Here is a 113,896-nt window from a genome sequence, read left to right on the forward strand (position 1 = left end):
AAGAGGCCAGCCTGCAGCCTTACGTCACCGTGTCGCTTTCTCTTCCGGGCCTGGAAGGAGGCGCTATCTCCGGCGCCAAGATGTTCGTCGGCAACTGGAACAACGTCAAGCTCGGCCACGTCGAGGCGACGGAAGCGGGGCAGTTGACCCGATTTTACGAAAACGATTTCTATGTGGGCGGCGCAGTCACGGTGAACGATCGCTGGTCCGTCTCGGCAACCTATTACCGCTACGGATCACTGAGCGATTCTTTCGATGGTTACAACGACCTGGAGCTGATCGTCGGGTTCGACGACAGCGGCCTCTGGAGTGGCACGGTGCCGCTCGACAATTTTTCGCTGTCCCCCTCCTTGCGCATGGTTCAGGAGGCAGGCCGTCCGGGGCGGCCGGATGCCCTTTACGTGCAACCGTCGCTTTCCCCCTCGTTCGACGTCGGACATCCCGATCGTCCCGTGCATGTCACCATGCCTCTCGTCGTCGGCCTGGCGGACACGTACTACGATGATGCGCAAGGCGGCCATCCCACCTTCGGTTTTTTCCGAACAGGGGTGTCCGTGTCCGGACAGCCATTTCCGAATTCCGCGGAGAACGTCAGAGTAAGCGGCGGGGTGGATGTCTGGATGCTCAACGACAAGGTCGTGAATGGCCTGGGAGATAGTGAGGTCGTCGGGCGGATCGGCGTCAACTGGAGCTTTTGAGCGCGGTCTCCCCGGCGTCCGCAAACCAGGCCCTAATGATTGTGCTTTCGATCGCGGCGGTGCAATTCGTCGGCAAAGGCCCAGCGTACCGCCTCGGCAGCCACTTGGGTTCCAATGACTGCTGGATATCGCTCCAACCCCGGTCGTTGCAGCCCCAGCATTTCGCGCGCAAAGGCCGGGAGCAGGTCAAGGGCGGCAGCTGCGAGAACCCTTTGCGTCATGCGCGATGGGAGACGTCCCTCGCCGTCAAGGATCATTCGTGCAACGGCTCGCGTCTCGCTGGTTGCGCACAGGTCCGGCTGCATCGACTGCATGATCTCGGCTGCCTGCGTGCGGCTTGTTGGCACCGGCTCGGCGCCAAGGCGTTGTGCGATCACGGCGAATTGCGCGAAATATTTGTCCTGATCGGATGCCGCCATCTCTGGATCGGCATAGCGGCGGTAGGCATTGAGGAAGCTGGTCGCTTCGGCCACATGGACCCACGCCAAGGTTCGCGGATCGGCAGCGGCATAGGCCGTTCCGTCCGGCATCGTGCCTGTAACGCGGGCGTGTATCGCATTGACCGTTCTGATGGCCTGTTCCGCGTCGTCGCGATGGCCGTAGGTCGTGACCGCAATGAACCGAGCCGTTCGCCGCAGTCGGCCGCGCATGTCGTTGCGAAAATCGGAGTGGTCGAGGACGCCGCGCAAGGCGGCGGGGTGCAGCATCTGCAGCATCAGGGCACTTATGCCGCCGATCATCATGGCCACGACATCGGCGTGCACGTTGCGGATTGGGGTATCAGGCTCGAACAGAGCATCATGCGACGGTGCCACCGGCCGCTCGCCCTTGCTGCCATCGTTGAACAGGCCTCGAACCTGGCGGACCAGCACCCTTCGCGCCAGCGACGCAGGAACTGAAAGGGGAGAAACCGAAACCATCTGCCGGCGTTACCTCCAGACAAGGGCAGGATTGGAAACGAATGAACACATGCTGTGTTTCAAGCGCCATACCGGAGACGTGAAGATGAACCTCAAGACGAAGGCCCTCAAGGATCAGGCGATGGGCAAGGCCAAGCGGGCGCTTGGTGAACTTTCAGCGCGTCCGGATTATGTACTCGAAGGGGAACGGCAGGACGCAAAGGGTCGTCACGAGGCGGATACCGCCCGAGACCAGTCGCGCGGCCGATCAACTCCCAAGCCGCAGGATTGAACCTCACCGCCGGACGGGAACGCCAATTGGCTTTGCATCGCCTCCGCCGTGCGCGCTGCGGGAAAGGTGCTCAGTCGCCTTCCGGCTTGTCGGGCTGCCCGTCCGCGCGCGGTGGCTTGCCGTCCTCGTTGGTCCAGCGGTCGTCTGGCGTCGTGGCCGTGCCGGTAACATTGCGAACATCGTAGGGGGCGTATTCGCCGCGTCCCTTGCGAGCGTCTTCCTGTTCGCGCCAAGAGCGCTTGTCGCCTTTCGTGTCAACGACGTGCCGCGAATCGTGAGGCTCGTATTCTCCGCCACCTGACATGGGATGTCTCCTTTCCAACTCCTTTATGCGGTCTCGTGAGAGAAGGCGGGGCTGGCCCAACAAGGGGTTCCCGACTTCTCTCTTTCAACCACGCTTAACCTGGAAATGCGCAGCAATGGCCCGCGGTGCCTGTTCGCCGCCCTGGTTGCCACGGGGCGTGGCGGACATCTGACGAGTAGTTGCCGAACGCCGCGAACATTACGACAAATGCACGAACCCAGAAAAAGTGACCGCCACGGCACCTCTGTGCTTGCCGCACGTTTCTGCTGCGAGGGACCTGTCAGCACGGTCGCAAAATTGGAGCAGTTCATGCCGAATACGGGCCGGGAGGATAGCAAGCATCGCCTTTTTGTCGAAAGGCTGATGATCATCGTCGTGTTTGGGGTGATCGTGGCGGTGCTTTGGCACATCAGGTCGCTGATTGTCGTGGTCACGGGCGCGGTCGTCCTTGCGGTGTTGCTACGCGCTATTGCCGACCCGATCAGCGAGCATACCCGCCTGGGAACGAGACTCTCCACGGCGGCAGCGGTTTTGATCGTCGCTGGTGTCATAGGATGCGCAGGCTGGCTGTTCGGATCGACGATGGCGGATCAGTTTGCGCACCTGAGTTCAACCATACCCACCTCGTGGGAAGAAATTCGCACCCTTGCCGATGCGGTCCCGTTCGGACCTCAGATGCTGGCATCGATGGAAAGCGGCGTCGATATTCCCAAGCTGCTGCCGCAGATCTTCAACATGGTGGGAAATGCGGCAACGACCTTGTTGCTGATCCTGTTCGGTGCCGTGTTCTTCGCAGCCCAGCCCTCGCTGTACACGCGCGGTGTCGTCAAGCTGGTACCGCCTGACCGGCGAACACTGGTATCGCAGTCCTTGCAGGATTCGGGAAGGGCATTGCGGCTCTGGCTGCTCGGCCAATTGATTTCCATGATCGTCGTGGGCGTGCTGACCGGCGTCGGGCTGTGGATTGCGGGCGTGCCGTCGGCAATGGCTCTCGGATTTATCGCGGGGCTCACTGAAGGCATTCCCTATCTGGGACCGATAATCGGTTCGATACCCGGCATTCTGCTGGCGCTCATGCAAGGACCCGAAACGGCACTCTGGGCGCTGTTGGTCTACGTCGCCGTGCAACAGATAGAGGGTAATACGCTGGTCCCTATCCTTCATCGAGAATTCGTGAGCCTTCCTCCCGCGCTCACCCTTTTCTGGATTATCGCTGCAGGGCTGATCTTCGGCATCGTCGGGATCATCTTCGCAACGCCGCTGCTGGTTGTACTCTACGTCATGGTAAAGCGTCTCTACGTCCGCGAAGCGCTCGATACCGAAACCTCGCTTCCAGGTGAACCGGAAGACGAGAGGGAGGGCGAAGGGTAGCGATGCGCTACGCCGACACGGACGCGCCCGCCATCACGAGGCGCAAGCATTGCGACGCATGGATTTACCTCGATGCGGAAGGCCGGCGGATCAGCGATCCTGACGAGATCGAGAGGCTGGACGCTATCGGCCTGCCTCCCGCCTATACAGACTGCTGGTTCGCCAGCGATCCGGACACGCACATCCAAGCGACCGGCATCGATGCAAGGGGGCGCAAGCAGTACGTCTATCACCCCGATTATGTGGCACAGCGCGACGCCCGCAAGTTCGGGGGTTGCGCCGGCTTCGGTCGACTGCTGCCGCGGATACGAAAGCGCGTGGATGAAGATCTGGCGAAACGGACTCTCATCCGGGAACGGGCGGTTGCATCCATAGTCCGGCTGCTGGACAGTGGCCGGATACGCGTCGGTAGCGAGGCCTATGCGCGCTCTAACCGAAGCTTCGGTGCGACGACGCTGCGCCAGCGCCATGCGCAGATCAGGAGGAACCGGGTCGATCTGCGTTTCCGGGCAAAGTCGGGGCGATTATGCGAGATGAGTGTGACCGATCGCGGGTTGCTGCGCTTCGTCAAGCAGGTGCAGGATCTGCCCGGGCAGCACCTTTTCCAGTACCGTGACAATGCGGGCGAGTTTCATCCGGTCAATTCTGCCGACGTGAACGATTACATTCACGAGACGATGGGCGAAGCATACACCGCCAAGGACTTTCGCACCTGGCGGGCAAGCGTTCTGGCATTTGAGTGGCTGACCCGGAGTGAAGGGCACCGAACCTTGCGCGAAATGCTGGCACATGTTGCCGAACATCTTGGCAATACGCCGGCGGTCGCACGCAAGTCCTACGTCCATCCGGACCTGATAGAGATGGTTCGCAGCGGCGACCTTGCGGAAATTCCCGATACGCTTCCGCGCCGCACCAAGTGGCTTGCCCGTGCGGAGCGGGGGTTGATCGATCTGCTGCAGGAGGAGAGCTGTTCAGGCGCCAAAGATAGCGCGTCCTAGGGTTGAGGTCGGGCGTTGGCAGGCTGCTCGCCTCCGGCCTCGGACAGGGCCCTGGCAAGGCCCCGGATCTCTTTCTCGGGAATGCGGCGGGCGATGACGGGCATCGGTAGTTGCGTCTTGTGCGCATCGATCACCGTCTCTTCTCCACGCCAGGACCGAAGGCGGTTCTCAAGATAGGTGGCGTGCTGCCCGGCGATCAGCGGTTTCGGCTTTCCCGGGGCGTGGCAGCGCGTGCAGGCTGGCAATTGTCTTTCGCGGATACCTTCGAACAGGATCGGATCGGTATGGGGCAGGGGTTTGTCTTCGAGTCCCGGCATTGTCGCAAAGTGCTCGGCCAGAGCCGCCATCTCGGATTCCGAAAGCGGCGCGGCGGCAACCTGCATCGGTCCGCTTGCCCGTTTGCCCGAGGCATAGTCGCGCAAGGCGTCGCGAAGGTAGGATGCCTTCTGGCCGGCAAGGATCGGAATATCGCCCTGCTTCCGGCCCAGGCCGTCCGCTCCGTGGCATCCTGTGCAGCTTTCAAGAAGGCCCGCGCGCAATTGCGACGGCGCCTGTCGGGCGGATACGTGCGTCAGCGCCTCGTACTGTCGTGGCGTCATCCCGGGCAGCCGGCGCAGGAACCCGACCATACGCCGGATCTCGTCGGGTCGTTCCTGCGTCGGCCAAGCCGGCATACCCGTGTATTTGACGCCGTGCTGAACGATCCAGAACAGTTCGGCATCGTCATAATGGTGCACGGTTTCGGCAAGGTCGGGTGCGGGCGGCGTGGCTGCCTGCATCTGCGGCGAGGGCGGCTGGCCGGGCGCGCCGTGGCAGACCTGGCATGCCTGTCTGAAGTGGCCGGCGGCGCTGACGAGTCCATCGTCTTCGCGCACCTTGTCGGGGGTCCCGAAGGTCGAATAGGTGCGCACCGAATTTTGCATCGTCCAGTGCAGGAACCATTCCGTGATCTTCCAGTGGCCGGATGACGCCGAGATCTGGAAAAGCCCGGACCAGGCAAACAGCAGGCCTGCGAGCGCCAGAGTCAGAATTGTCACGAGCACGCGTTTCCAGGTGATGCGAACGGTCATGTCGCATCCTCGCCGTCGGTGGTGAGCAGCCCGCTCAGCAGGGCCAGGCCACCAGCCAGATAGCTGATCGCGCCGATGGCAAGCATTACCGCGCCGCCCAGTTGCTGGTCGATCACGGGGTCGAGCCCGAACGGCGCGGCGTGTGGTTGCGCCATCGGATAAAGAGGCCGGGGAGAGAGGCCGACGAGAACGCCGAGCAGGGTCATGTGCATCGATGTGAGCAGCAGCGCGCCAATGCCGGATGCCCGATGGACATTCCCGAGCGCAGCGCTCCAGAGCAGCCATCCGGCCACGAGGAAGCAGGCCTGTTCAACCAAGGCCACGCTCGTGAAGGTGGCGCTGGCGCGGCGCAAGGCGGGCAGGTGCCACCCCCAGACAGTGGCCAGTTCCAGCAGCATCATCGCCATCGGCGTGACCCGCTGCGGCCAGCGTGCGGCCGGATCCAGCATGCTGCCGCGCAGCCCCACGGCCACCAACGGCGCAGCCACCGCCACGGATAGCATGTGGGCGGTCATGTGCCCGGTCATGCCGAACCGGGACACCCCCCAGGCAAGTGGGATCAAGGCGAGGCCGAGGGGAAGCGCTACCTGTTTCACTGGCAATCCCCGATGAAAATCACCGGCAGGGCCGTGAACACCACGCCGACGAAGCTCAGACCGGCCAGCAGCAGCGTCGCCTTACCAAGGAAACGCAGGCGGTCGACTTCGGTACTGTCTTCGTGAGGGGGCGGATCGCCAGGCGTCCGCTCCTTGTGCCAGGCAAGCCAGCCCGAAAACAGGATCACGAGCAGAGCCATGACCGTCCCCCCGACAAACAGCACCGGGAACGTCGCAAACCGCCCTGTCTTGGCGCAGGAGATCGCCGCCCAAAGGTAGGAGAACAGGAAATGGGCCGCCCAGGCCGTAGGCGGGATGATCAGCGTCCAGAGCGTGATGCGCAGCTGCTGGTGCCACTTGCGGTGCTGCTCGGATCTCTCGGGGTCGCTCATGTCGCCTCCGGAAACAGACCGATGGTGAGATAGGTGACGAGCGTGGTCAGCGCGAAGAAGTGCATGAAAACCGTGACGTTGCGAAGATCGGCGTCATAGGCGGGCGTGCAGCGACCGGCGAAGCTGCGGGCGAGCACATAGGCGAGCATGATAGCCGCCACTGCGGCGTGTGCGGCCGTCCAGCCCGCCAGCGTCCAGACGATGGCCGGATAGCTGTGGAGCGAAGGGTTCATGCCGGAAAGCCAGGGGCCGGCAAGGCCCGCCGCTGCGCTTGCGAGAGAAGCGACGAGGCTCGCTGCCAGCATTGCCCTGGCCAGCGCCACGCCGCCGCGGGCGTGGACTTCGCGCCCCCCCACAGTAAACACCCATCCGACCAACCCCACGACGAGGGCGAGCATGGGCCAGAAAACGCCCGGCGCATGGGCAAGTTCGTCGGGCGGAAAGTCGGCGTGCCGGGTCCAGAAGAAGTAATATCCGAAAACAAGGCCGGAAAAGGCGGTGGCATCTGCCATCATGGTGATGAACATGGCCCACCAGCCCGGAGACGAGGAGCCGGATATGTACAGGGGCAATTCCAATCCGTGCCCGATCGGCTTGGAGGGCCGTTCCGGAATTTCCGCCGTGCCGGTCCATACCCACCACATCACCATCGCCAAGGTGAGCAGCCCCGAGACGAGGGCTGGCCAGTAGAGGTGGTATGTCGTGAAGATGAAAACGCCGCCCAGAGCGAAGGCCGTCAGCATGGGCTTCCACGACGGGGTGCCCAGCCGCACTACCGAGATCGGGCGGGCATCGAGCACCGTGGTGATGATCGTCTCGCGCCGGCCTTCCTCTGCATCGGGGAGGAAATAGCGGCCTTCATCCACCTTGCGCATGAAATCGGGCTGATCCCAGATCGGGTACCGGCTTTCAATAAGCGGGATAGAGCGGATTCCCCAGTGCTCGTCGTGCGGATAGGCCAGCCACTCCAGGGTGCCGGCGTGCCAGGGATTGCGCTCGGCAAAGGGGCGCCAGGGGGAACGCGCGAGATCGACGCAGATTATCGCCACCCCGCTCGCGAATATGAATGCGCCGATCGTGGAGGCGAGGTTGAGGCTGCCCAGGCCGAGTTCCGCCGGATAGGTGAATACCCGGCGCGGCATGCCCTCCAGACCGGATAGGTGCATCGGGAAGAAGCAGAGATTCACGCCCACGAAGAGAAACCAGAAGGCAATGCGCCCAAGCCGGTCGGATAGCTTCTTTCCGGTGATCAGCGGCCAGTAGTAGTAGAGCCCGGCGAAAAGCGGCAGCAGTGTCCCTCCAATCAGTACGTAGTGCAGGTGAGCCACTACGAAGTATGTATCGTGCGCCTGCCAGTCGAAGGGGGCGACGGCGACCATGACGCCCGTGAGCCCGCCGATCACAAAGACCGCCAGACTGCCGCTGGCGTAGAGCATCGGCGTCGACCAGGTGACGCGGCCTGCCCAGATCGTTGCGATGAACACGAATATCTGCACGGCGGTCGGGATCGCGACCGCTTCAGAGGCGGCGGAGAAAAAGGCCAGGCTTATCTTGGGCAGGCCGGTGGCGAACATGTGGTGGACCCACAGGCCGAAGGACAGGAAGGCCGTGCCCACCGCCGCCAGGACGATCCATGGATAGCCCAGCACGTGGCGTCTCGCGAACGTGGGGACCAGCATCGCGAACAGGGCGATCGAGGGCAGGAAGACGATATAGACTTCCGGATGACCGAAAATCCAGAACAGGTGCTGCCACAGCAGCGGGTCGCCGCCGCGCGTCGCGTCGAAGAAAGGCCAGTCGAGCAGGCGCTCCATCTCGAACAGCAGGTCCCCGGCGATGAGTGGCGGAAAGGCGAACAGGATCATCACCGCCACCACGAGAATGTACCAGGCGTAGAGAGGCATGAGGTTGAGCCGCATGCCCGGTGGGCGGCATTTGAGAACGCCCACGATCAGTTCGACGGCGGCGGCTATGGACGAGACCTCGATGAAGGAGAGGCCCAGCATCCATATGTCGGCACCGAGGCCGGAAAGGTCGGTCCGGGTGGTCAGCGGGGGATACATGAACCAGCCGCCGTCCGGAGCCGCATCGAAGAAGATCGAGCCGGCCACGAAGATGCCCCCGAGCAGGAAGGACCAGTACCCGAAGGCCGACAGGCGGGGGAAAGGGAGGTCTCGCGCACCGAGAAGCTGCGGCAGCAGAATGATCGAGACCGCCTCGAACATGGGCACGGCGAAGAGGAACATCATCATCGAACCGTGCAGGGTGAAAAGCTGGTTGAAGGTCGAGGCATCGACCAGATCGTTCTCCGGCACCGCGAGCTGCGCACGCATGATCAGCGCCAGCACCCCGGCAAGCAGCATGAAGCCGAATGCCGTCAATGTGTACCAGGCGCCGACGGCGTCGTTGTTCGTGTCCGTCCACCTCAGGAAGAAGCCCTTGGGCGCGGCCCATGCGGCGCGAAGGCGCTCGTCCTGTGCTGCCCGGAGTTGAGGGTCGTCCTGCTCGTGGAAGCTCATTTCAGCTCCTTCAGCCAGGCCGCGATGGCGTGTGCCTCGTCTTCGGGCATCATGGGGTAGGAGGGCATGCGGGCGCCCGGCTTGACGGCATCGGCATCGCGAATGAAGGTTGCTGTGTTGCCCGTGGTTGGTGGCAGCGTTCCGGCCCCGAGACTGGTGCGCGCACCGTAGCGGGAAAGGTCGGGGCCGATGCGGGCGTCGTGTTCAGTCCCCCGTACCGCATGGCAGGCATTGCAGCCGTAGTCTGCGAAGAGAGCGGCGCCGCGCGTGCGACCACGGGCTACTGCAGCGGGCGTTCGTGCTGCCACGAGCCACGCGTCGAACGCCGAAGGCTCCATGGCCACGACGTCGAAGGCCATCAAGGCATGGGATAGTCCGCAGAATTCAGCGCATACGCCGCGAAAACGTCCGGTCTTTTCGGCCTTGACGATGAGCCGGTTCGTGCGTCCCGGGATCATGTCCATCTTTCCGGCTAGTCCGGGTATCCAGAAGCTGTGGATCACGTCCTTGGCTGCCAGTTGGAACACGACAGGACGCCCCACCGGGATGCGCACTTCATTGGCCCCTATGAGCGGCTCGCCGCGGCCACTTTCGTATTGCACGCGCCACCAGAACTGTTCGCCATCGACGCGTATCGTGAGATCTCCCGGCTGGCTCGGCAGCGGGCGCATTTCGGGTAATGCAAAAAGAAGCAAGGCGGTGAGCACCACAGTGGGGAAGACGGCTCCCAGCCACAAGATCAATCGCATGCCCTGACGGTGATCGAGAGCATTTCCGGGTGAGTGCGCGGCCCGCCATGCCAGCGTACCGACAAGCACCGCTATAAGCAGCGCGCCGATGCCCAGCGTCACGGTGAGCCAATAGGTGGAACGCGCTTCTTCGCCGAAGGGGGCAAGCGTGGACTGGTGGGCGTTGCACCCCGCCAGCAAGATCACCGATGTGCCCACCAACTTACGCAAGAGTTACTGCCCCTGTGGCTGTCCCGGCCGCCAAGATGGCGGGCATCCCCAAAGGCAAACACGCGAGGAGGCTTCAGGTTCTCCACGAATTTAAAGGCAGTGCGTTATTCATTTTTCCCATCGGTTTCCTGCCTGCTCCAAAGCAGGTTTGGGGAACGCGGCACACCCTCCAGACGTTCGCATGTGCGAAACTGCTGAACAGGACTGCCATGCGCGCCTTCGCTTGTCCCAATTGCCATTCACCGATCCATTTTGAAGCCCGTCTCTGCCACTCCTGCAGGGCGACGCTGGGTTACGACCCCGCTATCGACGCGTTCCGCTTTCTGGCCGACGGCGCGACTGTCTGGCGCGATGCCCACGGCGGGATTTCGGACGTCGTGGTTTGTGCGAACAACAATGACTTCAGGATCTGCAACTGGCTTGTGGACGTCGATGCGCCGACGCACATGTGTCGTGCATGCTGCCACAATCGCACCATTCCAGATCTCACCGACGCCAGCGTTCCGCAGCGCTGGGCCAAGGTGGAAGCGGCCAAGAGACGGCTAATCCACACCTTGATACGATTGGGCCTGCCGCTTGAGACCAAGGCGCAGGAGGCGCCGGGGCGGCAGGGGCTAGCCTTCGATTTTCTCCACGATCCAGCCGCGGAAACCATGGGCCAGACGCAGATCCTGACTGGTCACGATGGCGGAGTGATCACTCTCAACCTGATAGAAGCAGACGATGCCGAACGCGAACGAATGCGCGCCGCGATGGGCGAGCCGTATCGCACATTACTGGGTCACTTCCGTCATGAGGTAGGCCATCACTACTGGTCGCGACTGGTGCAGAACGATCAACAGGAACTCGAGGCGTTCCGTTCGGTGTTCGGCGATGAACGGAGGAACTACGAGGAAGCCTTGAGCGCCTACTATGCCGACAGCGGCAAGATCTGGACCGATGCCTACGTCAGCCATTATGCGACGTCGCACCCGTGGGAGGACTTTGCCGAGACCTGGGCGCACTACCTGCACATTGTGGACGTTCTGGCGACGGCGAACGCGCTCGATCTCTCGCTCGAGGTGCCGGACGCGGCGCAAGTGCAGGCGGTGGATCTCGCTTTCGATCCCTATCGTGCCAATGCCGCAAAGCTGGCCAGCCACATGGAGCCGCTGGCCTTCGCGATGAACGCGATGAACCGCAGCATGGGCAAGGACGATCTCTATCCCTTCGCGCTCTCCGATGCGATCGTCGTCAAGCTCGATTACATCGCGCGGCTCATCGGCAACAACCGGCTCGACGGATAGGGTCAGCCGTCAGGCGTCACCGTCACGTGACCTTCGGCAGGCGGTCCAGGTACTTGTCGAGAGTAAGAGGGTAGTCGCGAATGCGTACGCCGGTGGCGTTGTAGACGGCATTGGCAATCGCGGCGCCCACACCGCAAAGTCCAAGTTCTCCCACGCCTTTCGCTTTCATCGGCGAAGACCAGGGATCGGTCTCGTCCAGGAAAATGACCTCCTGGTGGGGGATGTCGGCATGGACCGGCACCTCGTAGCCGGCCAGATCGTGGTTGACGAAAAAGCCGAACCGCTTGTCGACGGCCAGTTCCTCGCTCAGCGCCGCGCCCGCGCCCATCGTCATGGCGCCGATGACCTGGCTACGCGCGGATACCGGATTGAGGATGCGCCCTGCCGAGCAGACAGCCAGCATGCGCTTGAGATGGGTCTCGCCCGTGAAGGCGTCGACTGCCACCTCCACGAAGTGGGCAGCAAAAGTGGACTGCTGGTGGGTCTCGTCGACATCGCCGTACTCGATGGCGTCTTCGGCCACCAGTTCGCCACCGGATGCAGCATCGCCAAGCGCGAACGAGCGGCCGTCAACTTCGACCCTGCCGTCGGCAAAGACGATGTCCTCGCCGTTCGCGCCCAATTTCTGCGCGACCATTTCGCGCAGCTTGACGCAGGCTGCATAGACGCCGGCAGTCGAATTGACGGCGCCCCATTGGCCGCCGGATCCGGCAGATATCGGGAAGTCGGAATCGCCCAGCTCGACGCTGACCTGCTCGAGCGGCACGCCCATCGTCTCGGCGGCGGTCTGCGCGATGATCGTGTAGCTGCCCGTGCCGATGTCTGTCATGTCGGTTTCCACCGTCACCCGGCCGTCGGCGGCAAGCCTGACGCGAGCCGCCGACTTGGTGAGGATGTTGTTGCGGAAACCTGCTGCCATGCCGTGACCGATCAGCCAGCGCCCCTGTCGGTTAGTGCCGGGCTGGGCGCTGCGCTCGTGCCATCCGAACACCTCGGCCCCGCGGCGAAGACAGCCGACGAGATCACGGTAGGAATAAGGTCGGTCCGGGTTCATCGGGTCGACCTGCGTATCGTTGACGATGCGTAGGTCGACCGGGTCCATTCCGAGTTTGTCCGCCAGTTCATCCATGGCAATTTCAAGCGCCATGAGCCCCGGCGCTTCACCCGGCGCGCGCATGGCATTGCCTTCGGGAAGATCGAGTTCGGCCAGTCGCATCGCAGTCCTGCGGTTGGCGCCGGCATAGAATAGCTGTGTCTGGCTGACGGCGCTTTCCGGCTTGCCTCCGGGCAGGTTGCCCGAGGTGCTCTCATGCGAGATGGCAGTCAGCCTGCCATCGCGTTCCGCGCCAAGCTGGATACGCTGGATCGTTGCCGGGCGGTGCGTGGTGTTGTTCATGATCAGCGGACGCTGCAGTGTGACTTTCACCGGCCTGTGAAACCGGCGCGCCGCAAGCGCCGCCACGACCAGATCGGACCGTATGAACAGCTTGCCCCCGAAGCCGCCGCCGATGAAGGGCGAGTCCAGCCTGACATTTTCGCGGGGGATGCCGAGCGCCTTGGCAAGGTCACGCTTGCCCCACTGGATCATCTGGTTGGACGTCCAGACCGTGACGTTGTCGCCGTCCCAGGCGGCAACGGTGGCATGGGGCTCCATCATCGCATGGGTTTCGTCGGGCGTCGTATAGACGGCATCGATGGAAACGGGGGCGCTGGCGAAGGCGCTATCGAAATCTCCGAAGTTCTCCACCTTTGGCTTGCCCTTGCCATCTTTCGCAAGCGGAGCAGCGGGCGCGAGTTCGGCCAGATCGAAATGGCCCTTCTCGCGTTCGTAATCGACGAGAATGAGGTGCGCCGCGGCGCGCGCCTGCTCGAAGGTTTCGGCGACAACGAGGGCAATGGCCTGGTGATAGTGCTGGACTTCCGCCCCGCCGAAGAGGTTTGCGGTATTGGAGGGCCCCAGCGGCACGGGTTCGTGGTCGAGCGTGCTCAGCACGCCGATAACGCCTGACGCCTGATTTGCGTGGGCAAGGTTCATCGACTTGATGCGCCCCTTGGCGATTCCCGCGCCCAGCACGTAGCCGTAGGCCTGTCCTGCCGCCACGTCGTGGCGCTCGTAGGCGTAGGGAGCCGTGCCCGTGGTCTTCAGGGGGCCATCGATGCGAGGCGTGGGCTTGCCGACGACCTTTAGCCGATCGATAGGATTGGTCTTTGCCGGTGAATCGAATTTCATGCGATCAGCTCCTGGCTTCCGCCATCACCCCGGCGAGCGTACGTTCGACGAGAGCGATCTTGAACTTGTTGTCTTCCGTCGGCGTGGCACCGGCGGTCAGGGCGCGGGCGGCGGCAGCGACGTCAGGCAAGGCAGCATCGGCAGCAGCGACCCGCCACGGCTTGGGCGCGATCCCGCCCACAGCCACACGCCCGGTCCTGTCGGGCTGGACCACGGCTGCGATCGATACGAGTGCAAAGGCATAGGACCTGCGATCCCTGACCTTGTGGTAGAGATGCTTGCCGCCGAGAGGCTTGGGCAGTGTAACCGCGGTGATGAATTCCCCCGGCTCCAGGGCCGTCTCGACCTCTGGCGTGTCACCCCAGAGACGATGGAAATCGGCGAACGGGATCGCGCGGCTGGTCCCGTCGGGCTTCACCGTTTCGACTACCGCATCCAGAACGCGCAGGGCGACTGCCATGTCGCCGGGATACGTCGCGATGCACTTGTCGCTCACGCCGACGATACCGAGCTGGCGGCTGGCTCCACCGATAGCGGCGCAGCCCGAGCCCGGCCTGCGCTTGTTGCAGGCCTGGTTGGTATCGTAGAAATAGGGGCATCGCGTGCGCTGCAGCAGGTTGCCGCCGGTCGTTGCCTTGTTGCGCAACTGTCCGGACGCGCCGGCTACGATAGCCCGGGTCAGCACTGCATAATCGCGTCGGACCCGCTCGTCGGCAGCGCAATCCGTGTTGCGCACCAGGGCGCCGATGCGCAGCCCGCCGTCCTCGGTCGGCGTGATTTCGTCGAGCCCCAGACCGTTCACGTCCACGAGATGGGTGGGCGCTTCGACTTCCAGCTTCATCAGGTCGATGAGGTTGGTTCCACCTGCAACGAACTTGGCATTGCGGGTACTGGCAACAGCCTTGGCCGCTTCGGCGGGGCTGGCGGCACGTTCGTAGGTGAAGGCCTTCATGCTTTCCCTCCGGCTACCTCGGCCATGGCCTCCGCAATGTTGGAATAGGCTCCGCAGCGGCAGATGTTGCCGCTCATGCGCTCGCGCATTTCCACGTTCGTCGGCTGCATCGGGCCTTCGAGATCCTCGGTGACATGGCTGGGCACGCCTCTGTGGATTTCCTCGAGTACAGAGACGGCGGAGCAAATCTGGCCAGGGGTGCAATAGCCGCATTGGTAGCCGTCGTGCTTGACGAAAGCGGCTTGCATCGGATGCAGGGCGTCCGGAGTTCCCAGGCCCTCGATGGTGGTAACCTCGTCGCCTTCGTGCATGACTGCAAAGGACAGGCAGGAATTGATGCGGGTGCCGTTGACCATCACCGTGCAGGCTCCGCACTGGCCGTGATCGCAGCCTTTCTTGGTGCCGGTCAGCCTCATGTGCTCGCGCAGCGCATCAAGCAGGGTCGTGCGCGTATCGAGGCTGAGCTTGTGCTCCTTTCCATTCACCGTCAGCGAGACGGGAACCGTCGGCGTCGCGGGCTGAGCAGCCGCGCGTGCCCGCACGACCGGGACCGAGGTCGCAGCGACACTGACCGTTCCTCCGGCAAGAACGCCGCGTCTCGATACCTTGAATGCCTCGAATTCAGTCATCTGTCTGCGATCTCCGGTTGTAGGTTCCGGGGGTGGATCTTCCCCTTGGCAGTGCGGTCATGGACGCGCTTGCGAGCGGAAATTGGGATGTCGGCAACATGTACCCGACATGATCAAACGCGCGGGATGGTATTAAGTTCCTGAAGATAGGTAATACCAACTCGTTCTTGCTGCATCGCAGTGGCGAGGTCAATCGCTTCGTGAGGTTTTTGCCGCAAGCCGGGAATTTGTCGACGAGGCTTGCTTTTCGCAGGTGCGGTAGGCGCAGCCTTGGCCGCATGCGATTGAGCACCACACCTTGTCCAATCCGACCGGCAAGCGCTATGCAGCCCTCGAGCAACAACAGGAGAGGACGTGGCCACGGTCAACATTGAACGCATTGAACGCGACATCACGGCGATTTCACAGTTCGGTTTCAATGAGGAAGATCGGGGCGTCTACCGGCAGGGCTTCAGCGCGGCCGACATGGAGGCCCGCGCCTGGCTGCGCGAGCAGTTCGAGGCGCTGGGCATGACCCACGAGGTCGACGGCGCCGGCAATGTGATGGGCCGCTATGGCCCAGCGGACCGACCCGCCATCATCATCGCGTCACACATCGATTCCGTGCCCGCCGGAGGTATCTTCGACGGCGTGCTGGGCGTGATTGCCGGTCTGGAAGTCGTGCGGACCATGCAGGACAACGGCATCGTTCCGGATTTTCCCGTGGAAGTGATCGCCACGGCCGAGGAAGAAGGGCGCTTCGGGGGCATGCTCGGCGCTCAGGCGCTGACGGGCCATCTCACGCTTGACTGGCTGGAACGGGCGGCGGACGAACGCGGCAACCGTCTGGCCGATGCCATGTCTGCCGTCGGCCTGGACTACCACAAGGCGCTCCATGCCTATCGCCGTCCGGAAACCATCAAGGCCTTTCTGGAACTGCATGTCGAACAGGGCCCGGTGCTCGATGCCGAAAAGACGACGATCGGGATCGTCGAGGGCATTTCGGGGGTGTTCAAGTGGAATTGCCGCCTGATCGGCAAGGCCGACCACGCGGGGACGGCGCCCATGGACATGCGAGCCGACGCGCTCATGGGCATGGTCGATTTCGCCCACGAGATCCCGCGCATAATCGAAGAGGAAGGCACCGAGCGCAGCCGCATCACCATCGGCCATGTCGAGTGCAAGCCGGGCTTCCCGCACACGGTGCCGGGCGAGGTTGATTTCACCATTGTCGGGCGCGATCTCGACGAGGAAGCGATGCGCATGCTTTCCAACTCGTGCCGGCGGGTTTTGTCGTCCATCGCGCGGCGTCACAAGCTCAAGTTCGAATACGAGGAGATGAGTTGGCTCTCGCCTGCCTATTGCGACAAGGACCTGATGAACCTGATCGAGACGAAGACGAAAGAACTTGGTTACAGCTACAAGATCATGCCTTCCGGTGCCGGGCACGACGTCCAGTTCTTCTGCGGGTACACCAAGGCCGCAATGTTCTTCGTCCCCAGCGTTGGCGGGATCAGTCACGCGCCCGACGAATGGACACATTGGTCGGACTGCGAGCGCGGGGCGCAACTCTTGTATGAGTGCGTGACCGATCTGGCCTGCGGGTGAGGGGGAAGGGGGCCTTCAGACCCCCAGCAGATCCTCCATCGCATGCAGGGCGATAGCGTGATTGAGAATGATGTCCTTGCGGGTATTCGCGGCGTGATCGTCCGACTTGCGGTATTCCTCGATCGAATCCGTGAGTTTTTTCTCGTCGAAGATGCCGTGCCTGGCGATCTTTTCAGGTGACAGCCACTTGGCGATGAGCTTGTCGATCTCGGCCGCTTTCTTCTTGTCGGTATGCGCCGGAGGGGCCATGAAGGCGAACTTCTCGCGCTTGTAGAGCACTTCGGGAAGCACGTGCTTCATCGCCTCGCGCACGACCCATTTCTCGATGCCGTCGCGCACGCGAACATGCGGTGGGATGCGCATGGCCATTTCGGCGACGTGGTGGTCGAGGAAAGCCGGGCGGCTTTCCAGGCTGTTGGCCATGTCCACGCGGTCTCCGCCCCAGTTGAGGATCTGGCCTTCCAGCATGGTCTTGATCCACGAATACTGGACCTTGTCGAGCACATGACGCCCGTCGAGCATCGACTTGTCGAGGCTGTAGGCGATGGCGGCGATGGGATCGTAGTCGCCCAGCTTTTCCTTGAACGCGTCCGAGAGCAGCGGCTTGATCCGCTCCAGTGTGAGCATCCACGGCTGGATCCAGCTGGGCGTGAAGCCCATGACTTCCTCGAACGCCGGATGCGATATCTGCGTTTCGGCCAGAACCGAGCCGGAGAAGATGGCATTGCGCTTGCGCATTTCCTCGGCCGCGGGTGTTGCGGCGTATTCGGGATCGTGCAGGAACAGGTCGGCCTTGAACTGGGCATAGCCGCCGAACAGTTCGTCGGACCCTTCGCCGGTGATCACCACCTTGTAGCCGACGTCGCGCACGTGGCGGCTCATCAGCATCTTGGCGACGCCGAGCGTGTTGTAGAAGGTCCGCTCCGAATAATAGACCGCGTCCTCGAAGTTCTTGCCGTAGAGGTCTTCCGCCTTGAGGCTGAGGATGTCCTGGTCGGCCCCGGCCTTTTCGGCCATTTCGGTGGCGATGTGGGCTTCGTCGTAGCGGTCGTCGTCGAAGGATATGGTGAAGGCCTTGACCGGCGACTGCTGGATGGCGGCGGCCATGCCGATGATCGAGCAGCTGTCGATGCCGCCGGAGAGGTAGCAGGCGACCGGCACGTCGGCTTCGAGGCGGAACGTGATCGATTCCACCAGCGCGGCGCGCACGTTCTCGATGTGCTCTTCGTCGGGCAGTTGGTCATGCTGGCCATCCAGCGGAAATTCGGCGTCCCAGTAGCGGCGCGCTTCCATCTCGAAGTCGTCGCCCTTGCGGGTGACGATGAGCATGTGGCCGGGCTTCAGCGCCTGGATGTCCTTGAACAGGGTCATGCCCGGGACCATCACCTGCATCATCTGGTGCAGCTGCGCCTTGGGGCAGACTTCGCGAGAGACGTCGGGATGGGCCAGCATGGCCTTCATTTCCGAGCCCCAGAAGAATCCGTTGTCGCCCAGGTGGTAGAACAGCGGGCGGATGCCGAACCGGTCGCGCACCAGGATGAGCTGCTGCTTTTCCTTGTCGAAGATCGTGAAAGCGAATTCGCCGCGCAGGTGATCGACGAAGTCGAGCCCGTGTTTGTGATAGAGCTTGAGCGCGATCTCGCTGTCCGACTTGGTGTTGAATTCGTACCCGTCGGTCCGCAGCAGGCCGCGTAGGCGCTTGTAGTCGTAGAACTCGCCGTTGGCAGTGAGGACGAGGCCGCCGGTACCGTCCTCTTCGCGGCCGTAGATCGGCTGGTCGCCGGAATTGAGGCCGATGATGGAAAGGCGCGTGTGGATCATCGCCAGCCCGTCTTCCGGATCGAAGTGGAAACCGCGGCCGTCGGGGCCGCGATGGTACAGCGTATCCGCCATCTTCGCGGCATAGCCGTCTGTATTCTCGGAATAGCGGGTTGGGCTCCAGAGCCCGGCGATGCCACACATCGTCTGCGTTCCTTAAACTGATTAGAGCTTCAAGCGAGGTATTCGGCCGGCACGATGTCACCCACTCGCCCGAAAATGGCGAGGAGCAGCGCCTGTCTGATCCACACGGCGCCGTCTGCCTGGTTGAAATAGAGATTGTGCTGGGTGTTATCGAGGCTGGTGTCGAGCTCTTCGCCGCGGGCCAGTGGATGCAGGATCACCGTATCCGGCTTCAGTTTGCTGTCCTTGTCCAGCGAGAACGCGTCACCGAAAAAGCGGTATCCATCGCCCAGATAGGCGATAGCATTCATGTAGATAACGTCGAGATATTCGAGGCTCTGCTTGAGGTTTTGCGAGAAGTCGATCCCGATCGGGCTGGCGTTGGTAAGTTCGCGGATTTCCTCGCCCAGCGGGTCGGCCATTTCGGAGAAGATGGTGATGTGGCTGATGTTCTCGGGGAACAGCAGGGCCAGCATCAGGAAGCTCTTCACCGTGCGCATGTTGCCGGGCGTGCCGATGATGCCGATGTTGAGGCGGAATTGTTCCGGGATTTCACCGTAGGCGATCTCGGGCCGCCACTTCAGCAGCGCGTACCAGTCAGCGAGAGCTTGCGTCGGATGTTCGTCCGACCCGTTTCCGCCGTTGAGCAGCGGGATGCGCAAGTACTCGCAAAGTTCGTCGATGGCAGATTGCTCGGTGTGGCGCACGGCAACGACATCGGCGTAGGAATTGAACATCTGGCCGATGTCGCGCAGCGATTCCCCCTTGGCGACGCCGGTGGTCTTGGCATCGGCCACACTGATCGTCCGGCCGCCCAGGTGCAGCATGGCGCTCTCGAACGACAGGCGGGTGCGTGTGCTTGGCTCGAAGAACGCTGCGGCCATGATCTTGTCTTCCAGCGCATGCATTACCGGAAAGCGCTTGAGCTGCAGGTAGGCGGCGAGCTTCATCAGTTCGCACAGCACGTCGCGGCCGAACTGGGCGGCAGAGAGGACCGACGTGTCGTGCATCCGTTCCAGAAGGTCGAGACGCAGCTTGGGCTCGTGCCGCAGCAGACCGGCGGGGTCCGGACAATTGCCGATTACTCCCGCCTTGCGCTCGGAGTCGGCCTGATGTTCGACTTGGGATGCGGGCAAAGTCACCAGATATCACCGTTCTTGAGATCACGGACGAGGAGGGTGGCAAGGCCGAGGCCGGTCAGGGCGCACCAGATCAGTGCGCCGTAAATGATGATCGTGAGGAATCCGGCTGAAAAGGTCATGCTGCCTCACTCAATTTTGCCCAGTCGAACCGGGCTTTCGAGAAGTGGGCGCAAGCCAGCACCCATACCATCGACACGGCGGTGGCGATCAGTGTCGCCACGTACCAGCCGATTGCAAAATAGCAGACGAGGCCAACGCCTGCACCCAGCAGCATTCCCCCCACGGCTCCGACCGTGCTGGCCCTGCGCCAGTAAAGGCCGGTGACGATCGGCCAGATCATCGAGCCCACAAGAGGGCCGGCGAAGAACAGGACCGAAGCCAGCGTGCCGATACGCGGCAGGCAGACAGCCCACGTGAACAGGCCGAGCGCCAAGGTCACATACTGCGCTACCTTTTTCAACGTTTCGAGCGGCGCGTCGGGGCGCATCAGTTTGCGGTAGATATCTTCGGTAATCAGGTCGGATGTCGCTGCGAGTAGGCTGTCGAGGCTTGATGCCAGTGAACAGAACACGACGATGAAGATCGCAATCGCCCCGAATTCACCCAGCACGTCGGCCACAACCAGCGGGCCTACCATGTCGGCGGCAGGCACCGGGACGTTAAGCGCACCTGATGCCAGGGCGATGAAGCCAGCGGCTACGGGGATGGGGAACCAGATTAGCCCGCCCAGCGCGAAGGCCTTTCCACCCACACCGTCACGGAACGCAAAGGCGCGGCTCCACCACACGTTGTTGTGGAACACCTCCCCCAGACCAAACAGCAGATTGTTGAAAATAGCCATGATCGCGGCAGGAAACAGAACGTTGAGCAGGGCGGGGCGGGTCGCTTCGAGATTGTGATGAATCTCGTCCACCGAAACGTGGGAGAGGACCGCAAAGCCGACGATCACGACGCCGACGATGATGATTAGGCTTTGGATGAAGTCGGTGCCGATCACCGCGGCGAGTCCGCCGCGCATGGTATAGGCCACGCAGACCCCAAGAATGACCGTCATGCCCCAGGCATAGGGAATGCCCGAGAGTGCATTCAGCAGGATGCCGCCGGCCATTGCCATGCTGACCAGCCAGGTAAGCGAATAAAACAGCGTGTAGACCATGAAGATGGACCACGCCGTTCGGCCGTAGCGCAGGCGAAAGAAATCGCCGCTCGTGTACCCCGTGGGCATGAGCTTGCGAATTCGGCCTGCCATCGGCGCGAACAGGAACAGTCCGAAGCTCGCGGTCGTGTACGCGAGCATGCCCCAGACTCCGAGTTCCAGCGCGAACTGTGGAGCGAGCATGGTCGTGTTAGAGGTGATCCAGGTTGCCGCCGCCGTCGCCGACCCGAGTGCGAGGCCGATATTGCGTCCGGCAAGTGCGTGATCCTCGAAGCTCTTGTTGCGCCGGCCCCAATAGAAGCCGAGGCCGACCCATAGAGCGCTGAAAAGGGCAAGGAGTATCCAGCCGACAGTGGGCGGCAGAATGGCGGCAGCCTCATTCATCGCGCGCGCCTCTCAGAATGGTGATCACGACGGCAAGCGTCACCAGCGCTCCGATCGCTACGAGAAACAGCGCGCGGTTGAGCGACTGGTGTACGACGGAGACGAGCAGCGGAGTGGATGTCTGCCCCTCGAGCGTCTTGAGGCGAAGATAGTAGTCGCCGTTGGCCAGTCCCGACAGGAAGTAGCGGTGGGCCGAGCCGGCATATAGCTGCTTGGTTTTGCTGAAGTCTGGAGAAGTCGAAATCTCGAGCGAAACGGGGCTGTCCGATTGCCATTCGAGCATCGCGTGGCCGGCATCGCTGGTGAGTTCGGAAGGGCCCTCGAAATGCGCTGCTGCATGGGCGGGCACCGCCAAAGCAAAGATGGCAGCGAAAAGTGCCGCGAAAATGATCAGCGCACGGACGCGAACCAGACTTCGACGGCCATGTGCCGATGAGCGAAACGGACAGCCCGCGGTCTGCAATCGGCCAGGGGCGAGATTATGGCGGCTGCGTGAGATTGTCCCTTTTCCGTCCTGCCGGCCGGCCTGCCGGTGCTCTTGCTGGTGTGCTCAAAGAGGCCGGTGCCTACCAAATAGAGCTAGGCGAGGGAACCGCCCATATGCGAGCAGTCCCCAACCGCCCGGCGAATAGATCGTCGAAGCGTTCGTGGTGGCGTATTCGCAGGTCTGATGTGAAACGTCGTCGCGAACACACTTGTTCGGCTCCAGGATCTTCATGCAGGGGGCGGATTTTCATCGGGACAGCGTCTCGCGAACGCGACGTTCTCGGGATGTTGTTGAGGTGGCAGCCGATTACTGGCGTCTCTCAGCCCATGAATGCGAGTGCGGATTTGTAGAGCATGTAGACGGCAACGCAGGCGATAAGCACCGAGAAAACGGTGTTGAGCCGGCCCTTGGCCTTAGCGAGCCGCCGCGCCACTAGAGCCCCGAGTCCGGTGCCGACGATACCACCGCCGATGAAGGTGCCGGCCAGCGGCCAGTCGATCAGACCGGACCAGGCGTAGTTGGCCGCGGTCGTAAGCCCGAAGGCGGTCACAGCGATCAGCGAGGTGCCGACGGCGCGATATACGGACATCGAGGTCGATGCAACGAGGGCAGGCACGATCAGGAACCCCCCGCCAATGCCGAAGAACCCGGAAAGGCCTCCGGTACCGAAGCCGAAACTCAATACCTTGGGGAGATTGTCGCTGTTGCAGGTCACGCCTTCTTCGCCGGCGTCCTTGCGCCCGCGGTACATGGCGAAGGCCACTACCAGCATCAGCAGGGCGAACAGGAACAGTAGTTGCTGCCCGTCGAAAGCCTTGCCCAGCGTCGATCCCGCGAACGCGCCGACGATCCCGGCGGACGCGAAAACCGCGCCGCACCGCCAGTTGACGTTGCGCGAACGGGCGTGGTTCCACACTCCGGCAAGGGCATTGACCGCAACCGCGAGCGCGCTGGTGCCGATGGCGAGGTGGGGGCTTTTTACGCCGACCAGGTAGACCATCAGCGGAACCGCGAGGATCGATCCGCCGCCGCCGACGAGACCGAGCGTGAAGCCGACGAGGATGCCGCTCAGGCCGCCCAGCAGATATTGCAGTTCGGTCACGCCACGAGCCTTAAAGCAGGTTCAGCGGCAGCTTGAGATAGCTGACGCCGTTTTCTTCGGGCTCCGGCATGTGACCGGCTCGGATGTTCACCTGCAGCGACGGCAGGATCAGGCGCGGCATTCCCAATGTCGCGTCACGTGCTTCGCGCATGGCGACGAATTCGTCCTCGCTCACATCCTTGTGAACGTGCACGTTGCCGGTCTTTTCTGCGCCCATGGTGGTTTCCCAGACGAATTCGTCGCGGTTAGGCGCCTTGTAGTCGTGGCATAGAAACACGCGCGTCTCGTCGGGCAACTGCATCAGCCGACGGATCGAGCGAAACAGCGTGCGTGCGTCACCCCCGGGAAAGTCTGCCCGGGCAGTTCCGTAGTCGGGCATGAAGAGTGTGTCGCCGACAAATACGGCATCGCCGATGACATAGGCCATGCAGGCGGGGGTGTGGCCGGGGACGTGCAGCGCAATTGCGTCGATCCCGCCGACGGTGAAGCGTTCGCCATCACGCATCAGCCTGTCGAACTGCGACCCATCATGCGCAAAGCTGGCCGGTTCGTTGAAAATCTTCGCAAACGTTTCCTGCACGGTGCGGATTTCGCCGCCTATGGCCAGCGCCCCGCCGAGCACTTTCTGGATGTAGGGCGCGTCGGAGAGGTGGTCGGCATGGGCATGGGTCTCAAGCAGGAAATCCACCGTCAGAGCCTCTGCACGAATGTAGTCGATGACAGCATCAGACGAGGCGTGACTCGTACGGCCGGAGGGCTGGTCGAAATCGAGCACGGAATCGATCACTGCCGCCCGCCGCGTTTTCGGGTCGTGCACGACGTGCGTTGCGGTAAATGTCGCTTCGTCGAAGAACGTGCGGACTACAGGCGCCTCGCCGGAAGAGATTGCCGATCTGACCTGGGCTGTCGCGGTTTCGGTGGGAGTATCGGTCATTGTTCAATAATTCCGGTGAGAGCGTTGAGTTGCCAGGCGGCGACCAGACGTTGCCCCTTGGCTTCAAGCAGTGCCGCTTCGGCCTTGATGGCCTCGCGCTCCGCATCGAGTACGGGCAGTACCGGCACGGAGCCCACTTGCGCTTCGAGTTTGCGTCCGCGCAGCGCTTCGGTCGCCGCCTCGGTCTGCAGGCGGGTGGCGTCGACCATGCGCTGCGCCGTTGCGAGGCCGGTCCAGGCGTCTATGACCATACCGGTGAGGTTCTGGTCTGCCTGGCGTAGACGTGCCTCGCTGGCATCGACTTCGGCGCAGGCAGCGCGCGTTTGCGATGCCACGCGGCCGCCGGCAAACAGCGTCCAGCGCCCGCGAACGCCGACGGAGAAGGAATCCGCCCGGTAGTCGGGGAAGAACTGGTCGCGCACGTGGGCCGCTTCAGCGAACGCCCCGATCTGCGGCATGCCCTCCGCCTTGGCGGCGCGCACGCCCGCCTTGGCGACATCGACCGCGGCCTTCGCCTGGCGTAGCGACGGGTTCGACGTGCGAGCAAGGTCCAGCGCCTCATCGAGCGTGGGCGGCGTGCGCGGCAGGCCCGGCAGGGGGGCGAGATCGCCTGCAGGCTTTCCGGTCAGGCGCTCGTACGCGGATTGAGCGGCTGCCAATCGTCCTTCGGCGTGAGCCTTTCCTGCCTCGGCTTCGGCCTTTCTGGCCCGGGCCTGCGCCAGTTCCGAACTGGTGATTTCCCCCGCCTTGAAGCGCAGACCGGCCTGACGTGCGACTTCGGTCAATTCCTTGACCAATTGAGCATAGCGCGCGTTCAGTTTTCGCGCGGTGAGCACCTCGGTGTAGGCGGAAATGGCCTGGACGATCGTTTGCAGCCGTGCATGTTCCGCCTGGAAACCGGCGATCTTCGCGCCGCCCCTGGCCTGGTCGATGGCAGAGGAAATGCGACCGCCGGCATAGAGCGGCATTTCTGCCGTCCCCTGAAGCGCCAGGGGCGTCGTGTTGGCGGCCTTGATGCCGAAGAAGCCGCCATTGTCGATACGGCCCGTCCCGACCGATCCCTCGACCCGAAGGAGCGGATTGCTTTCCGCCTTTGCGCGATCGAGACGGGCCTTCGCCGCCGCTTCATCCGCCTTGGCAGCCTCGAGTGCCGGCGCATGTGCCAGGGCATCGGCAATGGCAGCGTCGAGGTCCTGCGCCGACGCGGAGGGAGAGGCGACGAAGCAGGCCAGGGGGACCAGGGGAAGAAACAGGCGGCGCATAAGTGTCTCGCTCAGCGAAAGGCGTTTCCGGGTTTCACACCCAGCTTCTTGAAGATCATTGCGGCAGGGCAAAATCCGGTAAAGCTCGCCTGGATCATGTTGAGACCTGCAAAGATCGTGAGGGCAAGCCACCAGGGACTGACGTAGATCGACAGCAGCACGCTGGCGAGCACGACGATACCTGCGAAACGAAGAACGGCTGCATCGAGATTCATCGATCCTCTCCTTTACTTGAACCGCAGCTTGCGGATGCCCAGGGCATGCATGGCCAGCTTCTCGTAGAACGGCTCGCTCTTGCCGCGACGCACCTTGTGCAGGAAGTACTTCTCGAACCCGACCTTGGCCATATGGACCCACTTGCCGCTGGAAGACCAGTTCAGGTTGCGTGGCGGAATCTGCGGCTGTGCGACGAAGGCAACGCCGCCATCACCGAAGTCGGCAAGGCAAACCGCGTTCCAGGTGGCTTCTTCCGAAGGCTCCTTGCCGGCGAGTTCGAGCTTCAGATTCTGGGCAATGGCGGTGACCATCGATTCGATCATGAATCCGGTCTTGGGAACGCCGACCGGCACCGGCGTGGGGCCTACCGGGGGGATCGCCACGCACACGCCCAGCGAGTAGACGTTCTTGAAGGTGGGATTGCGCTGGTGCTTGTCCGCGAGGATGAAGCCGCGCGGATTGACGAGGCCTTCCACGCCCATCACGGCATCGATTCCGCGGAAAGCGGGCAGCAGCATGGAATAGCCGAACGGCAGATCGTGCGTGGCCTTTACCGATCCGTCCTCTGCCAGTTCCTCGCAGTGCATCATGCCGTCTTCGATACCGGTGATGCGGTTGTTGCAGATCCACTTGATGTGGCGGTCGCGCAGTTCGCTTTCCAGCAGACCCTTGGTATCGCCCACGCCGTCCAGGCCGAGGTGACCGATATAGGGCTCGGCGGTGACGAAGGTCATCGGCACCTTGTCGCGGATCTTGCGGCGCTTGAGTTCGGTGTCGAGGATGAGCGCGAATTCGTAAGCCGGGCCATAACAGGATGCCCCCTGGACGGCACCCACGACGATCGGCTTGGGGTCGGCGCAGAAGCGCTCGAACGCGTCTGCTGCGGCGGTCGCGTGATCGGTCTTGCAGACCGATACCGTGTGCCCGTCCGGACCCAGTCCTTCGATCTCGTCAAAGGCCAGTTCAGGGCCGGTGGCGATGACGAGATAATCGTAGTGCAGGGACGTGCCGTCGTTCAGTTCGAGTCGGTTCTCCTGCGGATGCACCTTCTTCGCGCCCACCGCAGTAAAGCCGATTCCCTTTTTCTTCATGATCGGCGGCAGGTGGACCTTGATGGCTTCCGGCTCGCGCCAGCGCACGGCGACCCAGGGATTGCTGGGAATGAACCAGTAATCTTCCTGGTCGTTAACGACCGTAACGTCCGCCTTGCCTTTTACGGCATCGCGAATTTCGTAGGCTGCAATGGTGCCGCCAAGTCCGGCACCAAGGATAATGATCTGGGGCAATGACATGTCTTGCTCTCCCGTTGTCAGGTCCCCGCACCTGACATGTTCGTCAGGAGGAAGCGGCCCGAGTGGAACGCACTGTATATTGCTTGACTAATATAATGAGTTTGCAATATACGCAAGGGGCAATGTGGGGCGCTGGCAGCAGCGCTGCACGACACTGAATAAAAGGAATTCGTTATGGTCTTTGGTCTGGGAAAGCCGCGTCACAAGGAAATTACCGCCGAGCAGCTCGATTCGATGCTGCGCGCGGATGAGGCGCTCGTCGTCGACGTACGCGAGCCCGACGAATTCGCGGCGGGACACATTCCTGGCGCCATGAACATGCCGCTTTCGTCCTTTCAGGCCTCGAAGCTTCCGCATCCGGCGGGCAAGAAGCTGATTCTCAATTGCCAGGGTGGGAAACGCTCCGGCATGGCGCTCGACAAGTGCGGGCTCGCCACGGCTGAAGTCGATACGCACCTGGCTGGCGGCTTTGGCGCCTGGCAGGCGGCTCGCCTCCCGGTCGAACGCTGAGCGGAAGCCGCGGCGGCACAACAGGGGATGTCATGATGCGCGCAAATGTTCTGGTCCTGTCGGCTCTGGGATTGGCGGTGCTCGGCCTGCCGTTGGCGGGGTGCGGCGGCAGCGAGGAGCCGGTGCAGGAAGCCAAGGCTCCCGCCGGTCCGCGCCTCGTGCTGCAAAAGACCGAAACGGCGGACTGGCAGGATGTCAGCGCCGAAGTGGCCACGGTCGACCAGGCTCAGGTGCTCGCGCGCATTCCCGGCATCCTGACCTCGCTATCGGTTCACGAAGGCGACACGGTGCGCAAGGGGCAGACGATCGGCCGGATCGTCGATAGCCAGCTTGGCCCGCAGGCCGCTGCGGCCAGAGCGCAGATGGTGCAGGCCCAATCCGAACTGAAGCGCGTGAAATTCCTTCATGACAACGGCGTCTACGCCGATGCGCGGCTGGAGCAGGCGCAGGCCGCGGCTGCGTCCGCGCGCGCGCAATATGACGCTGCCACTGCAGTCGCAGGGCAGGGCGTCGTCGTGGCGCCGGCAACGGGCCGGGTCCTGCGCGCAGACGTTCCCGCCGGATCGCCGGTGGCGCCGGGTATGCCCATTGCCGTGATCACCGCCGGGCCGACGATCGTGCGGCTTGATCTGCCCGAGACGCTCGCTTCCAAGGTCCATGTCGGCTCGCAGGTGAAAGCCAGCGATCTCGGCAACGGCGGAGCGACGGGACGCGTCGTCAAGGTCTATCCCGCGGTGACGGCAGGCACCGTAAAGGCGGATGTCTCCATGCCGGGTATCGACGACAAGCTGATCGGACGTCGCATTGCGGCCAAGGTCCAGACCGGGACGCGCGAGGCGCTGCTGGTGCCTTCGCGCTATGTCACCGAGCGGTACGGCATCGCCTACGTCACCATTGTCGGCAAGAACGGCAGCGCGACCCAGGTTCCGGTGCAGACCGCGCCGTCCTCTCAGGAAGGCAAGGTCGAAATCCTCTCGGGCGTCTCTGCCGGTGACACCATCGTTGCCGCTGGAACCGGAGCGACCGGGCAATGAATCTCGGCATCTCCGGCAACCTGACGCGCGCGACCATTCAGTCGCCGCTTACGCCGCTGTTTCTGCTTGCGGCCATTGTCGTAGGCCTGATCGCTACCATCACGATCCCGCGCGAGGAGGAACCGCAAATCAAGGTTCCGATGGTGGACATCATGGTTCAGGCGCCGGGACTGACAGCTCCTGACGCGGTCGAACTGGTGGCCAAGCCGCTCGAGACCATCGTCAAGAGCGTGAACGGGGTCGAGCACGTCTATACCCAGGCGCAGGACAATGGCGTTCTCGTGACCGCACGCTTCCTTGTGGGATCGAACCCGGAAGATGCGGCAATCCGCATCAATGAGAAGATCGAGGCCAACAAGGACCGCATCCCGGTCGGCATTCCGCCCCCCCAGGTGACGGTGCGTGGCATCAACGACGTGCCTATTGTTGTCCTTACACTGACGCCCAAGCCCGGTGCTGCCGGCCAGTGGAACGACCAGGCGCTTGCCGAACTCGCAGGCAAGCTGCGCACCGAAGTGGCCAAGGTCGACGATGTCGGTCTCACCTTCATTACCGGCGGTCAGAAGATGGCGCTGCGCGTCGTGCCCGATCCGGTCAAGTTGGCTGCCTATCGCGTTCCGCTCGGTAACGTCATCGAGGCGGTCAGCCAGGCCAACCGCGCGTTTCCAGCGGGGACGGTGCGCGAGCAAGGGCAGGCGGCTCTTGTCGTCGCGGGCCAGACGCTGAAGGACGCACAGGAACTCTCACGGCTTACCGTGCGCTCGGTCACAGGTGCGCCGGTTCTGCTGTCCGATGTCGCCAGGGTGGAACAGTCCCCGACGCAGCATCAGGCCCGCGCCTGGCGCTGGGCCAAGGATGAGAATGGCCGGTGGTCGATGGCGCCCGCGGTCAGCCTCGCCATAGCCAAGCGTGCAGGCGCCAACGCGGTTACCGTTTCGGATCAGATCGTCGAGCGAGTGCACTTGCTCGAAGGCAAGCTCATCCCGGATTCGGTCCATGTTGCCGTGACGCGCAACTATGGTGAAACGGCGGACGAGAAGGCCAACGAACTTATCTTCCACCTGGCACTCGCGACCGTTTCGATCGTGATCCTGATCGGCTTTTCCATCGGCTGGCGCGAGGCCGGGGTGACGGCAATCGTCATTCCCACGACGATCATGCTGACCATGTTCGCATCCAACGTGATGGGCTTCACGATCAACCGCGTCAGTTTGTTTGCATTGATCTTTTCGATCGGTATCCTCGTCGATGATGCCATCGTCATGATCGAGAACATCGCCCGACACTGGGCGATGAAGGATGACCGGAGCGCCATCGATGCGGCGGTCGATGCCGTCGCCGAAGTCGGTAACCCCACCATCATCGCCACGCTGACGGTCGTCGCGGCGTTGCTGCCGATGCTTTTCGTCTCCGGACTCATGGGTCCCTACATGGCGCCGATCCCGATCAATGCGTCCGCGGCGATGATCTTCAGCTTCTTCGTGGCGGTTATCATTGCGCCCTGGCTGATGATCCGCTTTGCGCGCACGGCGCTTTCGCAGCACGAGCACGAGGATACGCACGGCGGCAAGCTGGGCGGGCTGTACAAGCGCACCGCCGCGAAGGTTATCGCCACCAGGAAGGGGGCCTGGCGCTTCCTGATCGCGGTCGGCATTGCCACTCTGATCGCCTGCTCGATGTTCTACTTCAAGGCCGTGACGGTGAAGCTGCTGCCGTTCGACAACAAGAGCGAAGTGCAACTCGTCGCCGACATGCCGGAGGGAACAAGCCTGGAAACGACGTCGCGCATCCTGGAGCAGGCTGCCTCGGTGACGCGCTCGATCCCCGAGGTGGTTTCGATGGAAGCCTATGCGGGCACCTCGGCGCCGTTCAACTTCAATGGTCTCGTCCGTCACTACTTCCTGCGCAACCAGCCGGAAATGGGCGACCTGATGGTCACGCTGGAGCCCAAGGGCGACCGGTCGCGCTCGAGTCATGAAATTGCGGTGGACCTGCGGGAAAAGCTAAGGGCGGTTCCACTTCCTGCCGGCGGTTCGCTCAAGGTCGTCGAAACCCCGCCGGGGCCGCCGGTTCTCGCCACGCTGCTGGCCGAGATCTACGGGCCGGATGAGGCCACGCGCGTCAAGACGGCCGAGCAGGTGGAGAAGATCTTCAAGTCCGTGCCCTTCATCGTCGACGTCGACAATTCCTTCGGCGAACCGCGCCCGACGCTCAAGCTGATCCCGGACAGGGCCAAGCTGGACCATTACGGCCTATCGGAACGCCAGCTGTTCGATTCCATCGGCGCTTTGCTGGGAACGCAGACGGTCGGCTATGCACCGCGGGGTGGCGGGCGGGATCCGCTGCCGATCGAAATGACGCTGGACCAGTCCCAGCGCAACTGGTCGGCGGCCCTGGCGGCAACGCCCGTCGCGGTTGCGCAAGGTCCCGCGGGGCCGCAACTCGTCCAGTTGGGACAGCTCGTCACGGCAGAGATGGCGCCCGGGGGGCAAGCGATCTTCCGTCGCGACGGTCGCGGAGTCGACATGGTTACCGCGGAACTTGCAGGCCGTTACGAGGCGCCGATCTACGGAATGCTGGCCGTGGACGACGCCATCGACAGCTATGACTGGACGGCGCACGGTCTGGAGAAACCGGAGATCCTGCTGCACGGCCAGCCGGAGGATGAAAGCCACACCTCTGTGTTGTGGGACGGTGAATGGGAGATCACCTGGGTCACTTTCCGCGACATGGGCGGCGCCTTCATGGTGGCCCTTCTGGGCATCTACGTCCTGGTTGTCGGTCAGTTCCGCAGCTTCACGGTCCCGCTGGTGATCCTCACTCCGGTCCCCTTGACCCTGGTGGGCATCGTGCTGGGCCACATGCTGTTCGGCGCGCCGTTCACGGCCACCTCGATGATCGGCTTCATTGCCCTTGCCGGCATCATCGTGCGGAACTCGATCCTGCTGGTGGACTTTATTCGTCACACGCGTTCGCCTGAGAAGAGCTTGCGCGAGACGCTGCTGGAGGCCGGCATGATACGATTCAAACCCATCGTTCTGACTGCCGCGGCAGCCATGATCGGTGCGGCGGTGATATTGACCGATCCGATCTTTCAGGGTCTGGCTATCTCGCTGCTGTTTGGTCTTGCGTCCTCGACCTTGCTCACGGTTCTGGTTATTCCGGCCATTTACATAGTCTTACGGGACGACGATCGTCCTCTTGAAAGTGCGGGATCATGAAGCCGACCGACCTCACCGAACTCAAAACCAACGCCAACGTGATGGCGGCCCGGCTCAAGATGATGAGCCACCCCGAAAGATTGCTTATGCTGTGCCGGATGGACGAGGGGGAAGTGTCGGTAACCGAACTGGTGGCGCTGACTGGCCTGTCACAGTCGTCCGTCTCTCAGCACCTCGCGATGCTGCGCGAAGAAGGCGTCGTGACCATTCGCGGCGAAGCGCAGACCCGCTACTACAGCCTCAAGGACAATGTCGTGCGGCAGATCATCCATGCCCTTTGCGACATTTGCGAGAATTCCTGCGAGTAACCGGCCTCTTCCTGGAAAACACGTCATGACGGATACTTTGATCATAGCCTGCCCCGCCTGCGCCTCGCTCAACCGTGTGCCGCGTGAGAAACTGGCGCAAGGCGGCAAGTGCGGCCGATGCAGCTCTCCCTTGTTCGACGGGCATCCGGTCACCTTGACAGCGGCAAACTTCGATGCGCACGCGGCGCGCAGCGGAATCCCGCTGCTGGTGGACTTCTGGGCGTCGTGGTGCGGCCCGTGCCGCCAGATGGCACCGCAATTCGAAGCGGCGGCCGCCGATCTTGAGCCGCAAGTCCGGCTCGGCAAGCTCGATACCGAAGCCGAACAGGCCATTGCCGGGCGGTTTGGTATCCGCTCGATCCCGACAATGATTCTGGTCTCGGGCGGCCGCGAGATCGCGCGTCAATCGGGCGCCATGCCGAAAAGTGCGATTGTCGGCTGGGTTCGCCAGGAATTGGGTTGAGGGAGCAGAGATGGCCGAAGCATCGCATCCCCTGAAGTACGAAGACTGGGGCGGCGAGATGGGCGCCAGGTGGCTTGCCAATCTCAAGGGCTTTGAGGGAACGATCGCGCCCGTGGGCGAGGCCCTGCTGGCCCGTGCAGCCTTTGCGCCGGGCGAACGGGTGATCGATCTTGGCTTCGGGGGCGGCGCCACGACCATAGCCATCGCCGAAGCCGTCAGTCCCGGAGGATGCGTGCTGGGCCTCGACATTTCTCCCGACCTCACGAGCGCTGCCACCCGCCGGGCACGGCAGGCCGGCATCGACAATGCGCAGTTCCTTTGCGGCGATGCGGCGACCGCCAGCGTGCCGGATGGCCCATACGACAGGCTTGTGTCCCGGTTCGGCAGCATGTTCTTTGCAGAGCCGGTTGGTGCATTCGCCAACCTTCGCTCCATGCTCAAGCATGGAGGACGGATCGATCTGGCGGTATGGGGGCCGCCCGCGGAGAACCCGTGGATGCGCGAAGGAATGGAGGTCGCGCGCAACCATGTGGAAATGCCGGCGCCGGTTCCGCGCGCGCCAGGCCCCTTTGCCTTCGAAGACCTGGACTACCTGCGAGAGATCCTGGCCGGCTCTGGCTTTCACGATGTCGACATCGGTGCCGCGGTCGGCCAACTTCCGGTCGGCGGTGCAGGCGCGAGCGCCGAACAGGCCCGCGACTTTGCGCAGAACGCGATGGCTTTCGGGCAGGTGCTGCTGGATTATCCATCCGACGTGCAGGCTGCGGTGGCGCGCGAACTCGCGCATCTTTATGGGCGGCACTATCGTCCCGGGGAAGGCGTGATGATGGACTATTGCGCCTGGCTGGTATCGGCGCGGGCCTGAGGTGCCGAACCCGAGGCCGCCGCTCCCCGCCCGGCGGCTCGGAACATTTGCGCTTCTAGACTTCGGGGTCGTCGCTCATGGGCGAACGAAACTCGTGCCACATGCCGTTGATGATGCCGAAGGCGACTGCCAGGCCGAGGCCGAGAATCCAGGAAAAGTACCACATTGGCGTTCGTCCTTCTCAGTAGAGGTCGGGGTCGGTACGGACCTGCTCGATCGTGATCCGGCCGAACATGACGCGCATGGCCCAGGTGGTATAGGCCAGCACGATCGGCAGGAAGATCACCGTCACCAGAAGCATGATCCACAAGGTGAGCTGGCTGGAGGATGCGTTCCAGACGGTCAGGCTCGATTGCGGATCGATGGCGCTGGGTAGGATGAAGGGAAACATCGACAGGCCGACCGTCGATATGATGCCGATCGTGGCCATCGACGATCCGGCCAGGTTGATCAGGTGATTGCGGCTGCGAATGCCGAATAGCACCACCAGCGGGCCTGCAAGACCGAGAATGGGCGCCAACAGCATCCAGGGATGGCGACCATAGTTGTCGAGCCAGGCGCCGGGCGCGGGGGTGGCCGGAACGTAGCGCGGATTCGACGGGCCCATCGGGTCGATCAGCCCTTCGATCCGGAAGCCCATCTGGCCCATGGCGACCCAGATGCCGCCCAGGGCGAACAGGGCGATGGAGACCATCGCGGCGACGCTGCCGATGCGCCTGGCACGGTCGAGCACCGGTCCTTCCTCGATCTTCGTCGCGAGGAAGCCGGCCCCGTGCATCACGACCATCGCTACCGAAAGCAGCCCGGTCATGAGCGCAAAGGGCGAAAACAGCCCGAGAAGAGAGCCCGCGTAGAAGGACCGCAGGTCGCTATCGAGCCGGAAGGGCAGTCCCTGCAGGACGTTGCCAACCGCCACGCCGAAGACAAGCGCAGGCACGAAGCCACCGGTGAACAGTGCCCAGTCCCAGCGGCTGCGCCACGCCGGATCCGGGTGCTTCGAGCGGTACTTGAAACTGACCGGTCGCAATATGAGCGCAGCAAGCACCAGGAACATTGCCAGATAGAACCCGGAAAAGCTGACGGCGTAGACAAAGGGCCATGCGGCAAATATCGCGCCGCCGCCGAGGATGAACCATACCTGGTGGCCTTCCCAATGCGGAGCCACCGCATTGATTGCCATGCGTCGTTCCTCGTCCGTCCTGCCGATGAAGGGCATCAGCGTCGCGACGCCGAGATCGTAGCCATCGGTCAGCGCGAAGCCGATCAGCAGCACACCCATCAGCGACCACCAGATCAGTCGGAGCGTTTCGTAGTCCAGGGGAATTGCCATCTTGCGAAACTCCCTTATTCGGCCGGCAACGGCGCGATGCCGCCGTTCGTGTCGGCCTTGTCGTCCGCGGCCGATGCGTGGTGCTCGATCGGCCCCTTCCGTATTGTCGCGAGCATCAGACGAACTTCGATCACCGCCAGCGCGCTGTAGAGCAGGGTGAACCCGATGATCGTGGTCCAGATCTGGCTGATGGTCAGCGAGGACGCACCGAGGAAGGTGGGTAGCACGCCTTCCACGGCCCAGGGCTGGCGGCCGATTTCCGCGAGCACCCATCCGCCTTCAATGGCAAGCCAGGGCAGCGGGATGATGGCCACGGCGATCCGGAGGAACCATCGCTTCTCGAACTGGCAGACCGACGCGCAGTAGAAGGCGAGGGCGAAAAAGCCGATGAAGAAGAAACCCAGACCTGCCATCACGCGAAAGAGCCAGAACATGACGGGCACGTTGGGGATCGTATCCTTAGCTGCCAGCAGGATCTGCTGTTCGCTCGCCTGCCGAGGGTCCTCGATATAGCGCTTGAGCAGCATTGCGTAGCCCAGATCGCGCTTGTGCTTTTCGAAGGCTTCGCGTGCGACAGGATCGGTGCGGTTGGCCTTGAGCTTTTCGACCGCGTCGTAGGCGACGAGCCCGCTGCGGATGCGTTGCTCCGCCTTGAGGACGAGTTCATTGATGCCCATGACCTCGCCGGTCAGGCTGCGCGTAGCGATAAGCCCGAGGACGAATGGAACTTTGACCTCGTATCGGGTCGTCTGGTTCATGAGATCGGGGATGCCGAAGATGGCAAGGCCGGCCGGGGCGGACTCGGTGTGCCACATGCCTTCAATGGCCGCGAGCTTCATCTTCTGATTGTCGGTCAGCGCATAGCCGGATTCGTCGCCCAGGACGACCACCGAAAGAGAGGAGGCGAGGCCGAAGGCGGCTGCAACCATCATCGAACGGCGCGCGACGTTGGTCCATTTGCCTTTGAGCAGGTACCAGGCGGATACGCCCAGCACGAACACCGAAGCGCAGACGTAGCCCGCACTGACGGTATGGACGAACTTGGCCTGGGCCACAGGGTTGAACAGGACCGAGTAGAAGTCCGTCACTTCCATGCGCATCGTTTCGGGATTGAACGATGCGCCGGCGGGGTTCTGCATCCATCCGTTGGCAATGAGGATCCACAGCGCCGACAGGTTCGAGCCGATGGCCACGCAGAACGTTACGGCGAGGTGCCCGACCTTGGATAGCCGATCCCAGCCGAAGAACATCAGACCCACGAAAGTCGCCTCGAGGAAGAACGCCATCAGCCCCTCTATCGCCAGCGGCGCGCCGAAGATGTCCCCCACGTAATGCGAGTAATAGGCCCAGTTTGTGCCGAACTCGAACTCCATCGTGATCCCGGTGGCCACGCCGAGCACGAAGTTGATGCCGAACAGCTTGCCCCAGAAGCGCGTGATGACCCGCCAGATTTCCTTGCCGGTCATCACATAGATGCTCTCCATGATGACGAGGAGGAACGAAAGGCCCAGGGTTAGCGGTACGAAAAGGAAGTGGTACATAGCCGTGAGCGCGAATTGCAGCCGCGAAAGCTCGACAACCGCCATGTCCATGAGCATGCTCCTGTCGCTATAGGTAGCCGGAGGCGGGACTCGACTCGTTGGGTCCCGTCAGTTAGCGGGTCGCCGAATATTAGAAATAGTTAATGTAGTCAACGTTTCCCTGTTCATGTCATTTTCCCAAGTCCTGCCGACCGATTCCGCCCCAGATGCGCCGCTCGGACGGCGAAAGTCGGGTGCCGCTGCCCTCTGGTGGTTGTCGGACACCGGAGGGGCGATCCTCTTTGCGGCATGCCTGGCTCTCCTGTTGGGAACATGGGCGAGCGGCCCGCCGTGGTCCGAAACCGCGATCGTGCTGCTCGCGGGAATTGTTGCGAGCGGAATTCTGCGAGCCGGTGCGCAGGGCATGGCCGGCATCTCTGGACAGCGGGAAGCGATCGGGGTCAAGCGGGCGTTGCGCACCCGGCTGATCGGCGCGCTCCTGCCCTCGGGCCTCGTTCGGGGGCGCCTGGCAGGCGAGGACCTGCATGTCGCGGTCGACGACGTGGAAGCCTACGAAGGCTTGATGGCGCGGTTCGGCCCGTTGAAGCTGGCGGCGGTGCTGTCGCCGCTGCTGATTGCCGTTGCCGTTACTTTCGCCAGTTGGGTCTGCGCGCTCATCATGATGGCGACGCTGCTGCCGTTCGGTATCGCCATGGCCTTTGCCGGTCTGGCGGGAAAGGCAGAGGCCGAAAGGCAGTTGCAGGCTCTTTCGCGCTTGTCGGGGCTTTTCGTCGATCGGGTTGCGACGCTGCCCGTCACCTTGTCGTTCGGCGCAGAGGACAGGGTGACGCGGCAAATTGGTGAAGCGGCGCGCGAAGTGGCCACGCGCACGATGCAAGTGCTGCGCATCGCTTTCCTGTCGAGCGCAGTGCTGGAATTCTTCGCAGCGCTATGTGTGGCGCTGGTGGCCGTGTACTGTGGGTTCTCGCTTCTCGGCCTCTTGCCGTTTCCGGCCCCGGAAGAACTCACGCTGGGACGGGCGTTCTTTGCACTGGCACTTGCCCCCGAGTTCTACCTCGGCATGCGCAGAATGGCAGCCGCCTACCATGACAAGCAGCAGGGCGAAGCTGCCTGTGCAAGCATCGAGGCTGCCCTCAGCCAGGCCGAGTCCCGCCCTCGGGCAACGCCAGAGCACTCGAATGTTCCCGTGTGCTCTCTGGCCGTAGATCACCTCCAGGTCGCCTATGCCGACAATCGCATCGGACCATTCTGCGCAAACTGGCAAGCACCGGGCCTTCACGCGGTGGCGGGGGCCACGGGCGTGGGCAAATCCTCGCTGCTCCATGCGCTGATCGGCATGACCCCCGAGATGTCCGGCACCGTTGCGTTGAACGGAGAGGCGGTCACGCCCGCCTCGCTGGTGCACCTTGTCGGTTGGGCAGGGCAGCGGCCTCTACTGTTGCCTGGAACATTGGCGGACAACCTGATGCTGGGAACCAGCCCTGACGCCGATCTTGGGTCCCTGATCGAGGCTTGCGGACTGGCGGAACTGGTGAGGCTACGCGGGCTCGATCTCGCCATCGATCCTCGCGGCTCCGGCCTTTCCGGTGGCGAGCGGCGGCGCATCGGCCTGGTCCGGGCCATCGCCTCCGATCGGCCTATACTGCTTCTGGACGAACCGACAGCAGATCTCGACGGAGAATCCGCGGGCCGCGTCATCCAGCTTATAGCGGAGGTTGCGCGGGACCGGCTGGTAATCGCCGCGACACATGATCCCGATCTTGTCGCCCGCAGCGCCAGCGTAGTGAGGCTGGCATGATTGACCAGTTGCTTCGCGAGGCAAGCGGTCGCCAGCGCCGTGCAACCGGCGTTGCAATTCTCCTGGCCGTGCTTGCGGCAATCTCGGGCGTCGGCCTGCTGGCGGTCTCCGGCTGGTTCCTGACTGGCGCCGCCATGGCCGGGGCAGCCGGTGTCGCGGCTGTGCGCGGGTTCAATTACCTGACGCCCAGCGCCGCTATCCGGGCCTTCGCGGTGGTACGGACCCTGGGGCGCTACGGTGAGCGGCTGTTCAGCCACCGCGCCGCTTTTTTCGCGCTGGCCGATGTCCGGCCGGCGCTCTTTGCCCGGCTCGCGGCCGCACGGCCCGAATCGGTATTCTCCCGCCCGCCGGGGGAGGTGGCGACGCAGCTCGGGTCGGATGTCGATGCGCTGGAGGATGCCGTTGTGCGCCGCGTGACCTGGCCCGGCGCGCTGGCCGGAGGCGTCACGGCTCTGGTCGCTTGCCTGTTTGCCGGTCCCTGGTCGGCAGCCGCCCTGGCAATCGGTCTGACGGCCATGCGCCTCGTATCGCGTACGCTTGCGCCAAGGCTGATTGCAGTGCCTGTACGAAGACGGGCCGATGCGCTCACCCGGCTCAAGTCCGCTTATGCAGAATATGCCGCCTGCGCCGTCGAGATCACAGCGTACGGACTGGTACCGCAGATCGTCGAAGCCATGGCCCCCGACGTCGAGGAACTGGAGGCCTCGCGGCTCGCCGTCGTCAATGCAGAAGCGTTGACCCAGGGGCTGCAACTCGTGCTCGCGGCTTTGACGGTGGCGTGCGTGCTGGCGCTGGCGAAAGGTGGCGCCGCGCTCGCCGCCGCTGCCGCGCTTGCTGGTGCAGCGGGAGCGGAAGCGTGGTCCGGTCTGACGCGAACGGACTTGCAGCGCCCGCGAGTCGACGATGCCATGGCGCGCCTTGAAGGAATGGCCTCCCTGCCTGCGCGCGCGCCACATCAAGCCGATACGGATCGTTTGGCCACGCAATCTCTGACCCTTGCGGGGGAGGGCATATCATGCGTGCTCGAACCCGGCGGACGCGTGCTGATCGCCGGCGCTTCGGGGGCGGGCAAGTCCCGCATCCTGGGGACGATCCTCGGGCTTCGGGCCGACGCGCCGCAACGGGTCCTCGTCGGCGACATCGAGGTGCGCGATCTCGGCCTGGAAACACTGCGCAGGCTTTTCGGCAGCGCTCCCCAGGATGCAGCGCTTTTGGCGGGCACCGTGGCCGACAACCTGCGTCTCGCCCGGCAAGGCGTGACGGAGGCGCAGATGTGGGAGGCGCTGGAAGTGGCATGTCTCGCAGATACCGTTCGGAACTTGCCGCATGGGCTGGACCAGTGGCTCGGTGCCGATGGCGCCCGTCTGTCCGGCGGTCAGCGCAAGCGCCTCTCGTTGGCGCGCGCGCTTCTTTCCGGGCGGCCCTGGCTTGTGCTCGATGAGCCGACTGAGGGGTTGGACAGCGTGACCGAGCGGCGCGTGGCGGAAAACCTTGAGGCATGGCTCGAGCGGACCGGTACCGGCCTGATCCTCGTAAGCCATCGCGAGGGCCTCCATGCTCTGGCCGGTTATGTCTTTTCCCTCTGAAAACGACGCACCGTGTGAAAACCGGTTTGCGTCAGTATTACCTGAGATGCGTTCGAGCAGATCGCCCCATTGGCCGGGAGCTGATTGGTGCGAATTGGGCCCGAAACGTGGGTCCCCTTGGAACGTACCTGTGCCGAAACGCACAAGGCGGATTTCCGCCTGGGGATATCGGCCGGAACTAATGCCATTGGCGGCAACTTGAAAGTGATACACAATAGATCATAAGTCGGGGCGCCCGACATAATTGCAATTGGGAGAAAGCGCATGTCCTCCGCACAGGTACAAGGCTGCCCTGTCCGTCATGGGCGCGATGATCGCAAGAGTGCGCGTCTCGCAGATGCCAATCTTCAGCCGGCGAAAAATGCGCGGGTGGTGGGTTCGTTTGCGGCTGCACGTGAAATTCTGCGTTCACCCAAAGTCCGCCAGGCCGGGGCGAGTGCCGATCAGATAGACCTCAGCCGCCCGGAGGAGATATCGTTCTTCTTCCTCGACGGGGACAAGCACCGCAAGCGTCGTGCCGCCGTCGCCGGCCTATTCGCGCCCAAGACCATCGTGACGCGCCATCGGGCCGTCATGGACCGTACGATGGACGCTATCGTCGCGGACTTGCAGGGCCGCGGTTCGGCGCCGCTCGATGAACTGAGCTGGCAGATGGCGGTGGACGTAGCAGCCGAAATCGTCGGTCTCACCGAAAGCGACAGCAATGTGAATCTGGCAAACCGGGTTAAGGCGGTTCTCGACTCCTCGGTGTCGCGCAAGCCGGGTTTTCTCAACACGCTGCTGTTCAATGCCAAGATGATCCCGCGCGTGGGCAAGTTCTGGAAGCACGATCTCGCCCCGGCTATTGAGGCCCGCAAGCGCCAACCCAAGGACGATGTGATCTCCTACATGGTGAAGGAGAATTACTCGAAGAAGGGCATGATCATGGAGTGCCTCAGCTATGGCGGGGCCGGCATGATGACAACGCGCGAGTTCATCGTGATGGCCGCCTGGCACCTGTTCGAGAAGCCCGAGTTGCGTGAACGTTTCCTGACGGGCGGAGAGGACGACCAGTTCGCTATCCTGGAGGAAATCCTGCGCCTCGAGCCGGTCGCCTCGCTCTTGCATCGCAAGGCCGCGGAGCCGGTGGAGGGCACGCAGGGGGCATCGGTGCAGGAAGGCGAAACGGTCTGCGTCTCGATCCGCGAAGCCAACACCGACGAGGCGATCACGGGCCCGTGCCCCTACGAACTCGATCCCGATCGAGCCAAGCGCATGAAGGTCGTCGGACCCTACCTGAGCTTTGGCGACGGGCCGCATCGCTGCCCCGGCGCGCAGGTGGCCTTGCATGAAACCCGGGTGTTCCTCGACCGGCTGTTTCGTCTGCCGGGGATTCGCCTCGTTTCCGAACCGGAAATCCAGTGGAACCCGCAGATTCAAGGGTATGAACTGCGCGGCGCCGTCGTGGCCTGCGATCCGGCCTGACTCGGAGTTTAACATGGTCGCAATCCGGTTCATCGCTGTCGACGGCAGCGCACAGACGATCGACGCAACCGTCGGCATCTCGTTGATGGAAAATGCCGTCGCCAATGGCGTGGAAGCCATCGAGGCGATCTGTGGCGGGAATGCCTATTGCGGCACGTGCCGCGTGCATGTGGAGCCGGAGTGGCGAAAGATCACCGGACCGATCACCGAGATCGAGGAACCCATGATAGAGGCCAGCGGCGACACCGATCCCGGCGTGCGGCTATCCTGCCAGATCGAGGTGACCGAGGCGTTGGAAGGCCTCGTCGTGCACACGCCAGAGAGCCAGAGCTGATCGGACTTCAGGCGGCGGAATGAGCCGGTTCGACGGGAATGATCTGCTGGGCCAGTCGCTCGACTTCGGCCCTGTCGTGGCTGACGTAGAGAATGGGCAGCGACAGCTCGTCGCGGATGCGCTCGATCAGGCGCAGGATCTCTTCGCGCCGGTCGGCATCGACCGAGGCGAGCGGCTCGTCCATAAGCAGGAAGCGAGGAGCCGACAGCAGGGCGCGGCCAATGGCGACCCGCTGCGCCTCGCCCCCCGAGAGCGTGGCGGGCATTCTGTCGAGGAGGTGGCCGATCCCCAGCAGGTTCAGCGCTACGTCGATCCCTAGCCAGCGCTCATCGGGGCTGACGCGCTTCCATCCGAACAGCAGGTTGTCGCGTACACATCGATGCGGGAACAGGCGCAGGTCCTGAAAGACATAGCCGCAGCGCCGCTTCTCGGGCCGCAGATTGATCCGTTGTGCGCGGTCGAACAAGGTGGCGCCGGACACTGCGATGCGTCCTTCGATGGGACGGACGAGACCGGCTACGGCGTCCAGCAGGCTTGTTTTCCCGGCACCGGAAGGACCGAACAGGGCGGTCAGTCCCGGACCGGCCGCGAATTCATATGTCATCCGGACATGGCCGCGCTGGAGAGTGACGGCGATGTCAAAGGACATGGCGGCCCTTTCCATGGCCGCTGCGGCGCGCCAGCCATTCCGAAAGCACCAGCGCCCCGACCGACAGCAGCACCGAAAGTGCCGCCAGCCGCGCGACCTGCAACTCCGATCCGGGAAGCTGCAGGGCGCTGTAGATCGCCAGCGGTAGCGTCTGCGTTTCGCCGGGAATGTTCGATGCGAAGGTTATCGTCGCCCCGAACTCACCGACCGAGCGGGCGAGGCCAAGGACGAGCGCCGCGAGAATGCCGGGCAGGGCCAGGGGGAGGGTGATTGTCAGGAATGTGCGCCAGGGGCCGGCGCCCAGCGTGCGGGCCGCGCTTTCAAGACGCCGGTCCACGGCCTCCAGCGACAGCCGCATTGCCCGCACCATCAAGGGAAGCGCCATCACGGCGGCAGCCAGGGCCGCTCCGGTCCAGCGGAAGAGGAAGGTCAGCCCTATGGTTTCGGCGAAGAAGCGCCCCATCGGTGCATTGGTGCCGAACGTGAGCAGGAGCAGCCAGCCGGTCACCACGGGGGGAAGTACCAGCGGCAAATGGACCACGGCATCGAGCACGACCTTGCCGGGAAAACGCCACCGCGCCAGCATCCAGGCGAGCCCGAAAGCAAGTGGCAAGGCGGCGGCAATGGCCACGGCGCTCACCTTGAGCGACAGGAGCAAAACCTCCCATTCTGCCGGCGATAGCCCACTCACTGTGAACCTACTGTGTGCCGAAGCCGAAGCGCCGAAAGATCGCCTTGCCTTCGCTGGAAATCAAAAATTGCCGAAAATGCTCGGCATCGGGATTGCGCGACGAGTCCAGCAGCGCGACGGGATAGCTGATCGGATCGTGACTGGTCTGAGGAAAAACGCCAGCGACCTTCACTGCAGGATCGGCTTGGGCGTCGGTTCCGTAGACAACCCCGAGCGGAGCGGCCCCGCGGCTCACCAGCGCCAATGCGGCCCGGACATTTTCCGCCGGGGCAAGCTTGCCGCGTACGGAGTCCCAAAGCCCGAGGTTGGTCAACGATTGCTTTGCATAGATGCCGGCGGGAACACCGCCGGGATCGGCGATGGCAAGGCGGCCGGACCCCAGTTCCTCCGCAAGGGGCATTCCGGGACGAACCGCCAGAATCGTCTTGCTGTCGGTCGGGGCGATCAGCACCAGCGTGTTACGCAGGAACGAGCTGCGGGTACCGGACCTCAGTAGATTTTTGCTCTCCAGTTCGTCCATCCATGCTTCGTCGGCTGAGACGAACAGATCTGCCGGGGCTCCGGCTTCGACCTGGCGGGCAAGCGCTGACGAGCCGGCAAAGGATATGCGCGGACGGCGGTGGCCTTTGGCTTCCCAGGCGTCGGCCGCGGCGTTCATCGATTCCTGAAGGCTGGCCGCTGCGAGAACTATCGGGGCGTCCTCGGACCGGGTGGCAAAGGAACTGGATGCCGCCACGATGGCCATTACCGTCGCAACCAATGCTAGCAGAGCCTTACGCATATGGGGAAAGTCTCCAGGCAAGTTCTATATCCCAGTGTATATGGATATAGCCGTGCTGCCTAGCATCAACGCTGATGTTCCGGCAAAATAGCTTCAAATAGTGACGGGGCGGCGCCTTTCAGACCTTCTGAGACTCTCTCGGTTCGGCAAGGAGCATGCGGGTCAATCTGTCGTATTCATCCGCTCTCGATGCCTTCTGGAGGGATGCCTGCAGGCTGCGATACAGTTGCAGCACGTCTTCGCCCATTTCGGTAAGTCTAGCCCCGCTGCCTGGTGCGCGACCGGGGGCGGTGTGGACAAGCGGCGTCTCCCAGCACCGATTCATGGCGTCGACAAGAAGCCAGGCCCGGCGATAGCTCATGTCCATCGCCCTGCCTGCGGCCGAAATGGAACCGTGTTCGCCGATCGCCTCGAGAAGGTCTGCCTTTCCCGGACCCATGGCGATCTCGTCTCCGCAGTATATCTGCACCTTGATCTTGAGAATACGTCTGCGCGCCATCCCGACGACATTAGGGACCTGGCCCCCTCCCAACAAGGTGTCTCGGCCGGATACCGACCGGCGATTCGCGCGGCCATTCAGGGACGAAAATGATGCACCGGATCGGGGATAACCCTCCGGCGGCGCCAAATCCGTGTGGCGAACTGAGAATTGCTGCCCTGCAGCGCGTATTTTGCATGCAGCAGGGCGGAAATCCGTTTCGCAACAGACTCTCGACAAAGAGATACCCGCCTTGTGCGTTGCAATAGGGTGGACATCGCCACTCGCGGGCGCGCCCTGCATTTGTAACTTTATGTCGATGTCGGCAAATTAAAGGTCGTCATACGGCGGGGGATTTTTCGCAGCGCAACATGTGGATGTATTTGTGGTCTAATGTGAAACATTATGTTACGTTAACAAAAGTCGTTAGCCAGGGACATGACGCCAAGAAAGGGTGCAGTCTCGCGGGGTAGCTGCGCTTGTCGGGGGAATCCTCGCGACTAGCCCGGAGCCTCTGAAACGGGATTGAGGAAGTTCGATGATGGTCGCCGAAAGCGAGATAACCGTGATGGATCAGGTGCCTGAAGGACGGCGCGACGGTGAGCGTGCCAAGAACTCGAGCATTTTCTACAATGCCAGGGATGCAAACGATCTTGACCTAGAGCACGATGCTCGTGGTTTGATTGTTGCTGTCCTGCTCTGCATGGCATGCTGGGCCGCGCTTGGATTCTTCCTTCTTTCCTGACTGATTCCAGGCGGATGGCTCATGCATCACTCCGGAGCGTCATCCATGTCCTTCGGATCCCATCCTCCTGCCGTGGCTACGTAGAGGCGGGCCACGTTCTGGTACTGGCGGATACGCGTTTCCAGTAGTGACAGTCGCGCCCTCTGATAGGAACGGCTGGCATCCAGCACCTGAAGGATGCCGCTGTTGCCGACTTGGAAGCTGCGGCGCGAGAGATGCAGCGAACGATCGGCAATGCCGGCGGCTTCGTGCCGGGCAGCCAGTTCACGAGTGTCGCTTTCGAGGGCAGACAGGAGGCTGGAGACTTGTCCGAAGGCCTCGGTCACGACTTGACGATACTCGGCTGCGGCCGCCCGCGCTTCGGCTTCGGCACCCCGCTTGTTGGCCTTCAGCGTGCCGCCGTGGAAGATGGGCGCGGTCAGCCCGGCAAAGACATCGAACGCATTGAACTTGGTGTCGGCAATCCGATCCGGTTCGGAAGTCGACTGGGTGATGGACGCGCCCAGCGTTATGTCCGGATAGAGTTCCGCGGTAGCGACGCCGACGCCAGCCACGGCCGCGTGTAGCCGTGCTTCTGCTTCCAGAATGTCCGGGCGCTTGTGAACCAGGGCGGACGGCAGCGCCACGGGCACGCTGGCGGGAAGGATGAAGTCGTCCAGCCCGAAGTCGGTGGGGCCGAGTTGTCCGGGCGAAATGCCCAATAGGACCGCCAGCATGGCGCGCCCTTCCGCCAACTGCTGTTCCAGCGACGGTAGGCTGGCACCGTCTCCGGCAAGTTGACCCTGTGCGCTGAGCACTTCGACGAGAGTACCGGCCCCGGCATTCCTGCGCGCCTGCGTGAGGGAGACGTTGCGTTCGTCTTCGGAAAGCAGCTTGCGTTCCGTGGCAATGCGATCGTTTAGCGCGGCAATTGCCAGGACTTGCGAAACCACGCGACCGGCAATGACCAGGTGGGCTGCTGACGTGGCCCGTTCCTGCGCTTCTGCCTGCGCGGCGGCCTGTTCGAGCGCGCGGCGGTTCTTGCCGAACAGGTCCAGATCGTAGGAGACGCCTCCACCCACCGTGTAGAGGTCGAATTCCGGGTTTGAGATGCTCTGGCCGCTGAAACCGTCAAAGCCGAATGCCGCCAGATTCACGCGCTGGTATTCGCCGCGGGCCTGGGCATCTACCTGAGGCAGCCTCCGGCCTGCCACGGCGGCGATGCGTTCGCGAGCCTTGACCAGGGTGGCTCTGCTGGCGGCAAGGCTGTGATTGCCGGCGAGGGCGCGCGATACGAACGTGTCGAGCTGGGGCGATCCGAAGGCCTTCCACCATTGACCTTCGGGACCCTCGTTGAGGACCACGCGTTCCCCCCCGTCATCGGCATACCCGGCTTCTGCGGATGGTTCGGGGGGCGGTGTGAAATCGGGACCCACCGTCGTGCAGCCTCCGGCAAGAAGGCACGAGCCAAGCAATGGTATGAGGGCGGTGGCGAAGGTGCGCTTCATGTCATTCCCCAATTGGAAGCGAGGCATCCCCTGTCTTGACCTTATCGACGCGCAGCAAAAGCACCAGCGGTATCAGGAAAAGCGTGAGGATGAAGACGAAATGATAGATCGAGACGTTTCCGACCATGCTGGCTTGACGCATGACCTCGCCATTGAGGCGGGCCAGGGCTTCTGTCGAGTTGAAGTCAAGGTCGGGGCGGGCGTAGAGCACGGCCGGATTGTCGGGGCGAAGTCCCTGGATCAGACTGTTGCGCGATGCGGCTATGTCCTGAACCAGTTGCACGTTGAGCAGCGAGATGCCAATGGCATTGCCGATATTGCGGGTGAGAGCATACATCGAAGCCCCTTCGTTGCGCAGGGCGGGCGTCAACGTCGAGAATACAACGACGGAGAGGGGCACGAAGATCAGGCCGCTGCCAAGCCCCTGGACAAAGCCGGTGATCAGGAGCGTTCGCTCGTTCACATAGAGATCCATGTGCGAATACATGAGCATGCTGGCACCCATGATCGCAAGGCCTGCGATGATGACTGCCCGCACGTCCAATATTGACACCAGCCGGGTAACCACCACCATTGACACGAGCGTGCCGAACGCGCGCGGTAGACCGACGAGACCGGTATGCAGCGCCGAATATCCGAGCAGGGCCTGTGTCATAACCACCACCATCGGGATTGTGGCGAAGGCGACGATCCCGATCATCATGCTGAAGAACGATCCCACCGCGAAATTGCGGTCTCGAAAGAGGCTGGGCCGGATGAAGGTGTCCTTCGCGGTCATCATGTGCACCACAGTGAGGTAACCGGATATCCCCAGGATCAGCGCGTAAATGCGGATCTCGGGAGATTCCCACCAATCCAGGTGTTCGCCCCGGTCGAGGATCAGTTGCAGCGATGTCAAGGCGATGGAAACGGTCACGAATCCGAAGAGGTCGAAGCGGGGCACGTCCCGATTGTGTCGTCGCACCAGGAAGGCCGCCATTCCGGCAAACGAGAGAAAGCCGAAGGGAACGTTGATGAAGAACACCCATCGCCAGCTCAGGGTATCCGTCAGATAGCCACCCAGTGTCGGGCCGATAATCGGCCCTGCCATCGATCCGAGTGCGAAGATTGCCATGGCCTTGGCGTGTTCCTCAGGCGGATTGATGTCCAGCAGGATCGCCTGGCTGAGCGGAACCAGCGCTGCCCCGCAGGCGCCTTGCATGAAGCGCGCCAGCACAATCATGGTCAGGCTGGTGGAAAGCCCGCACAACGCGGAAGCGATCGTGAAGCCGCCGACGGAAAACAGCATGACATTCTTTCTGCCCACCCGGCCGGCTAGCCAGCCGCTCAGCGGCGTCGCGATGGCCCCGGCGACAAGGTAGGACGTCAGCACCCACAGCACCTGCTCCTGCGATGCGGAGAGGCTCGATTGCATGTGTGGCAACGCCACGTTGGCGATGGTTATGTCCACCGCCACCATGGTTGAGGCGATCATGGAGGGCACCGTGATCAGCATCCGGCGTGCCCTGCTCGGATACTGGATGGGAAGTTCGGCTGTCATTACATCGGCCGCTTGGAGCCTTCGCTACTTTTTCGAAGCCGGCGTGCTGGCAGGAGTGTCAGGCCCGAAAAGATGGCGCTTGTGTCCGGTATCGACTTCTACCGTTGCGCTCAGCCCGGCGCTGAGCGGCACGTCTTTTGGCGCATTGTCGATCGCGATCTGGACGGGCAGGCGTTGCACCACCTTGACCCAGTTGCCGGTGGCGTTCTCGGCCGGAAGCACGGAGAAGCTCGAACCGGTGCCCGGGCTGAAACTTTCCACATGACCCTTCAGCTTCTGGTCGGGGAACGCGTCCACCTCGATTTCGGCAGGCTGGCCGACGCGCATGTACCGCAACTGGTTTTCCTTGAAATTGGCCTGGACCCAGTAATGCAACCCGGTGAGCATGAATACCGGTCGCCCCGGGGTGACATAATTGCCTGGTTGGAGCTGGTTTACGCGAGTTACCACGCCGTCCTGGGGGGCCCGGACTATGGTGTCGGCAAGGTCGATGCGGGCCTGCTCGAGTCTGGAAGCCGCCTTGCGCACGGAAGGCTGCGTATCGACATCGCCCTTTACGCTTCCGGCGAGGTTGGCTCGGAGGCTTTCGGCCTTGGCCTGTGCTGCGGCAATGCTGTCGCGGGCAGTGCGCGCCTCGGTCACGGCTTCATCGTATTGCGCCTGCGACGATATCCCTTCTGCCACCAGTGACTTCTGGCGCGCGGCTTCACTCGTTGCCAGGTCATAGCGTGCCTTGGCTGCGCTTACCTGCGACAGTGCCTCGCGGTAGTCGGCCTGAAGCGAACTGGCGTCGGTTCGGGCATTGGCCAATTCTGCCTGGGCTTCCGCGACCGCCGCTTCGTAACTGTCCGCCTTGATGCGAAACAGGACGTCGCCCTTGCTGACGCGCTGGTTCTCGTCGACTTCAACGGAAACCACGGTCCCCGATACGCTGGGGCTGATCGCCACCATTCCCGTCTGCAGGGAGGCGTTGTCAGTCGATTCGTAGCGCCCGCCGGTCAGATAGAACCAACCGGCGCCGATGAGCACCAGCGCCGGGCCTGCCACCATTAAAATCGTCCGCAGGGCGCGCTTGCGCGGCGGCGTCACGGTCTCGTTTTCGCTATCGGCCGAAATCGTGGTCTCAGCGTTCATGAAACTTCCTGTTCTGACTGCTATGTGCCGATACTAAGCATGGCTACTATCGGCAATAGGAAGATCGAAAATGACATTGGATAGGGTTCTTCCCCTGGACGGCGTGCACAATTTCAGGGACTGCGGCGGCTATGCCGTGAGCGGGGGTGGACGGTTGCGGCGCGGCGTTTTGTGGCGATCAGGTCAGCACCACGGAGCAACGGATTCGGACCTGGTAAAGATCGCAGCTCTCGGGCTCGCCAGTGTGTTCGATCTGCGCTCATCGAAGGAGCGCGATTCGCATCCATGTCGCCGTCCGCAAGGCTTTGAAGTGAAAGTATTTTGTGGCGAAGATCCAGTGCGCAGGCACGCGCCCCACATTGCTGCCGCCCAAACACCGCGCGAGCGAACGGCGCAAACGACGCACGAAAGTCTCGTGCGAAATTACAGGGCGATCTGCTTCCGCCCCGAGCTTCAGGCAATGATCGGCCGCTACCTGGCCCACCTGAGCGAAGGACACGGGCCGAGCCTGGTCAACTGCATGGCGGGCAAGGACAGGACCGGAATCGCAGTCGCGATGCTTCATCTGGCGGTCGGCGTGCACCGCGACGATGTGATGGAGGACTACCTGCTGACGAACACGGCGGGGGATTCCGAAGCGCGAATTGCGGCCGGCGCGGAAACCATCCGTGCGGTGGCTGGGCAACTCGACGATGCCGTTCTGCGCGTGCTCATGGGTGTGCAGCCGGAATATCTCGAAACGGCCCTGGAGGCGGTCGAGGAGCACCACGGTTCCGTAGATACCTATCTTGAAGAGGCGCTTGGACTGGATGCGGTCACGCGTGACAGGCTGCGCGCCGAACTGCTCGAAGGCTAGCCGAGGAATTCCTTCACATCGCCCATGAAGCGGTCGAGCTGGTCGTGGTGGAGCCAATGTCCCGCGTTCTCGTATTCGATCAGTTGCGCCGTCGGGAAATGGTCCAGGCGGCCATCCGCCGCCGGGCTCGAGGCGAAGCTGTCTTTGCCCCACAGCATCAGGATCGGGCAGGTAATGGCTTCCCACAGGCTGACGATGGCGTCTGTGGGCTGATCGGTGGTGGACCAGACATTCAGGTAGTTATCGAACTTCCAGCTCCAGGTTCCGTCCTCGTTACGGCTGGCGCCATGAATAGTGAGGTGGCGGGCCTGCTCGTCGGTCAGGAAGGTGTTTTCCTCCTTCATCCGCTGATAGGCATCGCGCCGTGTTGCGTAGCGTCGCGGCGTGCGGCCGGAGGCCTTGCGCTTGTCCTCGATCCACTGGCGCAGGCGCTCCCCGACGCCCTTTTGCTCCATCTCGCGGCGGAGTTGGGGCGGCGGACCCAGCCCTTCGATATTCACGAGCTTTTCCACCTTTTCAGGATAGAGCCCGGTGTAGCGGGTGGCGATGTTACCGCCCAGCGAATGGGCGATGATCGTCACCTTGTCATAACCCAACGTGTGCACGAGCTGCGCGAAATCGTACACGAAGGCATCCATGCCGTAGTGCCCCTCGGGCGACCACTCACTGTCACCGTGGCCGCGCAGGTCGGGGCAGATCACATGCCAGTCGTGGCGCAGCCGTTCGGCCACCCAGTCCCAACTGCGGCAGTGATCGCGACCGCCGTGCTGGAGAATCAGCGGCGGTGCACCGTAATTGCCCCAATCGACGTAATTGAGGCGTAATCGCTGCGAAATGAAGCGGTTGGAGGTGGGGCCTAGCTGCGTTTCCATGGCGGGGAAATTGGTACGGACCGCGCGCAAGGTCAATCGAAGCCCTGATTTGCGGGGGAGAACAAATTCGATTGGCACCCTGCGCTTGGCAAAACCGGGCCAATGTCCCTATTTCGCCCACCAAGAGATTCACGCCGGAGGCAAGATACATGGCGACCACGCACAAGACCCGCATGCTCATTATCGGTTCCGGCCCTGCCGGCCTGTCCGCCGCGATCTATGGCGCGCGTGCCGGACTCGAACCGATCGTGGTGCAGGGCCTGCAGCCGGGCGGCCAGCTTACGATAACCACCGACGTCGAAAACTATCCCGGTTTCCGCGAGGTCATCCAGGGCCCCTGGCTGATGCAGGAAATGCAGGCGCAGGCCGAGCATGTCGGCACGCGCATGATGTGGGACACGATCACCTCGGTCGATCTTACTGGCGATACCTTCAAGGCCATCGGTGACGGCGGCGACATCTACGAAGGCGATACGCTAGTCATCTCCACGGGGGCGCAGGCCAAGTGGCTCGGCGTGCCCGGCGAGCAGGAGCTCTCGGGCAAGGGCGTTTCCGCCTGCGCCACCTGCGACGGATTCTTCTATCGCGGCAAGAAGGTCGTGGTTATCGGCGGGGGCAACACCGCGGTGGAAGAGGCGCTGTACCTCACCAATCACTCCGACGACGTCACGCTGATCCACCGCCGCGACTCGCTGCGCTGTGAGAAGATCCTGGAAGACCGGCTCATGGCCAATCCCAAGATCTCGGTGCTGTGGAACAAGCGGGTCGAGCGTTTCGAAGCCGGCGAGAACGGTGAACTGCGCGCTCTCGCGCTGATCGATACCCAGAACGGCGAGGAAAGCGAGATCGAGACCGATGGTGCTTTCGTCGCTATCGGCCACGCTCCAGCGACCGAACTGTTCAAGGACAAGCTCGCCATGGACGATTCGGGCTACCTGCTGGTCAAGGCGGGTACGCCGAAGACCGACGTGCCGGGTGTCTTCGCGGCCGGAGACGTCTGCGATCACACCTATCGTCAGGCCGTCACCGCTGCGGGCATGGGCTGCATGGCCGCGCTCGATGCCGAGCGCTATCTTGCCGAGAAGGAATTCAGCGGGGTTACCGCCACCGTTCAGGGCTGACGGGGCTCAGCCCCGCAGAACTTCCAGCACCTGCTCGACGAGCCAGTCCTGCGCGGCTGGCTCGACGTAGCTGTGCGTGGCTTCCGCAAGAGTGCGGATGCGCGGATCGGCCTTGTCCCAGTTCGAGAGGAAGGCGAGGCCGGTGCGGTCGCGGCCTGCGATCAGGAAGCGGACCTCGCCGGCAAACAGCGCCAACCCTGCCGCCAATTCGGCAGCAAGGCCTTCGGGCGCCTTGGGGGCGGGGCGTACGGCGGAGAGCAGGCTGCGGATCAGGCTGCCGATCGGGACTTTCCCGGTCAGCAGCCGCTTGATCGCGGCCGGATCGGTCAAGCGGCGCCGATAGTGATCGCGCACGACTTCGGCCGGAGCTTCTTCCGCGTCGACCTCGATGGTCCAGGGGTTCGAAAGGATCAGCGCATCGCATCCGGCGTCATCGGCCAGCATCAGGGCACTGGCGGCATCGCAATTGCCGAATCCGACCACGCGGGTGAGGTGGGGGCACTGCTCCCTGAAAGCGGCGAGGGCGGCGGCCAGATCGGGGGCGCTGGAGCGGAAGCCACCGTTGCTCCCCTCGCTGTCGCCCACGCCGCGGCGGTCGAAGCGCAGCACCGGGAAACCCGCGCGTGCGATGCGGTCGGCGAAGAGGGCCTGTCCATTCCATGCGCCGGCCCGGACTTCATTGCCGCCGGTTACGAGCAGCACACCGGTGGTGCCTGCTGCCTCGTTCAGCGTTGCGACGAGCTGGGCACCCTCGCAGGGAAAGGTGAAGTGGCGCCGAGTCATCCCGCTATTTCCACCGTCAGGATGGTAGCCAGGGCATCGGTTTGTGCAGCATCCTCGTCGGGTTCGGCACGCAGCCACAAGCCGCTGCCGCCGACCTTGCCTTGCTCGATGAGGATTGCGCCGCTTTCGGGAACCAGGGGCTCGAAGTGGCTGTAGAAATCTCGGCCAAGTTCATAGCCGGCGAGGTTTATTCCCGAAGCCTGGGCCTGCTCGGCGAGCACTTCGCGGGTTTCCTCGCGTCCGGCTTCGCGCGAGGACAGAACGCGCGCGCGTAGCATCTGGCGCAGTATCGAGGCCGCCTTGACCGGCGCATAGTGCAAGGCCGGAAGCTCTGCCGGAGTGAAGAGGCAACCGCCCCTTACGCCCAGCACATGCGTCGCGCCGAAATGGCGGCCGGCTGCGATTGTGGCCGCAAGCCAGCCGGGAATGGTCTGTGCCTGCAGCGGCTGCAGGCTTTCGTTGCAGCCAGGCAGATCGGGCAGAAAGCTGTCGATCCCGGCTGCATCGAGCCGGCGCATCACCTCCACTGTAAAGCGGCGCAGGCGATTGCCTTCGTCGAACAGGGCAGGGAGGATCAGCAGGCGGTGGCGGCGCTGGCGGTCGAAGGCGAGGGCGTATTCCCGGCTGGTGCCGCCATCGGGCAGCGGGCAGGGCCAGCTCGTCGGCCTCATCGCAAGGGCCGCCGCATGCTCATGCCTCCGCGCGCTTGGCCTCTGCAAAGGCGAGCAGGCCGCCATAGGTTTCGAGCATCTCGCCGTCGATCTCGTCGTCTTCGATAACGATGTCGAGGCGGTCTTCCAGTTCGGTCAGCAGACCGGCCACGGCCATCGAGTCCAGCTCGGGCAGGTGGCCGAACAGGCCGGTGTCGGCATTGAAACCGTCAGCCTGACCCGGCTTGAGCCCCAGCACATCGGTAAGTACGCGGCGCAGCAACTGGTCGGTATCGTTGGACATGGCCCCTCGGTCTACTCGCATGATTAACGGCGGGCCTCTAGCCGCGCTTGGCCTTGGCGGCAAGGCGTCGCAGGCCGATCTTGCCAAGCTCGGGCCAGTTGCGCAGCGCCATCGGGCGGAACATGTCGAGCCGGTATCGGGGGCGGACGTCCTCCATCCAGTCGCGTTTGTAGGGATCGTCGCCTGTGCCGAAGTCGACGAGATCGACCTTGTCGGTATCGATCACGTGGCGGAACAACGCGGCCGTGAGCACCGATCCGGGAGACAGCGGCTTGGCGGCCTCGCGGTGGGCGAGCTTGTGAATGAAGGCGGTGCCGCCTTCCACAGTCCACATTTGCGCCGCGATCGCTTCGCCGCCACCGGCGGGCCGGGCAATGGCCAGCCGCAGGCGTCCCGCGTCGCCCTCCTGCTGCGCAAAGGCGCGCAGGAAATCCGGGGATCCTTCCTCGGGCTTCCAGCTTTCGGCGTAGATATCCTCGTAGGCAGCCCATGCATCCGCATCGAAATGCGTGAGGATCTGTGTATCGACCTTGTTGGACTTGCGCTTGAGCGTGGTGCGCAGCTTGCCCGGTCTGCCTGCAATATAGGCGTCATAGTCGCAGCCATTTACCGGTAGGATGTGGTTCGTATCGCGGACTTCCCGCTCCACGAGCCATCCGGCCGATTTGAAGGCTGTCTCGAGCAGGCTGGCGCTACCATCCTCATCGGGAAGACCCGAGACTGTGATACGGTGTGCCCGACCAACGAGTTCTCGAGCAAGGTCTGCAAGCGGGCCCTGATCGTCCGTCACGATGGGGCGGAAACGAAACGTGTACCAGTTGGCCAGCGCAGTGAGATGACCGTCCGATCCCGCCAGAGCGAGCACGGCGGCCTTGTCCTCATCGCGGGCAACCGCCAGCATCGGGGACAGGCCGCAATGCTGTTCCAGCAGCTGCCACCAGGCGAGCCGGTCGAACGGGGCGTGCTGGCAGGCATCGGAGAGCAGCTGGTTAAGCTGGCCATCCGATTGCACTTCCTTAAGATCGGAGTGATATTCGATCTTTACCACGTTACCTTGAAATCCTCCACGGAGCCATTTTCTCACCATGCGCGGCAGCCCCGAAAATCCAGTCCTGCCGCTCGACCATCTCGCCCTGCGCGGGGAGGACGAAGCCGACGCCTTGGTGCTGCGCGAGGGTGTGCTTAACCATCGAGAATTAAGATCGCGTGTCTCTCGTCTCGCGGCGTGGCTGGCGCGTGAAGTGCCAGAGAAGGGCGAGCGCGTTGCAAGCTGGGCGGCAAAGGGCGAACTAACCTGTCTCATGCCGCTCGCAGCGGCGCGGGCCGGGCTGGTCCATGTGCCGATAAATCCGCTGCTAAAACACGCGCAAGTGGCACATATTCTGGCGGATAGCGGCGCGGGGATGCTGATCGCTACATCGGCCAGGCTCAAGACGCTTCAGGATGGCGACGTTCCGGCGCAATGCAGGATCGTCGAAGAAACCCAGGCCTTGGCCGATGCACAGGCACTCGGCGAAGACCTTTCGCCTTCGACGGCCGATCCGGACGATCTTGCCGCGATCCTCTACACCAGTGGCTCCACCGGGCGGCCGAAAGGTGTGATGCTCAGCCACGCCAACATGTGGCTCGGCGCAGAGAGCGTTGCGGACTACCTCGATCTTGCTGGCGATGACCGGACGCTGGCGGTTCTTCCGCTTTCGTTCGACTACGGCCAGAATCAATTGCTTTCCTCATGGTACGCCGGGGGGTGCGTGGTTCCGCTGGATTACCTGATGCCGCGTGACGTCATGAAGGCGGTGGAGCGTCATGCGATTACGACGCTTGCTGCCGTGCCACCGTTGTGGGTTCAGGTTTGCGAACTCGATTGGCCGGCAGAGACGGCAGCGCGTTTGCGCCGACTGACCAATAGCGGCGGCGCACTCACTGTCGATCTCGTGCGGCGCATGCGCATCCTGTTCCCACAGGCCCGGCTTTTCGCGATGTATGGGCTGACCGAGGCTTTCCGCTCGACCTATCTCGATCCCGCTCTCATCGATACCCATCCCACCTCCATGGGGACGGCCATACCTCATGCGGAGGTTTTGGTAATCAATGACTTGGGTGAAATTGCTGATGTTGGGGAGGAAGGCGAACTGGTGCATTGCGGGCCCCTTGTCGCGCAGGGGTACTGGCACGATCCCGAACGCACCGCCGAGCGTTATAAGCCGGCCCCAAAGGCTTCGAAATATGGCGGCACCGCCGTATGGTCCGGCGACCGTGTGAAACGCGATGCCGAGGGATTGCTCTATTTCGTCGGTCGGCGCGATGCGATGATCAAGAGCGCAGGAAACCGCATCAGTCCGCAGGAGATCGAGGACGCGGCGCTTGCGACTGGCCTGGTGGCCGAAGCGGTTGCTCTGGGTGTGGCGGACGAGCGGCTTGGACAGGCGGTTCACCTTGTCGTCCGTGCAGCTTCGGAATGTTCAGACGTGAAAGAAGATTTGCCGCGTAAACTCATGCAGGAACTACCGAATTTTATGCAGCCAAAAGTCATTCACTGGCGGGAATCGATGCCTGTCGGTCCTAACGGAAAGATCGACCGGGCCAGGCTCCAGGCGGAGATCGCGGCATGAAGCCGCTCGGTCCGATCCCAGCCGGCTACGCGGCCGTCGACGGTGTTCTGGCGATTGGCGGTCAGCCCGTCACCCATTGGGCCGAGCAAGCCGGTAAGACCCCGTTTTTCGTCTATAGTGCCAATCATGTCCGCCAGCGTGTCGCTGAGCTGAGGGCCGCCATGCCCAAGCGGTTGTCGCTGCATTATGCAGTAAAGGCCAATCCCTTTCCGCCGTTGCTCTCGCTGATGACGGAGCTCGTCGAAGGGTTCGATATCGCTTCGGGCGGTGAACTCGAGATCGTGCGCGGCGCCGGCGTGCCGCTCGATGCCGTCAGCTTCGCCGGACCGGGCAAACGGGACGTCGAGCTGGAAGCGGCCATAAGCGCGGGAATTACGCTCAACCTGGAATCCGAAGGGGAAGCGGCGCGAGCAATCGCCATTGCCGAAAAGCTGGGCGCCACGCCCCGACTTGCCGTTCGCGTCAATCCCGATTTCGATCTCAAGGGCTCGGGCATGAAGATGGGGGGCGGCGCGAAGCCGTTCGGCGTCGATGTGGAAAGAGTACCTGCATTGGTTCGCACGATTCGCCAAAGCGGCGCGGAATGGCGTGGCTTTCATATTTTTGCCGGCAGTCAGGCACTCGATGCCGAAGCGATTGCCGATACCCAGGCACAGTCACTGGCTCTTGCGGCGAGACTGGCGCAGGAAAGCGATGCGCCGCTGCCGCAATGCAATCTCGGCGGCGGCTTGGGCATACCCTATTTCCCGGGCGATACCCCGGTGGACCTCAAGCTGGTGGGCGACAAGCTGGCCGCGCGTTTCGCAGACCTGCCCGATGTGCTCGCCGATACGGCGTTCTGCATCGAACTGGGGCGCTATCTGGTCGGTGAAGCGGGCGTCTATTTGGCCCGCGTTGTCGACCGCAAGGAAAGCCACGGCGAGGTTTTCCTCATTACCGACGGCGGGTTGCATCACCAGCTGGCCGCGTCGGGCAACTTCGGGACAGTGGTTCGCCGCAATTATCCCTCGGCGATCGCCACGCGGTTCGATACGCCGGTGGAAGAGGAGGCCTCGATCGTCGGCTGCCTGTGCACGCCGCTCGACAAACTGGCGGACAAGGGAGGGTTTCCGCGGGCCGATGTCGGTGACCTGGTCGCTGTCTTCTGCGCGGGAGCCTATGGGGCTAGCGCGAGCCCGGCCTCGTTCCTCGGGCAGGGGCCGGCAGCAGAGATGCTCGTCTGAAAAAGCCGTAAGGATTTAGGCGTTTGCGCGTCCCGAATTGGGACCAGACTGCAAATCGGCAGTCAAGGCTAACGCAATGTTCACCCTTTTTTCGGATTACGGACGCTGGATTTTGCCAGTCGTCCCTTCGTGCCTGCGGGAAAGGAGGCGGTTGGCGCAAACAAGGATGTGTCCATGCCGCGTTACCGCATTGCCCGACATATGGCCGCCACCGCGCTCGCCAGCGTCGCCCTGACGGGGTGCATGGGATCGGCCTCGGGCCCTGAACTGCCGCCGGCTTCTTTCGTGGCGATGCAGGAAGGCCCGGGCGAGGAATACGTCATCGGACCGCTCGACACGCTGACGATTTTCGTCTGGCGCAACCCGGAGCTGGGAGCGAAAGTCCAGGTCCGCCCCGACGGACGGATCACCACCCCGTTGATCACTGACATGCCAGCCGTGGGCAAGACGCCCTCGATGTTGGCCGAAGACCTTCGCCTTCAGCTCTCGCAGTACATCGAGGATCCGTTGGTCTCGGTGATCGTCAACGACTTCTCCGGCACCTTCAGCCAGCAGATTCGCGTTGTCGGCGCCACGGAAAAGCCTGCCTCGATCCCGTATCGCGCGAACATGACGGTGCTCGATGCGATGATCGCCGTCGGCGGGCTGTCCGAATACGCGGCCGGCAACAAGGCGCGCCTGATCCGCTTCGACAAGACCAGCGGCAAGCAGAAGGAATACAAGCTGCGGTTGGGCGATCTTCTCAAGAAGGGCGATAGCAAGGCCAACGTCATGCTGCAGCCCGGCGACGTGATCATCATCCCCGAAAGCATGTTCTGAGGGGCGGGCGTACACGATGAACAACCTCTACGAAGAGTTGCTTTCGGCAGTCCACAGCGTCTGGACCCGGCGCTGGATCGCGTTGGGGCTTGCCTGGGCCATTTGCCTGCTCGGCTGGCTGGTGGTGGCACTGATCCCCAACAGCTACGAATCGCAGGCGCGCATTTTCATCCAGCTCGACGATGCGCTGGCCGAACAGGTCGGCATCGGCGTGGCCGACAAGAAGCGCGACATCGAACGCATCCGTCAGACCCTGACTAGCGCGGTGAATCTCGAGAAGGTGGTTCGCGCCACGCGGCTTGGCGACACCATCGAATCGCCCAAGCAGATGGAATCGGCAGTCCTCACGTTGGCCAACAATGTGAAAGTCGTCAGCCAGCAGGACAACCTGTTCGAGATCACGGCGACTGCGAACTATTCCTCCTTTTCGGATGCCGAGAATGCCAAGCTGGCGCAGGACGTGGCGCAAAAGCTGATCGACATCTTTCGCGAGGAAAATCTGTCCGGCGACCGCGGCGAAATGGTCGAAACGCTGGAATTCGTGAACCAGCAGCTCAAGCAGCGCGAGAAGCAGCTTGAAGTGGCGGAGCAGAAGCGAACGGCATTCGAGGCCGCGCACCCCGAACTCGCGCAGGGCGGTACGGCGGTGATCCAGCGGCTGGAAACGTCGCGTGCGGCACTGCGTGATGTCGAGGCGGACCTTGCCGCCGCGCAAAGCGCGCTTGCCGCCATCGACGGACAGATCGCGGGCACCCCTCGGACCATCGCCGGGCCCAGCGGCAGCGGTGCTCAGGCTTCGCTTGCGAAGGCCCAGGCCGATCTCGCTTCGATGAAGGCCCGGGGACTCACCGACAGCCATCCCGACGTCATTGCCGCCCGCAACCAGATCGCAGCCCTCAAGGGACCCGCGGCGCAGGAGGCCGCCAACGGCGGCGGTACGGTCAATCCGGCCTACAGTTCACTTCAGTCCATTCGTGCCGAGCGGGCAGCCAATGTGCAGGCGCTTCAGTCTCGCCGGGCGGCTCTCCAGTCGGACGTGTCGTCGCTCATGGCTTCGGCGATCCAGGACCCGGAACTGTCCGCGCAGGCACAGCGGATCAACCGTGACTACGACGTACTGCGCAAGCAGTATGACAAGCTCCTGCAGGACCGTGAGGAACTCAAGCTGCGCGGCGAGGTCAAGACCGAGCGCGAGGCGGTGAAGTTCGAAGTCGTCGACCCGCCGACGACGCCGCGCTCGCCCGTCGCGCCGAACCGGCCGCTCCTGCTCTTCGGTGTGCTTGTCGTCGGCATTTGCGGTGGATGCGCGGGCGCCTTTGCCCTTAGCCGCGTACGTTCGGTGTTCTCCACGACCGCAGGCCTGGAGCGGGCGACGGGTCTCCCGGTGCTCGGCGCCATTTCACAGAACCTCACCGATACCGCGCGTGCGCTGCGCCGTAAGCGGCTGAAGTATTTCTACGGCGCCAGTGCAGCGCTGGGCGGCCTGTTCGTCGTGCTGCTGACCGTCGAATTCGTCCAGCGCGGCATGGTGGCGTGAGGGAAGCGGACATGACTGACCAGAGCAAGATCCCGATGCCCGAGAATTTCGAATCGGACGATCGCGGCGAATCGCTTCTCGAACGTGCCGCAGGCCGATTCGATTTCAGGAGCGCGATCAAGAAGCCGCTGGCGGTGCCGCCAGATGCGCGAGCCAAGGCGCCGCCGGCTCGCGATGTGCCTGCACCTGCACCGCAGCCGGTGCCGAATGGTCCTTTCGGCACCGTTCCCGAGGCTGCAGTGGCTCGCGAAGAGCAGGTATCGGCGAAAGTCGAGGCGGCGGCTGCACCGGCATCCGCGCCGACACCCGTGGCCTTCCGTGGCAGCCGCCATCCTGTCGATCGCGAGCACTTGCGCGAACAAGGGCTGATCGTGCCGGAAGGGGCCGTCACCGGGCTGCTCGAAGAATTTCGCATCGTGAAGCGCCAGATCCTCGTCCAGGCAGCTGACCTGCGCCGCCAGAAGGCCGGGGCGATGGCACAGCGGGTGCTCATCAGTTCCCCGCACCCCGGCGAAGGCAAGACCTATTGCGCTCTCAACCTCGCCCTTTCGATCGCTGCGGAAAAAGAAAGCGAAGTCCTGCTCGTCGATGCCGATTTCGCCAAGCCGTCAATTCTCTCGGCGCTGGGCATGCCCGGCGGGCCCGGCCTGATGGATGCCTTGATGGACGAGAGCATCGACGTCGCCGACTGCGTGCTGGGAACCGACATTCCCGGGCTCTGGGTGCTTCCGGCAGGCGATACCAGCAACCATGACAGCGAGTATCTCGCCAGTTCGCGCACGGCGCGGGTGCTGGAACGGCTCACTGAAGGCGCCCCGCATCGCATCGTGATTTTCGACTCGCCCCCCGCCCTCGCGGCATCGCCTGCAGCCGAACTGGCAAAATACGTGGGGCAGACGATCGTGATCGTCCGGGCCGACAATACAGGGCAGGGATCGCTCGAAGACGCGATTTCTCTGCTCAATGCTTGTCCGAACGTCCAACTGCTTCTCAATGGTGCGCAGTTCAGCCCCACCGGCCGCCGCTTTGGCAGCTACTATGGTTACAGGGGGTGAACGGTATGCGAATGCCATGGCATCGCTGGGCCTCGGGCAGGCTTGCCGCAGCCTCCACGCTGGCGCTTATCGCGCTCGCCGTCGCGGGCGTGCCTGCGAGCGTTCACGCTCAATCCCTCGGATATGAAGGCTTCGGCGGAGGCGAAGAGGGCAAGTCAGAAGCGGCTCCACACAAGTCGTCCAAGGCGGCCAGGGGCGGGGCCAAGGGCAGCAAGCGACTGGCGATTCAGCCCTACATCGAGGTCGATCAAATCGTCGATGCCCAGCTTTCGCCGGGTGACGACGTCCTGACGTACACGCAGGCAGCGGTGGGCATCGATGCCGGTATTGCCGGACGCAAAAATGCCGCCTCAGTCTCGGTCCGTTACGAACGCCAGTTCGGGTGGGGCAAAAGGGCCGCCGACGGCGACGCGATTAGCGGCATTGCCCGTGGCTACACCACCATCGTTCCCGGTGTCACGCTGGAGGCGGGCGGCCTAGCAACGCAGGCTTCGGTGGAAGACGGCGCATCCGCATTCAGTAACGGAGAGGTTTCGGACAGGAGCAAGACCAAGATCTATTCGGTCTATGGCGGACCATCCGTCGCCACGCGTGCGGGCGACGTGAGTGTCACGGCGAACTATCGTGCAGGGTACACCAAGGTCGATCGCTCGAACGCCTACGTCGCGGCCCCCGGAGTGGCGGCCGTCGATGTGTTCGACAAGAGCGTGACGCAGGTTGCGGACGTGGAGGCCGGTGTCGCGCCCGGCGCCACGCTCCCGGTGGGCGTCGGTGTTGCCGGCAGCTTCTACCAGGAGGACATATCCAACCTGGACCAGCGCGTGCGCGACATGCAGGCAAGAGCGATGATCACCGTTCCGGTCAGCCGCACGGTGCAGGCCGTCGGCGCGATCGGTTACGAGGATGTCGAGGTTTCCAGCCGCGATGCAGTGCGCGATGCGGATGGCAATCCGGTGATCGGTTCGGACGGTCGATACAAGACCGACAAGAGCGCGCCGCGGACTCTGGCCTATGACGTTAGCGGGCTGACCTGGGATGTTGCCGTGATGTGGCGTCCCAGCCGTAGGACCTCGCTTTCTGCCCATGTCGGTCGCCGCTATGGCGCGACGAGTTTCGGCGGCACGCTGTCTTACGCGCCCGATGACCGCAAGCAACTGAGCATCGCCGTCTACAACAACATCGCTGGCTATGGCGGCCAGATCAATCGCCTGCTTGACGAACTGCCTGACGATTTCGAAGCGGTGCGTGACCCGGTGACGGGCGACCTGACCGGGTGTGTCGCGACGCTTGAGGGAAACAACTGCCTGTCCGGTGCCCTCGGGTCGCTGCGGTCATCGACTTTCCGCGCCAGGGGCGTGGCAGCCAGTTACTCGATGAAGCTGGCGCGGCTGAATGCGGGCGTCGGCCTTGGCTACGATCGTCGCAAGTTCATTGCCGCGGAAGGCACCGTGCTGGCGTCCGCCAATGGCGTGGTCGATGAGAATTATTGGCTGGCGGCTTACGTGAGCGGTCCGCTTGGCCGCAACGCCGGTTGGGCAACGAACGTCTATGCAAACTGGCTTTCGTCAAACGACCCGCTGTTCGGGGACGTTGCCGGATACGGTGCCTCCGCCAGCTATTATCGCCTTCTGACCCGACGTTTGCGCGCCAACGTGGCCGTCGCGATCGACGGCGCAAGCCGTGACACCCCTGACATCAACGACATCTGGACCGCGTCGGCCCTCGCCGGTCTTCGTTATAACTTCTGAGTCCTTGGGAGGACATACAATGTTCGACGATTTCTACGGGCTCCAGGCAAGGCCCTTTCAGCTTACGCCGGACCCGGCATTCTATTTCGAGAGCGCAACGCATCGAAAGGCGCTGTCCTACCTTGGCTATGGCCTTGCGCAGGGTGAGGGCTTCGTGGTGATCACCGGCGAGGTGGGATCGGGCAAATCGACGCTGGTTGCCTATCTCATGGCCACTATCGACCCGTCGCGCATGTCGGCCGCCACCGTTGTGACCAGTGCGCTCGACGGCGAGGAGATCGTTCACGTTGTCGCCCAGGCCTTCGGCTTGCAGGTCGCGGGGCACGACAAGGCTTCCGCACTCGGGGCCATCGAGGCCTACTTGCACGAGGAAGCGCGGGCCGGTCGCCGCTGCCTGTTGATTGTCGACGAGGCCCAGAACCTTTCGATCGGTGCGCTTGAAGAATTGCGCATGCTCTCAAATTTTCAACTCGGTTCGCATCCGCTTCTGCAGACCCTGCTGCTCGGCCAACCGGAATTTCGCGATGTGCTGATGGAAAGCCGACAGCTCGAGCAGCTTCGCCAGCGCGTGATCGCCGCGCACCATCTGGGGGCGATGCAGCCCAAGGAAGTGCAGAGCTACATCGAACATCGCATGAGCTGTGTGGGTTGGAGCGGCAACCCCAGCTTCGACCAGCGCGTTTTCGCCGAAATCTACGAGGCAACGGGCGGCATTCCGCGCCGGATCAACCAGATTGTAAATCGGCTGCTGTTGCTTGGCGCCGTCGATGAACGGACCCGTATCGACGGGGCGATGGTTCATCAGGTCCTGGACGAAATGAACGACGATGGCTCGCTGGCACTCGTAACCAGGAAGCCGGAGGCTGCGCAAGGCGTGAATGAGGCGCCGTCTGATGGCGATGGCAGCGCGTCTGGCACGAGCGTCTCAGTCGATGCTCCGACGGCTGCTTTTGCAGAGCAGCCGCAAGCGCAGGTTGCACAGCCTGCCAATCCCGATGCGCTCGATTCGGCTGCCGCCACTGCATTGATCGAATCTGCGCTTTCGGATCGCGACAGCAGGATCGCGGAATTGCAGGATGCGGTTATCGAACTCGCCGCCGCCGTCGATGCAAGAGATGCCGCTGCGCAAAACGGTGAAGCGGAACAGATTGCAGACCTGCAGGCCCAACTATCGGAGGTAAGCGATCATGCCGCCAAACTCGAAGCCCGTCTGGGTGAACAGGAGCGTACGCTACGGCACACGCTGACCATGCTGATTGAATGGATCGAAAGCGGAGAGGGCCAGCGCGCCGCCGCGTGATCCGTTTTGTCACGGGAGTTTCGTCCGATGAAATCCAATGAGCCGATCAACGGGCTCTCGGTCGATGTCGAGGACTGGTTCCAGGTCGGTGCCTTCGAGAAGGTGATCGACCGAAACAGCTGGCCTTCGCTGACCGATCGCGTGGAGCGAAATTGCGACGAAGTTTTGCGCCTGTTTGATGATTGCGGCGTAAAGGGCACGTTCTTTACGCTCGGCTGGGTGGCTGAACGGCATCCGCGGCTGATGCGCCGGATCGCTGCGGAAGGCCATGAGATCGCAAGCCACGGCTGGGATCACGAGCGGGTGTTCCGTCTCGGTGCAGAAGGATTCGCTCTGGATATCGCCCGCGCCCGCAAGGCAATCGAGGATGCTTCAGGCGCGGCGGTTACGGGCTATAGGGCGCCGAGCTTTTCCATCGATGGCCGCACGCCCTGGGCATTCGAGGTGCTGGCCGAGCAGGGTTATGCCTACAGCTCCAGCGTCGCGCCTGTTGCCCATGACCATTACGGCTGGCGCGAGGCGCCGCGCTTTGCCTTTCATCCCTTGGCGGAAAGCGAGCTTGTCGAAGTGCCGGTGACGACTGCGATATTCGCGGGGCGCCGGCTGGCGGCTGGCGGGGGCGGTTTCTTCCGCGTTCTTCCTTATGGATTCTCGCGTTGGGCGATCCGCCAGGTCAACCGCGAGGAATGCCGTCCGGCAGTCTTCTATTTTCATCCCTGGGAAATCGATCCGGAGCAACCGCGCGTTGCCGACGCGCCCATTCGCTCGCGCCTGCGCCACTACACCAACCTCGGTTCCATGGCCGGGAAGTTGCGTCAGCTGATCGGGGATTTTCGCTGGGGACGGATGGATGCAGTGGCGGCGCGCGAGGCCACTCGGGCAATGGCATTGGCGGCATGAACGCGCCTTTCGCCTTGAGTTGCAGCACGGTGCGACTGGCGAATCTGCATGATCCGGGTGAAGTGGCGCGGTTGGAAGGTTTCGTTGCCCGTCATCCCGAGGGCACGCCCTTTCATCGACCGGCGTGGTTTGTCTCTGTTGCCCGTGCGACTGGAAATGAAGCCCACGCGCTGGTGCAGGAGCGGGGCGGCGACATCGTCGCCTTCCTTCCCCTCGATGCCGTCCATTCGCCGATCTTCGGGCGCGTTCTTGCGTCGACGGGGTTCGCGGTCGGAGGCGGCCTGCTGGCGCACGTGGGTGCCGATGTGGAAGCGATGTTCGCTGCTGCCGAGGAACTGGCCCGGCGCCTGTCCTGCCCCTCCATAGAGCTGCGGGGCGGACGTTTACCGCCGGCAGGCGAGGGCTGGGGACTCAAGACCGAATCGCATGCCAACTTTGCCCGTCCGCTGGCCGCCGACGACGATACGCAGTTGCAGGCGATTCCGCGCAAGCAGCGGGCCGAGGTTCGCAAGTCGCTTGGCAGCGATCTGACAGTGGAAGTCGGAACCTCGGAGCGCGACCGGGCGGCGCATTACGAAGTGTTCTGCGAAAGCTATCGCAACCTCGGCACCCCCGTTTTTCCGAGGGCGCTCCTGGACGGCGTCGTCGATGCGTTCGGAAACAATGCCGACATCCTCACGGTCCGCCACGAAGGACGGCCGGTGTCGAGCGTCATCAGCATCTACCATGCAGGCGCCGTCATGCCCTACTGGGGGGGCGGCACCTGGGCGGCACGGCGGCTGAGGGCCAATGAGCGCATGTACTACGAGCTGATGCTGCATGCCCGCCGCCGCGGCTGCATCATCTTCGACTTCGGGCGCTCGAAGACGGGAAGCGGCGCCTATCATTTCAAGCGTAACTGGGGCTTCGAGCCGGAGCCACTGACCTACGCGACATGGACCGCGCCGGGCTCCAAAGTGCGCGAAGCCGATCCCACGAGTTCGAAGCTCTCGTTGCAGATCGCTATCTGGCAGCGCCTGCCTCTTGCGCTCGCAAATCGTCTCGGACCGCCGATTGCACGCGGGATCGGCTGATGGGTGAGATAATGTTTCTGGCCCACCGCATCCCGTTCCCGCCGGACCGGGGAGACAAGATTCGCTCGCACCACGTGCTGAAAGGTCTTGCCCGTCTGGCCCCCGTACATGTGGCGAGTTTTGCGGACGACGAGCAGGATTACCGCTTCGAATCCGATCTGGCCGCGCTTGCCAAGAGCTACCGTCTCGTCGACCGACGCAAGCCGCTGCCGCTGGCCGGGATCGAAGCCTTGGCATCGGCTAGGCCGCTCAGCCTGACGGCGTTTCACGACCGGCGTCTGCAACGCTACGTCCGCGAAGTTCTGTCTCGCCATCCTGTCGATGTGATCTACGTATTCTCAGGCCAGATGGCCCAATATGTCCCTGCTGGCTTTCGAGGACGCGTCGTGGCCGACCTCGTCGACGTCGATTCCGCAAAGTTCGCGGCCTACGCCGCCAAGAGCACGGGATTCCGGGCATGGATGGAACGCCGGGAGGGCAGGCTGATGCGCGCGGTAGAGGCGCGGATCGTGGGAAGCAGCGACGTCACCTTGCTGATAAGCGAAGCCGAAGTGCGGCTGCTGCGCTCCCGTCTTTCGGATACTGCAGCGAGCGCTTCCAAAATCTGTGCCATGGGCAACGGCATCGACAGCGCGGGGTTCGATCCGGTTCGTGTTTCGCCTGAACCGCGAATGCTGGAAAAGCGTGCGCCGCGCCTGATCTTCACGGGACAGATGGATTATGCCCCCAACGTCGAAGCGGTTACGCGCGCGATGGATAGGATAATGCCGCTGGTCAGAAAGTTCTGCCCCGATGCGACATTGCATGTCGTTGGACGCAATCCGCCGCCATCTCTGCAGGCCCGTAGCGGTCGAGACGGTATCGAGGTCTGGGGCAGGGTGGAGGACATCCGTCCGTGGCTCTCCGCTGCAGACATCGCCCTCGTTCCGCTCGAACTCGCGCGCGGTGTGCAGAACAAGGTGCTGGAAGCGATGGCGATGCAGCTTCCCGTTGTGCTCTCGCCGGAGGCGGCAACAGGCATTGATGCATGCGACGGGCGCGACTTTCTCGTAGCGGGTAGCGATGCCGACCTGGCCGATGCAGTCATCTCCCTGGTCCGCGATCCGAAGCGCGAGAAGCGTGTAGCCTCGGCGGCAAGGGATTGGATCGTCGCGCACGCCGGTTGGGATACAGCGCTGGCGAAGCTCCCGGATTATCTGGGGTTCGGCGGTCGGAGCCTGAGCGATGCCGCCTGAACTGCGCACAGTTATGGGCGGCCTTGGCGCCGCTGGTCGGAGTCTTTCACCGGCCTGGCAGAAGGCGTTGGTGCGCCTTGGCGCGGTATGGACCGTTATCCTCGTCATGTTCGCTTCCGACTGGTCGGCGATGGCGCGGCAGTGGTGGGATATCTCCACTTACAACCACATCGTCCTGATCCCGGCTATCCTCGTGTGGCTCGTGTGGCAGCGTTGGCCGGAACTGGAAAAGCTGGAGCCTGTGGCATGGTGGCCCGGGCTGACCCTTTTTGCCGGGGCAGCCTTTATCTGGGTGTTGGGCGCCATGTCCGGACTGGATCTGGCAAGGCAGTTGGGCGCTGTATGCATGTTAGGGGCCGCCGTTCCCGTGCTTCTGGGCCTTCGCGTCAGTGCCGGCCTGATTTTCCCGCTAGGCTACCTCGTTTTCCTCGTTCCCGTGGGGGAGGAACTGGTCAAGGTTCTGCAGATGGTGACGGCGGAGATCACCATTGCCCTGACCCACATCAGCGGCATTCCCGCAGTGATCGACGGCGTCTTCATCGAAACGCCCGCCGGGTTGTTCGAGGTTGCGGAGGCATGCTCGGGCGTGAAGTTTCTCATCGCCATGATCGCATTCGGCGTGTTGGCGGCCAACGTATGCTTCGTTAGCTGGGGCCGACGTCTGGCGATGCTGGCGGCCTGTATCGCCGTTCCGATCGTCGCCAATGGCATCCGGGCGTGGGGCACGATTTACGCCGCCCAGATATTCGGTATCGAAACTGCGGCGGGATTTGATCACATTGTCTACGGATGGATCTTCTTCGCGCTCGTGCTCTCCCTGGTGATCCTCGGCGCGTGGCGTTTCTTCGACCGGCCCGTGAACGTGCCGGTCATCGACGCGGAGGCCATCCGCAGCTCGCCATTGCTGGCACGACTGGACGTCCCGTCGCTTTCCTACAAACGGGTCCTGTTCGCGATAGCCGCCATCATGATCGCGGCGAGGGGCTGGGCTCTAGGCGCCGAGAGCCTGGCTGCGCCCATGCCCCGAATGATCGACCTGCCGGACGTGCCCGGCTGGACGCGCGTGGACTATTCGCCCCGCATCTGGTGGGAACCGCGTGCCGACGGCGCAAAGCACAAGCTGCTCGGCCGGTATCGCGATACCAAGGGAAGTGAGGTTGACGTCTTCGTCGCCGTCTATCCGCGGCAAGGGGAGGGAAGCGAGGCCGGAGGTTTCGGACAGGGCGCAGTCATGCCGGACAGTCCCTGGTCGTGGCAATCGCCCGGTCCTGCCTTCGATACCGGCAAGAGCGAGCGGTTGCTGGGCAGCGGCAACGTCGAACGTCTAGCCGTGACCTGGTATCGCAATGGTCAGATGCTTTCGGGGAGCAACGCAGAGCTCAAACTGGCTGTGATCGCCAATCACCTGCTTTTCCGCGTCAGGCCCACCACCACACTGATCCTTTCGGCAGAAGATGGCTACAAGGGCTCACCGGCGCAGGCCATCGCTGATTTCCGTCGATCCGTCGGTCCCCTCGGACCATGGATGGACCGCTTCGCCGGCGTGCGGTAAAGGCCCCCCTCGCATGTGCGGCATTGCCGGTATCTTTCATCTGGAAACGCCCAAACCTGTCGATCCCGGCAGGGTCGAAGCGATGTGCGATGCGATCGCCCATCGTGGTCCGGATGGCCACGGCGTCTGGACCGCACCCGGTGTAGGCCTGGGACATCGCCGTCTTTCGATCATCGACCTGGCCGGTTCGCCGCAGCCGATGGCAGCATGCGACGGCCGCGCAATGCTCGTATTCAACGGCGAGATCTACAATTTTCGCGAGCTGCGCCACGAACTGAAGAACGCGGGTGCCGTCTTTCGGACTGACGGCGATAGCGAGGTGATCCTCGCTGCGTGGCAGCGCTGGGGGCCCGATTGCGTCACACGCCTGCATGGCATGTTTGCCTTCGCAATTTACGATCTCGATTCCCGGACATTGTTCCTTGCCCGTGACAGACTTGGGGTCAAACCCCTGTACCTGGCGCCATTGAGCGACGGCAGCCTGGCATTCGGTTCTGAACTCAAGGCTTTGCTGGCCCATCCGCTTTTGCGGCGCGAGGTCGATCCGCTGGCCATCGACGATTTTCTCGCATGGGGCTACGTGCCGGATCATCGGTCGTTCCTTAAAGGTGTGTCGAAGTTGCCGGCGGGGCATTCCTTGCTGCTGCGCCACGGGGCGCCGCTTCCCAGGCCCGCCCAGTGGTGGGACGTTTCCTTTGCCGAGCGTCGCAAGGGCAAGCCTGCCGATCTCGAGGCGGAGCTGCTCCACCTCATGCGGCAGGCGGTATCCTCGCGCATGGTCGCCGACGTGCCGCTGGGGGCATTTCTTTCAGGCGGCGTCGATAGCTCCACAGTCGTCGCCCTGATGGCAGAGGCAAGCCAGCATCCGGTGAAGACATGTTCCATCGGCTTTGACGTCGCTGCGCTGGATGAAAGCGATTACGCTGCAAAGGTCGCCCGCCAGTACCATACGGATCACGCATCGCGTCAGGTTTCGCCGGATGACTTCGATGCCATCGACGTACTTGCCGGTATGTTCGACGAGCCTTTTGCCGATGCCTCGGCGCTCCCGACATGGCGTGTGTGCCAATTGGCCCGCAAGTCCGTGACCGTCGCCTTGTCCGGCGATGGCGCGGACGAGGCCCTGGCCGGATACCGGCGACACGTCTTCCTGCACGGCGAGGATCGTGTGCGGGCGTTGCTTCCGCAAGCGCTTCGCGCGCGCCTGTTCGGATCGCTCGGCGCGCTCTACCCCAAGGCCGATTGGGCCCCGCGGCCGCTGCGGGCCAAGACCACTTTGCTGTCGCTGGCGGGCGACAGTGCCGAGGGATATTGTCGCGCTCTGGCCTACGCCTCTCCGGAATCGCGCGATCGGCTCTACTCGGATGCATACAGGCGTCTGCGCGGCGAATATCGGGCCGAACGACCGCTGCTCGACCTGATGCGCTCGGCCCCGGCGCGATCGGGCCTGGATCGCGCGCAATATGCGGACCTCAAGGTGTGGCTTCCGGGCGACATCCTCACAAAGGTCGATCGCGCCAGCATGGCTGTCAGCCTCGAAGCGCGCGAACCGTTGCTGGATCATCGGTTGATCGAATTTGCCGCAAGCCTGCCCGAATCGATGCGCGTGCGCGGGGGGCAGGGCAAGTGGCTGATGAAGCACGCGATGCGCCGATTCCTGCCGGATGACATCCTCTATCGTCCGAAACAGGGATTCGTGACGCCGATTGCACAATGGTTTCGCGGCCCTTTGGCGCAGACGGCTCGAGACATTGCCGGGAGCGCGACACTGGCGCAGACAGAGTGGTTCGATACGCGCCGCCTGGCCGGCCTTGTGGATGACCATGTATCTGGAACGGCAGACAATTCCCGGACGCTGTGGCAGCTTCTGATGTTGAACAAGGCATTTACCCAGTTGGGTATCGGTTGATCGGGACGGAATGCGCGTGTCCACGGCCGGAAGACGGATAATCCATACCCAGTCATTAACTATACCGATTCTTAGGACATTTGCTCTAGACCCGCCAGATGACCGTCAAAATGGGACGCGCATGATCAACATTCGTCGTCATCGCCGACGCCTGATGCGGGCTTTTCCCGCGGCGATGACCTGTGCACGTCCCAGGTTAGCGATCGCCGCGCAATGCCGAGGCCATCATGGCTGAGTTCTGGTCCAATCTACGCAAGATCTGGAAGAACCAGCGTGTCCGGATTGTCTTTTGGGCGGCGTTTACGGGAGTGTTGTTCGGGCTGACGGGCCTGAGCTCGCCAGTCGAAGACTTCCTTGGCAATTTGCGCTGGTCGCTACGTGAAGAGAAGGCGTCCGGAAATCTCGTGATCGTCGAGCAAGATTCGAAGACGCTCGACGCATTGGGTACAACCGATGTTAGCCGCAACAACGATGCGGACGTATTGGCTGCGCTATTTGAGGCCGGTGCAGACCGAGTGTTTTTTGCCCGTCCATTTTCAGGCGAAAATGACGAGGAAAAGGATAAGGCATTCATTCAAGAATTAAAGGAACATCCTGGTAAGATATTCTTAGGAGCCAAGCCTGGTGCAAGTAACCGTAACTATGCATCCAGGATACCTCCTGAAAGATATTACAAGCACGCACATGTTGTTTCTCTCGTAGCTTACTCCAAGGCGTTTAATCTAAATATTGTTCTGCCGCTTGCGTCGGATAGTCCACTTGGAAAAATACCATCTATGTCGGCTGAAATTGCCGGTGTGGATGGTTCCCTTGGGAAGGCCTACGCGCCAGATTACTCGATAAGAGTGTCGTCGTTTAAGACTGTCAGTTATATTGATGTTCTCCGTAGGAATTTTGATAATGCTGTCTTGAAAGGTAAGACGGTGATCATTGCTCCTACAGCGGTGTCTTACAACAACATTCATTCCGTTCCGGGGCTGGGTTTTGGAGCGGCTGAACCTTACTTTCATGCAATCGGTGCCGAGACTTTGGCGCATGGCGTCCCAGTGCATCTTGGGTGGTTTCCCCCGCTCTTGGTGGTTCTGATCGTTGTCGCCACGGGTCTGGGACGAGGGCGGGCGCTCGATGTTTATCGTTTCACGGGTCTCGTACTTGTCTTCGTCGGCCTGCCGTTTTTGCTTGATACCATAAGAGTGTCGGTCGAGATTGTTCCCTCACTGGTCGTGGCACTGGTTGCCGTGATCCGGATGAGGAACCTTGATCGAGTGGAAGTGGCAGGGGAGACGAACGCCGGGTCGGGCTTGCCCAGCGTTCAGGCACTGCGCACGTCGGAAGCGCTTTCTCCCCAAATTTTGGTTGCATTGAAAATTCGCAATTACGGCGCCATCATTGGCAGCTTCGCTGAACATGTTGAAGCCGAGTTGGCCAATGAAATCGTGCGCCGCATCCGCATCAGCGACGAACCGGTTACCGTTTATCACGAAGGCGGCATGTTTGTCTGGTTGTCCAATATCCGCAGTTCCTTCGATCTGCTGGAGAACTTGGAAGGCCTACATCGTATCGTTCAGAATGGCATTCAGGTGGGCGGCCTGGATATTGATCTATCGTTCAATTGCGGGATCGACTCGGACTTCGACCGGCCGATGGGGAGCCGAATTGCCGGTGCAATGCAGGCGGCCGAAGAGGCAGTGCGCAATGACGAATTGGTCTATCAGAACGACAGCCGCCGACAGGAGGCGCAGTGGGAAATCTCGTTGCTTACGTCACTGGACCGCGCGATTGACAATGGCGAAGTCTGGGTAGCCTACCAGCCGAAACTCGATCTCAAGCTAAACCGCATCTGCGGTGCAGAAGCTCTGGTTCGTTGGACCCATCCGGAGCGAGGGCCGATAAGTCCTGAGAAGTTCATCCGTATTGCCGAAGAATTTCACCGGATTGAGCGTATTACAAGGTTCGTGATTAACGACGCAGTCCGCACCGCGGTGGAATTGCAGCGCATGGGGTATGATCTGACCATGTCGGTCAATATCTCCGCTCAGTTGCTCCGCAACCCAGGCCTACCAGGGATGATTGCCGACATATTGGCCGAGCATGAGCTTCCGCCTGACAGGCTGATCCTGGAGATCACTGAAACAGATCGTCTCGATCGGAGCTCGCGTACATACCAGATGCTGCAACGTCTTGTTCGCTCGGGTCTTCGCCTGTCTATCGACGACTTTGGAACCGGCAACGCCACTATCGATTATCTGCGCTATCTGCCGGCCAGCGAAGTGAAGATCGACAAGAGTTTTGTCTCAGCCATGGAGACCAGCAAGGAAGATCTCCTGCTCGTCCAGTCAATCATCGATATGGCCCACTCGCTGGATCGGACGGTGGTCGCGGAGGGTGTGGAAACAGCCACCGGATTGGAGACACTCAGGGAACTGCACTGCGATGTGATTCAGGGATATTACCTCAGTCGGCCCGTCCCATTCCGGGAACTGCTTGAGCAGATCGTCCAGCCGAGGGCTCTTAAAATTGGTTAATGTTCCTTGAAAACCTCTTAACTCATTGTTAACCATGTAAAGGCCGCGCTAAGAGCGGTCGTTCACATGGGGAATGACAATGAAGAAATGGCCTTGGGGCGGCTGGTATTTCTGACCAGCGCCTGAAAAATGAAGCATGCTGCATCGACAATGTAGCGACGCAGTAGAAATAGCCCCCCAAAAACCTCACTGGCTTTTGGGGGGCTATTGTATATTTAGAAATTGAGATTTGTGCCCGGTATGTGGGTTTAGGATATCGATGGTCTTTTATTGTGCTCAAATCACTGGACGGCACATCTTTGAGTGCAAATAGTTCACCAGTCTAACGGAATGGCGAAATGTCTTCTGCATCCCGATTCGGGAATCCTTGACCGATGTCAGCCTTCGCCATGGCCCAGCGCGAGATAGTCCGCGCTCTGCATTTCATTCAGGCGGCTGACGGTGCGTTCGAATTCGAAGCGGCCGGTTCCGGCCTGATACAGGTCTTCCGGTGCCGCATCGGCAGCGGCAATCAGCTTGACCTTGTTTTCGTATAGCGCGTCGATGAGCGTCACGAAGCGGGCGGCCTCATTCCGCCTGTCCGGCCCCATCTTCGGAATGCCGACCAGGATCACTGAATGGTAGGCGCGGGCAATGGCCAGGTAGTCCGATGCCCCGCGCGCTTCGCCGCATAGCCGTTTGAAGCTGAATACTCCGACGCCTTTCAGGCTCTTGGGCACGTGCAGCATGCGTCCCCCGCCGACGTCTATTTCTGCCGAAGGAACGTGTTCTGCATCTTCCGGGGGATAGTCCGTCAGGCGATAGAAGGCTTCGCGGGCCTGTTCTGTAGCTTCCTCGCCCAAGGGCATATGCCAGGTCGCCATGCCGCCAAGGCGCTGCAGGCGATAGTCGGTCGGGCCATTCAGCGTGAAGACGTCGAGCTGGTTTTTGATCAGGTCGATGAATGGGAGGAAGTGCTCGCGGTTGAGCCCGTCCTTGTAGAGCTCTGATGGAGCGCGGTTCGAAGTGGCGACGATCGTCACGCCTTCATTCACGATCAGGTGTGTGAACAGCCGGCTCATGATCATAGCATCAGCCGAATTGTTGACGACCATCTCGTCGAACGCGAGACAGCGCACGTTTCGGGCAATGGCGGCGGCTACTGGCGGGATCGGATCGCCCGACTCGGACTTTCGTTCATCGCGGAGCAGCGCGTGGACTTCGAGCATGAAGGCATGGAAGTGGACGCGGCGCTTTTCCGGGATGTCGAGCGTTTGGATGAACAGATCCATCAGCATCGACTTGCCGCGCCCGACGCCGCCCCACATATAGATGCCGCGCGGAGGCTCGGGTTTCTTGCCCAGAAGTTTGCCGATCAGCCCCTTGGACGAGGCCGTCTTGTAAAGCTCGCGCTGCAGACGGTTCAGGCGTTCTGCCGCGGCTTCCTGTTCGGGATCGGGCCGCAACTCGCCGGTCGCGACCAGCGCTTCGTAGCGTTCGAGCATGGCTGTCATCGCACGCTCGGTTTGCGCAGGGTGCCAATGAAATTGGCTACCAGATGATCGTCTTGCTCGACGGTTCCGCGCAGGAAGACGAGGCGGCGGGTTTCCTTCACCACTTCGGAGACGACATCGAGCGGTTCACCGATCCTGCCCGCGCCAACGAACTGGTTGTGCAGGTCCAGCGTGACCGATCCGGCGGCATCGGCGCCGAGGACGGTGTAGATCGCCGCGAACATGGCGACGTCGATCAGCGCCAGCGTTACGCCGCCGTGGACGTTGCTGAGCAGGTTGCTGTGCCGTGTTTCCACGTCGAGCAACCGCAGGCGGGCGCCGCGCTCACCCTCGGGGCGGATGATCATGCGGCCGAGCGCGTACGTGTTGAAACGCGCATCGTCGTTCACGCGCCACGTATGCCAACCCGGGTTTTCCGGGTCGGGGACGTGGATGAATTCGCCGGTCGGCTTCATCCGAAGACCTTGCCGTTGCGCCTTTAGACCTGGCGCTCGGCCTGCATCTTCTTGATCTCGGCGATCGCGCGCGCGGGCGAGAGGCCCTTGGGGCACACGTTGGCGCAGTTCATGATGGTGTGGCAGCGATAGAGGCGGAAGGGATCTTCGAGCTCGTCGAGGCGCTCACCGGTCATTTCGTCGCGGCTGTCGGCCAGCCAGCGATAGGCCTGGAGCAGGATCGCCGGGCCGAGGAACTTGTCCGAATTCCACCAGTAGCTCGGACACGAGGTCGAGCAGCAGGCGCACAGGATGCACTCGTAGAGGCCGTCCAGCTTCTCGCGCTGCTCGGGAGTCTGCAGGCGTTCCTTGCCCGACGGCGTGGTCGAAACGGTCTGCAGCCAGGGGCGGATCGAGGCGTACTGCGCGTAGAAGTGCGTGAAGTCGGGTACGAGGTCCTTGACCACGTCCATGTGCGGCAGCGGGGTAATGCGGATGTCGCCCTTGAGGTCCTCGATCGCGGTGGTGCAGGCGAGGCCGTTCTTGCCGTTCATGTTCATCGCGCACGAACCGCAGATGCCTTCACGGCAGGAGCGGCGGAACGTCAGCGTCGGGTCCTGTTCGCTCTTCATCTTGATGAGCGCGTCGAGAACCATCGGACCGCAAGCGTCGAGATCGATCTCGAAGGTGTCGTAACGCGGGTTTTCGCCCGAATCCGGATCGTAGCGGTAGACGGTGAACTTCTTCACCTTGGTGGCGCCTTCCGCCTTGTGGACGTTGCCCTTCTTCTTGATCTTGCTACTGGCCGGGAGGGTGAAGGTCGCCATGAAAAATCCCCGTGATCTTGCATTGCGGCAAAAACCGCTACTGTTGGTCCCCTCTAGCGATTCAGCCGCGCGGGGCAAGAGGTCAAAGTCGCAGGTGTGCTGGCGACAACTTCCCAAACTTTGTCCACATCGGGCATGGTGGAAATCCGTTCAAGGTATTGAAATAAAAAGGGGTTTAAATTCAAAGCGTGAATATATCCGCGGACCGGAAGGGCTTCAGACGCATTCTTGCGCAGACGCGCCTTGGTAGGAAAGCCCGATTTCGTCGCGAAAATGTAAGAGAATCGCCGCCGCGCTGCGTGCAATCACGGCTCGTCGGGGAAAGAACCGAGATATCCCGGCCCCTGGCTGACCAGATCCGCATGGCATCCGGACTGCTGCAGGAGGGCCAGCGTTTCCTTGCGATTGGTGACGATTGTCCAGTTCCGGCGGGCGGCCGGCGGCGCTTTGCCGTCGCGTACCGATTGCAGGGTTTTGGCGAGCACGTGAGGGTCGGGCGCATGTACGGCCAGGCCTTCGTTGGCAAAGGCGGCCCTGTTCACGCCCAGCGCTTCGCAGGCGGTCGCGAGGTCGGGCACGTCTTCCAGGGCGATGCGGCGGTGCGCCTCGATGATGCCGGCGGCCTCGGGATAGGCGATCTCGCCGTCACGGGTCAGAACGGGCAGGTCGGCATTCCATGCTTCGGGCGGGCAGAGCCTGTCCTGCGGCGTCCAGTCGGTAAGCGGCCGGCGTTCGAGCGGGTAGATGCGGCAGATGCGCGGTCGGGCTTCGTAGTTGCCGCAGCGCATGTCCGGCTGCAGGTGCGGGCAGGGGCCTTCGTGATAGGCGACCAGCGCGATGGCGATGCGCACCGGAATCTCGCCGCTCATTCCCGGAAACGAACGCGCCTTGTCGTAGGCCGATTGCGGCGTTTCCGGCTCGGGATCCGCCGGCCATGGCAGGGCTTCGGACAGGATCTGCACGGTATGGCCGCGTCCTGCCCAGGTGATTGCTTCGTCCACGCTCAAGGTCAGCCGCAGGTCGTGGCAGCATTTGCCGCACTGTGTGCAGTCGAAGTGAATGGTCATGGCGCTCCCCGTTGTGGATCGTGTCGCGCGCTGCCCTTGCCGTCGCAGGGCCTCGGGTCAAGCGTGCGTCGTCGCGCGTCTTGTCATCGCCTGCGATAACGCAGCAGCAGCACCAGCGGCGCCAGGGCGAAGGCTATGACGTAGAGCAGCCAGAACGAGTTGGTATAGGAAACCATCAGTGCCTGTCGGCCGATCTCGCCGCTGGCCCGCAGCATCTCGATCGGCGAGCCGAAGTCGAAGTCCGGCCAGCGCCAGGCCAGCGCGGGGTTGTCCGGACGAACGCCCTCGACCAGGCGCGAATGGACCGAAGCCTCGTTGCGGATCGTGAGAGATTGCATGACCGAAATCCAAACCGACCCGCCCAGCGCGCGGATAAGCGAATTCATCGCCGTGCCCTGATTGCGCAAGTGCGCAGGGATGGTGGCGAACACCACCGTCGTGATCGGAACGAACAGGAAGGCGCCGCCCACGCCCTGAACGAAGCCTGCCAGTTCGACCAGCCGTGCGTCCATGTGCAGCGAAAAGCCGGCCATCATCGCGGCCGAGAGCCCGCTGATCACCATGCCGACCACGATCAGCACGCGCGGATCGCTCCGGTTCACGAGAGCGCCGACGACCGGCATCATGATCATGGTGCCGACACCGCGCGGTGCCATGGCGAAACCGACCAGCATCGCCGGATAGCCCATGAGGTCCGACAGGAGCGGCGCGGTCATGGCCATGACGGAAAACATCAGTCCGCCGAGAAAGAACCCGAAGACCGAACCGACAGCGAAGTTGCGGTCGCGGAAGATTGCCAGATTCACGAAAGGCCGGTCGGTGGTGAGGGTATGGACCATGAAGAGGTAGAAAGACGTCGCCGCCAGCACCGCCTCGATCCAGATTTCGCGCGATTCGAACCAGTCGAGCATCTGCCCGCGGTCGAGCATGAGCTGGAACGAACCGATGGCGACGGCCAGCAGCGCGAAACCGGTGAAATCGAGGTCGACCGCGTTTTCGTCTTCGAAGGCAGGCAGGACAGCCAGCAATCCCAGCACGGAAAGGATGCCGAAAGGCAGGTTGATGAAGAAAATCCAGCGCCAGTTGAAGATCTCGATCAGCCAGCCCCCCAGGATCGGCCCGCAGATCGGCCCCAGGATCACGCCCACCCCCCAGGTCGCCATGGCGGAGCCGTGCCGCTCGGGCGGGTTGATGTCGAGCAGGATGGCCTGGCTCATCGGTAGCAGCGCGGCCCCCATCATCCCCTGCAACATGCGGAACAGGACGAGTTGTTCGAAATTGGCCGCCATGCCGCACAGCATCGAGGCCACGGTGAAGCCCACCACCGAGGTGATGAACAGCCGCTTGCGGCCGAATCGGCTCGCCAGCCAGCCGGAAAGCGGCGTGAAGATGGCGGACATGATGATGTAGCTGGTGAGCACCCAGGTGATCTGTTCGCGCGAGGCGGAGGTGCTCGCCTGCATGTGCGGCAGAGCCACATTGGCGATGGTCGCATCGAGTTGGGTCATGAAGGCCGCTGCCAGCGAGAACAGCGTAATCAGCCGCCGTCGGCCTTCGGGAGGATAGGCATGCATCGTGCCGGACATTCGAGACAATCGCCTGCCTGTGCAAGTCACCATGATGGAACCGCGTGGGCGATGGGAATTGACGGCAAAGGCCTTGCCCACCGGCAGGTGCAGTGAGACCTTGGCCGAAACACGACGAACGGGAGACGAGGCCATGGCCGCGCGCGGGCATCGCGACATCTTTGCAGCAGACATGGCGTGGCAGGAAGGTGAATCGCCTGGCATCCGCTATGCGCGCTTCCTTCTCGAGGAAGGCAGCGGCACGTCACCGATGGTGATCCTTTCGCGCTTCGAGCCGGGAGAGGTGGTGGGCGCGCATACGCACGACACCAACTACTTCGAATACGTGATCGAGGGTGAGCAGACGGTCGGCAAGGTGACGTTCGGCAAGGGCGATGTGCGTCTGGTCTCGGCCGGGACCGGGTATGGGCCGATCGTCATCGGGCCGCAGGGCTGCACGGTTCTCATCGTCTTTCAGGAGGCGGCCCGGGCCATGACGATACCCAAGGGCCAGACAGCAACAGGGAATTGATGCAATGAGCGAGTGGCAGGGACGCACTGCGGTCGTCACGGGCGGCGGGCGCGGATTCGGCAAGGCGTTCGGCAAGGCGCTGGCCGGCGAGGGCGCGCACGTCGTGCTGGTCGACATCGATGCCGGTGGAGCCGAGGCCGCCGCAGCGGAGATCCGTGCATTGGGCGGTTCGGCCGAAGGCATGGGCGGCGACGTCACCGACGAGGCGCGCATGGCCGAAGTCATGGCGCAGGCGGCAAAGGCGCATGGCGGGATCGACCTGCTGGTGAACAATGCCGGTCTGCATTCGGACGAATACGGCCAGCCGATCCTCAAGATGGGGCTCGCCAAGGTCCGGCGCCTGTTCGACGTCAACGTGATCGGCGTCGCGTGCTGCACGCTCGCCGCGCATCCGCACATGAAAGGCCGGGCAGGGGCCTCGATCGTCAATATCTCCTCCAGCGCGGCGCACATGGGCGGATCGGCCTATGGCGACAGCAAGCTGGCTGTTGCGGGCCTCACCATCACTTTCGCGCGCGAACTGGGCGTGGACGGCATTCGCGTGAATGCGATCTCGCCCGGGCTGATGCTCACCGATACGATCCGCAAGGAACTGCCCGAAGCGACCAAGGCGCGGGTGCAGGCGATGCAGCTGATCGCCGGCGACGGGCTGGAAGAGGACATCGTCGAAGCGCTGCTCTACCTCGCCTCGAAAAAGGCGCGCTTCGTCACCGGCGAGACGCTGCGCGTGACCGGCGGCATGGCGGCGGGCGTATGACCCGGCATAAGGGCGATATCTCCCCGGACAAGGCCGTGACCGGGCGCAGCTCCTATCCGCCGCCGCACGACGAGAAGGTGAAGGGGCGCAAGACCTGGATGCTGACGCGCCAATGGAAGCTCTCGCAGTTCGGGGTGAATAGGGTGGAGCTGCCGCCCGGCGCCTGGTCCACCCAGCGCCACTGGCACCGCACCAACGACGAACTGGTGGTGATGATCTCGGGCGAGCTCGTGCTCGTCACCGACGATGGCGAGGAGACCTTGCGCGCGGGCGACTGCGTGGGGTTCAAGGCCGGGGTGGAAAATGCCCACCACCTGCAGAACCGCTCGGACGAACCGGCGATCTACTACGACATCGGCGGGCGCGATGCCTGGGACGTCTCGACGTTCCCCGACATCGGCCTGGAAGCGCGCACGCATCAGGAACTGCGCTTTCGCGAGACCGGGAACAAGGCATGATCCGGCTGCTTTATTTCCCCACGCTCAATGGCCACAAGGTCGCGATCGCGCTGGAGGAAATGGGGCTGCCCTACGAAGTCGAAATCGTCGACATCCTGAAAGGCGAGCAGGACGCCGTGGCTTTCCGCGCGGTCAATCCGAACGGCAAGATCCCGGCGCTGGTCGATGGCGATGTGCGCGTGTTCGAAAGCGCGGCGATCCTGCAGTACCTCGGCCGCAAGACCGGCCGGTTCTACCCGGCCGACGAGGGTGTGCGCACCCAGGTCGATTCCTGGCTGTTCTGGCAGATGGCCGGGCTGGGACCGATGTCCGGCCAGCTCAACTGGTTCACCCGCGCCGCGCAGCATCCCGACCGTGAGCCCGCCGAGACCTCGCTTCCTATCCACCGCTTCCGCAAGGAGACCGAGCGGCTCTTCGCCGTGCTCGAAAAGGCGTTGGAAGACCGCGACTATCTGTGCGGAGACTATTCGATCGCCGACATGTGCGTGTGGCCGTGGATCGAGAAGTACCCCGATAACGGCGGCGGGCTCGACGCGCACCCCGCCATCGCCGACTGGCACGCGCGCATTGCCGAGCGGCCCGCGGTCCAGCGCGCGCTCGACGTCGGTGCGGATGTGATCGCGGCCTATCAGAACAAGGCCTCGTGACCCGCGCCTGCATCTTCGGCGCCGGCGGCGGCATCGGCGCCGCGCTGGTGGAAGCACTCGCGGCGCGCGCGGACGTTTCTTGCGTCTATGCCGCCAGCCGTACGCCGCCTGCCGCCAGCGATACGGTGGTCCCGCTGACTTGCGACGTGACCGACGAGGACAGCCTCGCCCAAGCCGCCGCAACGATGAAGGAGCAGGGCGCGCCCGACCTCGTGATCGTCGCCACCGGCGCGCTGGAATTCGCCGACGGAGCAGGGCCGGAACGCACGCTCAAGAAGCTCGACGCCGGGCGCATGGCGCAGCTTTTCGCGATCAACACCATCGCCCCGGCCATGGTCGCACGGCATGTCCTGCCGCTCTTCCCGCGCGAGGGGCGCAGCGTCTTCGCGGCGATTTCCGCGCGGGTCGGCTCGATCTCCGACAACCGGCTGGGCGGGTGGCACAGCTACCGCGCCTCGAAAGCCGCGCTCAACATGCTGGTGCGCAACTTCGCCATCGAGATGGGCCGCACGCACCGCGAAAGCGTGATCGTGTCGCTGCATCCGGGCACCGTCGATACGCCGCTGTCCGAGCCGTTCCAGAACAACCTTCCCGAGGGCCAGCTGACCGCACCCGCACAGGCCGCGCGGAACCTGATCGCGGTCCTCGACGGCCTGACTGCGGCCGAGAGCGGCGGCTTCTTCGCCTGGGACGGGCAGCCGATCCCGTTCTGATTGCCCCGCGCGGGTCATGCACTTGCCTGCGCGTTCGCGCCCGGCGCGCGCCCTTTTCGCCCGGCCCGCCTTGGCCTAGGCTGCGCGGATGGGAGAAAGCATAAAAACCTTTTGCCGCAACTGCAGCGCCCTTTGCGCCATGGAAATCGAGATGGACGAGGGCCGCATGGTCCGCGCCCGACCCGATGGCACGGCCTCACCGTACGGCGCCTATCTCTGCCCCAAGGGCCTAGCCGCCGTCGACTTTCACAATGGCGCGGAAAACCGGCTGCTCCAGAGCCTCGCGCGCCAGCCCGACGGCACTTTCGCCCCCGTCGATAACGACGCCGCCGTCGATGCCATCGCTGCCAAGCTCAAGGCGCTCGTGGCCGAACACGGCCCGCGCAGCGTGGCGGTCTATCACGGCACCGGGGCCTATCGCTGCGTCCTGGGCGGGCTGATGGAGCGCGCTTTCGTGGCGGCGCTCGGCACGCCCAATTTCTTCTCGACGATGACCATCGACCAGTCGGCCAAGTGGGTCACGATGGCGCGGCTGGGCACGATGGCGAGCGGCAAGAACGCCATGCGCGATTGCGACGTGGCGCTGCTCGCCGGGGGCAATCCGCTGGTTACGCATCAGGGCGCGCCTTATGCCGTGGCCGAAAGCGGGGCGCCCGCGCGCGGTTTCGAAGCGGCGCGCGCCAACGGCTGCAAGGTGATCCTGGTCGATCCCCGCCGCACCGAGACCGCCCGCTTCGCCGACCTGCTGATCCAGCCGCTGCCCGGCCACGACGCCGCGATCTTCGCCGCCATTGCCCATATCCTGCTGCGCGACGGCACTTACGACCGCGCATTCGTGGAGAAGTGGTGCAACGGGCTGGAGGAGCTGCGGGCCGCCGTCGCCCCGTTCACGCCCGAAATGGCCGCCGCGCGCGCCGACGTGCCGGTCGAGCAGATCGAACTGGCCGCGAAGTGGCTGGGCGAGGCACACCGCGTGACCACCGGCAGCGGCACCGGCCCCTCGTTCTCCACGCACTCCAACGCCAACGATCACATGATCGAGGTCGTGAATGCGCTTTGTGGCGGCTATCGGCGTGAGGGCGACAGGGTGCGCAATCCCGGCACCCTGCGCACCAAGCCGGTCTATGAAATGGCCGTCTCCCCGTCGCGCAGTTTCGAGCGCGATCCCAAGTGCGTTAGCGAGGATACCGGCACGCTTCTGGGCGAAATGCCCTCCGCGCTGCTGCCTGCGGAGATCATGGCCGACCATCCCGACCGCATCCGCGCGCTGATCGTGTTCGGCGGCGATCCGCTGATGGCGGTGGGCGATCCGGCGGTGGCCAAGCCGGCGTTCGAACACCTCGACCTGCTCGTTTCGCTCGATTGCCGGATGAACGAGACGGCCAAGCTGGCCGACTACGTCATTGCCAGCAGCCAGCCGTTCGAGCGGCACGAGATCTCGATCCCCGGCGATGCGCTCTACCCCGCGCCTTTCGCGCAATATACGCGGCCTGTGGTGGAAAAGCCCGCAGGCTGCCTGCACGACTGGGAGTTCTTCTGGGCGCTTGCACACCGCATGGGCGTGCCGCTGACCTTCAAGTTCTGGGCCTATGGCCTCAACTTCGCCGACATTCCCGAAGGGCTGGACCTCTCGGGCCCCGAAAAGCCCGATCCGGAAGAGCTGTGCCGCTTTCTAGCAGCGGGTAGCGCTGTGCCTTTCGACGAACTGCTCGCCCATCCCGAAGGCGTGCGGCCCGACATGCCAGAGCAGTTCGTCCAGCCGGCGCCGGCGGCTGGCGGGAAGCTCGAATTGATGCCGCCCGATGTCGCGGACGAAATGGCGATCATTCGGGATGAGCAGGAGGAAGCTGCGCGGCCTTATCGCCTGATCAGCCGCCGCATTCTCCACGCCATCAACGGCGCCTACCGCCATTCGCGCGAAGCGAAACGGCGCTATCCGGTCAACTTCGCCTACATGAACCCCGACGACATGGCGCGCGACGGTCTGTGCGAGGGTGATGCCGTGGAAATCGCCTCGGACGACGGCATGGTGCGCACGCAGGTGAAGGCGGAAGACCGCCTGCGCCCCGGCGTCGTCTCGATGACGCACATGTTCGGCCCGCTCGTCTCGACCGACGATCCCGAAGCGGACGAAGGCGCCAATGTCGGCCAGCTCTGTTCGCTGACCAGGGTGCTGGAGCCGGTGAACTTCATGCCGCGCTTTTCGGCAATTCCTGTTACCGTGCAGGCCTACGAGAAACACTGAGAGGAGTGCGAAGATGGGACTGGCACGCTGGTGGGATGAAACCGTTGTGCCGCGCATCATCCGCTGCGGCTGCGCGCAGGCGCCGATCATGGAGATCCGACAGGACGTTGTGCCGCTGGCGTCGGGGCGGGTCCTGGAAATGGGATGCGGCGGCGGCATCAATCAGCAGCTTTACGATCCCGCGCGAATAGAGCACTTCGCCGGCCTCGATCCCTCGGGCAAGGGGCTCGACTATGCCCGCGCCGCGGCCGAGGAAAAGGGCTGGAGCGCCGATATCCGCCAGGGCGTGGCTGAGGACATTCCCTTCGCCGACGAAAGCTTCGATACGGTTGTGTGTACCTTTACACTGTGTTCGGTAAACGATCATGGCCGGTCGCTGTCCGAATTGCGCCGGGTGCTGCGCCCGGGCGGAACACTCCTGTTTGCCGAGCACGGCCGCTCGCCGGAGGCCAAAATAGCGCGCTGGCAGGAACGTATCGACCCGGTGTGGAGCAAGCTTTTCGGCAATTGCCATCTATCGCGTCCCGTGACCTCAGCCGTGGCCGCATCCGGTTTTTCCACCGAGCCATCGGGCGCCCGCTACATGAGCGTGGGCCCGCGCTTTGCCGGCTGGATGGAGTGGGGCAGGGCAGTGAAGACGGGATAGGGGCGGGCACCGCCAGTTTCTGGCGGCCTCAATCGCGTGACCGGCTAACGCGCCTTTTGCGTGGTGTCCGCATTTTGCGGCTGCTCGGCGCGTCCTTCGGGACCAGGCAGTTCGCTAGGACGCGGCGTCTTCCGATTGAATTTCGTACACGCGAAGGGCCAGCTCTTCCATGCTCATCATCTGGTGGAAGATGAGGCCATAATAGGGGTGGCGGCGCCAGCGCACGGATGCTTCGAACGCCGGAAGCCGATCGCTTTTTACGCGAATTTTCTGCGCGATCGCCAGGTGTTCCGAAAACTCGATTCTCGCCCCTTCACGCGAAAGGTCGAGGATGGTTGCCGTTGCGGTGCGGTCTGCGACGCTGAGCGCCGTAGGATGGTTCAGCCTGAGGCGGACCGACCGTTTCGGAAATGGACCGGTTCCATTGACGAAGCTGGAGACGTCCACGGGGTCGATGAACCGGAAACCGGCTTCGCCGCCCGCTTCCCAGACCTTTTCGAGACCGAAACGAATTCCCGTCGTGAATTCGAGGGCGAGGTCTTCGTCGTCGAGGATCGGATGAAACATCCGCAGTTTCACCCCCGTTTCCGAAACGTCGCGCACGATGCACAGGAATTCGCCGCTGGGCCCGACCAGCTTGGCACTGCGTAGCAACAGCAGCGCAAGCCGCGGCTGGATGCGCCGCTCGCTCCCTTCCGCCACTGCGGCAGAATCGCCGACATTCTGGTCGTGCTGATAACTCATTCTGCTCGTACCCCCCGATACTCGCTTTTGCGACCCTTCTCGTGGGAAGCCGGTTAAGCCTACTTCTCCTGAAGATGTTCACTTTAGTTACGCCCAATTCGCTAAGCATTTGTAAAGACGCGAACTGAGCGAGGGTGGCTCATAACCGCAGGCGCGAGGGCGGGGTGCGGGAACCGCTTGCACAACATACCCGGCATAGAAAAAGGCCCCCCGCCGGCGGCGGGAGGCCTTTTTCTTTCAGGCAGATCGGCTCAATTTCCGAAGGTGCGCTGCCACCAACCGCGACGGGGCGGTTCCCCGCTGTCGCTGTCGCCGTCGCTGTCGGCTTCGTTTGAGCCGTTCGCATCGTTGGCCGCTTCCGGGGGCGGAGCCGATTCCGCTGCAGGCTCCGCGTTGACAGGCGCTTCTGCGGCCGATTCCGCAGGTGCGGGCGTCGCTTCGGCAGGTGCTTCCGCGTCTGCGGCAGGTTCGGCCTTCTTGCGGCGCGTACGCTTGGGCTTGGGCGGAGCCGCTTCGGCCGCTTCTTCGGGAGCGGTTTCGGTGCCCGGTTCGGCATCCTGCGCGGCGGCCTTCTTGCGGCGCGTGCGCTTGGGCTTGGCCGGCGCTTCCTCCGCAGTGGCCTCGGCAGCCGTTTCGCTGGCTGCTTCGGCGTCTGCGGCAGGTTCGGCCTTCTTGCGCCGCGTGCGCTTGGGCTTGGCCGGAGCTTCTTCAGCCGCAGCTTCGCCGGTCGCGGTTGCCTCGGCGGCGTCCGCTTCTGCCGGTTCGGCCTTCTTGCGGCGCGTCCGCTTCGGTTTGGGCTTGGCCGGCGCTTCCTCTGCAGGGGCTTCGGCGTCGACAGCAGGTGCGGCCTCGGGCGCAATGTCTTCGGCAGCGGGCTCGGACGAAGTATCGTCGGCCTGTGCTTCGGCGCCTTCACTTACGGTCTCGCCGTTCTCGCCGTTCTCACCATTTTCGCCGTTGCGACGGCCCCGGCGGCGGCGTCCACCGCGACGGCGGCGCTTGCGCGGTGCGCCGGATTCTTCGCCTTCGGCGGTTTCGGGCTGCGCTTCGCCGTCCGATTCAGCGCCTTCGCTCTCTTCGCCTTCGCCACCGCTATCCTCAGAGCCCTGCTCGTCGGAGCGATTGCGGCTGCGTCCCCGACGACGCTTGCGGCGCTTGCGGCGACCGGCGCCATCATCCTCCGAGCGAGCTTCTTCCTCGTCGAAGTCGTCGTCCTCTTCGGGAATGTCGTCGTCGTCGACATCGGTGGCGATCGGTTCGAAGCGCGGCACGAAGTCGTTGCGCGGACCGGAGGAAACAACGCGCATCTTGGCGCCCTCGTTCTCTCCCTCGGGGATCACTTCGACCGAGACGCCGTAGTGCGCCTCGATGTCGGCGAGATCCGAACGCTTGGCGTTGAGCAGGTAGACGGCCGCTTCGGTCGACGCGAAGAGCGAGACGACCACGCCCTTGCCCTTGGCGGCTTCGTCCTCGATCAGGCGCAGTGCCGAAAGGCCGGCAGAGCTGGCGGTACGCACGAGGCCGGTGCCGTCGCAGTGCGGGCAGGAACGCGTTGTCGCTTCGAGCACGCCGGTGCGCAGGCGCTGGCGGCTCATTTCCATCAGGCCGAAGCTGGAAATGCGGCCCACCTGGATGCGCGCGCGGTCGTTCTTGAGCGCTTCCTTCATCGCCTTCTCGACCTTGCGGACGTTGGAGCCGTACTCCATGTCGATGAAGTCGATGACGACGAGGCCGGCCATGTCGCGCAGGCGAAGCTGGCGGGCGATCTCGTGCGCGGCCTCCAGGTTGGTGGCGACCGCAGTCTGCTCGATGCCGTGTTCCTTGGTGGCGCGGCCCGAGTTGATGTCGATCGAGACCAGGGCCTCGGTCGGGTTGATGACGATGTAGCCGCCGCTCCTGAGCTGCACGACCGGATCGTACATCGCGCTGAGCTGGTCCTCGGCGCCGTAGCGCTGGAACAGCGGTACCGGGTCGGAGTAGGGCTTCACCTTGCGCGCATGGCTGGGCATGAGCAGCTTCATGAAGTCCTTGGCGGCGCGGTAGCCTTCCTCGCCTTCGACCACGACTTCCTCGATGTCGCGGTTGTAGATGTCGCGGATGGCGCGCTTGATCAGGTCGCTGTCCGAATGGATCAGCGTCGGCGCGGCCGAGTGCAGCGTCTTCTCGCGCAGCTCGTCCCAGAGGCGGGCGAGGTAGTCGAAATCGCGCTTGATCTCGGTCTTGGTGCGCTGGAGACCGGCGGTGCGCACGATGCAGCCCATCGAGCGGGGCAGCTGCATTTCGGCGATGATCGATTTCAGCCGCTTGCGGTCGCTGGCCGAGCTGATCTTGCGGCTGATGCCGCCGCCGTGGCTCGAATTCGGCATGAGCACGCAGTAACGGCCGGCAAGGCTGAGGTAGGTGGTCAGCGCCGCACCCTTGTTGCCGCGCTCTTCCTTGACGACCTGCACCAGCAGCACCTGGCGGCGGTGGATGACGTCCTGGATCTTGTAGCGGCGGCGCAGCGCCATGCGCTTGGCGCGCATGTCGTCGGCTTCCTTGGAACGGCCCGAGTTGCGCCCGCCCTGGCGGCGCCCACGACCGCGGCGGCCGCGGTTGTTGCTCTCTTCGCTGTCACCCTCGGAGGATTCCTCCTCGCCGTCGTCGCCTTCGGAGAAGCCGTTCTCGACGTTTCCGTCCTCGATGGTGGCGACTTGTTCCTTTTCCGAAGTGTCGACTTCGGTCAGGCCGCCATCGTCGAAGTCTTCGTTTTCGTCGTTGTCGGTATCCTCGTCGTCCTCGTCCGCGTCGTCATTCTCGCTGTCGCGCAGGGCCTCTTCCTCGGCGAGGAGCGCTTCGCGGTCTTCCTTCGGGATCTGGTAGTAGTCGGGGTGAATTTCGCTGAAGGCGAGAAACCCGTGCCGGTTGCCGCCGAAATCGACGAAAGCGGCCTGAAGCGAAGGTTCGACGCGCGTCACCTTCGCCAGGTAGATGTTGCCTTTTATCTGCTTGCGTTCAGTCGATTCGAAATCGAACTCTTCAATGCGATTTCCCTTGAGTACCGCCACCCGCGTTTCTTCCGGGTGGCGCGCATCGATGAGCATGCGCGTTGCCATTATGTGATCTCCATACGCGCCCGATCCCGGCCGGATCAGCCTGGGTGGCGCGGTTGTGTTCGAAAAGGCCCGGTGGAGCAGCGAATGCCCGGTCAAATGCGACGGGGATCTGCGTATCCAGGGCAGGGGTAGATATGAACGCGGGGCCATCCAGCGCCCCGCGTGTGGCAATAGTGTCGGCCGCCCGTAGAGCGGCGATCGTGTCTGCGAGAGGAAGTTCGCGTGGCGAATTCGGACACGCGAAATATTGCGGCCAAACCGCGACCGCCCCTTCGGGCGTCGGCTGGCAAGGCGGCAATTGGCTTCTCATGGCTCGCATCAACCTGTTCGGACCCGGAAACGGATTTTCCGGTAAAAACGGCCCGGATCATGCCCTGGCCAGTCCCTTTCCGGTGTCATCTGGTGATGCTTGTGCCGGATTTCGAGGACCGGAGGCGCAATGGACCCGGATCGGCTTGGCCTAGCATTCAAGACGGTCATCGGCAAGTTACTTGGCTGCAGGGTTTTTTAACACGGATATGGTTACTGCATTGCTTACCGAAAACGGGGGAACACGTCGGGGCAGGATTGCCGGATTCGTCGCTGCCATCTACGCAGTTCGACGATGCTGCGCATGATACGTCTGCTGATTGTCCTTTCGGCGCCCCTGGCGCTGCTGGTCGCGGCATTTGTGATCGACAGGGCCATGTCCGCTGCCGAGGGCGGCGAGGATTACGATTACGTCGTGCGTTTCGATCTCCCGAACGCGGACGCGCCGGTTGACCTGCCCCGGGTCGACGGCCCCGCCGATGCCAGCCGTCCGCTGGTGGTGATCGATCCCGGCCATGGCGGGTTCGATCCCGGCGCCGGGACCGACGCTGTCCATGAAAAGAACGTCGCGCTGCAGATGGCGCTGGCGATCCGCGAGCAACTTCTGGCGGGCGGCGGCATCCGCGTGGCGCTGACACGCGATACGGACCGGTTCGTGTCGCTGAAGGACCGTCCGGACATGGCAAGGCGTCTCAACGCCGACCTGTTCGTCTCGATCCACGCCGACAGCGCCGAAAACGACCTTGCCCGGGGCGCGAGCGTCTACGTGCTTTCGGAAAAGGGATCGAGCCAGGCGGCCGAACGCTTCGCGGCGCGTGAAAACGGGGCCGACCGGATCAACGGCGTGTCGCTGTCGAAGACCAATGAAAACGTCGGCGCCATCCTGCTCGAACTGTCGCAGCGCGGTACCCAGGCAGAATCGACCGAACTGGCCGACCTCATGCTGCGTGAACTGCGCGAGGAAAACGTCGGGCTGCATCATGACCGCATAGAGATGGCGGCGCTGGCCGTTCTCAAGGCGCCGGACATTCCCTCGATCCTTTTCGAGACCGGCTATATCAACAATCCCCAGGACCAGGCATTCCTGCGCTCGCGGCAGGGGCAGAGAATCATTGCCGAAGCCACCGCGCGGGCGATCCGCATATACTTCGCGCGCAAGCGGGGCGTATGACTTCCGCGCTGTTCCGTGGTGCTCGTCGCAAATTCGCTCTTCCCGTCTGGCGTTGCGCGAAACGAGCGTGCTAGAGGGCAGGCGCAATGAGCGATCCTACCGACAATTCCGGCGAACCGCAGTCCGCGGATGCCACCTACCGCGTTCGTCGCGAGCCCTCCGGGGCAATGGCTGCGTTCGCGACAACATGGCGCGAGCACAAGTGGTGGCGCCGTTTCGCCTATCTCTGCCTGGCCGGATTCGTGTGCCTGGCCGGCTTCTGGATCGTGCTCACCCGCGACTTGCCGGACGCCAGCAAACTGCTTGAGTACCAGCCGCCGCTACCCACAATGGTGCGCGATATCGATGGCGAGATCGTCTACAGCTATGCGCGCGAGCGGCGCGTGCAGTTGCGCTTCGTCGATTTTCCCAAACCGTTGGTCAACGCCTTCCTTTCGGCCGAGGACAAGACCTTCTGGACCCATGGCGGCGTCGATTTCACCGGTTTGGCCGGCGCGGTGGTGGACTATGTCTCCAAACTGGGCACGGGCGGGCGCGCCAAGGGTGGCTCGACGATTACCCAGCAGGTCGCCAAGAACATCCTGATCGGCGACGAATATTCGGTCACACGCAAGCTCAAGGAAATGATCGTCGCGCACCGGATCGAAGGTGTGCTGAGCAAGCAGCAGATCCTCGAACTCTACCTCAACGAGATTCCGCTAGGGCGTCAGAGCTTCGGCGTGCAGGCCGCCGCACGCGCCTACTTCGGCAAGGACGTGGGCGATCTCGACCTGCACGAGGCGGCGTTTCTGGCGATCCTGCCAAAGGCGCCTGAACGTTATGGCCGCAAGAAGTACGAAGGCATGGCCATCACCCGGCGCAACTGGGTGCTCGACCAGATGGTCGACAACGGTTGGGCTTCGCGCGCCGATGCCGAGGCGGCCAAGGCCAAGCCACTCGGCCTCATTCCGCGTCGCACCGAGAGCTATGATCCCTCGAACGGCTATTTCGTGGAAGAAGTTCGCCGCCGTCTGATCGACCGTTATGGCGAGAAGGCGGAAGACGGCCCGAACAGCGTCTATGCCGGCGGCCTCTGGGTGCGCACCTCGCTCGATCGCAAGTTGCAGAAAGCGGTGCGTGCCTCGCTGCGCAAGGGGCTGCTCAATTTCCACGGCAACCGGGGCTGGACCGGGCCGGTTGCGCACATCAACAAGCTGGACAACTGGCAGACCCAGCTCATCGTTTCCAACCGGACGATCGACTACAAGGACTGGCGCGTCGGTGTCATTCTCGACCGCTCGGGCGATTCCGGCCGGATCGGGTTTTCCGACGGCAACATCGCCACGCTGACCAATCTGGCAGACAAGGCCAAGCCCGGCGATTTCGTCGTCGCCGAGCCGGTTTCAGGCGGGACCTGGGCCCTACGCACGATCCCGGAGGTCTCGGGCGGCATGGTCATGGAACAGCCGGCTACGGGCCGCGTCCTTGCCATGCAGGGCGGTTTCGATTTCGGTCTCGGCTCGTTCAACCGCGCCACCCAGGCCGAACGCCAGCCGGGGTCCACCATCAAGCCTTTCGTCTACGCCACGGCACTGCAGAATGGCATGACGCCAGCGACGCAAGTGCTCGACGGTACGTTTTGCGTCTATCAGGGCGCGGCGCTTGGACAGAAGTGCTTCAAGAATTTCGGGAACGAGGGCGGTGGCGGTAGCCACACGCTGCGTTGGGGCCTGGAGCAGTCGCGCAACCTGATGACCGTGCGCATTGCCAACGACACCGGCATGTCGCGCGTGGTCAAGACGTTCCAACGCATGGGTATCGGCGACTATAAGCCCTACCTGTCCTTTGCGCTCGGCGCCGGCGAGACCACGGTCGAGCGGATGGTCAACGCCTATTCGGCGCTGGCCAACAACGGCGTGCAGTATTCGCCTTCCGTCATCGACTATGTCCAGGACCGCAACGGCAAGGTGATCTGGCGCGCGGACACGCGGCGCTGCGACACCTGCGACATGGCCGAGTGGGACGGCAGGCCGATGCCGCGCATTCCCCGCAAGGGCAAGCAGGTGATCGATGCCGATACCGCCTACCAGGTGATCCATATGCTGGAAGGCGTGGTGATCCGCGGTACCGCCGTGCGGCTGCGCGATCTCAAGCTGCCCATTTTCGGCAAGACCGGCACCACCAACGGGCCGACCGATGTCTGGTTCATGGGTGGCAACCAGGATTACGTTGGTGGCGTCTATGTAGGCTATGACAATCCGCGCTCGCTCGGCGGCTGGGCGCAGGGCGGCCGCATTGCCGCGCCGATCTTCAAGGACGTCGTGCTCGCCACGCGTGATCGCTGGACGGACAGGCCGCTGCTGGCGCCGCCCGGTATTCGCATGGTCCGCATCGACCGCGTGACCGGCAAGCAGGTCATGGGGGTGGAACCCTCCGACGAGCCGAAAGCGTCGGTGATCTGGGAGGCGTTCAAGCCCGACAGCGAACCGCGCGAATATACTGCGCAGGACGACTTCACGCGCCGGCGCGATGCACTGGTGGCGCAAATCTCGCAGGCGCGCGAAGAACGCCAGGCGGCAAATGCGCGTGCCGCCGCGGGCGAAGCGCAGGACTTTGCAGAGGAGCAGGGCGGGCTATACTGATTGCCGACCGGCCGAGAGCGGCAAAAGCTCCGGCCTGAACCGAGGGAGGATCGATCGATGCCCGGCTATCACCCGTCGTGCCACGCCCGCACCACGCCTGACGCCCTGGCATTGGTCGTTGCCGACACCGGCGAGACGCTGACCTATCGCCAGCTGGACGAAGGCTCCAATCGCTTCGCGCAGCTGCTGCGCTCGCTGGGCCTGAAGCCGGGAGACCGGATCGCGGTGATGCTGCGCAACTCGCCCGAGTTCGCGCAGGTCTACTGGGGCGCCACCCGCTGCGGCTGTTTCGTCACGCTGCTGTCCACGCACCTGAAGCCGTCCGAAGCCTCGTACATCGTCGAGGATGCTGGCGCGAAAGTGCTGATCCTGTCGGCCTCCATCGGCGAAACGCCGCGCGCGCTTGCCCGCGATCACGCAGAGCTCGTGCCGGGCGTGGACAAGGTCTATTATGCCGGCGACCCGGCAGGCGAGGGCGCCATGGAAGGCGCCGAGCCCCTGTCCGAGGCGCTGGAGGCCATGCCCGCCAAGCCCGTTCCGGACGAGATTTCCGGCTTCCACATGATCTACTCGAGCGGCACGACCGGGCGGCCCAAGGGCATCGTTCTGCCCTTTACGCCCGGCCCGATCGACGAGTTCAACGCGCTCGAAGGCGTGATGCCGATCTATCACGAGCTGGATCCGCTGGTCTCGCTCAATGTCGGGCCGCTGTACCACGGCGCGCCGCTCTCCGGCATGGTGACGGCGCAGCGGCTGGGCGGCCTGTTCGTCACCCAGCGCAAGTTCGATGCCGAAGGCGTGCTGGCCGCAATCGAGCGCTACAAGGTCGGTGTCGCGCAGTTCGTGCCGACCATGTTCGTGCGGATGCTGGCGCTGCCCGACGAGGTGCGCACGAAATACGATCTGTCCTCGCTGCGCATGGCGATCCATGCCGCCGCGCCGTGCCCGGTCGAGATCAAGCGGCGCATGATCGAATGGTGGGGCCCGGTCATCTTCGAATACTACGGCAGCACAGAAGGCGTCGGCGCGACCGCGATCACCTCGCAGGAATGGCTCGAAAGGCCGGGCTCGGTCGGCAAGTCCTCACTCGGCCCGATCCACATCTGCGATGAGGAAGGACGCGAACTGCCGCCCGGCGAAAGCGGGATCGTCTATTTCGAGGCGCCGGGCGGGCGCGTCGTCAATTACCTCAACGACGCCGAGAAATCGCGCAAGGCCACGCATCCCGAGCACGACAACTGGTTCGCGGTGGGCGACATCGGCAAGCTCGACGAGGACGGCTATCTCTACCTCACCGACCGCAAGGACTTCATGATCATCTCGGGCGGGGTGAATATCTACCCGCAGGCGATCGAGGACTGCCTGATCGTCCACCCCCAGGTGCTCGACGTGGCGGTGCTGGGCGTGTCCGATCCCGAGTTCGGCGAGAAGGTGAAGGCGGTCGTGCAGCCCAAGGACTGGGCCGATGCGGGGCCCGCGCTGGAACAGTCGCTCAAGGACTGGTGCCGCGAGCGGATTTCGCCGGTCACCGCGCCGCGCGAGTACGAATTCGTCAAGGAACTGCCGCGCCTGCCTTCGGGCAAGCTGGCAAAGCATGAACTGCGCAAGCTCTACGGCAACTCGGTCGCCGTCGTCTGAGGAGAAAATCGGTATGAAGACAAGTTCCGGTACGCGCATGGCGCGCCGCTGGCTTGGCCCCTGCGCGGCGCTGGTTGCGCTGGCGGCGGTTCCTCTCCCGGCGATGGCGAAAGATGCGAACGCGGAGGGTACGGTCCATACCCAGACCGAGAAGGAAAGCGCGGCCGAGCCTTATGTGCGGCCAGATGTCGTCGACTATCTCAAGACGTTCTACGCCACGCCCAAGCCGCCGTTCACGCGCGAGATGCTGATCAAGATCCACCAGCTTCCGCCCGCAGCCGTGGCGGCGATGTCGCAGCAGGATCTGCCAGTGGGCGACATGGCGGTGATCAAGGATGTGACGATGCCCGGTCCCGGCGGGCCGATGGCGCTGCGCCTGTTCGACACCCGCGCCGAGCGGGAGCCGGGCCCGGTCGTGGTCTTCTACCACGGCGGTGGCTATGTGCTCGGCAGTATCGATACCCACGCGGGGATAGCCGCAGAAATCGCGCGCCAGCTCGACCTGCCCGTGGTCTCGGTGGAATACCGTCTCGCACCGGAAAACCCGTTTCCTGCAGCCGTCGACGATGGCGAGGCCGCGGCGCGCTGGGTCGCGGCAAACGGCGAAGCGTTCGGCCGCGACTTTACCGGCCTGATCCTCAGCGGAGACAGCGCCGGCGGTAACCTGACGCTGGTCGCTGCTGCCGCCCTGCGCGACAAGCCGGCAGCCGTCCCCGTCGTGATGCAGATCCCGATCTATCCGGCCACCGATTTCTCGCGAAAGTACCCTTCGGAAGAGAAGTTCGCGGAAGGATACATGCTCGATGCCAAGAGCATGGGGGAATTCAGCGCCATGTACGCGGCCGATCCGCAGAGCCTGAAGGCCTCGCCGCTGCTCGGCGATCTGCACGACATGCCGCCCACGGTGCTGGTAACCGCCTCGCTCGACCCGCTGCGCGATCAGGGCCGGGCCTATGCCGCCAAGCTGGTCGAGACCGGCGTGCCGACCGTCTACTACGAGGGCAAGGGGCTGATCCACGGCTTCGCCACGTTCCGCAAGGATATCCCCTCGGCGCAGGACGATACGGTGGCCTTCCTCAAGCTCGCCCGGACGATGCTCGACGAGATCGAAGCCGATTCAGAATGACATGATCGTGTCAACATGACATGATCATGTCATGGAGAGAGGGCCTTTCGAGTCGCGGCATCCCCTGGTGGGGCTTGTCGATGAGACGATCCGGTTGAACAGCCGGCTGCGCAGCGTCTTTGCGTCTGCGCGGCAGGAAAGCGCCCTCAACGATTCCGAACAGATGGTTCTCAATGCCGTGGTGGAGGCCGAAAAGGCACCCACCGTGGCGCAGATCGGCCGCTCTATGGGGCAGGCGCGCCAGCTCGTGCAGCGCGCCGCCAATTCGCTGCGCGATGGCGGTCTGATCGCAATGGTCGACAATCCCGATCACAAGCGCGCCCCGCTGCTGCGTGCGACCGAGCAGGGGCTGGCGCTGAAACGCGCCATCGATGCGCGCGCCGATGCCATAGCTGAAGACCTGCTGCCCGCCGCCGAGATCGAGTCCGTGCGCGAGGCGACGCAGGTGCTTCGGTCCCTGCGCAGAAAACTGGAAGCGCAGCTTCGCGGGCGCTGAAACGGAGAGGATGATGGAAGCCGATCTCGATAAACTGGCGCCGATCGGGCCGCTGACCGAATGGCTCGATGCCCATGTGCCCGAACTGGGCAAGGGGCCGCTCAAGACCTCACTGCTTTCTGGCGGCACCTCCAACGTCGTGCTGACGCTCGACCGCGGCGAGAAGCCGATGGTCATGCGCCGCCCGCCCGAAGTGCCGCCGCCGGGGGCCGAGAAGGGCGTGCTGCGCGAGGCGCGCATCCTCACCGCGCTCAACCAGACCGACGTGCCGCACCCGGTCTGCTACGGCTCCTGCCCGGATGACAGCGTTGCCGGCGCGCCGTTCTACGTGATGGAAAAGGTCGACGGCTGGGCGCCCAACCTGCGCGACGAGAAGATCCACAACGAGCCGCCGTTCGACCGGATGCCTTACGAATACGGTATCCCCTTCGCCATCGTCGACGGCCTCGTGAAGCTGGCCAACGTCGACTACGAGGCCATCGGCCTTGGCGACTACGGCAAGCCGGGCAGGTTCCTCGAACGGCAGGTGGACCGTTGGTCCGGCCAGCTCGCCTCCTACAAGGAGCGCTATGGCTACGAAGGCCGCGAGCTGGAAGGCTACAGGGAAACCGAGGAGTGGCTGCGCGGCGCGAAGCTGCCCGAGGAAGTGCGCGGCATCATCCACGGCGATGTCGGCACCCCCAACATGATGTTCCAGTGGGGCCCGCCCGCGCGCCTTGCGGCGATGATCGACTGGGAGCTTTCGACCATCGGTGACCCGATGATCGACATCGGCTGGTTCACCGGCGGCATGCGCGACGAGGACAATCCCGACAAGGAATTTCCCAACGCGCTCACCAACCCCGACCACTTCCCCACCAAGCAGGAACTGGCCCGCTACTATTGCGCCGGGACGGGCCGCAATATCGAGGACTTCCGCTGGTTTTCGCTCCTGTCGCGGTTCAAGTCCGGCTGCCTGCTCGAATACAAGGTCGCCCAGGCCGAAGCCGGGATCCTGCCCAAGGAAACCGGACGCTTCTTTTCGCGGATCGTTGAAAACGTGTTCAAGGAAACGGCCGCCGAAATCCGGAGGATGTCATGATCGATTTCAGTGTCGAACCCGAATTCCAGGCCAAGCTCGACTGGATGGACACATTCGTCCGCGAGGAATGCGAGACGATGGACCTGCTGTTTCCCGAACAGGGCGCGCAGTTCGATCCGGACTACGCGGCGGCCAAGCGCCACCTCAAGCCGCTTCAGGAGGAAGTTAAGAAGCAGGGCCTCTGGGCCTGCCATTTGGGGCCGCATCTCGGCGGTCCCGGCTACGGGCAGGTCAAGCTGGGCTTGATGAACGAGATCATCGGCCGGTCGAGCTGGGCACCGGTGGTATTCGGTACCGCGGCGCCCGATACCGGCAATGCCGAAATTCTGGCGCTGTTCGGAACGCCCGAGCAGAAACAGCGCTTCCTCGGTCCGCTGATGGATGGCGATATCGTATCCTGCTTTTCGATGACCGAACCGCAGGGCGGCGCCGATCCCGACGTGTTCACCTGCAGTGCGACACTTGATGGCGATGAATGGGTGCTGGAAGGCGAGAAGTGGTTCTCCTCGAACGCCAAGTTCGCTTCGTTCCTGCTGGTGATCGCGGTTACCGATGCCGACAAGCCGCTGACCGAACGCATGAGCATGTTCATCGTGCCGACCGACACGCCGGGGATCGAGATCTTGCGCAATGTCGCTATCGCCGGCGATACCGATCCGGAGAACGGCCACCACGCGCACATCCGTTACAACAAGGTGCGCATCCCCTACGATCACATGCTCGGTGAGCGGGGCGGCGGCTTCAAGGTCGCGCAGGCGCGTCTGGGCGGGGGACGCATCCACCACGCCATGCGGACCGTGGGGATGTGCAACCGAGCGCTCGACATGATGCTCGAGCGGGCCGTTTCGCGCACCACCAAGGGCAAGATGCTCGGCGAGCACCAGATGGTGCAGGAAAAGATCGCCGATTCGATCATCGAGCTCGAACAGTTCCGCCTGCTGGTGCTCAAGACCGCGTGGATGATCGATGAAGTCGAGGCCGGCCGCATGAAGCACGGCGCCCCGCGCAAGCACATCGGCATGTGCAAGGTCGCCATGGCCTCGGTCTATGCCAATGTCGTCGGCAAGGCGCTGGAGATCCACGGATCGCTGGGCATCTCGCTCGATATGCCGCTGGCCAAGTGGTACGGCGGGCACATGTCGCTGGCCTTCGCCGACGGGCCGACCGATGCGCACAAGTCGCAGCTTGCCCGTGCCTATCTCAAGCGCGCGAAGCCCGCCGAGGGCATGTTCCCCAGCGAGCATATCCCGACCCGGACGGCGGCCGCGCTGGCCCGCTATCCCAACGCGCGAGACGACTGATGGACCCTCTGTTCGATTTCACCGGCAAGGTGGCGCTCGTCACCGGCGGCTCGCGCGGGCTCGGCTACCAGATGGTCAAGGCCTTCGCCGAGCGCGGCTGCGACGTCATCATTGCCAGCCGCAAGCTGGAAAACTGCGAGGCGGTGGCCGAAGAATGCCGCGCGCTGGGCGTTCGGGCCATGGCGCTTTCCGCGCATGTCGGTCGGTGGGATGCTTGTACCGAACTGGTCCAGCAAGCCTGGGATGCCTTCGGGCGTGTGGATATCCTTGTGAACAACGCGGGGATGAGCCCGGCACAACCGAGCCACGAGGTGACCGAGAAGCTGTTCGACTCCGTCGTGAACCTCAACTTCAAGGGCCCGTTCCGCATCGCCAGCCTGATGGCGCACCGCATGTCCGAAGGGGAGGGCGGGTGCATCATCAACGTCTCGTCGTCGGGCTCGATGATGCCGCTGCCAAAGACGATCCCCTACGGTTCGTCCAAGGCTGCGCTCAATGCCATGAGCAAAAGCCTCGCGTGGGAATATGCGCCCAAGGTGCGGGTGAATACGCTCTCGCCCGGCGCCTTCCGCACCGACATCGTCGAAGCCTGGCCCGACAAGGGCAAGGGCCCGATCCCGATCCCGCGCGGCCACGCCGCCGAGCCCGAAGAGATCGTCACCGCCGCGCTATTTCTGGCGAGCCCGGCTTCGGTCAACGTCACCGGCTCGCTCGTCCGCTGCGACGGCGGTCAGCATTGACCAACGCGCCGCCCCGAAGGGCGCGGCCCGATCTTCTCCCCTCCCGCGAGCGGGAGGGGAATTGGTTGACCAAGTCTCTACGTTCCCTGGGAGTTTTTTCCATGCCCCGCGCTGTAATCGGCCACGAGTTCGGCCCGCCCGAAAGCTACCTCCTCGAAGACTTCGACCCCGGCGCGCCCAAGGAAGGCGAAGTCCGTGTGGCGATCAAGGCGGCGGGCGTCTCCTACGTCGATGTGCTGACCGCCATGGGCAAGTACCAGTTCAAGCCGCCGCTTCCGTTCATTCCCGGCAGCGAGGCGGCGGGCGTCGTCGCGGCGGTGGGACCGGGCGTCACGCACCTTGCCGAGGGCGACCGCGTGTTCTGCGGGGGGCTGGGCGGGCTTTTCGCCGAAGCGAACAATTTCAAGGCCGGCAACATGGCCAAGGTGCCCGAGGCAATGAGCTTCGAGCAGGCCGCCGTCTTCTCGGTGAACTACCAGACGGCCTATTATGCCCTCGCCGACCGCGGAAGGGCGAAGCCGGGGGAAACGCTGCTGGTGCTGGGCGCTGCGGGCGGGACCGGATTTGCCGCCATCCAGGTCGGCAAGCATCTCGGCCTGCGTGTGATTGCCTCGGCGTCCAGCCAGGCCAAGCAGAAGGTCGCGCTCGATGGCGGTGCGGACGCCGTGGTCACGACCGGGGCGGAGGACTGGCGCGATCAGGTCACGGCGGCCAACGACGGCAAGCCGATCGATCTCGTGTTCGATCCGGTCGGCGGCGATGCGCTGGAACCGGCGTTCCGGTGCCTTGGCTATGACGGCAGGCATCTCGTGATCGGCTTTACCGGCGGTATTGCCTCACTCCGGACCAATCTCGCGCTGCTCAAGAGCGCCAGTCTCGTCGGCGTGCAGATGCGCGATCACGCGATCAAGCGCCCCGAAGAAGCCGAGGCGATGCGCCGCAAGGTCATGGAACTGGCGGGCGAGGGCATCTTCAGCCCCGCCATCGCCGAGCGCTTTGCTATCGAGGACTATGCAGCGGCCATGAACGCGGCGTTTTCGGGCAAGGCCGCGGGCCGCATCGTGCTGAAGATGGACTGAGCCAGCGGGCGGCGGCGCAAGGCCTCAGAAGGTCTTGCGCGTCTCCACGCGGAGCCGCGTCAGCCGGCTCGACTGGATGCGCCAGCCACAGTCCAGCCGCCGGTAGGTCTCGTGGTAGTGCCCGAACCCGTGAAGATAGGTGCTGCCGTCCGCCAGCGGATATTCCGCTGTTCGGTAGAGCCTGTCTTCCATCGCCCAGATCACGCGCGCCTCGTCGTCCGAAACGAAGTCGATGATCGGCATGTGCCCGTGATGCACCGAAACCTGATCGCCGGTCGAGGCGGAGACCCACTCGATGATCTTGTCGAGCGGTTCGACGACCATGTCGGCCTCTGGCACTTCGAGCCGGCCGTCCGGCGCCCAGACGCCGCTGCGCCACAGGTCCCAGTCGCGGTGATCGAGGCCGTAGAAGTACCGGGCCTTCGTCTGCTTGATCTCTTCGATCGCGAGGAGGCGTTCCACCTCGGTCATCAGTCGGTTGCTCTCAGCAGGACGATGCGCGGTATTGCTGCGGCGTCATCCCGGTCCAGCGCTTGAAGGCGCGGCCGAAACTGGTCTGCTCGCCATAGCCGAGACGGTCGGCTATTTCGTCGAGCGAAAGGCGCTTGTCGGCCAGGTGTGCCTTGGCCAGCGTTTCGCGCTGCTTTTCGACGAGCTCGGAGAACTTTGCGCCTTCGGCAGAGAGGCGCGACTGCAGCGTGCGCACCGACATGCCGGTTTTTTCCGCGCAGCGTTCGATCGAACACGTCCCGCGCGCCAGAGAGCCGCGGATGAAGCTGTCCACCTTGTCGATGATCGACTGGCTGTGCTCCGATTTCACCCGCTGCAGATAGGACCCGAGCAGCTTGAACAGCAGGCGATTGGCGCTCGGGACCGGTTGTTCCAGCGCGTGGACCGGAAAGGCGACCGAATTGCGCGAGGAGTGGCCCACCACGCGGCAGCCCAGGGTCTTTTCGATCTCGGGCAGGTCGCAGGAGCGCGTGTCGGCAGAGAGGCTGACCCAGTTCGGACGAAAACCAGGACCGCCGATGGCCTGCAGCAGCTTGGTATTGAGCATGGCCGCCTGGTAATTCGCCTGGTCGTTCACGCCGATGTCGGTGTTGACCAGCCAGGTCAGTTCGGCGGTTTCGCGGCCCTCGATCAGCACGACTTCGCAATCGGGCGCATGCACCACTGGCAGAAAATCGATCAGGCAGCGGATACCCGCGCGAACCGTGGGGGCGGAGCGGCACAGCGCGGTTACGCAGCCGAAGACTTCAGGGTCCTGAATCGTAGCGATATGCAGCCCGAAAAGCGGATCGTCGAAGGCCGTGCTGCAGTATTCGAAGGTATCGGCAAGCTGCTGCGGCGCGATCAGGCTTTCCGGATCGGTCAGCACGCGCGCTTCCATGCCGTAGCGTTCGACGATGCCGCGCGCATCGCGGCCATGATTGCGGGCGACCTGCGCGAGCCCGGCGAAGTTGGCGGCGCGGACCTGACCGCCGCCGGGGGCGACGTCGAGAGGTCCGTCGAGACTGAAAAAGCTGCTTTGGCCCATGGCTGTCCTCTCTGGCCGGGAAGTCGGACGGTCGTCTGCGCGTCCTGCCCACTGTGTGTCTTGCGGCATGCAATATCGAGAATGCCGCGCGAAATGCCAATACCCCCTTGCTTGCCTGTGGCAGCAGACGGGAAAGTACGAATGAGCCACACGAGCGGGAGAGAGCGCTGATGAAGACGATAGCTGATCACAAGAAGGTTGCGGAAGAACACGTCCTTTACGAAAAGGATCCGGCGACGAAGATCGCCACGATCACCTTCAACCGGCTGGACAAGCACAACACCGCCACGATCGGAATGCGTGCGCGTTTCGGCGAGCTGGTGTTCAAGGCCAATATCGATGATGAAGTGAAAGTGCTCGTCATCCGCGGTATGGGCGATAACCTGGGCAGCGGCGGTGATCTCAACGAGCACGGCGACCTCTATCTGAATCCGGGCCCGGACGACAATTTTCTCGTCGACCTGGAAATCGACGATCCCAGCGTGAAATATCCGCCGGCAGGCTCCTACCGCTACCTGCACGGACTCACCGACTATTACGCGAAGGCGCGCTCGGGCAACCGGCCGCTGCAGGAATTCAAGAAGATCTCGATCATCGAGGCAAAGGGTTACTGCTACGGCTGGCATTTCTACCAGTGCGCGGATGCCGACATGATCATCTCGTCCGACGATGCGCTCTTCGGGCACCCCGCGTTCCGCTATGCCGGCTGGGGGCCGCGCATGTGGCAGTGGCTGGAAACGATCGGCCTGCGCCGGTTTTCGGAAATGCTTTTCACCGGTCGCCCGTTCTCGGCCGACGAGATGTACAATTGCAACTTCGTCAATTCGGTGGTGCCGCGCGACAAGCTCGAGGCCGAAACGGCGAAGTACGCGCATGCCTGCTCGATCACGCGCCCGACCGACGTCGTGGTGGCCCAGAAGACCTTCATCGAGGCCTACAAGCAGCATCGCGGCGAATATATGGGCAGCCTGCTCACCGGCTGGCTCGAAGGCATGCTGCCGTTGATGACCGATGACGGCGACAACGACGTGAACCTGGGCAAGGGCGATACCTTCAAGCAGGGCATCGGTGCCGTCGTTAAGGGCCACGACGAAAACTATCCGCCGGAATGGCGTCTTTCCAAGAAAGGCCGCCAGGGCTGATCTGCGCAATCGGGGCGGCCTATCGACAATGCGTGCAATGCAGAAAATTTCGCGCGTGTTGTAGAGTAGGCCGCCCTGTTCGTGGTACTTATGGCATAGTTCAGACCGACCGGAGTCGGCGGCAAGTCCGGTGAGGGCGGAGAGGAAACTTCTGCCCCGCCAACGGGAGAGAACCATGGCTGAGACTTTGTTCTCATTCGACAAGCGCAACTACCGCGAGTGTCAGCAGATGTTCCGCGGTACGCGCGATCAGGAATACTATCGCGGCGACTTCTGGATCGAGGATGCCTCGAATGTAGATGTGCGCTCCGAACGCAAGACGGTCGGGGCGATCTCGATCATCAAGCAGCGGTCCGCGACGAACCTGTTCTTCCGCCGCACGCGGCAGCACATCCGTGAGGATGCCACCGATCTTTCGATCCTGTGGTTCGTCAAGCACGGCGAACTGACGTTTTCGAACCAGTGCGGAAGCAAGGTGGCCAAGCCGGGCGATTTCGTGATTACACGTTCGATGTCGCCGTTCTTCATCGAATGCCGCACCGACAACGACAATGTGCACGAGGTGCTGCACGTCACCGTGCCCACCCACATCCTGCGCTCCTTCATTCAGCACGATTTCAGCACCGGTCTGTTCATGCCCGTGGAACGGCCCGAACTGGCCATTGCCGAGAACATCCTCACCGACGTCTTCGACGATGACGGCGGCCTCGGCGAAGAGTCCGCGCGGCTGCTCACCGAGACGGCATTCGGCCTGATCGGCAATGCCGTTCGGGCGACCGAGGAACTGCAGCCGGCGCGCCAGTCGATCGCCGACCGCAGGCTGGAAGAGGTGCTGCGCTTCATCGAAGTGCATCTTTCCGACCCGCAGCTTTCGACCGCGATGGTGGCCAAGGGTTGCGGCATCAGCCCGCGCTACCTCTCGTTCCTGCTGCGCCTGCGGGAGACCTCGTTCTCCGAGCTGGTGTGGGAACAGCGGCTGGCCAAGGCCAAGGACTGGCTCGCCAACTCCGACCCGCGCGACATCTCGATCAGCGAGATCGCCTATGGTGTCGGCTTCAAGAGCCCGGCGCACTTCAGCCGCATGTTCAAGCGCGTCTTCGGCGCCAACCCCCGTGAATTCCGCGGCGAATGCACCGCGCGCGAGGAAGTGGCGATGCAGGTGGAAAAGACGGAGCGTTTTCCGGAATTTCCCGCGGCTGGGCAGCTTCTACAGTAGCTCCGCTTCCGGCGAGGCGATGAGTGCGTGCTGCTAGATAGTGCGCACTTGCATCGCGTCCGGCGATCGCGGATGTTGCACCCCGCATAATGAGGAGGATGCCATGCCGAAGATGAAGCTCGTTGCTCTGACCCGTCCGCTGCCCGGCCGCGAGGAAGAGTACCACGACTGGTACAACAATGTTCACCTTCCCGAACTGGTCAACAAGTTCGGCATGGCCGGAGCACAGCGCTACAAGCTTGTCGCCAAGCTGATGGGCAGCGACGAAAACGAGTTCATGGCGATCTACGACATCGAGGCCGACGACCCGATGGCGCTGCTCGGCGCGATGGGGCAGGCCGCGCAGGCCGGCGAAATGACCCAGAGCGATGCGCAGGACATGGGCACCTGCTATACCGCGCTGTTCACCGAAATGGGGGACCGGGTGGTGCCGGACTGAGGCCCGCTTCGGCTGGTTGACCAGACCCGCAAGGCCTGGACAAGAGCCCTCGGCAATCGGGGGCTTTTGCATTTTTCGCGCGCTCGCGACCGCTCAGAGCAAGTCCTCGATGAACTGCGAGACGAGCATTGCCTGGCTGCTCACGCCGGACTTTGCATAGACCTGGCTGAGCTGAGCGCGCACGGTTCCCGCGGCTGAACCGCGAAGGCGCGCGATTTCCTGCACGTTGCATCCCTTGAGAGCGAACAGGGCTACGTCGGCCTCGGCCGAAGACAGTTTCCATTGCGCGAAACGCGCCGCAATCACTTCGGAAAGGGCGCCCTTTGCACGCGCAAGCGCATCGCTGCTGCGCCGGTTGTGCTCGCGCAATTCGCCGATATGCCTGGCGCCCGTGACGACACCTGCGAGCAGGGCGAAGGCGACGAGGCATTCCATGACGGCTTCCAGGGTTATGCCATTCTGAAATTGTGCGAGGACGTCGTCGATCCCGTCGATCACGAAATAGACCGCGGCGAGACTCTGCAGAATCACGATGGTGACCGAGGTGCCCATCGCGGAATTGGCCGGGCGCCGGTTTTGCAGGGCTGGGGAAGTCATGCTCGCTGCTTAGCACAAGTGCGCAAGGGCAGGCATCTAAGCGTCTGCTTATGGCATTCGCGCGCCTTGGCGCCATGGCTTGGGGCAAGGCCGGACAAGGCCGCAATGTCCCGGAGACCTCTATGAACGATGCTGCCGAGCAGGCCCTGACAAAGGTGCCTGCAGTGACCTTGGGCTTCTGGATCATCAAGATCCTGGCCACGACCTTCGGAGAAACCGCCGGCGATACCGTCAGCATGTCGCTGGGGTGGGGCTATCTTGCAGGCTCGGGGCTGTTTGCCATGCTGCTAGCCCTGCTTGTCGCAGCGCAAATCGGCGTTCGCAGGTTCCATCCCTGGCTCTACTGGGTGACGATCATCGCATCGACCACCGTCGGAACGACAATGTCGGACTTCGCCACGCGTTCCATGGGGATCGGCTATCCCGGGGGCTCCGTAGTGCTTCTTGGCCTGGTGCTCGTCTCGTTGCTGATCTGGTGGCGTGACATGGGCTCGATCAACGTCTCGACAGTCCACCGCCCTCGCGTGGAGATCTACTACTGGTTGACCATCACCTTTTCGCAGACGCTTGGAACTGCCCTGGGCGACTGGATCGCCGACGGCAGCCTGGGGTACCTCGGCGCAGCGGTCGTCTTCGGCAGCCTGCTGGCGATCACAGCGCTGGCCTATTTCCGCAACTGGGCGAGCCACGTCGCCCTGTTCTGGATCGCGTTCATTCTTACGCGTCCGCTTGGTGCGGTGGTGGGCGACTTTCTCGACAAGCCGGTCGCGAATGGTGGCCTTGCCCTCGGCCGCGCGGCCGCCTCTGCGGTGCTCTTCCTGGCGATTGCGACATTGGTCCTGGCACTGCCCCAACGTGCGGGCAGGCGTCATTGAGTTGTGCCGGACCTCGTGTTCAACGCCCGGTGAACTTCGGCTTGCGCTTCTCTTTCAGGGCCTGGATGCCTTCCATGTGGTCGGCGCTGCGGACCGAGACGCTTTCATAGGCGATGCCCGCGTCCATCAGCGCGGTGGCGAGGCGCTTGAGCTCTAGGTTGGTCAGGATCTTGGTGGCGCGGATCGCAAGCATGGCGCCGTTCAGCAGCTTCTCGCAGAAGGCATCGACCTTGGCGTCGAGCTCCTCGAGAGGGACGCAGTGGTTGACGAGGCCGATCTCGGCGGCCTTCTGCGCGCTCAGCAGGTCTCCGGTGAGCAGGTATTCCTTGGCACGCGTCAGGCCGATGCGCTGGGCCCAGATCACCGCGCCGCCATCGCCCGCGACCAGACCGATGCCGACGTGCGGGTCACCGATCTTGGCGCCTTCGGCGGCGAAAATCACGTCGCACAGCAAGGCAATCGTGGCGCCCAGACCGACCGCATGTCCGTTCAGCCGGCATACCACCGGCTTGTCGATATCGAGCAGCGTCGTGACGATGCGCTTGGCGACGCGCGTTTCGTGATCGAACAGGTGCGGATTCTTTGCACTGTTTTCGATGTGGGCCAGATCGCCACCGGCGGAAAAGGCACGGCCGGCGCCTGTCAGCACGATCACGTCCGATCCCGGGTCGCACTGGGCGAACCACATCGCGTCGGCAAGGTCGTCATGGAGCTGCAGGTTTATCGCGTTGAGCGCGTCGGGTCGGTTCAGCGTGATGCGCAGCAGGCGGCCTTCGCGGGCCATCTCGATCGTGCTCAGGCTAGGCAGGGCGGGGGCGGTATCGGTCATCGCGGCGGGTCTCCCATGGATCGCTGCTGGTCATAGGCCAGGATCGGTACGAGGCCAGAGCAAATTGGCCTTGTCCTGCCAACCGTTCGCTCGGGCGAAACCCGCGGTCCATCGCCGTGGCGTTGCGAGCCTCACCTTGCCAAAGCATTCGCGCTCCTGTCTATTTTTGCCCGGACAGAGGCGCATCAGGCGCGAATAAGGCAGTGCGAGAGGGAGCAAGGGGTATGGCGCAATTCGACGAGACCTTCGATTGGGTGGTCGTGGGCAGCGGGGCCGGTTCGATGGCGTCCGCGCTGTTGATGCGTCAGGCCGGGAAATCCGTCCTGATTCTCGAAAAGGCGGATGTCGTGGGCGGCACCACCTGCAAATCCGGCGGCGTCATGTGGGTCCCGAACAACCGCTTCATTGCCGAGGACGGCGAGAGCGATTCCGTCGAAGCCGCGGTGACCTACCTCGACGCCCTGCAAAATCTCGATGGCAATCCTGCGCCGGGCTCGACACCGGAAAAGCGCCGTGCCTACGTAACCCAGGCTTCGAAGATGGTCGACTTCCTGATCGATCAGGGCATCGAACTGCAGCGCGGCCACCACAACTGGCCCGATTATTACGACGAGATGCCCGGCGGCTTCAAAACCACGCGGACCGTGGTCGCCAAGCCCTACAACATCAAGGAACTTGGACCGTGGCGCAAGAAGCTGCGGAAGGGCTTCATCGAGGTCAACGCGACACTGAGCGAAGGCATGCAACTGGGTCACATGCGCACCAATCCAGGTGCCAAGAAGATGCTCGCGAAAATTGCGCTGCGCACTATCGGCGACAAGCTGCGCGGCCGCCACTACACCACGGCGGGTGCCTGCCTGCAGGGCCGGCTGCTCAAGGCGGCGCTTGATGCCGGCGTCGACATCCGCACCGAGGCACCGGTGCGTGAGGTCCTTATCGACGATGCCGGCAAGGCCGTCGGAGTGGTCACGGAAACGGGCGGGAAGACCATCCGCATCGGCGCGAACCTGGGCATTCTCGTCAATGCCGGCGGCTTCGCGCATAACCAGGCCATGCGCGACAAGTACATACCGGGAAGCCAGTCCAAGTGGTCGCAGACGCCCAAGGAAGACACCGGGGACATGCACATCGAGCTGGAGCGCCTCGGCGGCGTGCTCGCCCAGATGGACCAGATGGTCGGCTTTCAGATGACCGAGGCGCCGGGTTGGGAAAAGGAATACGTCATGCCCGGCATGCAGAGCGTGACCGGCAAGCCACACGCCATTCTCGTCGACCAGTCGGGCGAGCGATACATGAATGAGGGTGGCTCCTACGAGCTCTATTGCGAGAACATGCTCAAGCGCAATCGCGAGGTGCCCGCCATCCCGAGCTGGGCGATCATGGACCAGCAATATGCCGAAAAGTACCAGGTCGCCGGCAAGTGGATCGACAAGAAGATTCCGAAGGCCTGGGAAGGCACCGGCTACCTGCACAAGGCCGACACCATCGAGGAACTGGCGCAGAGCATCGGCGTGCCAGCCGACAAGCTCAAGGCCACGGTCGAGCGCTGGAATACCTTCGCGCGGGCCGGCAAGGACGAGGACTTCCACCGCGGCGAACGCGAATACGACAAGTGCGGCTATGTCGGCGATCCGTACTCGGAAGCAAAGTCGATCGGCACCATCGAGAAGGCGCCGTTCTATTCGGTTTCCTGCGTCCCGGGTGACGTCAGCACCTATGGCGGTGTGGTGACCGACGAATACAGCCGTGTGCTACGGGCAGACGGCGCCCCGATCGAGGGGCTCTATGCCACCGGTGTCACCACGGCATCGCCGATGGGCAATGTCTATCCCGGCGCCGGTGCCAGCGTCGGGCCGTCGATGACGTTCGGCTGGATTGCGGCCAAGCACGCTGCCGGGCTCGACAACCAGGTCGGCTGAGTCGGGACCACTCATGGACTCAGAGGCTCTCGAGCGCGATGGCTGGCGGCCGTTGCCGGTCGTTCGATATTCTGCTGCGCTCGGTCCGACGTGGATGCGGGAAGGGATGGACGGCGTGGAGGTCGGTCTCCAGGCAGAGGAGCATCTGGCCAACGATAATCTGGGAATCGTTCACGGCGGAGCGATGATGACCTTTGCGGACATGGCATTGGGCTGCGGGGTCGGGCATGCCTTGCGCAAGGGCGAGCCGCTTGGCGATCCCGCGCATTCGCGCTTCGTTACGGCCCAGTTGCAGGTTCATTTCGTGTCGGCGGCCCAAGTGGGCGAGTTCATTTTATGCCGCCCCGAAGTCGTCCGGGCCACGTCCTCGATGGTATTCATGCGCGGTCTGATCGAGGCGGCAGGAAGAACAGTTGCATCCGTCGACGGCATCTTCAAGCTGCTGGGAACCAGCAAGGCCCGAGCCTAGAGAAGGTTGATACCCACCTTGCCGAAGAATGTGCCACTTTCCAGGTGGCGGTAGGCATCCTGAAGGCGGTCGAGATCGTACACGACGTCGACAACCGGCTTGATGCCGTGCGCGACAATGAAGTCGATCATTGCTTCATGCTGTTCGCGGTTGCCGACGCCGATCGGGGCGAGGTTGACGCCCTGTTCGCCCATGCGCGTCCAGCTGAAATCCGACCCGAGCATGCCGATGGCCGATAGCTGTCCACTTTCGCCGAGCAGCGAGACGTTGTCGTCGAACTGAACGGCCCCGACCGTGTCCACCACATTGGCCAGCGGCCTTTCGCCCAGTTCCTTGCGGATTTCGGCGGCCCAGTCCGGCGTGGTGCGGTAATTGATGCACAGGTCGGCGCCATAGGAGGCGGCACGCGCCAGCTTGGCATCCGAAGACGAGGTCATGGCGACTTTCGCGCCCATCGCCTTGGCAAGCTGCAGTGCGGCAATCGAGACGCCGCCGGTGCCGTGGGCGAGGATCCATTCGCCGGCTGCGGTGGGGCGAAACGCCGTGAGCGCGGACCATGCGGTGAGACCTGCGCAGGCGAGCGTTGCTCCTTCCAGGTCGCCCAGTTCGTCGGGCAGGGCGCACAGGCTTTCGGCATCGAACACCGCGTACTGGCGCGCAATGCCGTCTATCGGGCCGCCGAGCATGCGCGAATCCGGCGTGCTGCCGGTCAGCCAGAAGGGCGCGAAGAGCGGAACTACGCGATCTCCCGTGGCAACACGGGTGACGCCGTCGCCGATGCTGACGACTTCGGCTGCGCAGCAGGAGAGCGGCACGACCTCCGGCTCCTTGCCGAGACCGGGAATCAGGCCCTTGGCGACGATGATGTCGCGGAAGTTGAGTGTCGCGGCCTTGATGCGGATCAGCGCTTCGCCGGGGCCGGGCTCGGGGATCGCCGCCTCGCGGATCGCGATAGTCTCGATGCCCTTGCCGCTTGCGACAGTTGCCTGCTTCATCATCTGCTCTCTCCTGTTTCGCGCCCGACCCTAGACGAGGGCAGGTGCGCTTCGCAGCCCGAATCCGGCTCGCCCGTGCGATGGCTTTGCCTGCGGCTGCGCACGGAAGTGACTGAGCCCCCAAAGCCGGCGGCGGCGCATTTCGCCCCCGTCCGGGCGTTGCTAGGCCGTTGCGGTAGCTTGCGCCAGGAGCGCTCGGGGAGAGGAATTTTCGTCATGCATGCCGCCGGCAATGATCAGGCAAACCTTGCGGGGCCGCCGGCTTCGCTTGTCGCTGGACCGCCGATAGCCGAGGAGGCGGGGCAGGGCGCGCAGACCATTGCGGGCTATCTGCGCGAAGTGACGGAAAAGTACGGTCCGCGCGAAGCCGTGGTCCTGCGCAACCGCAGCCATCGCTTTTCATGGACCTACGACGACCTGTTCGAACGCTCGATGGAAGTGGCGCGCGCGCTGGCGGCGGCGGGCATCGGCAAGGGTTCGCGTGTCGGCATCCTGATGACCAATCGGCCGGAGTTTCTCTCCAGCCTGTTCGGCACGGCGCTGGCAGGCGGCGTGCCGGTGGCGCTCAGCACCTTCTCGACGCCGACCGAGATGGACCAGCTTCTCAAGGCCTCGGAGATCTCGCTGCTGCTGTTCGAGCAGCACGTGCTCAAGAAGGACTTCTTCGTGATGATCGACGGGCTCGAACCCGCGGTCGGCCACGGCAGGCCCGGGCACATGGTGTCCGAGCGCTATCCCTATCTGCGTCATCTGGTTTCGCTGCCGGGCATCCTCGGCGATGCCGATCCGCTGACCTCGCACGAGGACGGGGCCGTGGAGCGCTGGGAAACCTTCCTTGCGCGGGCGAAGCATGTTTCCGAAGCAGCCATTCTCGCGCGCGCCGATGGCGTGCACCCGGCGGAAACGGGCGGCATCTTCTTCTCCTCGGGCACGACCAGCCTGCCCAAGGGAATCGTCCACGCCCAGCGTGCCTTCGCGATCCAGTGGTGGCGCTGGCCGCGCATCTTCGCGATGACCGAACCCGTGCGCAGCTGGACCGGCAACGGCTTCTTCTGGTCGGGCAACATCTCGATGGTCGTCGGCACCGCCTTCTCGACCGGCGGTGCGGTGATCCTGCAGCGCTACTTCGATGCCGAGGAGGCGCTGTTCCTGATCGAGCAGGAGAAAGTCACCTTCACCAGCGGCCGCCCGCACCAATGGGCGCGCTTCCAGGCGGCCTCGAACTGGGAAAGCGCCGACCTTTCCAGCCTCAAGTACGTGACGCGCGGCGAGCAGATCTGGGAGCACCCGACCGTCGATACCGACTGGGACGTGCCGATGTCCTTCGGTACCACCGAGACGATGACCATCTGCACCTCGCGCGTCGCGGGCGTCGCCGACGAGGAATATGCCGGCTCGATGGGCGAAGTGCTGCCCGGCAACACGATCAAGATCGTCGATCCGCTGACCGGCGCCATCATGCCGCTCGGCGAAAAGGGCGAGATGTGCATCAAGGGGCCGACGCTGATGACCGGCTATCTCGGCAAGGCGCCCGAGGAATGCTTCGATGCGCAGGGCTTCTACTGCTCGGGCGACGGCGGCAGCATAGATGCGCAGGGCCGCTTCTACTGGGACGGTCGCCTGACCGACATGATCAAGACCGGCGGCGCCAATGTCGCGCCGATCGAGGTCGACGAGGTGGTCGGCCGCTATCCGGGCGTGAAGCGGGTTCAGACCGTCGGCATTCCCGACGATATGCTGGGCGAGATGGTGGTGACGGCGATCGTGCCCATCGACGGCGCCGATCTGGACGAAAAGGCCGTGATCGGCTTCTGCAAGGAGCAGATCGCCAGCTTCAAGGTCCCGCGCCGGGTGCTGTTTTTCACCGATGAAGAAATGGCCGTGACCGGCAGCGAGAAGGTGAAGCCCGCCGTGGTCAAGGACCTCGTGACGAAGCGGCTGGAGGCGTAGAGGCAAGCGCAAATATCGCCGGGCCGCTGACCTGACCCTTGCACTGGACTGGTCGGGGTTTAGTGGAATCCTTGTACAGCCACCCTGGCGACGGAGGTTATCGAGAGAGGCACCATGACAGAAACGACATCCAACCGCGCATCACCCGATGCTGCAACACAGCTCGATATCTATCGCCGGATGCTCCGTATCGAGCGCAACGACGACTTTACGCAGCAGCAGATCCGGCGCGGCCGCATCACTGCTCCGTACTATTCGGGGCGCGGGCAGGAGTGCATTCCCGCCGCGATTTCGAACCTGCTCGATGACGACGACAAGATTTGCACGATCTATCGCGGCATTCACGACATGGTCGCCAAGGACATGCCGCTGAAGCCGCTGTGGGCGGAAATCATGGGCAAGGTCGACGGGACCTGCAAGGGCAAGGGCGGCCCGATGCACCTTACCCACCCGGAAACCGGCGTGATGGTCACTACCGGCATTGTCGGCTCCTCCATGCCGATCGCCAACGGCTTTGGCTGGGCCTCGTTGCTGGACGGTACCAAGCAGGTGACGATCGCCTATTTCGGCGACGGCGCCAGCAACATCGGTGCATTCCACGAATCGCTCAACCTGGCGTCCGTATGGAAGCTGCCGGTGATCTTCGTGTGCGCGAACAACGGCTACGCCGAACACACGCGCTTCCAGGACGGCACGTCGGTCGACCAGATTTCGAAGCGCGCGATCGGTTACGGCATGCCCGGCTATACCGTGAATGGCAACGACCCGGTCGAGATGTGGCAATATGCCAATGAAGCGATCTCCCGCGCCCGCGCGGGTGAGGGGCCGACGCTGCTCGAATGCAAGACGTTCCGTTTCTGCGGCCACCTTCTCGGCGACGACAACAAGTACATGTCGCCGGGCGAACTCGACGCCGCAAAGGCCGACGACCCGCTGCCCAAGTACCGCCAGAAGCTGCTCGACGAGGGCATCGCCACCGAAGCGCAGCTCGAGGACATGAAGGCCGCCATCGAAGCCGAAGTACAGCAGGCAATCGATTTCGCTGTCGAAAGCGAATTCCCGCCCATGGACGAACTGCGCCGCGACGTCTTTGCCAAGGAGATCTCGGCATGAGCACCGATACCATCGAAATGAAGAAGACCAACGGCCAGCAGGCCATCAACGAGGCGCTGCACGAGGCATTCGAGGCCGATCCCAAGGTGATCCTGCTTGGCGAGGACTGTGGCGACAAGGAAGGCGGCGGTGTGACCGGCGTGTGCAAGGGGCTGTCGACCAAGTTCGGCGACTTGCGTGTGCGCTCCACTCCGATCGCGGAGCAGTCGATCATGGGCGCGGCGATTGGCGCGGCCATGGCCGGCTACAAGCCCGTCGCCGAAATCATGCTGATGAACTTCACGACCGTGTGCATGGACATGATCGTGAACCACGCGGCCAAGCTGCGTTTCATGTCGGGCGGCCAGAGCCAGGTTCCGCTTGTGATCCGCACGTTGACCGGCGCCGGCAACCAGACCGCCGGGCAGCACGCCGACTGCTACGAGGCGTGGTTCTGCCACACTGCCGGCATCAAGGTCGTGTTCCCGACGTTTCCGGGCGATGCCAAGGGATTGATGCTTTCGGCAATCCAGGATCCCGATCCGGTGATCTTCATCGAAACCGGCATGACCCTGTTCGCGCCGGGTGAAATGCCGGTAAACCAGGGCCCGATCCCGCTGGGCGTGGCCAACGTGGTCGTGCCGGGCAACGACATCACCATCGTCTCCTACGGCGCGCAGATGTATCGCGTGATGATGGCCATGGAAGAACTCGGCAAGGCCGGCATTTCCGCCGAAGTCATCGATCTGCGCACGATCTCGCCCTGGGACCGCGAAACGGTTCTGGCCTCGGCCGAGAAGACCGGCCGTCTGCTCGTCGTGCACGAGGCCGGTCGCAACTTCGGTCCCGGCGCCGAGATCGCCGCGACCGCCCAGGAAGAACTGTTCGGCAAGCTCAAGGCCCCGGTCGGTCGCCTCGGCGCGCCGTATTGTGCCGTGCCGTTCGCCAAGAAGCTCGAGGATTCCTACCTCGTGCAGCCGGCCGACGTGGTAGCCGAAGCCCAGCGCCTCACCGCGATGGGGTGAAGCTGACATTTCAGCACGAGGTCAACGAAAAGGCCCTCCCTCGCCGATGCGCGGGGGAGGGCCTTTTCGTTGCACCGCTCTGATTTCCGGGATTGGCGTCGGTCGGCAACGCCATTGCCGCTGCCGTCCCCGTCAAGGGAAGGGCGCTAAGACGTCGCAGCCGGCAACCGGCGCGAGACCAGGAGATACGGCATTAGCGGTGCGCTGCGCCCCGGCCGGTCAGCGCATGGCGGCCAGCGCCTCGCGGCCCATGCGTTCCTTCCACAGGTCCGGTTCGCCGGCGAAATGCGGGTTC

The 113,896-nt window shown here is 63.3% G+C and carries 105 protein-coding genes (2 of these 105 only partly in view); 57 read left to right on the forward strand and 48 right to left on the reverse strand.

Features of this window, described 5'->3' with window-relative positions; translation table 11 throughout:
- Window positions 1-698, forward strand: the 3' portion of a protein-coding gene (locus LK12_RS09305) for a TorF family putative porin (RefSeq protein WP_039282557.1). It extends 202 nt beyond the left edge of the window; 698 of the gene's 900 nt are visible here — the last part of the coding sequence; its start codon lies off the left edge, out of view; it ends in the stop codon at window positions 696-698.
- Window positions 699-730: 32 nt separating this feature from the next.
- Here the strand turns inward: LK12_RS09305 and LK12_RS09310 are convergent, their stop codons facing one another.
- Window positions 731-1,570, reverse strand: a complete 840-nt coding sequence (locus LK12_RS09310; protein ID WP_231568306.1) for an oxygenase MpaB family protein — start codon at window positions 1,568-1,570, stop codon at window positions 731-733.
- Between the two features lie 97 nt (window positions 1,571-1,667).
- Here LK12_RS09310 and LK12_RS09315 point away from each other — a divergent pair, with 97 nt between their 5' ends.
- Entirely contained in the window at window positions 1,668-1,889 is a 222-nt protein-coding gene (locus LK12_RS09315; protein ID WP_039282561.1) for a hypothetical protein, read from the forward strand.
- Between the two features lie 70 nt (window positions 1,890-1,959).
- Here the strand turns inward: LK12_RS09315 and LK12_RS09320 are convergent, their stop codons facing one another.
- Complete coding sequence (locus LK12_RS09320) at window positions 1,960-2,193, reverse strand: hypothetical protein (RefSeq protein WP_039282566.1); 234 nt, start codon at window positions 2,191-2,193, stop codon at window positions 1,960-1,962.
- Window positions 2,194-2,298: 105 nt separating this feature from the next.
- Between LK12_RS09320 and LK12_RS09325 the strand changes: the two genes are divergently transcribed.
- Both LK12_RS09325 and LK12_RS09330 read left to right on the forward strand, forming a co-directional pair.
- Window positions 2,299-3,564, forward strand: coding sequence for an AI-2E family transporter (locus LK12_RS09325; protein WP_082010444.1), 1,266 nt, complete (start codon window positions 2,299-2,301; stop codon window positions 3,562-3,564).
- 2 nt (window positions 3,565-3,566) lie between these two features.
- On the forward strand, window positions 3,567-4,562 hold the full coding sequence (locus tag LK12_RS09330; RefSeq protein WP_039282570.1) for a DNA topoisomerase IB: 996 nt from the start codon (window positions 3,567-3,569) through the stop codon (window positions 4,560-4,562).
- Here LK12_RS09330 and LK12_RS09335 read toward each other — a convergent pair.
- The 5 genes from LK12_RS09335 to coxB are packed head-to-tail and all read right to left on the reverse strand — an operon-like array spanning window position 4,559 to window position 10,098.
- Entirely contained in the window at window positions 4,559-5,632 is a 1,074-nt protein-coding gene (locus tag LK12_RS09335; protein ID WP_039282571.1) for a c-type cytochrome, read from the reverse strand. The genes LK12_RS09330 and LK12_RS09335 overlap by 4 nt on opposite strands.
- Entirely contained in the window at window positions 5,629-6,228 is a 600-nt protein-coding gene (locus tag LK12_RS09340; RefSeq protein ID WP_039282575.1) for a cytochrome c oxidase assembly protein, read from the reverse strand. The genes LK12_RS09335 and LK12_RS09340 overlap by 4 nt, the downstream gene beginning before the upstream one ends.
- The gene (locus LK12_RS09345) at window positions 6,225-6,620 is read right to left on the reverse strand and encodes a membrane protein (RefSeq protein WP_039282579.1); all 396 of its coding nucleotides are present in this window, start codon (window positions 6,618-6,620) and stop codon (window positions 6,225-6,227) included. Before LK12_RS09345 ends, LK12_RS09340 begins: the two co-directional genes overlap by 4 nt.
- Window positions 6,617-9,139: a cytochrome c oxidase subunit I gene (gene ctaD, locus LK12_RS09350; protein WP_039282581.1), complete on the reverse strand. Its 2,523-nt coding sequence runs from the start codon at window positions 9,137-9,139 to the stop codon at window positions 6,617-6,619. The genes LK12_RS09345 and ctaD overlap by 4 nt, the downstream gene beginning before the upstream one ends.
- Window positions 9,136-10,098 (reverse strand): cytochrome c oxidase subunit II, encoded by a 963-nt coding sequence (gene coxB, locus LK12_RS09355; RefSeq protein WP_039282585.1) that lies wholly within the window; start codon window positions 10,096-10,098, stop codon window positions 9,136-9,138. Before coxB ends, ctaD begins: the two co-directional genes overlap by 4 nt.
- Before the next feature lie 209 nt (window positions 10,099-10,307).
- Between coxB and LK12_RS09360 the strand changes: the two genes are divergently transcribed.
- A complete protein-coding gene (locus LK12_RS09360; RefSeq protein WP_039282589.1) occupies window positions 10,308-11,384 on the forward strand; it encodes a zinc-binding metallopeptidase family protein in 1,077 nt (358 codons plus the stop codon).
- Window positions 11,385-11,406: 22 nt separating this feature from the next.
- Here the strand turns inward: LK12_RS09360 and paoC are convergent, their stop codons facing one another.
- The 3 genes from paoC to paoA are packed head-to-tail and all read right to left on the reverse strand — an operon-like array spanning window position 11,407 to window position 15,195.
- Entirely contained in the window at window positions 11,407-13,614 is a 2,208-nt protein-coding gene (gene paoC, locus LK12_RS09365; protein WP_039282591.1) for an aldehyde oxidoreductase molybdenum-binding subunit PaoC, read from the reverse strand.
- Window positions 13,615-13,618: 4 nt separating this feature from the next.
- Complete coding sequence (locus LK12_RS09370) at window positions 13,619-14,566, reverse strand: FAD binding domain-containing protein (RefSeq protein ID WP_039282595.1); 948 nt, start codon at window positions 14,564-14,566, stop codon at window positions 13,619-13,621.
- The gene (gene paoA, locus LK12_RS09375; protein WP_039282598.1) at window positions 14,563-15,195 is read right to left on the reverse strand and encodes an aldehyde dehydrogenase iron-sulfur subunit PaoA; all 633 of its coding nucleotides are present in this window, start codon (window positions 15,193-15,195) and stop codon (window positions 14,563-14,565) included. Before paoA ends, LK12_RS09370 begins: the two co-directional genes overlap by 4 nt.
- Before the next feature lie 354 nt (window positions 15,196-15,549).
- Here paoA and LK12_RS09380 point away from each other — a divergent pair, with 354 nt between their 5' ends.
- Complete coding sequence (locus LK12_RS09380) at window positions 15,550-16,782, forward strand: Zn-dependent hydrolase (protein ID WP_039282601.1); 1,233 nt, start codon at window positions 15,550-15,552, stop codon at window positions 16,780-16,782.
- A 15-nt stretch (window positions 16,783-16,797) separates the two neighbouring features.
- Here LK12_RS09380 and asnB read toward each other — a convergent pair whose 3' ends face one another.
- The 10 genes from asnB to LK12_RS09425 form a co-directional block, all read right to left on the reverse strand.
- Window positions 16,798-18,744, reverse strand: a complete 1,947-nt coding sequence (gene asnB / locus LK12_RS09385; RefSeq protein WP_039282605.1) for an asparagine synthase (glutamine-hydrolyzing) — start codon at window positions 18,742-18,744, stop codon at window positions 16,798-16,800.
- A 29-nt stretch (window positions 18,745-18,773) separates the two neighbouring features.
- A complete protein-coding gene (locus tag LK12_RS09390) occupies window positions 18,774-19,865 on the reverse strand; it encodes an aspartate/ornithine carbamoyltransferase family protein (protein ID WP_039282608.1) in 1,092 nt (363 codons plus the stop codon).
- Window positions 19,862-19,984 carry a hypothetical protein gene (locus LK12_RS25295; protein ID WP_269430660.1) on the reverse strand — a complete coding sequence of 41 codons (123 nt, stop codon included), beginning with the start codon at window positions 19,982-19,984 and terminating at the stop codon, window positions 19,862-19,864. The genes LK12_RS09390 and LK12_RS25295 overlap by 4 nt, the downstream gene beginning before the upstream one ends.
- On the reverse strand, window positions 19,981-21,405 hold the full coding sequence (locus tag LK12_RS09395; RefSeq protein ID WP_039282611.1) for a sodium:solute symporter family transporter: 1,425 nt from the start codon (window positions 21,403-21,405) through the stop codon (window positions 19,981-19,983). The genes LK12_RS25295 and LK12_RS09395 overlap by 4 nt, the downstream gene beginning before the upstream one ends.
- The gene (locus tag LK12_RS09400) at window positions 21,398-21,754 is read right to left on the reverse strand and encodes a hypothetical protein (RefSeq protein ID WP_156135439.1); all 357 of its coding nucleotides are present in this window, start codon (window positions 21,752-21,754) and stop codon (window positions 21,398-21,400) included. Before LK12_RS09400 ends, LK12_RS09395 begins: the two co-directional genes overlap by 8 nt.
- A gap of 457 nt (window positions 21,755-22,211) precedes the next feature.
- Window positions 22,212-22,994 carry a sulfite exporter TauE/SafE family protein gene (locus LK12_RS09405; protein ID WP_039282614.1) on the reverse strand — a complete coding sequence of 261 codons (783 nt, stop codon included), beginning with the start codon at window positions 22,992-22,994 and terminating at the stop codon, window positions 22,212-22,214.
- 10 nt (window positions 22,995-23,004) lie between these two features.
- Window positions 23,005-23,928 (reverse strand): MBL fold metallo-hydrolase, encoded by a 924-nt coding sequence (locus LK12_RS09410; protein ID WP_039282618.1) that lies wholly within the window; start codon window positions 23,926-23,928, stop codon window positions 23,005-23,007.
- The gene (locus tag LK12_RS09415) at window positions 23,925-25,190 is read right to left on the reverse strand and encodes a TolC family protein (RefSeq protein ID WP_039282621.1); all 1,266 of its coding nucleotides are present in this window, start codon (window positions 25,188-25,190) and stop codon (window positions 23,925-23,927) included. Before LK12_RS09415 ends, LK12_RS09410 begins: the two co-directional genes overlap by 4 nt.
- Window positions 25,191-25,201: 11 nt before the next feature.
- Window positions 25,202-25,405 (reverse strand): YgaP family membrane protein, encoded by a 204-nt coding sequence (locus tag LK12_RS09420; RefSeq protein WP_039282624.1) that lies wholly within the window; start codon window positions 25,403-25,405, stop codon window positions 25,202-25,204.
- A gap of 12 nt (window positions 25,406-25,417) precedes the next feature.
- Window positions 25,418-26,698, reverse strand: coding sequence for an NAD(P)/FAD-dependent oxidoreductase (locus LK12_RS09425; protein WP_039282628.1), 1,281 nt, complete (start codon window positions 26,696-26,698; stop codon window positions 25,418-25,420).
- A gap of 174 nt (window positions 26,699-26,872) precedes the next feature.
- Between LK12_RS09425 and LK12_RS09430 the strand changes: the two genes are divergently transcribed.
- From LK12_RS09430 to LK12_RS09455, 6 genes are read left to right on the forward strand one after another with little or no spacing between them, the layout of a single operon-like run.
- Window positions 26,873-27,208: a rhodanese-like domain-containing protein gene (locus LK12_RS09430; protein ID WP_039282631.1), complete on the forward strand. Its 336-nt coding sequence runs from the start codon at window positions 26,873-26,875 to the stop codon at window positions 27,206-27,208.
- 32 nt (window positions 27,209-27,240) lie between these two features.
- Window positions 27,241-28,242 (forward strand): efflux RND transporter periplasmic adaptor subunit, encoded by a 1,002-nt coding sequence (locus tag LK12_RS09435; RefSeq protein WP_231568307.1) that lies wholly within the window; start codon window positions 27,241-27,243, stop codon window positions 28,240-28,242.
- Entirely contained in the window at window positions 28,239-31,463 is a 3,225-nt protein-coding gene (locus tag LK12_RS09440) for an efflux RND transporter permease subunit (protein ID WP_039282635.1), read from the forward strand. Before LK12_RS09435 ends, LK12_RS09440 begins: the two co-directional genes overlap by 4 nt.
- Window positions 31,460-31,771: an ArsR/SmtB family transcription factor gene (locus LK12_RS09445; protein ID WP_039282637.1), complete on the forward strand. Its 312-nt coding sequence runs from the start codon at window positions 31,460-31,462 to the stop codon at window positions 31,769-31,771. Before LK12_RS09440 ends, LK12_RS09445 begins: the two co-directional genes overlap by 4 nt.
- Before the next feature lie 25 nt (window positions 31,772-31,796).
- A complete protein-coding gene (trxC, locus tag LK12_RS09450) occupies window positions 31,797-32,234 on the forward strand; it encodes a thioredoxin TrxC (RefSeq protein ID WP_039282640.1) in 438 nt (145 codons plus the stop codon).
- Window positions 32,235-32,244: 10 nt separating this feature from the next.
- Window positions 32,245-33,099 carry a class I SAM-dependent methyltransferase gene (locus tag LK12_RS09455; protein WP_039282643.1) on the forward strand — a complete coding sequence of 285 codons (855 nt, stop codon included), beginning with the start codon at window positions 32,245-32,247 and terminating at the stop codon, window positions 33,097-33,099.
- Window positions 33,100-33,154: 55 nt separating this feature from the next.
- Here LK12_RS09455 and cydX read toward each other — a convergent pair whose 3' ends face one another.
- From cydX to LK12_RS09470, 3 genes are read right to left on the reverse strand one after another with little or no spacing between them, the layout of a single operon-like run.
- Window positions 33,155-33,265 carry a cytochrome bd-I oxidase subunit CydX gene (gene cydX / locus LK12_RS24190; protein WP_039282646.1) on the reverse strand — a complete coding sequence of 37 codons (111 nt, stop codon included), beginning with the start codon at window positions 33,263-33,265 and terminating at the stop codon, window positions 33,155-33,157.
- A gap of 15 nt (window positions 33,266-33,280) precedes the next feature.
- Window positions 33,281-34,429 carry a cytochrome d ubiquinol oxidase subunit II gene (gene cydB, locus LK12_RS09465; protein ID WP_039282649.1) on the reverse strand — a complete coding sequence of 383 codons (1,149 nt, stop codon included), beginning with the start codon at window positions 34,427-34,429 and terminating at the stop codon, window positions 33,281-33,283.
- A 14-nt stretch (window positions 34,430-34,443) separates the two neighbouring features.
- A complete protein-coding gene (locus LK12_RS09470) occupies window positions 34,444-36,021 on the reverse strand; it encodes a cytochrome ubiquinol oxidase subunit I (protein WP_039282652.1) in 1,578 nt (525 codons plus the stop codon).
- Between the two features lie 115 nt (window positions 36,022-36,136).
- On the opposite strand from LK12_RS09470, the gene LK12_RS09475 reads away from it, so the two are divergent.
- The 4 genes from LK12_RS09475 to LK12_RS09490 all read left to right on the forward strand — a co-directional run bounded on the left by LK12_RS09475 (window position 36,137) and on the right by LK12_RS09490 (window position 41,152).
- On the forward strand, window positions 36,137-37,768 hold the full coding sequence (locus LK12_RS09475) for an ABC transporter ATP-binding protein/permease (protein ID WP_082010445.1): 1,632 nt from the start codon (window positions 36,137-36,139) through the stop codon (window positions 37,766-37,768).
- Complete coding sequence (locus tag LK12_RS09480) at window positions 37,765-39,354, forward strand: amino acid ABC transporter ATP-binding/permease protein (RefSeq protein WP_039282656.1); 1,590 nt, start codon at window positions 37,765-37,767, stop codon at window positions 39,352-39,354. The genes LK12_RS09475 and LK12_RS09480 overlap by 4 nt, the downstream gene beginning before the upstream one ends.
- A 264-nt stretch (window positions 39,355-39,618) precedes the next feature.
- Window positions 39,619-40,818 (forward strand): cytochrome P450, encoded by a 1,200-nt coding sequence (locus tag LK12_RS09485; RefSeq protein ID WP_039282659.1) that lies wholly within the window; start codon window positions 39,619-39,621, stop codon window positions 40,816-40,818.
- Between the two features lie 13 nt (window positions 40,819-40,831).
- Window positions 40,832-41,152, forward strand: coding sequence for a 2Fe-2S iron-sulfur cluster-binding protein (locus LK12_RS09490; protein WP_039282662.1), 321 nt, complete (start codon window positions 40,832-40,834; stop codon window positions 41,150-41,152).
- 7 nt (window positions 41,153-41,159) lie between these two features.
- Here LK12_RS09490 and LK12_RS09495 read toward each other — a convergent pair whose 3' ends face one another.
- The 4 genes from LK12_RS09495 to LK12_RS09510 form a co-directional block, all read right to left on the reverse strand.
- The gene (locus LK12_RS09495) at window positions 41,160-41,801 is read right to left on the reverse strand and encodes an ATP-binding cassette domain-containing protein (RefSeq protein WP_039282666.1); all 642 of its coding nucleotides are present in this window, start codon (window positions 41,799-41,801) and stop codon (window positions 41,160-41,162) included.
- On the reverse strand, window positions 41,791-42,492 hold the full coding sequence (modB, locus tag LK12_RS09500; protein ID WP_039282670.1) for a molybdate ABC transporter permease subunit: 702 nt from the start codon (window positions 42,490-42,492) through the stop codon (window positions 41,791-41,793). Before modB ends, LK12_RS09495 begins: the two co-directional genes overlap by 11 nt.
- 7 nt (window positions 42,493-42,499) lie before the next feature.
- Complete coding sequence (gene modA / locus LK12_RS09505; protein WP_231568349.1) at window positions 42,500-43,237, reverse strand: molybdate ABC transporter substrate-binding protein; 738 nt, start codon at window positions 43,235-43,237, stop codon at window positions 42,500-42,502.
- A 154-nt stretch (window positions 43,238-43,391) separates the two neighbouring features.
- Window positions 43,392-43,772, reverse strand: coding sequence for a winged helix-turn-helix domain-containing protein (locus LK12_RS09510; protein WP_039282675.1), 381 nt, complete (start codon window positions 43,770-43,772; stop codon window positions 43,392-43,394).
- Window positions 43,773-44,289: 517 nt separating this feature from the next.
- Here LK12_RS09510 and LK12_RS09515 point away from each other — a divergent pair.
- Window positions 44,290-44,496 carry a hypothetical protein gene (locus tag LK12_RS09515; protein WP_039282678.1) on the forward strand — a complete coding sequence of 69 codons (207 nt, stop codon included), beginning with the start codon at window positions 44,290-44,292 and terminating at the stop codon, window positions 44,494-44,496.
- Window positions 44,497-44,522: 26 nt separating this feature from the next.
- Here LK12_RS09515 and LK12_RS09520 read toward each other — a convergent pair whose 3' ends face one another.
- Genes LK12_RS09520 through LK12_RS09530 form a run of 3 tightly spaced genes read right to left on the reverse strand, consistent with a single transcriptional unit; the run spans window position 44,523 to window position 48,657 of the window.
- Complete coding sequence (locus LK12_RS09520) at window positions 44,523-45,983, reverse strand: efflux transporter outer membrane subunit (protein ID WP_039282681.1); 1,461 nt, start codon at window positions 45,981-45,983, stop codon at window positions 44,523-44,525.
- Window position 45,984: 1 nt separating this feature from the next.
- Window positions 45,985-47,523: an MDR family MFS transporter gene (locus LK12_RS09525; protein WP_039282685.1), complete on the reverse strand. Its 1,539-nt coding sequence runs from the start codon at window positions 47,521-47,523 to the stop codon at window positions 45,985-45,987.
- Window positions 47,524-47,547: 24 nt separating this feature from the next.
- Window positions 47,548-48,657 carry an HlyD family secretion protein gene (locus LK12_RS09530; protein WP_039282687.1) on the reverse strand — a complete coding sequence of 370 codons (1,110 nt, stop codon included), beginning with the start codon at window positions 48,655-48,657 and terminating at the stop codon, window positions 47,548-47,550.
- Between the two features lie 70 nt (window positions 48,658-48,727).
- Between LK12_RS09530 and LK12_RS09535 the strand changes: the two genes are divergently transcribed.
- Window positions 48,728-49,513, forward strand: a complete 786-nt coding sequence (locus LK12_RS09535; protein WP_039282689.1) for a tyrosine-protein phosphatase — start codon at window positions 48,728-48,730, stop codon at window positions 49,511-49,513.
- Here the strand turns inward: LK12_RS09535 and LK12_RS09540 are convergent.
- A complete protein-coding gene (locus LK12_RS09540; RefSeq protein ID WP_039285062.1) occupies window positions 49,510-50,385 on the reverse strand; it encodes an alpha/beta fold hydrolase in 876 nt (291 codons plus the stop codon). The genes LK12_RS09535 and LK12_RS09540 overlap by 4 nt on opposite strands.
- A gap of 149 nt (window positions 50,386-50,534) precedes the next feature.
- On the opposite strand from LK12_RS09540, the gene trxB reads away from it, so the two are divergent.
- On the forward strand, window positions 50,535-51,506 hold the full coding sequence (gene trxB, locus LK12_RS09545; protein WP_039282691.1) for a thioredoxin-disulfide reductase: 972 nt from the start codon (window positions 50,535-50,537) through the stop codon (window positions 51,504-51,506).
- Between the two features lie 6 nt (window positions 51,507-51,512).
- Here trxB and LK12_RS09550 read toward each other — a convergent pair whose 3' ends face one another.
- The 4 genes from LK12_RS09550 to LK12_RS09565 are packed head-to-tail and all read right to left on the reverse strand — an operon-like array spanning window position 51,513 to window position 54,291.
- Window positions 51,513-52,289 carry a hydrolase 1, exosortase A system-associated gene (locus tag LK12_RS09550; protein ID WP_039282694.1) on the reverse strand — a complete coding sequence of 259 codons (777 nt, stop codon included), beginning with the start codon at window positions 52,287-52,289 and terminating at the stop codon, window positions 51,513-51,515.
- A complete protein-coding gene (locus LK12_RS09555; RefSeq protein ID WP_039282697.1) occupies window positions 52,286-52,960 on the reverse strand; it encodes an alpha/beta hydrolase family protein in 675 nt (224 codons plus the stop codon). Before LK12_RS09555 ends, LK12_RS09550 begins: the two co-directional genes overlap by 4 nt.
- A 19-nt stretch (window positions 52,961-52,979) precedes the next feature.
- On the reverse strand, window positions 52,980-53,243 hold the full coding sequence (locus LK12_RS09560; protein ID WP_039282701.1) for an acyl carrier protein: 264 nt from the start codon (window positions 53,241-53,243) through the stop codon (window positions 52,980-52,982).
- Window positions 53,244-53,280: 37 nt separating this feature from the next.
- Complete coding sequence (locus LK12_RS09565; protein WP_039282703.1) at window positions 53,281-54,291, reverse strand: GNAT family N-acetyltransferase; 1,011 nt, start codon at window positions 54,289-54,291, stop codon at window positions 53,281-53,283.
- Between the two features lie 37 nt (window positions 54,292-54,328).
- Between LK12_RS09565 and LK12_RS09570 the strand changes: the two genes are divergently transcribed.
- From LK12_RS09570 to LK12_RS09630, 13 genes are all read left to right on the forward strand, one after another.
- A complete protein-coding gene (locus tag LK12_RS09570; protein WP_039282706.1) occupies window positions 54,329-55,855 on the forward strand; it encodes an acyl-CoA ligase (AMP-forming), exosortase A system-associated in 1,527 nt (508 codons plus the stop codon).
- The gene (locus tag LK12_RS09575) at window positions 55,852-57,078 is read left to right on the forward strand and encodes a pyridoxal-dependent decarboxylase, exosortase A system-associated (protein ID WP_039282710.1); all 1,227 of its coding nucleotides are present in this window, start codon (window positions 55,852-55,854) and stop codon (window positions 57,076-57,078) included. The genes LK12_RS09570 and LK12_RS09575 overlap by 4 nt, the downstream gene beginning before the upstream one ends.
- Window positions 57,079-57,252: 174 nt before the next feature.
- Window positions 57,253-57,897, forward strand: a complete 645-nt coding sequence (locus LK12_RS09580; RefSeq protein WP_039282713.1) for an XrtA/PEP-CTERM system exopolysaccharide export protein — start codon at window positions 57,253-57,255, stop codon at window positions 57,895-57,897.
- Between the two features lie 16 nt (window positions 57,898-57,913).
- Entirely contained in the window at window positions 57,914-59,434 is a 1,521-nt protein-coding gene (locus tag LK12_RS09585) for an XrtA system polysaccharide chain length determinant (protein ID WP_039282717.1), read from the forward strand.
- Window positions 59,435-59,445: 11 nt separating this feature from the next.
- Window positions 59,446-60,489, forward strand: a complete 1,044-nt coding sequence (locus tag LK12_RS09590; protein WP_039282721.1) for a P-loop NTPase family protein — start codon at window positions 59,446-59,448, stop codon at window positions 60,487-60,489.
- 5 nt (window positions 60,490-60,494) lie between these two features.
- Window positions 60,495-62,237, forward strand: a complete 1,743-nt coding sequence (locus LK12_RS09595) for a preprotein translocase subunit YajC (protein ID WP_231568308.1) — start codon at window positions 60,495-60,497, stop codon at window positions 62,235-62,237.
- Between the two features lie 19 nt (window positions 62,238-62,256).
- On the forward strand, window positions 62,257-63,537 hold the full coding sequence (locus tag LK12_RS09600) for an XrtA/PEP-CTERM system-associated ATPase (RefSeq protein ID WP_039282727.1): 1,281 nt from the start codon (window positions 62,257-62,259) through the stop codon (window positions 63,535-63,537).
- Between the two features lie 27 nt (window positions 63,538-63,564).
- The gene (locus tag LK12_RS09605; RefSeq protein WP_039282730.1) at window positions 63,565-64,437 is read left to right on the forward strand and encodes an XrtA system polysaccharide deacetylase; all 873 of its coding nucleotides are present in this window, start codon (window positions 63,565-63,567) and stop codon (window positions 64,435-64,437) included.
- A complete protein-coding gene (locus LK12_RS09610) occupies window positions 64,434-65,510 on the forward strand; it encodes a FemAB family XrtA/PEP-CTERM system-associated protein (protein ID WP_039282734.1) in 1,077 nt (358 codons plus the stop codon). Before LK12_RS09605 ends, LK12_RS09610 begins: the two co-directional genes overlap by 4 nt.
- The gene (locus LK12_RS09615; protein ID WP_039282737.1) at window positions 65,510-66,745 is read left to right on the forward strand and encodes a TIGR03087 family PEP-CTERM/XrtA system glycosyltransferase; all 1,236 of its coding nucleotides are present in this window, start codon (window positions 65,510-65,512) and stop codon (window positions 66,743-66,745) included. The genes LK12_RS09610 and LK12_RS09615 overlap by 1 nt, the downstream gene beginning before the upstream one ends.
- A 13-nt stretch (window positions 66,746-66,758) precedes the next feature.
- Window positions 66,759-68,297 carry an exosortase A gene (gene xrtA, locus LK12_RS09620; RefSeq protein WP_039282738.1) on the forward strand — a complete coding sequence of 513 codons (1,539 nt, stop codon included), beginning with the start codon at window positions 66,759-66,761 and terminating at the stop codon, window positions 68,295-68,297.
- Window positions 68,298-68,310: 13 nt separating this feature from the next.
- Complete coding sequence (locus tag LK12_RS09625) at window positions 68,311-70,206, forward strand: XrtA/PEP-CTERM system amidotransferase (RefSeq protein WP_039282742.1); 1,896 nt, start codon at window positions 68,311-68,313, stop codon at window positions 70,204-70,206.
- 227 nt (window positions 70,207-70,433) lie between these two features.
- A complete protein-coding gene (locus LK12_RS09630) occupies window positions 70,434-72,731 on the forward strand; it encodes an EAL domain-containing protein (protein WP_039282746.1) in 2,298 nt (765 codons plus the stop codon).
- A 377-nt stretch (window positions 72,732-73,108) separates the two neighbouring features.
- Here LK12_RS09630 and zapE read toward each other — a convergent pair whose 3' ends face one another.
- From zapE to LK12_RS09655, 5 genes are all read right to left on the reverse strand, one after another.
- The gene (gene zapE / locus LK12_RS09635) at window positions 73,109-74,224 is read right to left on the reverse strand and encodes a cell division protein ZapE (RefSeq protein WP_039282748.1); all 1,116 of its coding nucleotides are present in this window, start codon (window positions 74,222-74,224) and stop codon (window positions 73,109-73,111) included.
- Entirely contained in the window at window positions 74,221-74,679 is a 459-nt protein-coding gene (locus LK12_RS09640) for a PaaI family thioesterase (RefSeq protein WP_039282752.1), read from the reverse strand. The genes zapE and LK12_RS09640 overlap by 4 nt, the downstream gene beginning before the upstream one ends.
- A 23-nt stretch (window positions 74,680-74,702) precedes the next feature.
- On the reverse strand, window positions 74,703-75,485 hold the full coding sequence (locus tag LK12_RS09645; RefSeq protein WP_039282755.1) for a succinate dehydrogenase iron-sulfur subunit: 783 nt from the start codon (window positions 75,483-75,485) through the stop codon (window positions 74,703-74,705).
- Window positions 75,486-75,790: 305 nt separating this feature from the next.
- Window positions 75,791-76,552 (reverse strand): YkgJ family cysteine cluster protein, encoded by a 762-nt coding sequence (locus tag LK12_RS09650; protein WP_039282758.1) that lies wholly within the window; start codon window positions 76,550-76,552, stop codon window positions 75,791-75,793.
- An 83-nt stretch (window positions 76,553-76,635) separates the two neighbouring features.
- Entirely contained in the window at window positions 76,636-78,138 is a 1,503-nt protein-coding gene (locus LK12_RS09655) for a DHA2 family efflux MFS transporter permease subunit (RefSeq protein ID WP_039282761.1), read from the reverse strand.
- Between the two features lie 133 nt (window positions 78,139-78,271).
- On the opposite strand from LK12_RS09655, the gene LK12_RS09660 reads away from it, so the two are divergent.
- From LK12_RS09660 to LK12_RS09690, 7 genes are all read left to right on the forward strand, one after another.
- Entirely contained in the window at window positions 78,272-78,649 is a 378-nt protein-coding gene (locus tag LK12_RS09660; protein WP_039282765.1) for a cupin domain-containing protein, read from the forward strand.
- A gap of 4 nt (window positions 78,650-78,653) precedes the next feature.
- Window positions 78,654-79,406, forward strand: coding sequence for an SDR family NAD(P)-dependent oxidoreductase (locus LK12_RS09665; RefSeq protein WP_039282768.1), 753 nt, complete (start codon window positions 78,654-78,656; stop codon window positions 79,404-79,406).
- Entirely contained in the window at window positions 79,403-79,864 is a 462-nt protein-coding gene (locus LK12_RS09670) for a cupin domain-containing protein (RefSeq protein ID WP_052223300.1), read from the forward strand. The genes LK12_RS09665 and LK12_RS09670 overlap by 4 nt, the downstream gene beginning before the upstream one ends.
- Window positions 79,861-80,511: a glutathione S-transferase family protein gene (locus LK12_RS09675; protein WP_039282771.1), complete on the forward strand. Its 651-nt coding sequence runs from the start codon at window positions 79,861-79,863 to the stop codon at window positions 80,509-80,511. Before LK12_RS09670 ends, LK12_RS09675 begins: the two co-directional genes overlap by 4 nt.
- Entirely contained in the window at window positions 80,508-81,224 is a 717-nt protein-coding gene (locus LK12_RS09680; RefSeq protein WP_039282774.1) for an SDR family NAD(P)-dependent oxidoreductase, read from the forward strand. The genes LK12_RS09675 and LK12_RS09680 overlap by 4 nt, the downstream gene beginning before the upstream one ends.
- An 88-nt stretch (window positions 81,225-81,312) precedes the next feature.
- The gene (locus LK12_RS09685) at window positions 81,313-83,469 is read left to right on the forward strand and encodes a molybdopterin-containing oxidoreductase family protein (RefSeq protein WP_082010448.1); all 2,157 of its coding nucleotides are present in this window, start codon (window positions 81,313-81,315) and stop codon (window positions 83,467-83,469) included.
- Window positions 83,470-83,482: 13 nt separating this feature from the next.
- Complete coding sequence (locus LK12_RS09690) at window positions 83,483-84,115, forward strand: class I SAM-dependent methyltransferase (protein WP_039282781.1); 633 nt, start codon at window positions 83,483-83,485, stop codon at window positions 84,113-84,115.
- Between the two features lie 114 nt (window positions 84,116-84,229).
- On the opposite strand, the gene LK12_RS09695 is transcribed toward LK12_RS09690, so the two are convergent.
- Window positions 84,230-84,859 carry a PilZ domain-containing protein gene (locus tag LK12_RS09695; RefSeq protein WP_039282784.1) on the reverse strand — a complete coding sequence of 210 codons (630 nt, stop codon included), beginning with the start codon at window positions 84,857-84,859 and terminating at the stop codon, window positions 84,230-84,232.
- Between the two features lie 251 nt (window positions 84,860-85,110).
- Window positions 85,111-87,954 (reverse strand): Rne/Rng family ribonuclease, encoded by a 2,844-nt coding sequence (locus LK12_RS09700; protein ID WP_039282787.1) that lies wholly within the window; start codon window positions 87,952-87,954, stop codon window positions 85,111-85,113.
- A 604-nt stretch (window positions 87,955-88,558) separates the two neighbouring features.
- On the opposite strand from LK12_RS09700, the gene LK12_RS09705 reads away from it, so the two are divergent.
- The 9 genes from LK12_RS09705 (at window position 88,559) to LK12_RS09745 (ending at window position 99,516) form a co-directional block, all read left to right on the forward strand.
- Window positions 88,559-89,434: an N-acetylmuramoyl-L-alanine amidase family protein gene (locus tag LK12_RS09705; protein WP_039282789.1), complete on the forward strand. Its 876-nt coding sequence runs from the start codon at window positions 88,559-88,561 to the stop codon at window positions 89,432-89,434.
- Window positions 89,435-89,520: 86 nt separating this feature from the next.
- Window positions 89,521-92,055 (forward strand): penicillin-binding protein 1A, encoded by a 2,535-nt coding sequence (locus LK12_RS09710; RefSeq protein ID WP_039282791.1) that lies wholly within the window; start codon window positions 89,521-89,523, stop codon window positions 92,053-92,055.
- Between the two features lie 57 nt (window positions 92,056-92,112).
- Window positions 92,113-93,693 (forward strand): AMP-binding protein, encoded by a 1,581-nt coding sequence (locus tag LK12_RS09715; protein WP_039282793.1) that lies wholly within the window; start codon window positions 92,113-92,115, stop codon window positions 93,691-93,693.
- Window positions 93,694-93,706: 13 nt separating this feature from the next.
- Window positions 93,707-94,819: an alpha/beta hydrolase gene (locus LK12_RS09720; RefSeq protein ID WP_231568310.1), complete on the forward strand. Its 1,113-nt coding sequence runs from the start codon at window positions 93,707-93,709 to the stop codon at window positions 94,817-94,819.
- 67 nt (window positions 94,820-94,886) lie between these two features.
- Complete coding sequence (locus tag LK12_RS09725; RefSeq protein ID WP_231568311.1) at window positions 94,887-95,315, forward strand: MarR family transcriptional regulator; 429 nt, start codon at window positions 94,887-94,889, stop codon at window positions 95,313-95,315.
- A 13-nt stretch (window positions 95,316-95,328) separates the two neighbouring features.
- Window positions 95,329-96,396, forward strand: a complete 1,068-nt coding sequence (locus tag LK12_RS09730; RefSeq protein WP_039282882.1) for a phosphotransferase family protein — start codon at window positions 95,329-95,331, stop codon at window positions 96,394-96,396.
- Complete coding sequence (locus tag LK12_RS09735; protein ID WP_039282884.1) at window positions 96,393-97,697, forward strand: acyl-CoA dehydrogenase family protein; 1,305 nt, start codon at window positions 96,393-96,395, stop codon at window positions 97,695-97,697. Before LK12_RS09730 ends, LK12_RS09735 begins: the two co-directional genes overlap by 4 nt.
- Complete coding sequence (locus LK12_RS09740; RefSeq protein WP_039282888.1) at window positions 97,697-98,437, forward strand: SDR family NAD(P)-dependent oxidoreductase; 741 nt, start codon at window positions 97,697-97,699, stop codon at window positions 98,435-98,437. Before LK12_RS09735 ends, LK12_RS09740 begins: the two co-directional genes overlap by 1 nt.
- 101 nt (window positions 98,438-98,538) lie before the next feature.
- Window positions 98,539-99,516, forward strand: coding sequence for an NADPH:quinone oxidoreductase family protein (locus LK12_RS09745; protein WP_039282894.1), 978 nt, complete (start codon window positions 98,539-98,541; stop codon window positions 99,514-99,516).
- 24 nt (window positions 99,517-99,540) lie between these two features.
- On the opposite strand, the gene LK12_RS09750 is transcribed toward LK12_RS09745, so the two are convergent.
- A complete protein-coding gene (locus LK12_RS09750; protein WP_039282895.1) occupies window positions 99,541-99,987 on the reverse strand; it encodes a nuclear transport factor 2 family protein in 447 nt (148 codons plus the stop codon).
- A 13-nt stretch (window positions 99,988-100,000) separates the two neighbouring features.
- Window positions 100,001-101,053 (reverse strand): AraC family transcriptional regulator, encoded by a 1,053-nt coding sequence (locus tag LK12_RS09755; RefSeq protein ID WP_039282900.1) that lies wholly within the window; start codon window positions 101,051-101,053, stop codon window positions 100,001-100,003.
- Window positions 101,054-101,223: 170 nt separating this feature from the next.
- Between LK12_RS09755 and LK12_RS09760 the strand changes: the two genes are divergently transcribed.
- From LK12_RS09760 to LK12_RS09770, 3 genes are all read left to right on the forward strand, one after another.
- Window positions 101,224-102,195 carry an enoyl-CoA hydratase/isomerase family protein gene (locus LK12_RS09760; protein ID WP_039282902.1) on the forward strand — a complete coding sequence of 324 codons (972 nt, stop codon included), beginning with the start codon at window positions 101,224-101,226 and terminating at the stop codon, window positions 102,193-102,195.
- A gap of 175 nt (window positions 102,196-102,370) precedes the next feature.
- Window positions 102,371-103,411 carry a helix-turn-helix domain-containing protein gene (locus tag LK12_RS09765; RefSeq protein ID WP_039282905.1) on the forward strand — a complete coding sequence of 347 codons (1,041 nt, stop codon included), beginning with the start codon at window positions 102,371-102,373 and terminating at the stop codon, window positions 103,409-103,411.
- Between the two features lie 103 nt (window positions 103,412-103,514).
- Window positions 103,515-103,850 (forward strand): hypothetical protein, encoded by a 336-nt coding sequence (locus LK12_RS09770; RefSeq protein WP_039282908.1) that lies wholly within the window; start codon window positions 103,515-103,517, stop codon window positions 103,848-103,850.
- Between the two features lie 93 nt (window positions 103,851-103,943).
- Here LK12_RS09770 and LK12_RS09775 read toward each other — a convergent pair whose 3' ends face one another.
- Window positions 103,944-104,447, reverse strand: coding sequence for a helix-turn-helix transcriptional regulator (locus LK12_RS09775; protein WP_231568312.1), 504 nt, complete (start codon window positions 104,445-104,447; stop codon window positions 103,944-103,946).
- Window positions 104,448-104,569: 122 nt separating this feature from the next.
- Here LK12_RS09775 and LK12_RS09780 point away from each other — a divergent pair, with 122 nt between their 5' ends.
- Window positions 104,570-105,322: a COG4705 family protein gene (locus tag LK12_RS09780; RefSeq protein ID WP_039285070.1), complete on the forward strand. Its 753-nt coding sequence runs from the start codon at window positions 104,570-104,572 to the stop codon at window positions 105,320-105,322.
- A 19-nt stretch (window positions 105,323-105,341) separates the two neighbouring features.
- Here LK12_RS09780 and LK12_RS09785 read toward each other — a convergent pair whose 3' ends face one another.
- A complete protein-coding gene (locus LK12_RS09785) occupies window positions 105,342-106,151 on the reverse strand; it encodes an enoyl-CoA hydratase/isomerase family protein (RefSeq protein ID WP_039282910.1) in 810 nt (269 codons plus the stop codon).
- A 224-nt stretch (window positions 106,152-106,375) separates the two neighbouring features.
- Between LK12_RS09785 and LK12_RS09790 the strand changes: the two genes are divergently transcribed.
- Together LK12_RS09790 and LK12_RS09795 are read left to right on the forward strand one after the other, a co-directional pair.
- Window positions 106,376-108,070, forward strand: coding sequence for an FAD-dependent oxidoreductase (locus LK12_RS09790; protein ID WP_039282911.1), 1,695 nt, complete (start codon window positions 106,376-106,378; stop codon window positions 108,068-108,070).
- 13 nt (window positions 108,071-108,083) lie between these two features.
- Complete coding sequence (locus LK12_RS09795) at window positions 108,084-108,539, forward strand: PaaI family thioesterase (protein ID WP_082010449.1); 456 nt, start codon at window positions 108,084-108,086, stop codon at window positions 108,537-108,539.
- Here the strand turns inward: LK12_RS09795 and LK12_RS09800 are convergent.
- Window positions 108,536-109,534: a zinc-dependent alcohol dehydrogenase family protein gene (locus tag LK12_RS09800; RefSeq protein ID WP_039285073.1), complete on the reverse strand. Its 999-nt coding sequence runs from the start codon at window positions 109,532-109,534 to the stop codon at window positions 108,536-108,538. The two genes, LK12_RS09795 and LK12_RS09800, sit on opposite strands and share 4 nt — an antisense overlap.
- 216 nt (window positions 109,535-109,750) lie before the next feature.
- Here LK12_RS09800 and LK12_RS09805 point away from each other — a divergent pair, with 216 nt between their 5' ends.
- From LK12_RS09805 to LK12_RS09815, 3 genes are all read left to right on the forward strand, one after another.
- Window positions 109,751-111,484, forward strand: a complete 1,734-nt coding sequence (locus LK12_RS09805) for a class I adenylate-forming enzyme family protein (protein WP_052223301.1) — start codon at window positions 109,751-109,753, stop codon at window positions 111,482-111,484.
- A 114-nt stretch (window positions 111,485-111,598) separates the two neighbouring features.
- On the forward strand, window positions 111,599-112,597 hold the full coding sequence (locus tag LK12_RS09810) for a thiamine pyrophosphate-dependent dehydrogenase E1 component subunit alpha (protein ID WP_039282921.1): 999 nt from the start codon (window positions 111,599-111,601) through the stop codon (window positions 112,595-112,597).
- Window positions 112,594-113,601 (forward strand): alpha-ketoacid dehydrogenase subunit beta, encoded by a 1,008-nt coding sequence (locus LK12_RS09815; protein WP_052223302.1) that lies wholly within the window; start codon window positions 112,594-112,596, stop codon window positions 113,599-113,601. Before LK12_RS09810 ends, LK12_RS09815 begins: the two co-directional genes overlap by 4 nt.
- A 219-nt stretch (window positions 113,602-113,820) precedes the next feature.
- Here LK12_RS09815 and LK12_RS09820 read toward each other — a convergent pair whose 3' ends face one another.
- Window positions 113,821-113,896, reverse strand: partial view of an acyl-CoA dehydrogenase family protein gene (locus tag LK12_RS09820; RefSeq protein ID WP_039282924.1) — the final stretch only. It continues 941 nt past the right edge of the window; 76 of the gene's 1,017 nt are visible here — the last part of the coding sequence; its start codon lies off the right edge, out of view — the gene reads right to left on this strand; it ends in the stop codon at window positions 113,821-113,823.

The sequence above is a fragment of the Novosphingobium malaysiense genome, assembly GCF_000802225.1.
Classification (GTDB): Bacteria; Pseudomonadota; Alphaproteobacteria; order Sphingomonadales; family Sphingomonadaceae; genus Novosphingobium; species Novosphingobium malaysiense.

Bases quoted from the DNA above. Each gene is read 5' to 3' on its own strand.
- cydB (WP_039282649.1), bottom strand. From the start codon at position 34,429: ATGGCAATTCCCCTGGACTACGAAACGCTCCGACTGATCTGGTGGTCG.
- LK12_RS09445 (WP_039282637.1), top strand. From the start codon at position 31,460: ATGAAGCCGACCGACCTCACCGAACTCAAAACCAACGCCAACGTGATG.
- LK12_RS09645 (WP_039282755.1), bottom strand. From the start codon at position 75,485: ATGGCGACCTTCACCCTCCCGGCCAGTAGCAAGATCAAGAAGAAGGGC.
- LK12_RS09475 (WP_082010445.1), top strand. From the start codon at position 36,137: ATGTCATTTTCCCAAGTCCTGCCGACCGATTCCGCCCCAGATGCGCCG.
- LK12_RS09360 (WP_039282589.1), top strand. From the start codon at position 10,308: ATGCGCGCCTTCGCTTGTCCCAATTGCCATTCACCGATCCATTTTGAA.
- LK12_RS09600 (WP_039282727.1), top strand. From the start codon at position 62,257: ATGTTCGACGATTTCTACGGGCTCCAGGCAAGGCCCTTTCAGCTTACG.
- LK12_RS09430 (WP_039282631.1), top strand. From the start codon at position 26,873: ATGGTCTTTGGTCTGGGAAAGCCGCGTCACAAGGAAATTACCGCCGAG.
- LK12_RS09705 (WP_039282789.1), top strand. From the start codon at position 88,559: ATGCTGCGCATGATACGTCTGCTGATTGTCCTTTCGGCGCCCCTGGCG.
- LK12_RS09720 (WP_231568310.1), top strand. From the start codon at position 93,707: ATGAAGACAAGTTCCGGTACGCGCATGGCGCGCCGCTGGCTTGGCCCC.
- LK12_RS09345 (WP_039282579.1), bottom strand. From the start codon at position 6,620: ATGAGCGACCCCGAGAGATCCGAGCAGCACCGCAAGTGGCACCAGCAG.
- LK12_RS09595 (WP_231568308.1), top strand. From the start codon at position 60,495: ATGCGAATGCCATGGCATCGCTGGGCCTCGGGCAGGCTTGCCGCAGCC.
- LK12_RS09745 (WP_039282894.1), top strand. From the start codon at position 98,539: ATGCCCCGCGCTGTAATCGGCCACGAGTTCGGCCCGCCCGAAAGCTAC.
- LK12_RS09420 (WP_039282624.1), bottom strand. From the start codon at position 25,405: ATGAATCTCGATGCAGCCGTTCTTCGTTTCGCAGGTATCGTCGTGCTC.
- LK12_RS09320 (WP_039282566.1), bottom strand. From the start codon at position 2,193: ATGTCAGGTGGCGGAGAATACGAGCCTCACGATTCGCGGCACGTCGTT.
- LK12_RS09805 (WP_052223301.1), top strand. From the start codon at position 109,751: ATGCATGCCGCCGGCAATGATCAGGCAAACCTTGCGGGGCCGCCGGCT.
- LK12_RS09735 (WP_039282884.1), top strand. From the start codon at position 96,393: ATGATCGATTTCAGTGTCGAACCCGAATTCCAGGCCAAGCTCGACTGG.
- LK12_RS09425 (WP_039282628.1), bottom strand. From the start codon at position 26,698: ATGTCATTGCCCCAGATCATTATCCTTGGTGCCGGACTTGGCGGCACC.
- LK12_RS09810 (WP_039282921.1), top strand. From the start codon at position 111,599: ATGACAGAAACGACATCCAACCGCGCATCACCCGATGCTGCAACACAG.
- LK12_RS09455 (WP_039282643.1), top strand. From the start codon at position 32,245: ATGGCCGAAGCATCGCATCCCCTGAAGTACGAAGACTGGGGCGGCGAG.
- LK12_RS09750 (WP_039282895.1), bottom strand. From the start codon at position 99,987: ATGACCGAGGTGGAACGCCTCCTCGCGATCGAAGAGATCAAGCAGACG.
- LK12_RS09700 (WP_039282787.1), bottom strand. From the start codon at position 87,954: ATGGCAACGCGCATGCTCATCGATGCGCGCCACCCGGAAGAAACGCGG.
- LK12_RS09710 (WP_039282791.1), top strand. From the start codon at position 89,521: ATGAGCGATCCTACCGACAATTCCGGCGAACCGCAGTCCGCGGATGCC.
- LK12_RS09800 (WP_039285073.1), bottom strand. From the start codon at position 109,534: ATGAAGCAGGCAACTGTCGCAAGCGGCAAGGGCATCGAGACTATCGCG.
- LK12_RS09395 (WP_039282611.1), bottom strand. From the start codon at position 21,405: ATGAATGAGGCTGCCGCCATTCTGCCGCCCACTGTCGGCTGGATACTC.
- LK12_RS09740 (WP_039282888.1), top strand. From the start codon at position 97,697: ATGGACCCTCTGTTCGATTTCACCGGCAAGGTGGCGCTCGTCACCGGC.
- paoA (WP_039282598.1), bottom strand. From the start codon at position 15,195: ATGACTGAATTCGAGGCATTCAAGGTATCGAGACGCGGCGTTCTTGCC.
- LK12_RS09510 (WP_039282675.1), bottom strand. From the start codon at position 43,772: ATGGCGCGCAGACGTATTCTCAAGATCAAGGTGCAGATATACTGCGGA.
- LK12_RS09590 (WP_039282721.1), top strand. From the start codon at position 59,446: ATGACTGACCAGAGCAAGATCCCGATGCCCGAGAATTTCGAATCGGAC.
- xrtA (WP_039282738.1), top strand. From the start codon at position 66,759: ATGGGCGGCCTTGGCGCCGCTGGTCGGAGTCTTTCACCGGCCTGGCAG.
- LK12_RS09790 (WP_039282911.1), top strand. From the start codon at position 106,376: ATGGCGCAATTCGACGAGACCTTCGATTGGGTGGTCGTGGGCAGCGGG.
- LK12_RS09580 (WP_039282713.1), top strand. From the start codon at position 57,253: ATGCCGCGTTACCGCATTGCCCGACATATGGCCGCCACCGCGCTCGCC.
- LK12_RS09435 (WP_231568307.1), top strand. From the start codon at position 27,241: ATGATGCGCGCAAATGTTCTGGTCCTGTCGGCTCTGGGATTGGCGGTG.
- LK12_RS09675 (WP_039282771.1), top strand. From the start codon at position 79,861: ATGATCCGGCTGCTTTATTTCCCCACGCTCAATGGCCACAAGGTCGCG.
- LK12_RS09775 (WP_231568312.1), bottom strand. From the start codon at position 104,447: ATGACTTCCCCAGCCCTGCAAAACCGGCGCCCGGCCAATTCCGCGATG.
- LK12_RS09795 (WP_082010449.1), top strand. From the start codon at position 108,084: ATGGACTCAGAGGCTCTCGAGCGCGATGGCTGGCGGCCGTTGCCGGTC.
- LK12_RS09685 (WP_082010448.1), top strand. From the start codon at position 81,313: ATGGGAGAAAGCATAAAAACCTTTTGCCGCAACTGCAGCGCCCTTTGC.
- LK12_RS09370 (WP_039282595.1), bottom strand. From the start codon at position 14,566: ATGAAGGCCTTCACCTACGAACGTGCCGCCAGCCCCGCCGAAGCGGCC.
- LK12_RS09715 (WP_039282793.1), top strand. From the start codon at position 92,113: ATGCCCGGCTATCACCCGTCGTGCCACGCCCGCACCACGCCTGACGCC.
- LK12_RS09730 (WP_039282882.1), top strand. From the start codon at position 95,329: ATGGAAGCCGATCTCGATAAACTGGCGCCGATCGGGCCGCTGACCGAA.
- LK12_RS09530 (WP_039282687.1), bottom strand. From the start codon at position 48,657: ATGAACGCTGAGACCACGATTTCGGCCGATAGCGAAAACGAGACCGTG.
- cydX (WP_039282646.1), bottom strand. From the start codon at position 33,265: ATGTGGTACTTTTCCTGGATTCTCGGCCTCGGCCTGGCAGTCGCCTTC.
- LK12_RS09690 (WP_039282781.1), top strand. From the start codon at position 83,483: ATGGGACTGGCACGCTGGTGGGATGAAACCGTTGTGCCGCGCATCATC.
- LK12_RS09520 (WP_039282681.1), bottom strand. From the start codon at position 45,983: ATGAAGCGCACCTTCGCCACCGCCCTCATACCATTGCTTGGCTCGTGC.
- LK12_RS09695 (WP_039282784.1), bottom strand. From the start codon at position 84,859: ATGAGTTATCAGCACGACCAGAATGTCGGCGATTCTGCCGCAGTGGCG.
- LK12_RS09815 (WP_052223302.1), top strand. From the start codon at position 112,594: ATGAGCACCGATACCATCGAAATGAAGAAGACCAACGGCCAGCAGGCC.
- LK12_RS09615 (WP_039282737.1), top strand. From the start codon at position 65,510: ATGGGTGAGATAATGTTTCTGGCCCACCGCATCCCGTTCCCGCCGGAC.
- LK12_RS09495 (WP_039282666.1), bottom strand. From the start codon at position 41,801: ATGTCCTTTGACATCGCCGTCACTCTCCAGCGCGGCCATGTCCGGATG.
- LK12_RS09670 (WP_052223300.1), top strand. From the start codon at position 79,403: ATGACCCGGCATAAGGGCGATATCTCCCCGGACAAGGCCGTGACCGGG.
- LK12_RS09665 (WP_039282768.1), top strand. From the start codon at position 78,654: ATGAGCGAGTGGCAGGGACGCACTGCGGTCGTCACGGGCGGCGGGCGC.
- LK12_RS09315 (WP_039282561.1), top strand. From the start codon at position 1,668: ATGCTGTGTTTCAAGCGCCATACCGGAGACGTGAAGATGAACCTCAAG.
- LK12_RS09480 (WP_039282656.1), top strand. From the start codon at position 37,765: ATGATTGACCAGTTGCTTCGCGAGGCAAGCGGTCGCCAGCGCCGTGCA.
- asnB (WP_039282605.1), bottom strand. From the start codon at position 18,744: ATGTGTGGCATCGCCGGGCTCTGGAGCCCAACCCGCTATTCCGAGAAT.
- LK12_RS09585 (WP_039282717.1), top strand. From the start codon at position 57,914: ATGAACAACCTCTACGAAGAGTTGCTTTCGGCAGTCCACAGCGTCTGG.
- LK12_RS09555 (WP_039282697.1), bottom strand. From the start codon at position 52,960: ATGAGGCCGACGAGCTGGCCCTGCCCGCTGCCCGATGGCGGCACCAGC.
- LK12_RS09630 (WP_039282746.1), top strand. From the start codon at position 70,434: ATGGCTGAGTTCTGGTCCAATCTACGCAAGATCTGGAAGAACCAGCGT.
- LK12_RS09760 (WP_039282902.1), top strand. From the start codon at position 101,224: ATGAAGACGATAGCTGATCACAAGAAGGTTGCGGAAGAACACGTCCTT.
- LK12_RS09755 (WP_039282900.1), bottom strand. From the start codon at position 101,053: ATGGGCCAAAGCAGCTTTTTCAGTCTCGACGGACCTCTCGACGTCGCC.
- LK12_RS09640 (WP_039282752.1), bottom strand. From the start codon at position 74,679: ATGAAGCCGACCGGCGAATTCATCCACGTCCCCGACCCGGAAAACCCG.
- LK12_RS09655 (WP_039282761.1), bottom strand. From the start codon at position 78,138: ATGTCCGGCACGATGCATGCCTATCCTCCCGAAGGCCGACGGCGGCTG.
- LK12_RS09625 (WP_039282742.1), top strand. From the start codon at position 68,311: ATGTGCGGCATTGCCGGTATCTTTCATCTGGAAACGCCCAAACCTGTC.
- LK12_RS09485 (WP_039282659.1), top strand. From the start codon at position 39,619: ATGTCCTCCGCACAGGTACAAGGCTGCCCTGTCCGTCATGGGCGCGAT.
- LK12_RS09560 (WP_039282701.1), bottom strand. From the start codon at position 53,243: ATGTCCAACGATACCGACCAGTTGCTGCGCCGCGTACTTACCGATGTG.
- LK12_RS09330 (WP_039282570.1), top strand. From the start codon at position 3,567: ATGCGCTACGCCGACACGGACGCGCCCGCCATCACGAGGCGCAAGCAT.
- LK12_RS09780 (WP_039285070.1), top strand. From the start codon at position 104,570: ATGAACGATGCTGCCGAGCAGGCCCTGACAAAGGTGCCTGCAGTGACC.
- ctaD (WP_039282581.1), bottom strand. From the start codon at position 9,139: ATGAGCTTCCACGAGCAGGACGACCCTCAACTCCGGGCAGCACAGGAC.
- LK12_RS09570 (WP_039282706.1), top strand. From the start codon at position 54,329: ATGCGCGGCAGCCCCGAAAATCCAGTCCTGCCGCTCGACCATCTCGCC.
- LK12_RS09335 (WP_039282571.1), bottom strand. From the start codon at position 5,632: ATGACCGTTCGCATCACCTGGAAACGCGTGCTCGTGACAATTCTGACT.
- trxC (WP_039282640.1), top strand. From the start codon at position 31,797: ATGACGGATACTTTGATCATAGCCTGCCCCGCCTGCGCCTCGCTCAAC.
- LK12_RS09770 (WP_039282908.1), top strand. From the start codon at position 103,515: ATGCCGAAGATGAAGCTCGTTGCTCTGACCCGTCCGCTGCCCGGCCGC.
- LK12_RS09490 (WP_039282662.1), top strand. From the start codon at position 40,832: ATGGTCGCAATCCGGTTCATCGCTGTCGACGGCAGCGCACAGACGATC.
- paoC (WP_039282591.1), bottom strand. From the start codon at position 13,614: ATGAAATTCGATTCACCGGCAAAGACCAATCCTATCGATCGGCTAAAG.
- LK12_RS09540 (WP_039285062.1), bottom strand. From the start codon at position 50,385: ATGGAAACGCAGCTAGGCCCCACCTCCAACCGCTTCATTTCGCAGCGA.
- LK12_RS09660 (WP_039282765.1), top strand. From the start codon at position 78,272: ATGGCCGCGCGCGGGCATCGCGACATCTTTGCAGCAGACATGGCGTGG.
- LK12_RS09470 (WP_039282652.1), bottom strand. From the start codon at position 36,021: ATGGACATGGCGGTTGTCGAGCTTTCGCGGCTGCAATTCGCGCTCACG.
- modA (WP_231568349.1), bottom strand. From the start codon at position 43,237: ATGGCCATCGTGGCGGCATCCAGTTCCTTTGCCACCCGGTCCGAGGAC.
- LK12_RS09550 (WP_039282694.1), bottom strand. From the start codon at position 52,289: ATGACTCGGCGCCACTTCACCTTTCCCTGCGAGGGTGCCCAGCTCGTC.
- LK12_RS09415 (WP_039282621.1), bottom strand. From the start codon at position 25,190: ATGCGCCGCCTGTTTCTTCCCCTGGTCCCCCTGGCCTGCTTCGTCGCC.
- LK12_RS09785 (WP_039282910.1), bottom strand. From the start codon at position 106,151: ATGACCGATACCGCCCCCGCCCTGCCTAGCCTGAGCACGATCGAGATG.
- LK12_RS09765 (WP_039282905.1), top strand. From the start codon at position 102,371: ATGGCTGAGACTTTGTTCTCATTCGACAAGCGCAACTACCGCGAGTGT.
- LK12_RS09525 (WP_039282685.1), bottom strand. From the start codon at position 47,523: ATGACAGCCGAACTTCCCATCCAGTATCCGAGCAGGGCACGCCGGATG.
- LK12_RS09610 (WP_039282734.1), top strand. From the start codon at position 64,434: ATGAACGCGCCTTTCGCCTTGAGTTGCAGCACGGTGCGACTGGCGAAT.
- trxB (WP_039282691.1), top strand. From the start codon at position 50,535: ATGGCGACCACGCACAAGACCCGCATGCTCATTATCGGTTCCGGCCCT.
- LK12_RS09515 (WP_039282678.1), top strand. From the start codon at position 44,290: ATGATGGTCGCCGAAAGCGAGATAACCGTGATGGATCAGGTGCCTGAA.
- zapE (WP_039282748.1), bottom strand. From the start codon at position 74,224: ATGACAGCCATGCTCGAACGCTACGAAGCGCTGGTCGCGACCGGCGAG.
- LK12_RS25295 (WP_269430660.1), bottom strand. From the start codon at position 19,984: ATGACCTTTTCAGCCGGATTCCTCACGATCATCATTTACGGCGCACTG.
- LK12_RS09325 (WP_082010444.1), top strand. From the start codon at position 2,299: ATGCGCAGCAATGGCCCGCGGTGCCTGTTCGCCGCCCTGGTTGCCACG.
- LK12_RS09410 (WP_039282618.1), bottom strand. From the start codon at position 23,928: ATGACCGATACTCCCACCGAAACCGCGACAGCCCAGGTCAGATCGGCA.
- LK12_RS09440 (WP_039282635.1), top strand. From the start codon at position 28,239: ATGAATCTCGGCATCTCCGGCAACCTGACGCGCGCGACCATTCAGTCG.
- LK12_RS09650 (WP_039282758.1), bottom strand. From the start codon at position 76,552: ATGACCATTCACTTCGACTGCACACAGTGCGGCAAATGCTGCCACGAC.
- LK12_RS09535 (WP_039282689.1), top strand. From the start codon at position 48,728: ATGACATTGGATAGGGTTCTTCCCCTGGACGGCGTGCACAATTTCAGG.
- LK12_RS09575 (WP_039282710.1), top strand. From the start codon at position 55,852: ATGAAGCCGCTCGGTCCGATCCCAGCCGGCTACGCGGCCGTCGACGGT.
- LK12_RS09605 (WP_039282730.1), top strand. From the start codon at position 63,565: ATGAAATCCAATGAGCCGATCAACGGGCTCTCGGTCGATGTCGAGGAC.